The organism is Streptomyces sp. NPDC002784 (genome assembly GCF_053592135.1).
In genome coordinates this window covers 1-111,654 of the sequence record NZ_JBSFVD010000010.1, presented here as the reverse complement: position 1 = coordinate 111,654, position 111,654 = coordinate 1, and the positions used below count along the sequence as shown (strand labels likewise).

Below are 111,654 nucleotides of genomic sequence, written 5' to 3'. Positions count from 1 at the left end.
TTCGCCGCGACGGCGGCCCTGTTGCTGACAGCGTGCGGCAGCGAGGACGGCAACTCCAGCAACAACGACAAGATCGCCGGCGCCGAGCAGGGGACGGAAAAGCCGACGAAGTCAGCGCAGCCCTCCGGAACCCCGGCGGAGAACAAGCCGGACGGCGTGGATGTCTCCCTGCCGAAGGACATGAACCTGGTCTTCGACTGGGCCGAGCCGGAGGACGAGAACGAGGCGGCGGCGATGGAGGACGCGGCGAACTTCCTCCGTGCCATCTACCGGGGTGTCGACAAGCGGACCACCAAGGACGCCGCCCTTACCGCCTACGCCACGGGCGACGGACTCCACTACGGGGAGGTGCAGATCAACGAGTGGATCAAGGGCGGCTGGACCGCCACCGGCACCCGCCGCCATTACGAAGCCACCACCCGGTCCGCGTCGAACGGCAGCTCGGTGGAGGTCGCGTTCTGCTCGGATGCCAGCAAGTTCTACGGCAAGGAAGTCACAACGGGGAAGGTCCTGAAGACCGAGCCCAGCCTCAAGGACTTCGGACACTACAAGATCATCATGGTCAAGGTCCCCACGAGCGACGGCCTGTGGCAGGCATCCAAGGTATTCGTGGAGACCGAGGCGGAGCAGTGCCAGTGAACGGATCGCTGCGCACGGTCCTCGGCACCAGCGCTACTGCCCTGGCCATCGCGATCACCACCGTTCTTCTCACCGCACCCAACTCCGCGGCGGAACCGGTGGACTTCGGCAAGGGTGACGGCTCGGAGGAGAAGGGCGGGAGCGACGGCAACAGCATCTACGCCGCCGCCCGCATCCACTACTCCGGATCCGTAGCCAAGAACGACGGCACCGGCAACGTCACCTCCGCCGACGTCAACTGGACGCCACCACCCTGCTGGTACGCCCCCTACCTCGGCGCCAAGGACTTCAAGGAAAAGATGTCCAAGGACATCAAGAGCCAGCTGAACACCCCCGGCATGGGCGGCCACGCCGGCGCCGCGCTCAGCGAGTTGCAGCGCCACTACGAGGACGAGTACGGCTGGACCGACACACCGGGCTACAAGGACTACAACGTCGAGAACGACGGCAAGGGCATGTTCTGGGCCGCCGTGGAGAACCCGAACGAGCCCGACCTGCTCAAGCGCAGCTCATGCAACGACCTCCCCTTCTGGGTCGAGACCGGCGAGCCCCCGCCACCCCAGTACGAACAGGCCATCACCCCCAAGATCCTCGCAGCCCTGGCCTACCAGCACATGGAGCTGCCGGACACCGAGGTCACTCTCGCCCCCGAGGCGGTCACCAAGGTGAACCTGCCGACCTGGGCCTGGCTCGACAAGACCGTCTTCGACGAGATCCAGGCCACGGCCGCCATCAACGCCCCCGGCCTCAACCTCCAGGCCACCACCACAGCCAAGCCGGTAGCCCTGAAACTGGAGCCCGGCACGACAGACGCCGAGACCTACCCGGCATCGGGCGAGTGCGCCATCAACACCGACGGCTCCATCGGCGAGCCCTACGCCAAAGGCAAGGCCAACAAAACCCCACCCTGCGGCCTGAAATACCTCCGCTCCTCCGGCAACAGCACCTACAACCTCCAGGCCACCATCACCTGGCAAATCACCTGGACGGGCACGGGCGGCACGGGCGGCGACCTCCCGAACGGCACCTACGGCAACAACCAGCCCGTCACCGTCCAGGAAATCCAGGCCATCAACCGCTGAAGCGCAGTAACACGAAACAGGAAATCAGTGTATGGCTGACCGGCTAGCTGTAGACGGCGGCGAACTCGCTCAATTCATGCAGCTCTTGAAGGATTCGAGCAGTTCTTTGAAAGGGTTGCGCAAAGCCTTGAGCGACGCGACCGTCACCGGGCTGGGCACCGACGACTTGGACTCGGCGTGCGAGGACTTCCAAGGAGACTGGAAGTACGGCACGGAGGAGATCGGCAAGCAGACCGAGGATCTCGCCAAGATCATCGGCCAGAGCAAGCAGAGCTATGAAGAAGTGGACAAGGCGCTGGAAGAAGCCTTGAAAAAGGCCAGAGACGGCAAGTCGGGGGGCCAGAAGTGACGGTAACGCCCGGTCTCGAACAACCCCCCTTCGTCAGCTCACCGGCAGCCCGCGAGGGGAACCTGCCACAGGGGCTCAAGTCCTCGCCGACCATCCCGAACCCCAACTACCCCCATCTCGGGTTCAATCCGACCCCAGGCGATATCGGGACTGTCCGCGACCTGTACAAGAAGCTGGTCGACTGCGTGAAAGTCCTTGAAGAGACACATGGGCTCGTGACCAAGCTCATGGACGGCAGCTACTGGAAGGGGGACGCTGCCGTCGCCTACCGCGAGCAACTAGAGGGCGGGCCTCTCCCGCTCAACCTGAAGAACGCCGCCCGTTCCCTCCGCAAGGCCGCGCGACAACTCGACCGCTGGGAAGGCGAACTCGACGATTTTCAGCGCCGAGCCAAGAAGCTGGACCACGACGCCAGAGACGCACATGATGCCGTGGACAAGGCAAAGGGCCATGCCGACAAAGCGAAGAACAACCCCGACCTTGACGGCAAAGGCGAGTCCCACGACGAGGCCCGGAAGGACCTGACCCACGCGAACACGGCGGTGCAGGAAGCCCAGGCCGAGCTCGACAAGATTATCGGCAAGGCGAAGAGGCTCGCCGAAGAGCACGAGCAACAGGCTCGGCACCGTGCTGGCAAGATCCGCGACGCCACGGACAAGCTGGCGCCACACGAACCAGGGTGGCTTGATGAACTCGGTGAATGGATCACCGAGAATCTGCCCGACATCCTCAGCTTCACCGCGGGCGTCATCGGGTTGGTAGCCCTGTTCGTGGCCACAGGTGGCATGGCTGCCGCCGTCCTCCTGCTCGCAGCAGCTGCACTGAGCGCTTCCGCACTCGCCATGCGGCTTTCCGACTCGGAGGTACTCGCATCCCTCAAGGATGGCTTCATGAAGGGTGAGTTCGACTCCGACTTCTGGGGCAACCTCGTCAGCGTCGGCGGAGACATTCTGGGAGCGGTTCCCGGCGTGGCTGCCGTGGGAATGGGCGTGCGGGGGACGATGAGCGCCCTGCGCGCCGGCGAGGAAGCGGTCACCCTCGGAAAGGTGCTGACCACACTGGGCAGTAAGACCATGGACGAAGCCAAGGCCATCACCGGCCTCGGCAATTCGACCCTGGACCTCGTCGTACGCGGGGCCCGGGACTCCGCCAAGGCCGGGCAGGTCGTCGAGATCACCTCAGCTTCACTCGGTGTGGTGACCGCTGGGTACGGTCTCGTCTCCAGTGCGGTGGACTCCCTGGACAACGACGGAGCGAAGGACAGTGGCACCGGCGTTGACGGCGTACGGGGCATCCTGGACGGCGGCGCCTTGGTCGACCTGGCCCGGTACGCGTTCTAAGCAGAGGACAAGAGAGATCTCATATGAATCCCACGGCCTATACCGTTGCATGGGAACACCCCCCGACGCGGACCGCCTGGTCAAAACAGTTGACGGTGAACGCAATCGCTTTCGTCGGTTGGGTTGCTCTGTGGGGGGCTCTGCTCTCGATCCTCGCGGTATTGCTGTCGCCCGGGTACGCGATTCTGTTCGTACCGTTTCTGATCTACAGCTTTTACCGGGCTTTCATTCAGCTCTTCGTCTTTCCCACACTCTTCCGGATGAGGCGTGTCCTCCAGGAGTACTCATGGCAACTGCATAGAAATGCCGTGCATGGCCTCAGTGAGCGGACCGACGTCATCGGCAGGCAGTACGGGTGGTTCGAGTTCCCGAACCCGGCACGCCCCGTGGAGCCCCTGCCCATGGTGTTCCCCCGGCATTGGGGGGTTGGCTGGTGGCACCGCCGCATGGCTCCCCGCGCCGCACCTGCGTTGAAGGCCCAGATCGGTGTGGTGTGGCTCGCGGGCGACCCACGCTTCATCGGCGTGATCGCTGCGCCTGCTCCCGACGGATCGAAGCCTCGCCGTTTCCGCTTTCTCAGTCAGCAGACCGCGGCGGACGGAGGCCGTCATTCGGTCGCCTCCTGGGGAGCCACCGACGAAGACATCGAACGTGGGCGCCGTGCTGGAGTCCGTCCTGCACAGCCCTGATTTCTTGCTCCGCCCAGCGTCCGGAGACTCAGCGACATGACCTCTCGCGTCCTCCTTGATGAATCCGTAAGTGACCCCGACGCCGGTATCTGGTTCGCCGTGCCGGGCGGCTTCACCGAGGTACCGATCGATGTTCTCCTGGCCCCTCCGTCCTCCCCCGAAGCGAACCGGCTTCGGGAAGCAATCGCTCCGTTGGTCGAGGCCTTTCCGGACGGGGTGACTCGTCAACGGTTCATTGCCCAATTGGCTGCGGGGCAGCAACTTCTCAGTGCGCTACGCGAAGTGGGAACCGTGCACTGCTCGCTGGGGGTACATCGCGACGACACCGAGGGAAGCAGTCGAGGCATTCTGCACTCCCTCTTCACCGTCTCCTGGCGTGACATCGCCTGGTCCCCACGATCAGTGAGCGCGGCAAGGGCAGTTGCGACGGGGGATCAACTCTCCCGCGTCGAATACCTGGACCTGCCCAGTGGCCCCGCATCGATGGGCGAGACGGTTCGCATACCAACTCCAGAGTCGGGTCTTGCACCGATCCCGCTGCTCCAGATCTACGCTTACCTCCCCCACCCGGACTCCACGCGCATGGCAGTCCTGATGATCAGTACCACCGCCGTGGGACACCGAGAGCAATACCGGGAGATTCTGCAGCAGATCGCTCAACTAACCAGCTTTGAGTGCCCTTTGCCCGAGGCGTAGACGGAGAAGCGGCTGCTGGCCGGGCTCTCTGCTGACCGCCGACGCACAATCGCCTTCCTCCAGCTCCGCAAGCCGGACACCATCGACTTCGACGTCGGCTTCGACCTCGTACGAGACCCGCTGCGGGCCACGACGAAGGGGCCGGGCAGGATCTGCTGACGGCCCCTCCCCCGCCGTATCAGTGCCCGGCCGCCCGTAGCTCCGCCACGAGGCGGGCCGTCACGGGCACGGGGACCCCGTGCCGGTCCGCCGCCCGCAGCAGCGCCCCGCCGATGGCGTCCAGCTCCAGCGGACGGCCGGACTCGGCGTCCCGCTGCATGGAGGACTTGGTGGCGGCCGGAAAGCCGTCGTAGCGCCCGAGGGCCTGCGCGGGATCGGCGGGCCCCCCGCACGCCCGGCTCACGGCCCCGGCCTCCTCGACGAGCGCGGTCAGCTCTTCCCGGTACCGCGTACGCACCTCACCCAGCGGAAGCCGGTACCGGGTGGTGAGCAGGGCGAGCGGCGCGAGGAAGGCCATCTTCGCCCACAGCGCGGCGGACTCGTCCTCGAGCACCCGGGTAGTGGGCCCGGCAGCCCCCAGCACGCCGGCCAACCCGTCCAGCCGCTCCCGCGGCACGAGATCCCCACTGAGATCGATCTCGGCGAACGGACTGCCGTGCTCGATGACACCCGGAGCGACCCGCGTCGACTCCACCCGGATGACACCGGGAGCGACCAGCTCCGGCCGATGGTGGGCCCGCAGCACGGCGGGATGCTCCACCCCATTGAGGAACGGTACGAGGAGGGCGTCGCCCAGAGCCTTGGCCGGAACCCGCTCCAGGGCCGCGTCGAGGGAGGTGTGCTTGACGGCGACGAGACAGGCGTCCACGGGCTCGCGCAGCACGGTGTCCGCCTCGACGGGGGCCCGGAAGTCCCCGTACAGCCCGCTGCGCACCTGAATCCCGGATTCCCGCAGGGTGCCGACGGTCTCCTCGCCGGCCAGACACATGACCCGGTGCCCGGCACGGGACAGCAGCGCACCGAGCAGGCCCCCGATTCCGCCGGGCCCGAGTATCGCGACGGTGAAGTCGGTCGTCATGGGAGTACGTCCCTTCGTCGGTCGGCCCCATCGGTCGGTGGCCGCCTCGTCGCGATCATGGCAGACCCCGCCCACGCGCGGGGGCGCATTGTCAGTGCCGGGAGTCAGACTGGACACATGTGCCGCAGCATCAAGACACTCCGCCCCCCGGTCCTCCCCGAAGAGGCCACCGAGGAAGACATCAGAGCCGCCGCCCTCCAGTACGTCCGCAAGGTCTCCGGCTTCAGAACCCCGGCCGCCCACAACAAGGAGGTCTTCGACAGAGCGGTCGACGCCATCGCGGAGGCCACGACGGCCCTCCTGACAGACCTGGAAGTCCGCGGCCACCCGACCCGCAAACCGGCCTGAACGCAAAAGGCCCCGGCCGCAATGGACCGGGACCTCTCACTCACCAAGGTGGGCGCGGACGGTTTCGAACCGCCGACATCCTGCTTGTAAGGCAGGCGCTCTACCACTGAGCTACGCACCCGGGACAGGCCGACAGCCTACATTGTCCCGGGCCCTGCCCCGCAATCCGGTATCCCGTGCGGGCAGGGGTTTGCTGTCTTCCTGAGGACCGAGCGAGAGGTGCTCGGCCGCGTGCCCCGAGTGGTGTTGGGCACGCTGGTCGCCCGCTTTCGCTCCGCATCCGGGCGGCACGGGTCATGCCCGTGGTCCGGGGTGCGGGGGAGGGGTCCCTCACGCCCTCGGGTGTCCGGTCCGGCCTGGACGGTCCGATGCCCCGCACGATCGCTCCGGTCGTGCGGGGGCGGTGCCGTCCGTCGCCGGACCGAATGCCCAAGGGCGCGCCCATCGCCACGGCTGCGGCATCGTGGCGGGTGGCCTGGCGGGTGGAGGTCGTCAGCGGCCGCTCCCAGTGCTGCGCACCCCACCGGGACGTGTACGCCGGATCGACGGCGACGACGGTCATGTTCTGCTCGGCGGCCATGGATACGAGGCGGGCCCGGAGCTTGGCGGTGGGGAACCGGGAGACCAGGCGGCGGAACCGTCTGCCACGGCCGTGCCGCTCGCGGCTGGTGGCGTCGGTGAAGTCGAGGTCTTCGACCGCGACGGCCGTGACACCACTGCGGCGGGCATGGTGCAGCAGCCGGGTCAGAGCGTGCCGGATCTGGGCGTCCCGGTGCTGGGCGCCGCCGGAGAGGTCGTAGTGGTATCGCCGGGGCTCACCGATCGGGTTGCCGTGTGGGTCGAGGCGCCAGGCCGCGAGGTGGTCGTCGTTCATGTCCACCGCGACCACGCCACGAGCCAGTGCCGCCCGAAGCGGCAGCACCGGGTCCGGGGTGCGTTTCCACGAGGCCGTGACATACCAGCGACGACGCACCGGGTCGTGGTGGATTCGGTAGGCCACGCACCGGGCCCTGACGATCCGCTCCCGCCACTCCTCGCCGCGGTGCGTGAAGGCAACGGTCGCGGCCACCACATATCGGCCGTGCGGGGCATTGGCCAGGTGAACGAGTGCCGCCGGAAGCCTGATCGACAGCTGCCCGCTGTCGGTGACGCGGATGGTCTCGTTTCCCCAGCGCTTGCCCGTCTCCCCGTCCGCCGCCAAGAACATCCGGGCGGCCTGCCACCGCTCCCGCCACTCCTCTCGGCTCAGCCCGGCCTCATCGAGGCGATGACTCGACCGCGCCGGCCGCTTTCCACCGCGCACCACATGCACCCGGCCCGCCGCCCAATCCGTCTCCAGGCCGGCCAGCCGCTCCCGGAGGACTGCCAGGCGACGCGACTTGGCGTGCCACTCCGGTCGGTCGGCGCAGCCCCGCACCAGCCCGGCCCGCTTGTCGGCCTTGGCACCGAGCGGCCGGGCCAGCCGGGCCTGGATCCGCGCGATCTCCCGCCGCAACCACGCCATCCCATCGCCCTGACCACGCCTGGCCAGCGCCCATTGGTCGTCCGTCGCCCTGGTGAGACTGCCGGCCCACCGCGCCGAGGACACCACGGTCAGCGCCCGCTTCCGGGCGGCCCATGAGGGCACCTCCCGGGCTTCCCGCTGCCCGGACCGCGCCGCCAGATCTCTCGCAGCCAGCGAGCCGAGGAACAGGCCCACCTGGGTCAGCACCGACTCGTCCTGCGAGGACAGCCGCAACCGCGTCCGGATGGCCACACCGGCCGGACCGGGCACGACGAACGACGCCGCCAACTCCCGCGTCCCGCCCACCCCGCCGACACGAAGATCCTTCTATCGCACACAACGAACGTCACCGGGAATGGTCACTCGTTCGGCTCCGGAACTCGGGCACGGTTCACAGCCTCTCCGGGGGTTAACCCCACCCGAAACCCGGGAGTGGTCCGGATCCCCCTGGGGGACGGGGGTGCATACCGTCGGGAGGGCTTGGGGAAGGTCCGTTTCCAGTGGTGGGGGAGATCGTCGTGGGTCGTCGGGTTGCTGTCGTGGGTGGGGTCGTGGCGCTGGTCGTCGGAGGGCTCGCGGGGTGTGGGGCTTCCGCGGGGGACGACAAGGAGCCCGAGCGGCGGAGTTTCGGGCTGGAGGGCGGTTCGCTGGTCGTCGACTCCGATGACTCGGCGTTGGAGATCGTCGCCTCGGACGCGCATCCGGCCGGGCAGGTCAAGGTGACCCGGTGGTTCGAGGGGTCCGTCGTGATGGGCGGCGAGCCCAAGGTGACGTGGGCGATGGAGGGGGACCGGCTCACTCTGCGGTTGAAGTGTTCCGGGGTGATCGCGGACTGTTCGGCCAAGCACCGGATCGAGGTGCCGCGGGGCGTCGCCGTGGAGGTCGAGGACGGGGACGGCAGCGTGCGGGCGCAGGGGTTCGAGGACGCGCTGAGCATCCGTACGGGTGACGGGTCCGTGCACGTCACCGACTCCAGCGGGCCGCTGCGGCTGCGCACCGGGGACGGCTCCGTGCGCGCCGAGGTCGATTCGCGTGAGGTGCGCGCCCAGACCGGGGACGGGTCGGTGAAGCTCGAACTCGGGGCCGTGCCCGACCTGGTGGAGTCCCGCAGCGGGGACGGTTCCGTGACGATCGAGGTGCCCCGGGCCACGTACCGGGTGACGACCGAGACCGGCGACGGCGGGGTGGATGTCGACGTGCCGCGGGACGAGCGCAGCGCGCATGTGGTGAGCGCGCGGACCGGGGACGGGAAAGTCACGGTGCGAACCGCGAACTAACCGGCCCGTGTGTTCGTCCTTAACCGGTGGGAGAATGACAACGCCGGGCAGGGCGGACCACAGCACGGGAGAGGGATGTGACGGCGACACCTTCGCAGCCGTACTCGCCGTTGGTGCCGCGTGCACCCCGTCCCGTGCGGCAGGCGCTCGTGGACACCGTCGCTCTGCTCGCCCTGCCGCTGGCCGCGGCGCTCGTGCTGCCCGCCGCGTTCGCCGGCGGCGGCACCCGGCGCTGGTTCGGCGGGCGTGCGGAGAACCAGCGGGCCGAGGCGCAGGCGGCGAAGGACGCCGCCGCGGCGGCGTTCTACGAACTCGACACGGCCCAGCGTGATCTGCGGATCTCCATCGAGACCATCACGGCTGTCGACGACTCCCCCGCCGCGCATCGCGCGGTGACCGACTTCGCGGCGATCAGCGGACGTATCGACGCGGCCAGCCAGCAGTACATCGAGGCCGTCGACGCCCATGACCTGGACCGGGACGATCTGGAGTCATCGGTCGCCGCGCAGGCGCGCACCGCGCTGACCCGGGCCAAGGAGGAGCTGGTCCGGGTCAAGGGGGAGCTGGACCGTTTCGAGGACGGGCTGGGGCCGCTGCTGGGGAAGGCGGAGACGCAGCTGGCCCGGCTGGCGCCGGCGGTGGAGCGGGCCCGGCAGGGGCTGCTGGCCGCGTCCAACGCGCTGGACGCCGTACGGTCGTCCGGACTGGCGGCGGACGACCTCGCGGCCCGGCTGGCGGCGCTGGCGCCCGAGCTGACCAAGCTGAACCAGGGCGCCGGGCAGCATGGCGTGCCGCAGACGCTGGAGCGGGCCGAGCGGGTGGCCCGGGAGGCCGAGGCGGTGCGGGTGGAGGCCGACCGGCTGCCGGAGCGGGCGGCCGAGATCGATCACCGGCTGGTGTCGCTGCGGACGCGGGCGCAGGCGCTGACGACCCGTTCCGGGCAGGTGGAGCCGGTGCTGAGCGAGTTGCGGCGGCGGTTCACGGTCGCTTGCTGGCAGGACCTCCAGGGCGTGCCGGACCAGGCCGTGGAGAACGTCCGGCAGGCCGAGCTGAAGCTGAAGGAGGCGCAGGCCGCGCGGGACGAGCAGCGGTGGCCGGATGCGACGGCGCTGCTGTCCACGGCCCGGGCGCTGCTGAACTCGACGGACGAGTCCGTGTCGGCCGCGGGTGACCGGCTGCGGCGGCTGAACGCCGTGCAGAAGGATCCGCGGGGGGAGATCGAGCGCACGCGGTTCGCGATCCGGGACGCGCAGCGGCTGGCGATGGCCGGTCGCCATACGCCGGATCCGCGGCATGCCCGGCCGCTGGACGACTCGGTGGCCCGGCTGGAGCGGGCCATCGGCACGCTGGAGGGGCGGCACCCGGATTACTGGCACTTCCTGACGGAGCTGGAGGGGGTGCGGCAGACGGTGGCCCGGGTGGTGGCGCAGATCCGTGAGGAGCGGGGCGGCTCGGCCGGTTAGCCGTGCGGTCGTATGCCTCGCTGTGACTTCAGTCCGGTCCTCCGTCCGTATGCCTCGCCATGCGTCCGGCCGGTTAGCCTGTTCGTATGCCTCGCTATGAGTATCGGTGCCGGTCCTGCGGTGACACCTTCGAGCTGAGCCGGCCGATGGCCGAGTCCTCCGATCCCGCGGAGTGTCCCGCGGGGCATGGGGACACGGTGAAGCTGCTGTCGACGGTGGCGGTCGGCGGGACGACGAGCGCCCCCGCGCCCCGGGCAAGCGGGGGCGGAGGCGGGGGCTGCTGCGGCGGAGGCTGCTGCAGCTGAAGGGGGCCGAGGCCGGACTACCCCGGCGTCTGTGACTCCCGCAGGAACTCCCTGAGGATCCGCTCCCCGGCCAGCACTCCCCGCTCCGGCAGGGCGGAGATCGTGGGTGCCGTCCAGCCCGCGTCGGCGAGTTCGCCGTGCCCGGGGCGCCAGCCCTTGTCCGCGGCGAGGAGCAGGTCCGCGTCGAGGAGGGAGTCACCGGCCGCGAGGGTGAGGGCGGCGCCGGTGCGTCGCGCCAGTTCGTTCATGGCCGCGCTCTTGGTCAGCGGTTTCGGTACGGCGTAGAGCTTGCGGCCCTGGAGCGAGACGGTCCAGCCGCGGTTCTCCGCCCAGACGGCGAGTTCCTTGACCCAGTCGTCGGGCAGCAGTTCCCGTTCCACGACCAGGTAGGCGAAGAGGTCCTCGGCGACCCGGTGCTTGCGAACCCACAGCGGGTCCGCCGTCGCCATCAGGTGGTCGCGGACCTCGTCGAGGGTGGCGCACTCGTCCGCCAGCCGGGCGTTGACCCGTGCCTGCCACTCGGGGTCGGAGACGCCGTCCACCAGGAGGTGGCCGCCGTTGGCGCAGATCGCGTACTTGGCGGGCGGGCCGGGGAGGTTGATGCGCTGGTACTGCTTGCGGGTGCGGGTGGTGGTGGGGACGAAGAGGGCCGCGTCGCCGAGTTCCGCCAGCAGCTGCGAGGCGGTTTCGGTCATGTAGGACAGCGGCTTGCTCTCGTGCACCTCCACGCACAGCAGCCGGGGTGCCCGCGCGTCCGGCATGGTCAGGGCGAGGGCCGCCGAGGAGTAGATGAGGGTACGGTCCAGATCGCTCGCCACCAGCACCAGCATCAGAGGGTCACCGCCTTGCCGTCGGTGCCGGTCGCGCCGCGCGTGTACTTGGGGTGGATCAACCCTACGCAGGTGTACGGCAGTTCGGCGACCTCCTCCACGGGTACCCCTCTGTGTTCGGCGAGCAGGCGGACATGGTCCAGGTCGGCGCCGGCACCGGCTCGCGCCAGGATCTTCCACGGCACCCGGCGCAGCAGCACGCGGGTGGTCTCGCCGACGCCGGGCTTGACGAGGTTCACGTCGTGGATGCCGTACTCCTCGCTGATGCGCTCGACCGCCGCCCAGCCTTCCCAGGTGGGTGTCCGGTCGGCCGACAGCAGCTCCTTGGCCTGGGCGTCCACCGCGTCGGCGACCTCGGGGAAGCGGGCGGAGACGGCGTCCAGGAAGTACACCGAGACGTCCGCGCCGGCGAGTTCGCGGTAGAACTTCGCGCCGTGGAAGTCGTCGGGGCCCACCAGGTCCGCGCGCAGCACGGTGCGGGAGATCAGGCCGGACACGGTGGAGTTGAGGCAGGCGGAGGGGATGAGGTAGTCCTCGCGGGTGCCGTACGTGCGGACGCAGGAGCCGGGGTCGGCCAGTACCGCGATCTCCGGGTCGAAGCCGGTGATGCCCTCGGTCGCCTCGAACTCCTCGATGGCGGCGGCCAGTTCGCGGGTGATCGCGCCCTTGCCGGTCCAGCCGTCGACGAAGACGACGTCGCGTGGGTCGTGGTGGGCGGCGAGCCAGCGCAGCGCGTTGGCGTCGATGCCGCGTCCGCGGACGATGGAGACGGCGTAGTGCGCCAGGTCCAGGCCGTGGCGGTGCTGGGCCCAGCGGCGCATCAGGACGCCTACGGGGGTGCCGGCGCGGGCCAGCGAGACCAGCACCGGGCGCGGGGAGCGTTCGGCGAGCACGACCTCGGTGACGGCGCCGACCGCCTGGGCGAGCCGGGCCGCGGACTCCTCCAGGGCCGTCCGGAACAGCTCCTGGTACTGCTCGCTCGGCTGGTACTCCACCGGCAGGGACTCCGCGTAGTGGGCGCCGCCGCTCTGGATGGCCTCCTCGCGCTCCTCGGTCGGTGCCTCCAGGGTCACGTCGGACAGGTCCTGGAGCAGCCAGCCGACCTCCTCGGGGGCGTACGAGGAGAAGGCGGGGCCGCGGAGGGGGTCGGGCAGCATCGAGGGCCTTTCGGGTACGTACGAGGGGACGACCGCGAGGAGGACCTGCGGGGTGTGCGCGGTGAGCTGCGCGAGCAGGCCGTCGGGGGCGTGCAGGTGCGGGGTGTCGGCGGTCGAGTCCACCACGGCGATGACGGCGTCGAAGCCGGCGCCGGCGACGTTGTAGGCGTAGCGCTCGCCGGGGCCGTCGGCCGGGTTGTCGTGGGCGGGGAAGGCGAGGCGGCTGCGGATGGCGTAGCCGGGGTCGTCGACGGCGAGGACGGGTGAGCGGGTGGTGGTGGAGTAGCTGACGTCGGCGCCGGTGATCCGCTCCAGTTCGCCGGCGAGGCGGAGGGGGGCGTACATCAGCTCTTCGCAGCCGAGGATGTGCACGCGGTGCGCGTTGTCGGGCAGTGCTTCGGCGAGCCTTGCGGCCATCTCCGGCAGCGCGCTCTCCAGGCGTATTCGGTGGGCGGGGGTGAAGCCGTGCCGTCCGCCGTCGGGGAGGCCGGGGGGCCAGCGCAGGTCGACTCGTTCGACTGCCGGCTGCGGGGCGGTGGGGGCCGGCCGCGCCCCCTCCTCGTACCGGGTGACGAGGTCCTGGCCCTTCTCCAGCACCCCCTCCGGCAACCGCACCGTCCCCGATGCCGCCGCCACCAGGTCCACCCGCGCGCCGATCTCGCGCGCGAACTCCTCCAGCCGCCCGGCATCCGCCGCCGACCGCATGTCGACCAGCGCCACCACCACGTACCGCCGCCGCGGGTACCGCGCATGAAGATCCCGCACGGTGTTCAGCACCGTGTTCCCCGTGGAGAACTCGTCGTCGACCAGGACCAGCGGGCCGTCGCCGGCCAGCAGGGCCGGGTTCTCGGGCAGGAGCAGGTGCGAGGTGGCGTGCGAGTGGGACTCCTCGAAGCCGCCCGCCGGGGTGATCCCCGGGACCGGGCGGCGGGTGGAGTGGAGGTACGGCGCGAGGCCGATGCCGTCGGCGACCGAGTGCCCCAGGCCGGTCGCGGTCTCCGCGTAGCCGACGACGACCGCGGCGGCCGCCTCCTCGTCGCCGAGCAGGTCCCGCACCCGGCGTCCGAGGGCGACGCCGTGGCCGTGGACCACGGCCGGTGACTGCGGTACGTGCTTGCCGAGCACGTGGGAGACGAGCAGATGCGCCCGCTTGGGGTTGCGGCGCAGCGCGAGTCCCAGCAGCTCCTTCAGCGCGTCGTCGCCCTCCAGTTCGACCCCGAGCCGCTGGGCGACCCAGGTGCCGGACCAGACCCCGTTGTTCACTGCCTTGTTCATGCGTCCCTTGGTTTGTCAGGTGTCAGCCGGGGATTCCGGCGGCGAGCAGCTCGACGAAGCCGACGTCCTCGTTGGCGACCCCGAAGACCTCGGCGCGCAGCAGGGTCCGCTCGGCCCAGGCGCGGTGCGGCTTCACCTCGTTCATCTTGTTCGTGTACGCCGAGCGCAGCACGCCCCCGCCGCCGCGCTCGGGCCGCAGGATGTCCTGGGCGTCGCTGTACTCCTCGTGGCTGACCACGGACAGCGCGTGCACGGGCAGGACGTGGGAGGGGTGGATGCAGGTCTTGCCGGTGAGGCCGTTGGCCTGGTCGAGGGCGATCTCGCGGAGCAGGCCGTCCATGGCGTGCTCGATGAGGGCGGCGCGCAGTTCCTCGGCCTGGCCGTCCAGGAAGGGGCTGCGCCGCAGCTGGGGCTTGAACATACGTTCCTGCACGCGGAAGTACTCCCACACCGGGCCGGTCACGGTGAAGCCGGTGCCGTCGGCGCGGCCGAGCATGTTGACCACGTCGGAGATGACGGAGGCGACGATCTGGACGTCGTACGCCGTCATGTCGGGAGCCCGGCGCAGACCGTAGGAGGAGCAGAAGTCGGTCACGCCGAGGCGCAGCGCGAGCACCCTCTCACGATACTTGTCGACCGCTCGGGAGATGCCTTCCAGCGTCTCCACCCGGGACTCGCGGAAGAGCAGCTCGGGGGACTCCAGCACGGGCATGGCGAACACCCGCCGCCCGCTCGCCGCCTCGGCGCTCGCCAGCGCCTCCAGGAAGGGGATGCCGCGTTCCTCGGTGAATTTCGGCAGGACGAACCCGGACAGCAGCCGTACGGCGGGGCCGAGGCGGCGTACCAGGTCGGGGATCTGTTCGGGGGTCCGGACCCGGATGAACAGCAGCGGCAGGTCGGCCCGCTCGCGGGCGGCGAGGTCGGTGAACTGCCGGACGAGATTCTCCTCGCCCGCCGCGACGTCCTCGTCGCCGATCGAGTCCTCCAGGCACAGCACCATCGAGACCACGCCGCGCGCCGCCTGCTTGCGGATGTCCTCGGCGAGGCGGGGCCGGGTGGCCGGGCTGTACAGCGTGGCGCCCAGGGCCGTGGCGAGCAGCCGGGCCGAGGAGTCGGAGTCGAACTCGCACGGCTCCCGGTGGAAGAGGCGCTTCCGCACCGCAGGGGCGATGTGCCCGAAATGACGCATAAAACTCCCCCGTGGTGGCTGTGCCCCCTGTGATGTTCGCAGGTGGCCGGTAATAGTACGTAGATTGCTGTGTCAGGGGTTCCCGGTGGGCATGAATTCCTGGTAACGCGCGTGCGGACACCCACCAGCTGATCAAGTACCCCGCGTTGTCGTGATCACTACCGAGAGGGCAGGATGACCGCATGACGCACGCGATGCTGAAGGGGTCGAACGTCCCGCTCGAAGCCACGACCGTACGTGCCGTGCTCCGCTGGACGCCCGGGCAGGGGGTCCCGGATGTCGATGCCTCGGCACTGCTCCTCGGCCCCGACGGCCGGGTGCGGTCCGACGAGGACTTCGTCTTCTACAACCAGCCCCGCCACCCTTCCGGCAAGGTCTGGCGGCTCGGCAAGAAGCGGGTCGCCGAGGGTCTCACCGACACGATCCAGACAGATCTGTCCGGTGTCGAGGCCGGCGTCAGCCAGATTTATCTGGTCGCTTCGGCCGATGGTGCCACCTTCGACCGCGTACGGTCGCTGCGCATCCTGCTGTACGACGCTTCGGTGGCCGACGGCGAGCCGCTGCTGCACTTCGACATCAAGCCGGAGACGGGCGAGGAGACGGCCCTGATCTGCGGTGAGCTGTACCGCCGCGGCGAGGGCTGGAAGTTCCGCGCCCTGGGCGAGGGCTACTCCAACGGTCTGGAGGGCCTGGCCACGGACTTCGGCATCTCGGTGGAGGAGGCGGAGCAGGCGGCCGCGCAGGAGCCGCCGGAGGAGCCGAGGTCCCAGCCGCTGCCCCCCGAGCAGCCGACCACGGCCGTCCCCCCGCAGCCGTCGTACGGCTACCCCCAGTCCCCGCCCCCGACCCAGCCGGCGTACGGCTATCCCCAGTACGGCCATCCGCCGCCGGTGACCCCGGTCCCGGCGGGAGAGTTCCGCCTCCCGCCGCAGGGCCCGCAGTTCGTCGGACGGTAGGGAAGCGCCCCGTCAGGGGCGCGGGGAACCGCGCGACCAGCCACGGCCGACCCGCGCCCGGGGCCAGGCGTTCACCGCCCCGACTTCGCCTTGTAGCCCCGCCCCCACTGCAACCCCCACCCGTACAGCCGGTCCAGCTCGCCCTGGAACCCGTAGACGAACTTGACCTCGCGGCGGACGAGGATCTCCCCCTTCACGTTCTCGATCATCACCACCGCGCAGGACCGGGCCTGCGGCTGCCGCTCGTCGAGGCCGATCTCGATCCGGGGCCCGTTGCTCGGGTAGAGCGTGACGATGGCCTGGGTCCGGTCGAACGCCGGCGTCTGGTCGTAGATGTAGACGAAGACCAGCAGGCGCTTGATGCTCTCGCGCTGATCGAGGTTGACGTACATCGTCTCCCCGGACCCCGACCCGAACCGGTCGTCCCCGCTGAGCTTGACGTACGGCGGCGCGTTGACGTCCCCCAGGAAGCCGCCCAGCGGCTGGACCACGCCCTTGGTCCCGTCGGTCAGCTCGTACAGGCACCCGAGGTCCAGGTCGACGTTGACCATGCTCTGGCTGTGCCCCACGACCTCCGGCGGCTTGAGCGCCTTGAACGGATGCCGCAGCAGGCTCTCCCGCTGCGGCCCGCCTATGTCGGAGCTGCGCATCCGCCAGGCCAGGTTGATGCGCAGATGCCCGTTGGCCGCGTCCTGCTTGGTGAGGGATACCTGACTGTGCCGCTTGGTCAGCTCGATCGCGTTGGACGACGCACTGCCCGAGTCGAACTGGGCAGAGCCTCCACTCCGGAGCAACCCGTCGAACAAGCCCATTCCCGCCCCCATAGTGCTGTGGACAATCCGACGGGGCGGCCGGAGACCCGGCCGCCCCGCTCAGAAGCGTTCCCTCACGAGGAGGTCGGTCACACCCCGGACGAGACCTCAGTCTTGCCCGGGTTCGAGGCTTTTCCCTCGGCCGCCGCGAGCGCGCGGTTCCGGCGCACCGAGGAGATGAAGGACCAGCCGATCAGGACGACACCGATACCACCGGTGATGAGCTCGCTGATCTCGTACTGGATGGTGATCAGCAGGATCACGGCGAGGGCGCCGATGGCGTAGTGCGCGCCGTGCTCCAGGTAGACGTAGTCGTCGAGGGTGCCCTGGCGGACCAGGTAGACCGTGAGCGAACGGACGTACATCGCGCCGATGCCCAGACCCAGCGCCATCAGCACGATGTCGTTGGTGATGGCGAAGGCGCCGATCACGCCGTCGAAGGAGAAGGACGCGTCCAGGACCTCCAGGTAGAGGAACATGAAGAACGCGGCCTTGCCGGCCAGCGCCACCGCCGAGCGGGGCTTGCCCTCGCGCTCGGCCGCCTCCTCCGCCTCGTGCTCGCGCTCCTCCTCTTCCTCCAGCTTGCCCTCGAAGTAGCCGGAGAGACCGCCGACCACCATGTAGGTGATCAGGCCGCCGATGCCGGAGAGGAGAACCGTCTCTGCCTTGTTCTCGGGACCCGCGTGCAGATGGGCGTGGGTGGCGAAGGTCATGGCGGTGCCCAGCAGCACCGCCAGCGCGACGCAGACCGACAGCATGTCGACCTTGCCGAGCTTGGACAGCGGGCGCTCCAGCCAGCCCAGCCACTTGATGTCACGGTCCTCGAAGATGAAGTCGAGGAAGATCATCAGCAGGAACATGCCACCGAAGGCCGCGATCGCCGGGTGGGCGTCGGTGACGAGCTGCTCGTAACGGTCCTTGTCGGTCAGAGCGAGGTCGACGGCCTCGATCGGACCCATCGACGCGCTGACGGCGACGATGACGACAGGGAAGACCAGTCGCATGCCGAAGACTGCGATCAGGATGCCGATGGTGAGGAAGATCTTCTGCCAGAAGGCATTCATCTTCTTCAGGATTCCGGCGTTGACCACCGCGTTGTCGAAGGACAGCGAGATCTCCAGCACGGAGAGGATCGCCACGATGCCGAAGGCGGTCCACCCCCCGAAGAGGACCGCTGCGACGAGGCCGAGCGCGGTGACCGCGAACGACCAGCCGAAGGTTTTCAGAACCACTGGCTACCCAATCCTGTATGTACGGGTCTCCCCCGCTGCCGTACTCGGCTTTACAAACTTTTGAAGCCGCAGTCTAGTCGGCGCCCCCTGGTACCCCACGCGGCCCCGGCTTTTGCTCATATCGCGTTACGAGACGTTGACCCCGAAGTCCAGGGCGATGCCCCGCAGACCCGAGGCGTACCCCTGGCCCACCGCCCGGAACTTCCACTCGCCCTGGTAGCGGTAGACCTCGCCGAAGATCATCGCCGTCTCGGTGGAGGCGTCCTCGCTGAGGTCGTACCGGGCGAGCTCCTGGCCGTCGGCCTGGTTCACCACCCGGATGAAGGCGTTGCTCACCTGCCCGAAGGTCTGACCCCGCTCGTCCGCCATGTGGATGGAGACCGGGAAGACGATCTTGTCGCACTGGGCGGGCACCTTGGAGAGGTCGATCACCAGCGACTCGTCGTCGCCGTCGCCCTCACCGGTGAGGTTGTCACCGGTGTGCTCCACGGAGCCGTCCGGGCTCTTGAGCTGGTTGTAGAACACGAACCACTCGTCGCCCATCACCCGTCCGCCGGTGCACATCAGCGCGCTGGCGTCCAGGTCGAAGGGGGCTCCGGTGGTGGAGCGCGCGTCCCAGCCGAGCCCGATCTTCACCTGGGTGAGGTTCGGTGCGGCCTTGGACAGGGAGACATTGCCCCCCTTGGCAAGCGTGACGCCCATAATGCTGTTCCTCCCCAGGTCAAGCTTCTTTGGTTGTTTCCCTGCGCGTCCGGCGCCGCACGCAAACCGTGCGGCGCCGGGCGGTTGGAGCGCGATCGGTGCTGGGCTCAGACGTTCACGCCGAAGTCCTGCGCGATGCCGCGCAGGCCCGAGGCGTAGCCCTGGCCGATGGCGCGGAACTTCCACTCCGCGCCGTGGCGGTAGAGCTCACCGAAGACCATGGCGGTCTCGGTGGAGGCGTCCTCGCTGAGGTCGTAGCGGGCGATCTCGGCGCCGCCGGCCTGGTTGGCGACGCGGATGAACGCGTTGCGCACCTGGCCGAAGGACTGCTGGCGGTTCTCGGCGTCGTAGATCGACACCGGGAAGACGATCTTCTCGACGTCGGCCGGGACGTTCGCCAGGTCGACCTTGATCTGCTCGTCGTCGCCCTCGCCCTCACCGGTGAGGTTGTCACCGGTGTGCTCGACCGAGCCGTCGGGGCTCTTGAGGTTGTTGAAGAAGATGAAGTGCGCGTCGCTCGCGACCTTGCCGGACGAGTTCAGCAGCAGCGCGCTGGCGTCCAGGTCGAAGTCGGTGCCGGTCGTGGTGCGGATGTCCCACCCCAGACCGACGATGACCGCGGTGAGGCCGGGGGCCTCCTTGGTCAGCGATACGTTGCCGCCCTTGCTGAGGCTGACTCCCACGAGTCCTCCATTGGTGTCCAGGGGCGGGGAGCCCCGCCATGCGTTTGGTACCGGATCAACGAGTCGATCCTAGTAAGGGGTTCCCGTGGGCCGCAGGCCCTGGGGCCCACGAATCACAGGGTGTCGAGCGCCTTGACGTAGTCGTTCAGGTCACGGGCGTCCGGCAGGCCGTTGACGACGGTCCAGCGGACGACGCCCTCCTTGTCGATGACGAAGGTGCCGCGCACCGCGCAGCCCTTGTCCTCCGCGAAGACGCCGTAGGCACGGGACACCTCGCCGTGCGGCCAGAAGTCGCTGAGCAGGGGGTACTCGAAGCCCTCCTGCTCGGCGAAGACGCGCAGGGTGGGGACGGAGTCGTTGGAGACGGCGAGCAGCTGGGTGTCGCGGTCGGCGAACTTCGGCAGGTTGTCGCGCAGCTCGCACAGCTCGCCGGTGCACACGCCGGTGAAGGCGAACGGGTAGAAGAGCAGCACCACGTTCCGGTGACCGCGGAAATCGGACAGCCGCACGGCGCGGCCGTGGTTGTCCTTGAGTTCGAAGTCGGGGGCCTTTTCGCCGACCTGGAGGGCCATGTCCGGCTTGTCCCTTCGATGGGGCTGTTCGGGTGTCGGAGCCACCCTACGCAGGGATCCCGAAGGGCCCCCGGACGGGGCCGACCGAAGCCGGCTGCCCGTCCGGTGCCTGGTGGAGGATTACTTCTTCGTGGACTTCGCCGCCTTCGGCGTCACCAGTCGGCTGCCGCTCCAGTCCTTGCCGACACTGACGCTCTTGGACGCGGACAGTCCGGCCGTCGTCGCGGCTTCGGAGATGTCGCTCGGCTCTACGTAGCCGTCGCGTCCGGTCTTGGGTGTCAGCAGCAGGATCGAGCCGCCCTCCTCGATGTACGTGGTGGCGTCCACCAGCGCATCTGTCAGGTCGCCGTCCTCGTCGCGGAACCACAGCACCACGGCATCGGCGACGTCGTCGTAGTCCTCGTCCACGAGATCGCTGCCGATGACTTCCTCAATGGCCTCGCGGAGTTCCTGGTCTACGTCCTCGTCGTAGCCGATCTCCTGGACCACCTGCTCGGGCTGGAACCCCAGCCTGACGGCAGGGTTCGTCCGCTCCTCCGCGTGGTCCGCGGTCGCGCTCACGGGTTGCCTCCTGATCATGTCTTCGGGAATAACTCAGCCACGCGCGTGCGCGAAGCCTGGCCGTAGTCCACACGGGCGGGGCGGATCGCGCAAGTACCCGGCCTCCGAGACCGCCGAAACGGTGACGTTCCGGGCTGTGTCACCGCGATTCCCGCCGTGGCGTCACACTCCAAGGTGACACACGCCACACCGTTCTGCCCTCTTTGCGCTTTTGGGAACCCTCCGGGGGGACCAGGCTTGGATTACCTCGCAGTAGAGATGACGTTTGCCGTCCCGAGGTACACGATGGGGAACGGCGCAGGCAGTGCAAAACCCCAGAAACATGCCCCGAAGCAAGCCCCGAATACCAGCCCTCTGACAGGTAAGGACCAGCGTGGCTTCCGGATCCGATCGCAATCCGATCATCATTGGCGGCCTTCCGAGTCAGGTTCCTGACTTCGATCCCGAGGAAACCCAGGAGTGGCTCGACTCCCTCGACGCCGCCGTGGACGAGCGCGGCCGTGAGCGGGCCCGCTATCTGATGCTCCGGCTGATCGAGCGGGCCCGCGAGAAGCGCGTGGCCGTGCCCGAGATGCGCAGCACGGACTACGTCAACACGATCGCGACCAAGGACGAGCCGTTCTTCCCCGGCAACGAGGAGATCGAGCGCAAGATCCTCAACGCGACCCGCTGGAACGCCGCGGTCATGGTGTCCCGGGCCCAGCGCCCCGGCATCGGCGTGGGCGGCCACATCGCCACCTTCGCCTCCTCCGCCTCCCTGTACGACGTGGGCTTCAACCACTTCTTCCGGGGCAAGGACGAGGGCGACGGCGGCGACCAGGTCTTCTTCCAGGGACACGCCTCGCCGGGCATCTACGCCCGCGCCTTCCTGCTGGACCGGCTCAGCGAGGAGAACCTGGACGCGTTCCGCCAGGAGAAGTCCAGGGCGCCGCACGGGCTGTCGTCGTACCCGCACCCGCGGCTGATGCCGGACTTCTGGGAGTTCCCGACCGTGTCGATGGGCCTCGGCCCGATCGGCGCGATCTACCAGGCGCGGATGAACCGCTACATGGAGGCGCGCGGGATCGCGGACACCTCCAAGTCGCAGGTGTGGGCGTTCCTCGGGGACGGCGAGATGGACGAGCCGGAGTCGCTCGGCCAGCTGTCCATCGCGGCCCGGGAGGGCCTGGACAACCTGACGTTCGTCGTCAACTGCAACCTCCAGCGGCTCGACGGCCCGGTGCGCGGCAACGGCAAGATCATCCAGGAGCTGGAGTCGATCTTCCGGGGCGCCGGCTGGAACGTGATCAAGCTGGTCTGGGACCGCACCTGGGACCCGCTGCTGGCCCAGGACCGGGACGGTGTGCTGGTCAACCGGATGAACACCACCCCGGACGGGCAGTTCCAGACGTACGCCACCGAGACCGGCGCGTACATCCGCGACCACTTCTTCGGCGACGACCACCGGCTGCGCGCGATGGTCGAGAACATGACCGACGACCAGATCCTGCACCTGGGCCGTGGCGGTCACGACCACAAGAAGATCTACGCGGCCTTCGCGGCGGCCAAGGCGCACAAGGGCCAGCCGACCGTGATCCTGGCCAAGACGATCAAGGGCTGGACGCTGGGCCCGAACTTCGAGGGCCGCAACGCCACGCACCAGATGAAGAAGCTGACGGTCGACGACCTCAAGCGCTTCCGGGACCGCCTCCACCTGCCGATCTCCGACAAGGAGCTGGAGTCCGGCGCGCCGCCGTACTACCACCCCGGCCGGGACACGGAGGAGATCCAGTACATGCACGACCGCCGCCAGGCGCTCGGCGGGTACGTCCCGACCCGTGTCGTGCGCGCGAAGCCGCTTCCGCTGCCCGAGGACAAGACGTACGCGACCGTGAAGAAGGGCTCGGGCCAGCAGTCGATCGCGACGACCATGGCCTTCGTCCGGCTCCTCAAGGACCTCATGCGGGACAAGGAGATCGGCAGGCGGTTCGTGCTGATCGCGCCGGACGAGTACCGCACGTTCGGCATGGACTCGTTCTTCCCGAGCGCGAAGATCTACAACCCGCTCGGGCAGCAGTACGAGGCGGTCGACCGTGAGCTGCTGCTGGCCTACAAGGAGGCGCCGACCGGGCAGATGCTGCACGACGGCATCTCGGAGGCGGGCTGCACGGCCTCGCTGATCGCGGCGGGTTCGGCGTACGCCACGCACGGCGAGCCGCTGATCCCGGTCTACGTCTTCTACTCGATGTTCGGTTTCCAGCGGACCGGCGACCAGTTCTGGCAGATGGCGGACCAGCTCTCGCGCGGCTTCGTGCTCGGGGCGACCGCCGGCCGCACGACCCTGACCGGTGAGGGGCTGCAGCACGCCGACGGCCACTCGCAGCTGCTGGCGTCGACCAACCCGGGCTGTGTGGCGTACGACCCGGCCTTCGGGTTCGAGATCGCGCACATCGTGCAGGACGGTCTGCGGCGGATGTACGGCCCGACCGCGGACGGCCGGCCCGGCGAGGACGTCTTCTACTACCTCACCGTCTACAACGAGCCGATCCAGCACCCGGCCGAGCCGGAGAACGTGGACGCCGAGGGCATCCTCAAGGGCATCCACCGCTTCAGCGAGGGCACGTCCGGGTCGGTCCCGGCGCAGATCATGGCGTCCGGTGTCGCGGTGCCGTGGGCCCTGGAGGCCCAGCGGATCCTCGCCGAGGAGTGGAACGTGAAGGCCGACGTCTGGTCGGCGACCTCCTGGAACGAGCTGCGGCGCGAGGCCGTGGCGTGCGAGGAGCACAACCTGCTGCATCCCGAGGAGGAGCAGCGGGTGCCGTACGTGACCCGGAAACTCGCCGGGGCCGAGGGCCCCTTCGTGGCGGTGTCCGACTGGATGCGGTCGGTTCCGGACCAGATCGCGCGGTGGGTGCCGGGGACGTACCAGTCGCTGGGCGCGGACGGCTTCGGCTTCGCCGACACCCGGGGCGCGGCCCGGCGGTTCTTCCACATCGACGCCCAGTCGATCGTGGTGGCCGTGCTCACGGAGCTGGCGAAGGAGGGGAAGGTGGACCGCTCGGCGCTGAAGCAGGCGATCGACCGGTACCAGCTGCTGGACGTGTCGGCGGCGGATCCCGGCGCCGCGGGCGGCGACGCGTAGCGCCCCGCTCGGGGACGACTGGAGGGCCGAGGGGCGACTGCCACCCGGCCCTCCGGCGTTTCCTACGATGCGGTCATGAAGGAGAGATCCGCGCAGGTCCGTTGGGAACAGCGCACGCAACGGCCGCTGCTGGCGCTGGCGGTGCTGTTCGCCGTCGCCTACGCCGTGCCGATCGTGGACAGCTCGGCGGGCGCGGGGCTGACGCGCGCCTGCACGGTGATCGAGTGGGTGGTGTGGGCCGCCTTCGCGGCCGACTACCTGGTCCGGCTCAAACTGGCCGAGCACCGGCGGGAGTTCGTCCGGCGGCACTGGCTGGACCTGTGCGCGGTGGCGCTGCCGCTGATCCAGCCGCTGCGGCTGCTGCGGCTGGTGTCGACGCTGATGCTGGTCGGCCGACGCGCCCGCATGGCCTCGCAGGTCCGGCTGACCACGTACGTAGTGGGATCCGTGGTCGGCCTAATGATGTTCGGATCACTGGCGGTCCTGTCCGTGGAACGGGACGCACCGGACGGGAACATCAAGACGCTGGGTGACGCGGTGTGGTGGTCCTTCACGACGATGACGACGGTGGGCTACGGCGACCACTCGCCCACCACCGGGCTAGGCCGCGTGATCGCAGTCGGCCTGATGCTCTCCGGGATCGCCTTGCTCGGTGTGGTGACTGCCAACATCGCTGCGTGGTTCATCTCCCGCTTCGAAACGGAGGACGTGGAGGAGCGGCGCCAGACGGAGGCGATCCACCAGCTGACCGAGGAGGTCCGTCAGCTGCGGGCGGAGGTCGCGGCGCTGTCGGAACGGGCGCCGTGACGGGTCAGAACAGACCGCCGCCCGGGGCGCCCGTACCGGCCAGCCAGACCAGGGCCAGGAGGGTGTCGATCGCACCCAGCACCACGGCTATCAGTGCCGGGACCGGGCGGGCGCCGGACCAGGATCGGTTCATCGCGAGCCAGCCGCAGACGATGGCCACCGGGCCCAGGATGATGCCCAGGACGAAGAAACCGGCCACCGCGCAGATGGTTCCGATGATGCCGAGTGTCGCGCGGTCCGGCCCGGACCGTGACCACGTCCGGCCACGCGTGCGGGGGTGCCTGCGCGTTCCCTGTCCGAAGCCCGCCATGGTTCACTCAACTCCCGGGAACCTTTAATCTGTTGGATTCGGTTCCCCGGTCGGGTACCCCGTCCCGCGGGTCTATTCCCCCGGATTCATTCCGCCGGGCTGCCGGCGCGCTGTCCCCCTCCGGCAGCGCGCCGCAGCACCGGTCGCCCTCCTTGCCGTACGAACGTGCCCGAGGAACATGCCGTACGGAGGGCTTGACCCACTGTGACCCGCGGCGCGTGCCGAGGACGAGGACGCTTTAGCTTTGTCACCCTGATAGGGGAAAGCGGGGGCAAACCCCTTGCCGCGTCAGATGTGCGCGGCCCCCGCTCCCGCCTCCGCGTTCTCGCCCCGCTTGGTCAGGAACGCGACGGCGACGGCCACCGCCGCCACACCGGCCGCGACCAGTGACGCGAGGCTCATCCCGGAGAGGAAGGTGTCGTGCGCGACGTCCGTGATCTTGGCGGCGATCGCGTCCGGCGTGCCCGGGGCCACCGGTGCCACACCCACCTGCACCGCCTCGGAGGCCTGCGCCTCCTGAGCCGCGGTCAGTTCCGGAAGGCCCGCGTCCGTCCAGTTCCCGGCGAGGTCGCTGTCGACCTTGGAGGCCATCACGGCGCCCAGCACGGCCGTACCGAGGCTGCCGCCGATCTGCATCGCGGCCTGCTGGAGACCGCCGGCGACACCGGAGAGCTCCATGGGGGCGTTGCCGACGATGACCTCGGTGGCGCCGACCATGACCGGCGCGAGGCCGAGGCCCAGCAGGGCGAACCAGATCGACATCAGCCCGCTGCCGGTGTCCGTCTCCAGGGTGGACATGCCGTACATGGCGATGGCGGTGAGGGCCATGCCGCCCGCCAGCGGCACCCGCGGGCCGACCTTGGTGATCATCGCGCCCGCCAGCGGTGAGCCGACGATCATCATGCCGGTGAGCGGGAGGAGGTGCAGGCCCGCGTCGATCGGGCTCATGCCGTGCACGTTCTGCAGGTAGAACGTCACGAAGAACAGGCCGCCCATGAAGGCGATGGCCATCAGGACCATCAGCACCACACCCGCCGACAGCGGGACCGAGCGGAACAGCCCGAGCGGGATCAGCGGCTCCCGGACCTTGGTCTCCCAGAACGCGAAGAGCCCGAAGAGCACCACCGACGCGACGATGAACGTCCACGTCCGGCCGTCGCCCCAGCCCCACTCCGGCGCCTTGATGAGCGCCCACACCAGGCAGAACATCGCGCCCGACAACAGGCCGATGCCGAGGAGGTCGAAGGAGCGCGGGGCGTTCTCGGCGCGGTGGTCGAGCAGGATCAGCACACCGAGGACGACGGCGAGGATGCCGACCGGCACGTTGATGAAGAACACCGACTGCCAGTTGACGTGCTCGACGAGGACACCGCCGAGGATCGGGCCGCCCGCGGTGGAGGCACCGATGACCATGCCCCAGATGCCGATCGCCATGTTGAGCTTCTCGGCCGGGAAGGTCGCCCGCAGCAGACCGAGCGCGGCCGGCATCAGCAGCGCGCCGAACAGACCCTGGAGCACCCGGAAGGCGACCACCAGTCCGATGCTGCTGGACATGCCGATCGCGCCGGAGGCGGCCGCGAAGCCGATCACACCGATGAGGAAGGTCTGCCGGTGCCCGAAGCGGTCGCCGAGCTTGCCGGCGGTGATGAGAGCGACCGCGAGGGCCAGGAAGTAACCGTTGGTGATCCACTGCACCTCGGCGAAGGTGGCGCCGAGATCCTTCTGGATGGCCGGGTTGGCGATGGCCACGATGGTGCCGTCCAGGGCCACCATCATGACGCCCACGGCGACGGTTATGAGCGTGAACCAGGGGTGCCCACGCAGCCCGGAGGGCGGGACGGCGTCCTGGGGCGCCTTGTCGACGACGGTCTGACTAGTCATGCCGCGAGGCTAATGACAGCCTCTGACAATTGACAAACCAATTCACAAGTCAGTAACTGACGGGTATGCAAACACTGCGTGACCGCAAGAAGCAGCGCACCCGGGACGCGCTGCTGCGCTCGGCCCTGGAGCTGTTCACCACCCGGGGCTACGACGAGACGACGGTCGACGACATCACCGACGCCGTCGAGGTCTCCCAGCGCACCTTCTTCCGTTACTTCGCCAGCAAGGAGGAGGCCGCCTTCGCCGTACAGGAGATGGCGGAGGCGCACTACGTCGAGGCCGTGCGGCTGCGGCCGGCCGGGGAGGCGCCGATGCGGGCGCTGCGGCAGGCCGTGGTGGAGGGCTGGGACGGGCTGCACGAGGTCATCGAGTCCGTGGTGCCGGTGGAGCTGTATCTGCGGATGTACCGGGTGATGGAGTCGACGCCCGCGCTGCTCGCCGCGCATCTGCGGCGCTCGGCGGAGACCGAGGAGCGGATCGCGCGGGTGCTCGCCGAGCGGGAGGGCCTGGACGTGGACGCCGATCCGCGGCCCCGGCTCGCGGTCGCGGTGTTCGGCGGGGTGATGCGGGTGACGGGGCGGCAGTGGAGCCAGAGCGAGGACGTCAGCCTCGCGGGCATCCGGGCCCTGACCGTCGCCTATTTGGAGCAGGTGGGGCCCGCTCTCACGGAAAGCTGGCGCGAAACGTGATCCCCGTCACTCGGTTGACGTGAGACCCGTTCGTTCTCCTAGTGTGTCCTCCCAGTGACTTCCTTCGACACGTCCCCGCAACTGAACGTCTGGCGCGTCCTGCTCGCGCTGGCCGTGGTGTTCGTCATGCTGGCGACCACCGGCTGGACCGCGCTGCGCGACCAGCGCACCACGCCCGCCCTCCAGGCCTCGCGTGCCGCCTGGGAGAACGCCCGGATCGGCGGCCGCGCACTGCCGGACACCGACTCCGCGCCGGCCCGGCTGACCCGCTTCTTCGCCTCGCTCACCGCTGACCAGCGCACCGCCCTGGTGCGCCGCTATCCACTCGCGGTCGGCAACATGAACGGCGCCCCGGTCCGGCTGCGTTACCGCGCCAACCACCTCGCGCTGGCGCAAGCCCGCAAGGTCGAGCGCAAACGCATGCGGGACAGCCGGCTCACGCCCGAGGGACAGCGGGACGCCGGCCGCCGGATGAACCGTTACACGGCGCTGATGAGCCCCGGCCGGCACATCCTCGCCTTCGACCCGGCGGGCTCGGGCCGGGTCGCCGAGGTCTTCGGCGACCTGGACCGGGCCGAGCGGATCTCCGTGGTGGTCCCCGGCGTCAACACCGATGTGCTCACCTTCCAGCGCACCTACCGCAAGTACGCGGCGCCGGTCGGCATGGCGCAGTCGCTGTACGCGGCCGAGCGCACGGCCGATCCGTCGACGCGTACGGCCGTGATCGCCTGGGCCGACTACAGCGCGCCCGGCGGCCTCGGCCTCGACTCGGCCACGGCGGGGCGCGCCGTAGGCGGTGCGGTACGGCTGGACGCGCTGGTGCGGGCGCTGCCCGGCGGATCACCGGTCTCCCTGTTCTGCCACAGCTACGGCTCGGTGGTGTGCGGGGTCGCCGCGCGGACGCTGCCCGGCCGGGTCGCGGACATCGCGGTGGCGGGCAGTCCCGGGATGCGCGCGGCGAAGGCGTCCCACCTGGGCACCTCGGCACGGGTGTGGGCGATGCGGGACACGGACGACTGGGTGCAGGACGTGCCGTACCTGGAGCTCGGCGGGCTGGGGCACGGGGCGGATCCGATGTCCTCGGCGTTCGGGGCGCGGGTGCTGTCGGCGCGGGACGCGCAGGGGCACAGCGGGTACTTCGAGCCCGGCACCGACAGTGTGCGCAACCTCGCGGAGATCGGGGTTGGCACGTACGACGCGGTGGCCTGCGCGGGCGATGACGCGGTCTGCCGGGAGGGTTTGTCCGGCACCACGCCGGTCGGACGCGCGTAGAGAGCGCAGAAACTACGGTCTGCGCGGGGAGGCGACGGAGGGGCGCGTGCCGCATACGATGAGCCGCATGGGTGACGTACTGGCCGGATTTCATGCCGCCTGGGAGTTCGAGTCCGACTCCGTGCTCATCCGTTACGAACGGGGGATTCGAACACCCAAGCTGTTGCAGGCGCTCGGGGAGCGGCGGGTGCCGCTGGCGGCGATCTCGGCGGTGACGCTGACGCCGGGCAGACGCGGCACCGTGGTGCTGCGCGCCGAGCCGCGGGCGGGGGCCGATCCGCTGATGGAGGCGGCCGACGGGCAGCTGAAGGAAGGGTGCGATCCGTATCGTCTGGTGCTGCCGGCCGAGCGGGAGACGCTCGCCGAGTACTACGCCGACGAACTGCGGGCGCAGGTGCAGGACTCCGGTCCGGCGGACCGTTTCCTGGTGGCGGCGCCGGAGGCCCCGCGGTCCTTCAAGGCGTACGACGCCAAGGCGTCCTTCGACGGGCGGACGGTGGCGTTCCGCTGGTTCTGGACGGGGGCCTCCTCCGCGAAGTGGAAGGCCGGGGACCAGTCCTTCGCGATCGGCGACCTGAGCGGGGTCGAGTGGCGCTCCCCCGAGGTCTTCGAGGGGCATCTGCGGCTGCTGCGGCGCGAGGTGGCCGCGCCGCCCGCGCAGGTCGACCAGGATCCGGCCGCGGTGGTGTTCGGGCTGGGGTACGGGCCGGTGCACGAGTCGCTGCCGTTCGCCGCGGCCGTGCTGGCGGCGGTGCGCTCGGCGGCGCCGGCCGTCCCGGCCGCGGTCGCGCCGCGCCGGGATCCCGCCGACATCGCCGAGCGGATCCGCCATCTCGGGGAGCTGCACCAGGCCGGGCTGGTCACCGATGAGGAGTTCTCCTCCAAGAAGGCGGAGTTGCTGGCGGAGCTGTAGGGGCGCGCTGTCCGCTGCCGGCCGGGGGGGGCCGGTCGCGCAGTTCCCCGCGCTCCTGGGCCGCCTGCCCTACTCCCTGCCTGCGGAGGTAAAGGTCATGTCCGGGTACCGGTCGCCCGCCACCTGCTCCGCGATCGGTTCCAGCAGGCCCAGTTCCTCCTCCGTCAGGACGATCCGGGTGGCCGCCGTGTTCTCCTCCACCCGGGCCGGCTTGCGGGTGCCCGGGATCGGGACGACCGGGAGCGCGTGGACCGTCGCCTGCTGCTGGACCCAGGCCAGCGCGATCTGGCCCAGGGAGGCGCCGTGCGCGTCGGCGATCTTGCGGATGGGCGCCAGGAGTGCCGCGTTCGCCGTGGCGTTCTCGCCGGTGAAGCGGGGCTGCCGGCGGCGGAAGTCGTCGGGCGTGAGGTCCTTGTCGGCGGAGCCGAAGGAGCCCGCGAGGAAGCCCCGGCCGAGCGGGGAGTACGGCACCAGCGCCACGCCCAGCTCCCGGGCCGCCGGCACCACCCGCGCCTCGATGTCCCGGCTGAACAGCGACCACTCCGACTGCACGGCGGCGATCGGGTGCACGGCGTGCGCGGCCCGCAGTTCGGTGGCGGTGACCTCGCTCAGGCCCAGGTGCTTGACCTTGCCCTCGCGCACCAGCTCGGCCATGACGGCGACGGTCTCCTCGATGGGGACGTTCACGTCCCGGCGGTGCATGTAGTAGAGGTCGATCACCTCGACGTCCAGGCGCTTCAGGCTCGCCTCGACGGCCTGGCGGACGTACGGCGCGTCGTTGCGGATGATCCGGCGCGTCGGGTCGTCCGGCGGGATGGACAGGGCGAACTTGGTCGCGATGACGACCTCGTCGCGGTGGGCGTTGAAGAAGGGGGACAGGAAGCGTTCGTTCTCGCCGGCGCCGTAGGCGTCCGCCGTGTCGTACAGGGTGACGCCCAGTTCCAGGGCCCGCTCCAGGGTGGCCCTGGACTCCTTCGCGTCCGGGGGGCCGTAGGCGAAGCTCATGCCCATGCAGCCGAGGCCCTGGATCCCGGTCTCGGGGCCGGTGTCGCCCAGGCGTGCGGTCGCGATCGTGCTGTTCTCGGTCATCGGGGCCTCTCCGACGCCAGGGCGAGCCCGGCGTCGCCATAGAAAGCGATCTTGCGGTCGAGCACGGCGAGCGTGTCCTGGAGTTCCGCGATCCGGGCCAGGACGTCCCGGCGGGTCTCCTCCAGCAGTTCGTAGCGCGCGCCGTAGGTGTGGTCGCCCTCGCGCACCAGCTCCGCGTACCGGACCATGTCGGCGACCGGCATGCCGGTCAGCCGGAGCTTGCCGACGAGGTCGAGCCAGTCGAGGTCGCGGTTGCTGTAGCGGCGCTGGCCGGTGTGCGAGCGGTCGATGTGCGGCATCAGGCCGATGCGCTCGTACCAGCGCAGGGTGTGCGCGGTCAGGCCGGTGAGCGCGGCGACCTCGCTGATCGTGTAGCTGTCCTGGCCGTCGGGGCGCCGGTCGGACTGCGGCGGTCCCGCGCAGGTGCCGGTCCCGGTGCCCGTGGTCTCCATCACCGTCATGACCTCAACGCTATGGCCTTCGAGTGCACTCCAAGCAAGCGGAACAGGGCAGAAAACCACGGGACATGACGTGATCGCCGTGGCTAGCGTGCCGGTCATGAGTCTCGTACGCCGTGCCACCGCCGAGGACGCCGCCGAGGTGCTGCGGCTGCGCCAGGTGATGATCGATGCGATGCCCGGAGCCGACACCTCCACCGACTGGCACCCGGCCGGACTGGCGGGCCTGCGGGCGCGGCTGGCCGAGCCGGACGGCGACTTCGCCGCCTTCGTCGTCGATCATCCGGACCGGCCGGACGCCCTCGCCGCGCTGGTGGTGGGGACGGTGGAGTACCGGATCGGCAAGCCGGCCAACCCGCGCGGACTGTCCGGGTACGTCTTCAGCGTGGCCACCGACCCGGACGCCCGCCGCCGGGGCTGCGCCCGCGCCTGCATGGAGTCGCTGCTGGAGTGGTTCCGCGAGCGGGGCGTCGGCCAGGTCGACCTCACGGCCTCCCCCGCCGCCGAGCCGCTGTACGCCTCGCTGGGCTTCGGGCGTACGCCGGACCCCTTCATGCGGCTGATGCTCTGAGCACCCTCGGGCCCGGTGCCCCTTTCGGCCCGGTGTCCGGGCCCCTTTAGGCTCGGTGCCATGAAGAGCCTCGCGTTGATCGAGAACTGGCCGGTCACCACCGCCGCCGCGGCCGTCGTACGGGCCGACGGGACGGTCCTCGGAACGTACGGTCCGGGCGGGCACCGCTTCCCGCTCGCCTCGGTCACCAAGCCGCTGGCCTCGTACGCCGCGCTGGTGGCGTACGAGGAGGGGGCGGTCGAGCTCGACGAGGCGGCGGGGCCGGCCGGCTCGACGGTCCGTCATCTCCTCGCCCACACCTCGGGCCTCGCCTTCGACGAGCACCGGGTGACGGCGCCGCCCGGGGAGCGGCGGCTGTACTCCAACGCCGGTTTCGAGCAGCTCGGGGACCACATCGCCAAGGCCACGGACATCCCGTTCGCGGAGTACCTGCGGCAGGCGGTGCTGGAGCCGCTGGGGATGACGTCGACGTCCCTGGAGGGCTCCCCGGCGAAGGACGGCGTCTCCACGGTGGACGACCTGGCCCGCTTCGCAGCGGAGGTGCAGGCGCCGCGGCTGCTGGACCCGCGGACGGTGGCGCAGGCGATGACGGTGCAGTACCCGGGCACGAAGGGGGTGCTTCCGGGGTACGGCCACCAGAACCCGAACGACTGGGGCCTCGGCTTCGAGATCCGCAACGGCAAGTCCCCGCACTGGACCGGCTCCTCCTCCTCGCCCCGCACCTTCGGCCACTTCGGCCAGTCCGGCACGTTCCTGTGGATCGACCCGGCGGCGGGGGCGGCGTGCGTGGCGCTCACGGACCGGGCGTTCGGCCCGTGGGCGGTGGAGGTGTGGCCGGAACTCACCGACGCGGTCCTGGCCGAACTGCGCTAACCGGCCATCTCCCACATCAGCAGCTCCGCGCCCGTCACGCCGACCGCCTCGACGTCCCTCGCCCCGCCGATCCGGGCCGCGTCCCCCGCCCCCAGCGTCTCCCCGGCCAGCCGCACCTCGCCGCGGACCACATGGACGTAGACGTGCGCCCCGTCCGGGACCGCGGTGCGCTCCCCGGGGGCCAGGCGGCGGACGTGGAGCATCGCTCCGGCCTCGGGGACGGCGTACGGCGTGGAGTCCGCGATGCCGTGGACGATCTCGTAGGCCGGGTCGCCGCCCGGGGTCAGCGGGGCCAGCCAGGTCTGGACGAAGACGAGGGGGGCGGTGCCGTCGTTGCGTTCCACGTGGCGCACGCCCGCCGCCGCGCTCAGCCGCTGGACGTCCCCGGGGCGGACGACCGTCTCGTGGCCCGTGGAGTCGCGGTGGGTCAGTTCGCCCTCCACCACCCACGTCACGATCTCGGTGTGGCTGTGGGGATGCTCGTCGAAGCCCGCTCCCGGGGCCAGCCGCTCCTCGTTGCAGGCGATCATCGTGCCGAAGCGGAGGTTGCCGGGGTCGTAGTGCGGGCCGAAGGAGAAGGCGTGCCGGGAGTCGATTCCTGCCGCCGGGTCGCCGCCTGGGTAGCGCTCGTCGGCGCGCCGTACGTCCATCACGAATCCCACCGTAGACCCCACCGGCGCACGCTCCCGTCCGGATAAGGCACTCTTGTCCCCGTGCCCGAACCCGAAGCCCACGAGCCCGAAGCCGCAGCGCACGCCGCCCACCCGCACCCCGCGACCCTGAAGCGGCTGGAGCAGTCCTCCGGCAGCCTGGCCGCGCAGGCCATCACGCGCATGGACGAGACGCTGCCGTGGTACCGGGCCATGCCCCCGGAGAACCGTTCCTGGATCGGTCTCGTGGCCCAGGCCGGCATCGCCGCCTTCACCGAGTGGTTCCGGCATCCCGACGCCCCGCAGGCCATCTCCACCGATGTGTTCGGCACCGCCCCGCGTGAGCTGACCCGCGCGATCACCCTGCGGCAGACCGTCGAGATGGTGCGCACGACGATCGAGGTCATGGAGTCCGCCATCGACGAGGTGGCGGCCCCGGGCGACGAGTCCGTGCTGCGCGAGGCCCTGCTCGTCTACGCCCGGGAGATCGCCTTCGCCACCGCCCAGGTCTACGCCCAGGCCGCCGAGGCACGCGGTGCCTGGGACGCCCGCCTGGAGTCCCTGGTGGTCAACGCCGTGCTCAGCGGCGAGGCCGACGAAGGCGCCGTGTCCCGGGCCGCGGCCCTCGGCTGGAACTCCCCCGAGCATGTGTGCGTCGTCCTCGGGACCGCCCCCGACGGGGACTCCGAGCTGACCGTCGAGGCCATCCGGCGCGCCGCCCGGCACGCCAAGCTCCAGGTGCTCACCGGGGTGCTCGGCGACCGGCTCGTGGTCATCGCCGGCGGCAGCGACAATCCGCTCGCCGTCGCCAAGTCGCTGATCGGCCCCTATGCCGCCGGGCCCGTCGTCGCCGGGCCCGTGGTGCCCGATCTGCTCGCCGCCACCCGCTCCGCGCAGGCCGCCGCGGCCGGGCTCAAGGCCTGTTCCGCCTGGCAGGACGCCCCGCGCCCGGTCCTGGCGGACGACCTGCTTCCGGAACGTGCCATCGCCGGGGATCCCGGTGCGCGCGAGCAGTTGGTGGAGGAGATCTACAGACCGCTGGAAGAGGCCGGGTCCGCGCTTCTGGAGACCCTCTCCGTCTACCTGGAGCAGGCGAGCAGTCTCGAGGGCGCCGCCCGGATGCTGTTCGTGCATCCCAACACCGTGCGCTACCGGCTTCGACGTGTGACTGACGTCACCGGTTGGTCGCCTTCCGATGTACGTTCAGCGTTCACGCTGCGGATCGCGCTCATCCTGGGACGTCTGGTCGACGGCGATCTCCAGCCCTAGGGTTTTGTCGGAGCTCTACAAAACCCCCTGCTGTTCTTCGTCCTTGTCCCCACGGGCGGCCGTGGCCGTCCCCAAGAGAGAGTGTGAGAGTGCTCGTACTCGTCGCTCCCGGCCAGGGCGCCCAGACGCCCGGCTTCCTGACTCCCTGGCTCGACCTGCCCGGCGCCGCCGACCGCGTCGCCGGCTGGTCCGACGCCGTCGGCCTCGACCTCGTCCACTACGGCACCAAGGCCGACGCGGACGAGATCCGGGACACCTCCGTGGCCCAGCCGCTCCTGGTCGCCGCCGGAATCCTCTCCGCCGCGGCACTGGGTGCCGTGACCCCGGGTGCCGTCGCGGGCCACAGTGTCGGTGAGATCACCGCCGCCGCCTTCGCGGGCGTGCTGGACGACACCGCCGCCCTCACCCTCGTACGCAAGCGGGGCCTGGCCATGGCCGAGGCCGCCGCGATCACCGAGACCGGGATGTCGGCGCTGCTCGGCGGCGACCCGGACACCTCCGTGGCGCACCTGGCGAAGCTCGGCCTGACCCCGGCGAACATCAACGGCGCCGGGCAGATCGTGGCCGCGGGCACCATGGAGCAGCTCGCCGCGCTCACCGAGGACAAGCCCGAGGGCGTGCGCAAGGTCGTCCCGCTGAAGGTCGCCGGCGCCTTCCACACCCACCACATGGCGCCGGCCGTGGACGCGCTGGCCGAGGCCGCCAAGGGGCTCTCGGCGGCCGACCCGGCGGTCCCCTACGTCTCCAACAAGGACGGCCGGACCGTCGCCACCGGCGCCGAGGTGCTGGACCGGCTGGTCGGCCAGGTCGCCAACCCGGTCCGCTGGGATCTGTGCATGGAGACCTTCAAGGAGCTCGGCGTCACCGCGCTGCTGGAGGTGTGCCCCGGCGGCACCCTGACCGGCCTCGCCAAGCGCGCGCTGCCCGGTGTGAAGACGCTCGCCCTGAAGACCCCCGACGACCTCGACGCGGCTCGCGAGCTCATCGCAGAGCACAGCGGCTGACAAGGAGCCCGAAGAGCATGTCGAAGATCAAGCCCAGCAAGGGCGCCCCGTACGCGCGGATCCTCGGTGTGGGCGGCTACCGCCCCACCCGGGTCGTGCCCAACGAGGTGATCCTCGAGAAGATCGACTCGTCCGACGAGTGGATCCGCTCCCGCTCCGGCATCGAGACCCGGCACTGGGCCTCCGACGAGGAGACCGTCGCCGCCATGTCGATCGAGGCGTCCGGCAAGGCGATCGCCGACGCCGGGATCTCCGCCGAGCAGATCGGCGGCGTGATCGTCTCGACCGTCTCGCACTTCAAGCAGACCCCGGCCGTGGCCACCGAGATCGCCGACAAGCTCGGCACGAACAAGGCCGCCGCGTTCGACATCTCCGCCGGCTGCGCGGGCTTCGGCTACGGCCTCACCCTCGCCAAGGGCATGATCGTCGAGGGCAGCGCGGAGTACGTCCTCGTCATCGGCGTGGAGCGGCTCAGCGACCTGACCGACCTGGAGGACCGCGCGACGGCCTTCCTGTTCGGCGACGGCGCGGGCGCGGTCGTCGTGGGCCCCGCCAAGGAGCCGGCCATCGGCCCCACCGTCTGGGGTTCCGAGGGCGACAAGTCCGAGACGATCAAGCAGACCGTGCCGTGGACGGACTACCGCACCGGCGGGGTCGACAAGTTCCCTGCGATCACGCAGGAAGGCCAGGCGGTGTTCCGCTGGGCCGTGTTCGAGATGGCGAAGGTCGCCCAGCAGGCGCTGGACGCGGCCGGAATCAGCCCGGACGACCTGGACGTCTTCATTCCCCACCAGGCCAACGAGCGGATCATCGACTCGATGGTGAAGACGCTGAAACTGCCGGAGCACGTCACGGTCGCCCGCGATGTGCGCACCACCGGCAACACCTCGGCCGCCTCGATTCCGCTCGCGATGGAGCGGCTTCTGGCGACCGGCGAGGCGAAGAGCGGCGACACCGCGCTCGTCATCGGCTTCGGGGCGGGTCTCGTCTACGCCGCCACTGTCGTTACCCTCCCCTAGGCACTCCGTGCCGGATCATCATCAGGTCCGGCCCGGCTGTACTTACCCGCCGCTTCCGCGACGGGCCTGCCAAACCCTCTGGATCACTAAGAAGGAGCGCCTGACATGGCCGCCACTCAGGAAGAGATCGTCGCCGGTCTCGCCGACATCGTGAACGAGATCGCCGGCATCCCGGTCGAGGACGTCCAGCTGGACAAGTCCTTCACCGACGACCTGGACGTCGACTCCCTGTCCATGGTCGAGGTCGTCGTCGCCGCCGAAGAGCGCTTCGACGTCAAGATCCCGGACGAGGACGTGAAGAACCTCAAGACGGTCGGCGACGCGACCGAGTACATCCTCAAGCACCAGGCCTGAGTTTCCGCTTAGGCCGGACGTGCCCGGCCCCGCCACCCGGCGGTGGCGCCGCTGAATCCTCGTATCCCGTTGGAGAAAGAATTCCCGTGAGCTCGACCAATCGCACCGTGGTCGTCACCGGTATCGGCGCAACCACACCGCTGGGTGGCGACGCGGCCTCTACCTGGGAGGGCCTCGTCGCCGGACGTTCCGGTGTCAAGTCCCTGGAGCAGGAGTGGGCCGCCGACCAGGCGGTCCGGATCGCCGCACCGGTCGCCGTGGAGCCGACCGAGGTGATCGCGCGCCCGCAGGCCCGCCGGCTGGACCGCTCGGCGCAGTTCGCGCTGATCGCGGCCAAGGAGGCCTGGGCCGACGCCGGTTTCACCGACAAGGCGGGGGAGGACGGCAACGTCGACCCCGACCGGCTCGGTGCCGTCATCGCCTCCGGCATCGGCGGCGTGACGACCCTGCTCGAACAGTACGACGTGCTCAAGGAGAAGGGCGTCCGCCGCGTCTCCCCGCACACCGTCCCCATGCTGATGCCGAACGGCCCCTCCGCGAACGTGGGCCTGGCGGTGGGCGCCCGCGCGGGCGTGCACACGCCGGTCTCCGCGTGCGCCTCGGGCGCCGAGGCCATCGGCTACGCCATCGAGATGATCCGTTCCGGCCGTGCCGACGTGGTCGTCGCGGGCGGCACCGAGGCGGCGATCCACCCGCTGCCCATCGCCGCGTTCGGCAACATGATGGCGATGTCCAAGAACAACGAGAACCCGCAGGGCGCGTCGCGTCCCTACGACGTCGCCCGCGACGGCTTCGTCCTCGGCGAGGGCGCCGGCGTGATCGTCCTGGAGTCCGCCGAGCACGCCGCCAAGCGCGGGGCGCGGGTGTACGCCGAGGCGGTCGGCCAGGGCGTCTCCGCCGACAGCCACGACATCGTGCAGCCGGAGCCGGAGGGCCGCGGCATCGCGCACGCCCTGCAGAACCTGCTGGACCGCACCGACCTCGCGCCGTCGGAGGTCGTGCACGTCAACGCGCACGCCACCTCGACGCCGGCCGGTGACATCGCCGAGCTGAAGGCACTGCGGAAGGTGTTCGGCGACGACGCCGACCACATCGCGGTGTCCGCGACCAAGTCGATGACCGGGCATCTGCTCGGTGGCGCGGGCGGTGTCGAGACCGTCGCGACCGTGCTCGCCCTGTACCACCGGGTGGCGCCGCCGACCATCAACGTCGAGAACCTCGACCCCGAGGCCGAGGCGCACGCGGACGTGGTCCGCGGCGAGGCCCGCAAGCTGCCGGTCGAGGGCCGCATCGCCGCGCTGAACGACTCGTTCGGCTTCGGCGGGCACAACGTGGTGCTGGCGTTCCGTACGGTCTGATCTCTGTGTCCACGGCGATGGCCCGGACCCCCTCGGGGGTCCGGGCCATCGCCGTGGCGGGGTGGGCTTACACCACCTGGTGAAGCCAGCGCACCGGGGCTCCCTCTCCCGCGTACCGGAACGGCTCCAGTTCGTCGTCCCAGGGCTTGCCGAGGAGCTTGAGCAGTTCGGCCTCCAGGTCCGTCTCCCCGCGCTGGCTGCGCAGCAGCGCGGCGCGCAGCCGGTCCTCGGGGATCAGGATGTCGCCGTGCATGCCGGTGACGGCGTGGAAGATGCCGAGGTCGGGGGTGCAGCTGTAGCGCTCGCCCTCGGCGGTGGGGCAGGGCTCGGCGGTGACCTCGAAGCGCAGCAGGTGCCAGCCTCTGAGGGCCGACGCCAGCTTGGAGGCCGTGCCCACCTCGCCCTTCCAGGAGAACTCCGAGCGCCAGGTGCCGGGCGCGGCGGGCTGCCGGATCCAGTCGAGGCTGACGCGTGTGCCGAGCACCCCGGCGACGGCCCACTCGACGTGCGGGCACAGCGCGCGCGGCGCGGAGTGCACGTACAGAACTCCACGTGTCGTCACCGGGACCTCCGGGCAGAGCGGGACATCTTGCGAACCGACGGACGGCGGTGGCCGGGCAGCCACGCTGATGGCGAGGCTACCGTGCGGCGGCGCAAGGAGTGTGACGTACCGTCGGTCCCGGTGCCGTGAAACGCCCGCCATTCACTCGGCAGGACCCCTGTGCGGGGTGGATCCGCCGCCTCGCGCGCGCTCGGGAACTCCCACGCGTTGTATGGGGAGGGGAGCAGTAGCCGACGAGCGAGGGGAGCAGCAGCGGATGCGGAAGACCGGTCACCGCGCACGAACCGTGCTCGCCGTGCTGTCCGCGGCCGTCCTGGGCCTCACCGGCTGTGACGCCGTGGGGGGCAATTCGCCGGGGCCGTCGGGGACGGACGCGCAGCGCGTGAAGCCGAAGCCGACGCCGGTGTGGGACCGCAGCCCGGAGTCGGTCGCGGCCGTCGGGGACTCCATCACCACCGGTTTCGACGCCTGTTCGGTGCTCTCGGACTGCCCCGAGGTGTCGTGGGCGACCGGCAGCAGCGAGAAGGTGGACAGTCTCGCCGTACGGCTGCTGGGTGAGGCGCGGGCGGCCGGGCGGAGCTGGAACTACGCGGTGACCGGGGCCCGGATGGCGGACCTTCCCGGGCAGATGGCGCAGGCGGCGACCCGCAAGCCGGAGCTGGTCACGGTGCTGGCCGGGGCGAACGACGCCTGCCGGAACACCACCGCGGCGATGACGTCGGTGGCAGACTTCCGGGCGCAGTTCGAGGAGGCGATGCGCACGCTGCGCGGGGCGCTGCCGAAGGCGCAGGTGTATGTGGCGAGCGTGCCGGATCTGAAGCGGCTGTGGTCGCAGGGGCGGACCAGTGCGCTGGGCAAGCAGGTGTGGAAGCTGGGCATCTGCCCGTCGATGCTCGGGGACGCGGACTCGCTGGACGCGGCGGCGACCCTGCGCCGGGAGACGGTGCGAAAGCGGGTGGAGGACTACAACGCGGTGCTGAAGGAGGTCTGCGCGAAGGACCGGCGGTGCCGGTCCGACGGGGGCGCGGTGTACGCCTACCGGTTCGGGACGGAGCAGCTGAGCCGCTGGGACTGGTTCCATCCGAGCGTGAACGGCCAGGCGAGGCTGGCCGAGATCGCCTACCGGACCGTCACGGCGAAAACCTCGTGATTTAAGGTTCCGCACATGAACGAACTCTTCGGCACACTTTCCGACGGAACGGCCGTGCACCGCTGGACGCTGGAGCGGGCCGGGGTGCGGGTGCGGGTGCTGACGTACGGCGGGATCGTGCAGTCGCTGGAGGTGCCGGACCGGGACGGGGCCGCCGGGGACGTGGTGCTGGGGTTCGCGGACCTGGACGGCTACCGGGCGCATCGGGGGCCGTACTTCGGCGCCCTGGTGGGGCGGTACGCCAACCGGATCGCGGGGGGCCGCTTCACGCTGGACGGGCGGGCGTACGCGCTGCCGCGCAATGACGGCCCGAACTGTCTGCACGGCGGGGAGCGCGGCTTCGACGAGCGGGTGTGGGAGGCGGAGCCGGTCGAGCACGGGGTGCGGCTGAGCCGGGCCGCCGGGCACGGCGAGGAGGGCTTCCCGGGCCGGCTGGAGGTGTCGGCGACGTACACGCTGGACGACGGCGGGGCGCTGCGGATCGCGTACGAGGCGGTGACGGACGCGCCGACCGTGGTGAACCTGACGAACCACAGCTACTTCAACCTGGCCGGGCCCGAGGCGGGCAACGCGGGCGGGCACGAACTGCGGATCGCCGCCTCCCGGTTCACGTCCGTGGACGCGGATCTGATCCCGGTCGGCCTGGAGCCGGTCGAGGGCAGCCGGTTCGACTTCCGCGCGGCGCGCAAGGTGGGCGCGGGCTACGACCACAACTTCGTGCTCGACAAGGGCGTGACCGAGGCCCCGGTGGAGGTGGCCGAACTGTACGACCCGGGGTCCGGCCGGGTCCTGACGGTGTCGACGACCGAGCCGGGACTCCAGCTGTACACCGCCGACCATCTCGACGCGCCCTTCGCGCCCGGCGACGGCATCGCCCTGGAGACCCAGCACTTCCCCGACTCCCCGAACCGGCCGGAGTTCCCGAGCACGGTGCTGCGGCCCGGCGAGGTGTTCCGCTCGGCGACGGTGTACGCCTTCTCCCGCAGGTAGGCATGGTCGAGCCCCGGTCCGGGCGTCAGGTCCCGGACCGGGGCTGTCCGTGGGGAACGTGTCCCGACTCAGACGTTAATCGTCCCGGTGAGCCTGCGGTCGGTGATCGAGCGGCCCGCCTGGATCTCGTACGAACCCTTCACACATGACCATGAGGTGGTCTTCTCGTCCCAGATCTCGAAAGCGCGGCGCGGAATCTCCACGACGGCCTCGACCGTCTCCCCCGGATCCGCCGTCACCTGCGTGAATCCGGCCAGCACCCGCGCCGGACGCTCGGCGTCGTGCTCCACCGGGGCCAGGTACAGCTGCACGACCTCGCGCCCGGCCCGGTCGCCGGTGTTGCGGACGCGGATCCGCGCGGTCCGGCCGTCGAGCTCCAGCGACTGGTAGGCCCACTCGGTGTAACCGAGGCCGTGCCCGAAGGGGTACGAGGGCGTGCGGCCCGCCTTGTCCCAGGCCCGGTAGCCGATGAAGACGCCCTCGGTGTACGGGAGTTCGCCGCCCGTGGGCACGACCTGGGTGACCGGGGCGTCGGCCAGGGAGCCCCAGGTGGTGGGCAGCCGGCCGCCGGGCTCCCGCGCGCCGGTCAGGACGTCGGCCAGGGCCGCGCCGCCCTCCTGGCCGGGGAACCAGCTCAGCAGGACGGCGGCGACGTCCTCGCGCCAGGGGAGTTCCACCGGGGAGCCGGAGTTGACGACCACGACGGTGTTCGGGTTGGCGGCGGCGACGGCGCGCACCAGGTCGTCCTGGCGGCCGGGGAGGTTCAGGTCGGCGCGGTCGAAGCCCTCGGACTCCACCCGGTCGGTGGTGGCGACGACGACCACGACCGTGTCGGCGGCGCGCGCGGCTTCGACGGCCTCGGCGATCAGCTCGTCGGGGTCGCGCCGCGGCTCCTGGTGGGCGAGCGCGAAGCCGACGGCCCTGACCGGGGCGCCCTCGGGGAAGCGCACGACGTGGGTGAGGGAGACGTCGACGCGCTGCCCGGCGGTCAGTTCGGCCTCGGCGCGGGGTTCGGGGGCGCCGAAGAAGCTGATGAAGGGGTCGTCGCGGTCGGTGCCCTGGACGTCGTCGTAGTGGGTGGTGCCGTCGACGGTGAGGGTGAAGGCGCCGAGGCCCTTGATGCCGAAGGTGTGCCGGCCGGTCTCGCGCGGGGTGTAGGTGCCGGTCAGTTCGACGCTGTGCAGGGTGTCGTGGGTGACGCCGTCGGGGAGGTCGGAACCCATCCACTGGATCTGGCCGTTGGGCGCGGAGGCGGTGCCGATGACCTGTCCCGCGGCGTCGCGGCAGATGGCCCGCAGCGCGAATCCCTGGGCGGCGACGGCGAGTTCGGTGGTCGGGTCGGCGCCGACGGCGTAGCGCAGGGTGCCCTCGGGGAGGGCGGCGGTGAGGCCGTCGAGCGGGGAGACGGTCCGGGCGGGGAAGACGGTGGCGGAGCCGCCGCCGAGGATCCGGGCGTCGCGGGCGGCGGCGCCGATCAGCGCGACCGTGCCGGACTTCAGTGGCAGTGCCCCCTGGTTGCGGACCAGGACGAAGGAGCGGTGGGCGATCTCGCGGGCCAGCGCCGCGCCGTCGACCTGGGCGGGCGGTTCGGTCACCGCCGGTTCGGCCCCGTCCAGGGCGCCGACCCGGGCGGCGAGCCGCAGCACATGGCGTACGGCGGTGTCGACGGCGGTCTCCTCGACCTCGCCCGCGCGTACGGCCGCCGCCAGGGCCTCGCCGTACACCGTGTCGGGGCCCGGCATGGCGACGTCGAGGCCGCCCGCGATGGCGCCGGTGGTGGAGCGGGCGGCCGTCCAGTCGGAGACGTTGAACCCGTCGAAGCCCCACTCGCCGCGCAGCACCTCGTTCACCAGGTGGTGGTGCTCGGTCATCGTGGTGCCGTTGACCGTGTTGTAGGCGGTCATGATGCCCCACGGGTGGGCGTTCTCCACGATGGTCTCGAAGGGCGCCAGGTACAGCTCGCGCAGGGCGCGTTCGCTCACCAGGTTGTTCACGGTGAAGCGGTCGGTCTCGGCGTCGTTGGCGACGAAGTGCTTGACGGTGGTACCGACACCGCCGGACTGGACGCCGCTGACATAGCCCGCGCCGATCAGCCCGGTGAGGTACGGGTCCTCGCTGTACGCCTCGAAGTGCCGGCCGCCCAGCGGCGAGCGGTGCAGATTGACGGTGGGCGCCAGCAGGACGTGGACGCCCTTGCGGCGGGCCTCCTGGGCGAGGAGCACGCCGGCCCGGCGGGCCAGCTCCGGGTCCCAGGTGGCGGCGAGCGCGGTCGGGGAGGGCAGGGCGACGGAGGGGTCGTCGGCGGTCCAGCGCACACCCCGGACGCCGATCGGGCCGTCGGACATCACCAGCGACTTCAGGCCGATCTCCGGCAGGGCGGGCAGCGTCCACATGTCCTGGCCGGCGAGCAGTCGGGCCTTGGCGTCGAGGTCGAGCCGGGCGAGGGCTGCCTCGACGGCCGTCTCACGTGCGTCGTCGGCCTGGGTGCGGGTTCCCGCCATGGCGGTGCCTCCTCGTCGAGTCCGTGCTGTGCCTCCATCCTGCATCGGGCGCCTGTAGGCCGGTAGGTTTCGTTATCTTGCTGTAATATTGGTGGTCGGTCGAGGCTGCCGTACGGTGACGCCATGAACGCGAGGGTCAGGAGTGAGGAGCGCCGCGCCGAGATCGTGCGGGCGGCCCTGGCGGTGATCGCCGAGCGCGGTTACCGGGGCGCCAGCCTCGCCGCGGTGGCGGAGCGGGTCGGGCTCACCCAGCAGGGGCTGCTGCACTACTTCCCGACGAAGGACGCGCTGCTGGTCGCCGTGCTCACCGACCGCGACCAGTGGGACGCGGTGCCGGACACCCGGTGGCGGGTCGACCTGCTGGCCTCGCTGGTGGAGTACAACGCCATGCGGCCCGGCATCATCCAGACCTTCTCGGCGCTGCTCGGCGAGAGCGTCACGGAGGGCCACCCGGCCCGCGAGTACTTCACGCGGCGCTACACCCGCGTCCGCGCGAGCATGGCGGAGGTGCTGCGCACCGAGTACGGCGACCGCCTGCCGAACGGCCTCACCCCGGAACGCACCGCGCCGCTGCTGGTGGCCGTCATGGACGGGCTGCAGTACCAGTGGCTGCTGGACCCGGAGTCGGTGGACATGCCGGGCGCGTTCCGGGACTTCCTCACCCTGCTGGGCGAGGAGTGACCGCGGCCACCACCTCGATCTGGATCATCGCCGCGGGTCTCGGCGTGACCCTGGTCCCGGCGCTCGCGGCGGCGTCCGTCCGCCCGGACATCGCCCTCCTGCCGGTGCTCGACGAGGACGCGCCCCGGCGGGCGGTGTACGCGGCGACGGCACGCGGGCGCTCGCTCACCCCGGCCGGTGAGGCGTTCCTGACGGCGCTGCGGGAGGGTGCGGGGACGGTTCCGGTGCCGTGAAGCGGGGAAGCGAGCTCTCACCACGCCCCTCCACCGCACCGGAAGGACCAGAAACCCCTTGAACTGCATACGAGTTGGGATCTGTGCCCTGGGACTGGCCCTGGCCGCCACACTGACCGCCCCCACCAGCGCGACCGCCGCGGAGTCACCCACCGTCGAGGAGCAGCGGCTCGACCGCGCGGTGCCCCAGGAGATCCTCCGGCGGTCCGGATTCGACGCCGTGACCGCGGAGTTCACGCGTGAGCTGCGCGGGGCCCGGTCCTACGCGCAGGCCCGCGCCGTCGTCGTACGCGAAGGGTCCGCGCTGTGGCGGCGGGCCGTGGAGCGGGCGCAGGGGCGGGGGCCCGCGGCCGGGGACCTGAGCCGGGACGACGACCGGCCGCTGTACTGGGCGCGGCTCGCGATGACGCGGGAGGTGCGGGCCTGGGAGCCGGAGTTCGGGCTCTCCGACCGGCAAAGGGACGAGCTGCTCGGGCAGTTGGAGCGGACCTCGCGTGGACAGGGCGCGATCCGCTATCCGCACGGCGCGGGGCTGAAGCGGATCCTGCTCACCGGGTTCGATCCGTTCACCCTGGACCGGGACATCCGGATCTCCAACCCCTCCGGGGCGACCGCGCTCGCGCTCGACGGGACGGTGATCGAGACCGCGCAGGGGCCCGCCCGGATCGAGACCGCGGTGTTCCCGGTGCGCTGGCGGGACTTCACCGACGCAACCGTGGAGCGGACGCTGCGGCCGTATCTGCGGGGCGTCGATCTGCTCACCACCGTGAGCCAGGGCCGGGTCGGGCGGTTCGACATCGAGCGGACCAACGGGGCCTGGCGGGGCGGCTTCCCGGACAACGACACCATCGGCCGCACCGAGACCGTCCCGGTGAGCGATCCGGCCTCGCAGCCGCAGTGGACGACGACGACCCTGCCGTACGAGCGGATCGTGGCCGCGGCGACCGGGCCGTTCCCCGTGTACGACAACACCGCCGTGACCGAGATCCCGGCGGGCAGGACGGAGCCGGTGGTGCGGCCGGACGGGCCGACGGCGGGGTCGACCGCGCGGGCCGGGGGCGGCGGGAACTACCTGTCCAACGAGATCGCCTACCGGGCGACGCTGCTGCGGGACCGGCTCGGGCTGCACGGGACGCTGCCCGCCGGGCATGTGCACACGCCCGTGCTGCAGTTCGCGGCCGGCAACACCTCCGAGGTCACCGACCCCGAGTTCGTGCGCAACCGGCTGGACATCATCGCCCAGGTACGGGCGATCCTGACGGCCGCGATGAGCGGGCCCGTCACGCGCTGACGCCCTTGGCCGCCCCCTCGCCGTTCTCCTCCAGGGTCTCCTCACCGAGGAGATCGCGGGCCATGAGCGTGGCCCCCGCCACCGCGCCCGGCATCAGGAAGATCGCGACGAACGGCACCACGAAGGCCACGGCGAGGGGCGTGCCGAAGCCCCACACCAGCGTCTTGCGGGAGCGCAGCAGGCGCAGGCGGTCCCGGGCCTCGACACCGCGGCGCTGCAGGGCGACCGAGGTGAGCTCCTCGGTGAGGAAGAAGCCGGTGACGACGAACCCGATCACCGGCACGACCGTCTGCCCGACGACCGGGACGAACCCGAGGGCGAAGAGCAGCACCCCCCAGAACACGGCCCGCACGACGATCCGCAGGCTGTCGCGGACCGAGATCCACAGCTCGCGCCAGAGCGGCAGCCCCGACTCGGGGGCGGTGCCGTCCGGGGAGACGTCCCGGTCGACCTTCTCGGAGAGGTTCTCGTAGAAGGGCTGGCCGATCAGCAGCGTGACCGCGGTGAAGGTGATGGCGGTGAGCAGGAGCGCGAGGGCGAAGAGCAGGCCGGTCAGGAAGCCGCGGAAGAGCCCGGGCCAGGGGCTCGGCCAGTCGTCGGCGAACGGCGTGGACCAGGCCACCAGGTCGTCGCCCCACAGCACGAGGGAGACCAGCGCCGCCGCGTACAGAACGAGGGTGATCAGGCCGGGAATCAGCCCGAAACCGTACTGCTTGCCGTGCCGGGCCACCCACCGCTGGCCCTTCAGGAGATAGCGGAAACCCACCCCAAGATCGCGCATGACCGAACTCTATCGGTAGGGGCGCATCCCCCCGGGATACGCCGTCCGGGGCACCGGTGGCACCAACCCCCTCTTGTTGGAGCTGAGTCGAACAGGTACACCTCGCCGTACCGATCTCAGGAAGCCCCGGAGGAGGTACGTGTGCGCACCGCGAGAACCGTCCCCGTGCTCGCCCTAGTGACCGTCGGATCCCTGTTCCTCACCCCGCACGGCGCCGTGGCCGACCGCCCCGCGCCCACCCGGGAACGCGACGCCGCCGACGACCGGGCCGCCCGCGCCCCGGCAAGCGCGGCCCAGCGGGCCCTGGCCGGGCACGCCCCCGCCCTGGACCGGACCGTGCGGGGCTACCCCCGCGAGCAGGTCCTCTCCCCCGACCCCGAGAACCCCGCCGACAAGTCCCTCAAGCTGGGCCTCGTCCCGTACCACGCCATCGCGCCGAAGCTGAACGCCCTGCAACGGCTGGGCGACCGGGTGAGCGTGGAGATCGCGGGCCGTTCGGCCGGCGGGCACCGCTTGTATCTCGTCACGGTCACCGCACCCGAGACCCACCACCAGGCACTCGCCCAGGAGCGGATGCGCCACCTCATCGAGAACGCGCCCACGACGGCCGCCAAGTCGCCCGAGATCAAGAAGAGTTACAAGACCCCCGTCTTCTTCAACAACAACATCCACGGCAACGAGTGGGAAGGCACCGACGCCTCCCTGCGCCTGATCGAACGCCTCGCCACGGCGGACGACCGCGCCACCCGGGACCTCCTCGCCCGCAACCGCCTCTACTTCAACATCACCGCCAACCCGGACGGCCGGATCGCCGGCACCCGGGCCAACGCGGGCGGCTTCGACCTGAACCGGGACTTCGTGACCGCCGCGCAGCCCGAGACGCGGGCGATGCGGCAGATCCTGCTCGACAAGCAGCCGGCCGTCATGCTCGACCTGCACGGCTACGTCAACGGCACCCTCATCGAGCCCACCACTCCCCCGCACGGCGAGAACTACGAGTACGACCTGTTCCTGAAGAACACCTACGCCAACGCCCTCGGCATGGAGGCGGCGGTCAACGCACTCGGCCACACCCCGCAGCAGGACGGCGTGCAGCCCGCGCAGATCCCGTTCCGGGACCAGGAGGAGGGCTGGGACGACTGGCCGCCGATCTTCACCCCGCAGTACGCCGCCTTCCACGGCACGGTCGCCGCGCACACGGTGGAGATCCCGCTGCGGGTGAACAACACCGCCTACGACACCCTGCCGGCCGAGGAACTGCGGCGCCGGTCCGCGATCAACGTCGACATCGCCGGTGCCGCGCTGCGCGCCACGCTCGACTTCGCGCAGTCCAGGCGGAGTTCGCTGATCGCCGACCAGATCGAGGTCTTCCGCCGGGGAGCGGCCGGAGCGGCCCAGGTGCCGGTCTCGGCGGAGACGGTTCCGGGCGTCCCCGGCATCGGGCCCGAGGACGTCTACACGACCGCCTTCCCCCGCGCCTACGTCATCCCCGGCGCCACCACCGCCGCCGCCCGCCTGGTCGACCACCTGATCGCCAACGACGTCCGTGTCACCCGCGCCACCCGCCCGTTCCGGCTGGACGGCAGGACGTACCCGAAGGGCGCGTACGTCGTCGACCTGCGCCAGCCCAAGCGCGGCATGGCCAACGTCCTGCTGGCCGACGGGCGGGACATCAGCGACAAGGTGTCGGTGATGTACGACATCTCCGGCTGGAGCCTCGGCAGGCTGTGGGGCGCCGAGGTGCGCCCGGTGACCTCCGGAAGCCTCAAGGGGCTGCCCCTGCGGGCCGTGGGCGAGGCCGCGCCCGTCGGCCGGGTCGCCCCGCGCGGCGACCTGCGGCTGCGGCTGACCGACCCGAACGAGGTGGCCGCGCTCAACCACCTGCTCCAGCAGGGCGTTCCGGTACGGCGGGCCGCTGACGGCAGTGCGCTGGTGCCGGGGTCGGCGCGGACGCCGGCGGCGCAGGCGGCACGCCGGTACGACGTCGTCCTCGACGCCACCCGGCTCGGCGGCGGTGCCGAGCTGCGCCCGGTGCGGGTGGCGGCGGCCGTGACGGCGGGCGAGCTGTTCGCGCTGCGGGAGATGAACTTCGAGGTCGTGCCGGTCTCCACGGCCGTGCTCAACGCGGGGTTCGACTGGTCCTCGGTGGACGTGCTGTTCGTGTCGGCGGGCCTGGACCACGGCGGCCTCACCCCGGCCGCCCGCACCGCCCTGGACGCCTTCCTCGCCGGGCACGGGCTCGTCGGGCGGGGCACCGCGGGCGCCGCGCTCAACACGGCGGCCGGGCTGCCGGCGGCGACGGCCGTGGCGGGCAACCGGAACGCCAACGGCGTGGTGCGGCTGGTGGATTCGGGCGGCGCCACGGACCATGGGTTCGTGTACGCGCCGGTGTGGTTCACCGGCCTCGGGCCCGGCATGCGGGTCGAGCAGTCGTACGCGGCCGGGAATCCGCTGCTGTCCGGGCACTGGCGGCCGGACGAGGACGGCTCGGGCGGGCCGGCGGACGCGGCGGGCCGGGCGGCGGTGGTCAGCGGGGAGCGGGCCGTGCTGTTCGGCACCGAGCCGCTGTTCCGGGATCATCCCAAGGGAGAATTCGCCCAGCTGGGAAGGGCGCTGTTCACCATGGCACACGCGCACAGCGGTTAGTCGAGTACGAGGAGAGCGGATGACGCTGGAGATCCACGGCACCGTCGCGGACGGGTTCGAGGCGGTGCGCGAGGCGTTCACCGCGTTCGTCGCGGAGGAACGGCCGGACTACGAGGGGCAGTTGTGCGCGTACGTGCACGGCCGCAGGGTGGTCGACCTGTGGGCCGGGGGCGGCGCGGACGGGGAGTCGCTGTACGGCGTGTTCTCCTCCACCAAGGGGGCCGCCCATCTGGTGGTAGCTCTCCTCGTCCAGGACGGCACCCTCGAACTGGACCGCGAGGTCACCTACTACTGGCCCGAGTTCGCCGCCGAGGGCAAGGGCGGTCTCACCCTGCGTGGGCTGCTCGCGCACCGGGCGGGTCTGGTGGGCCTGGACGCCGGGTTCACCGCGGAGGAGCTGGCGGACGACCGGGTCATCGCGGAACGGCTCGCCGACCAGCGGCCGTTCTGGCGTCCGGGCACCGCCTTCGGCTACCACGCCCTGGTCATCGGGGCGCTGACCGGCGAGGTCGTCCGCCGGGCCACGGGCCGTACGCTCCAGGAGGTGTACGAGGAGCGGGTGCGCGCGCCGTACGGGCTGGACTTCTTCCTGGGGCTGCCCGCCGCCCTGGAGCCCCGTTTCCGTCCGGTCCAGCCGATGGCGCCGACGCCGAAGCAGCAGGCGCTGCTGGACGCGACGCCGACCGGCCCGCACACGCTCTCCTCGATCGCCTTCAACACCCATGTGCCGGAGCCGGGTCAGCTGGTCGACCACGCCAACTCCCGTACCGTGCGCGCCAAGGGCCCGGCCTCGGCGGGCGGAGTGGCCGCCGCCCGGGGACTCGCCGGGATGTACGCGGCGGCGATCAGCGCGGTGGACGGCCGTCCCCCGCTGCTGAAGCCGGACACGGTCGCCGAGGTCGGCCAGATCCACTCCGTCGGCTACGACCTGGTCGCCCGCGCGCACAAGGCGTTCGGCCTGGGTTTCCAGGCCACCGCGGACGTCTGGTACCCCTTCCTGGGCGCCGGTGCCTTCGGCCACAGCGGGGCGGGCGGCTCCCAGGGCTTCGCCGACCCCCGCAGCGGCCTGGCCTACGGCTACGCCAGGCGCCGCTGCGCCTTCCCGGGCGGCGCGGCCCCGGAGAACGCCCGGCTGGTGCGGGCGGCCCACACGGCGGCGCTGGCGGTCTGACACAGGCGAAGGCCGCACCCCGCGTCCAAGGGTGCGGCCTTCGTCGTACGCGACGACCTGCGTCAGCCCAGCGTCACGGTGATGTTCCCGCGCGTCGCCTTGGAGTACGGGCACACCTCGTGGGCCTTCTTCAGCAGGCTCTGCGCCGTCTCCGCGTCCACGTTCGGGATGCTGGCGGAGATCTCGACGATCAGCCCGAAGCCGTCGTCGTTCTTGCCGATGCCGACCTTCGCGGTGACGGTCGAGCCGGAGATGTCGGCCTTCTCCTGGCGGGCGACGACGCCGAGCGCGCCCTGGAAGCAGGCGCTGTACCCGGCGGCGAACAGCTGCTCCGGGTTGGTTCCGGCGCCGCTGCCGCCCATCTCCTTCGGCGGGTTCACCACGACGTCGAGCTTGCCGTCATCGGTGGCGACCCGGCCGTCGCGGCCGTTCTCGGCGGTGGCGACGGCTGTGTACAGGACATCGGTCTGCTGGATGGACATGCGGTGTCTTCTCCTCCTCGGTCCGCCGCGACTCGCGCCCACGATCGACGGCGGTTTCGGAAAGAAGTTACCGCATACCGGAAAGTCGTAGAAGGGGTGGCGGCCGGGGAGGGGCTCAGAGCTTGACGATCATCTTCCCGGTGTTGTCGCCGCGCAGGACCCCGAGGAACGCCTCCAGGTTGTTCTCGATGCCCTCGACGACCGTCTCGCGGTACTTCAGCGCGCCCGAGGCGACCCAGGGGCCGACCTCCTGGACGAACCGCGGCTGGAGGTCGTAGTGGTCGCCGACCAGGAACCCCTCGATGCGGCCGCGGGTCTGGATGAGCCGGGCGAGGTTGCGGGGGCCGGGGGCGGCCTCGGTGTTGTTGTAGACGGAGATCATTCCGCAGACCGCGATACGGCCGTCGCGGTTGAGCCGGCCGATGGCGGCCTCCAGGTGGTCGCCGCCGACGTTGTCGAAGTAGACGTCGATCCCGTCCGGGGCGGCCTCCCGCAGCTGCTCGCCGACCGGGCCGTTCTTGTAGTTGAAGGCGGCGTCGAAGCCGTACTCCTCGACGAGCAGCTTGACCTTCTCGTCGGAGCCGGCCGAGCCGATGACCCGGGAGGCGCCCTTGAGCCTGGCGATCTGGCCGACCTGGCTGCCCACGGCACCCGCGGCGCCGGAGACGAAGACCGCGTCGCCCTCCTTGAAGGAGGCGGTGCGCAGCAGGCCCGCGTAGGCGGTCAGGCCGGTCATGCCGAGGACGCCGAGGTAGGCCGACAGCGGCGCGGCGTCCGCGTCGACCTTGACCGTCTGGGCGGCGCCGACGGTGGCGTACTCGCGCCAGCCGCCGAAGTGCAGGACGTGGTCGCCGGGGGCGATGCCGTCGACGGTCGAGGCGACGACCTCGCCGACGGCGCCGCCCTGCATGGCCTTGCCTAGCTCGAAGGGGGCGACGTAGGACTTGGCGGCGCTCATCCGGCCGCGCATGTACGGGTCGACCGAGAGGTACGCGTTGCGCACCAGCACCTCGTCCGGTCCGGGCTGCCGGATCTCCGCCTCCACGAGGGCGAAGTCCTCGGGCTTGGGCCAGCCGACCGGGCGGCTGAGCAGGTGCCACTCACGGCTGACGGCGGGGAGGGCGGGGGATTCGGGCATGGCGGGTGACCTTCCTGAATACTTCATTACCTGAAACAACCATGCGCCTGAATATTTCATGATGTCAAGTAACGGGTTACGCTGGACGCCATGGCCACCCCGCACCCGCCCCACCGCCCCGATGAGCTGACCATGGAGGTCGTCGACCTGATCGGGTCCGTGGTGGCGCGGTACCACGAGGAGTACGAAGAGGCCGCCGGCACGCACGCGCTGACCGGGGCGCAGGCCCGGCTGCTGGGGCTGCTGTCGCTGGAGCCCCTGCCCATGCGGAAGCTGGCGCAGCGGCTCAAGTGCGAGCCGTCGAACGTGACCGGGATCGTCGACCGGCTGGAGGCACGGGGGCTGGTGGAGCGGCGGCCCGATCCGGCGGACCGGCGGGTGAAGGTCGCGGCGGCGACTCAGGAGGGGCGGCTGGTCGCCCGGAGCCTGCGGGAGTCGCTCCGGTTCGCCCGGGAGCCGCTCGCGGGGCTCTCCGAGGACGAGCGGCTGGCGCTGCGGGACCTGCTGCGGCGGATGCTGGAGTCCTGAGCCGGCCGCACGCCGGTCACGTCAGCCGCACCACCACAGGAAGCGTGTGCAGGTCTCCACCGGGTCCGGCTCGGGCTCCGGTGTCGTCGGGTCCGCCGTCGGGGTGGGCTCCGGGTCCTGCGTGGTGGGCTCCGGGGCCTGGGACGTCTCGGGGACCGCCGCTCCCCCTGTCGCCGACGACTGGGCGTCCTTCGTCGGCCTGTCCTCCGGCTGTTCCGACTCCGTGTCCTGCGCGGACTCCGACTCCGACTGAGACGGTGACGGGGAGGCGGAGGTGCTCGGGGACGCCGTGGCCGGTGTGTCCTGGGTGTCGCTGATCGGCTCCGCCGTCTCGACCGCCTCCTCCTCGGCGCCGCCGTCCGTGGAGGCGTCGCCCGCCGCGGCCGGGGCGGGCGACGAGCCCGGCGCGTCCAGGCCCAGCTCGGCGAGGCTCAGGCCGCCGCCGGCGAGCAGGAAGCCCGCGGTGACCAGCAGGGTGCGGCGGCGCCGGCGGCGGTGCGCCGCCGCCTTGCGGTCGCGGCGGCTGGCGCCCTCGGGCGCGTCCTCGCCGGGCTCATGGATGTCCGCACCACGTCCGCCCCGGGCCGACCGGCGGGCCGCCGCCCGGCCCCCGGCCCTCGCACCCCCCGCGACCGGCTCCGGCGCGCGCTCGGCCTCCTCGTACACGGCGTACGCGGCCGGCCGCGGGTCCTCCTCGCTCGGGTACGCGGGGAGCTGTTCGGCCGGTGCGCCGCAGCCCGGGCAGGCGAGGGCGCCATTCAGGTGCCGTCGGCACGGGTGGCAGTAGTCCATGACGCGGGAAGACTAAGTTCCGGGGAGATCACGTTCATAGGGCAGCCTGTGAAGGTTGTGTGCGGAACTACCCCCTCCGCCGCGCCCGTTGAGGTATACGCCCCATCCGTCACCGATGCCGTCCCGAAAGGCGTGTCGAAAGCGGTGTCGAAACCGTTATGCGTGCGACCCATTGACACCCCCGCCGCCCCCTCCCTACTGTCACGTCAGCATTTCGAACGTGTGTCGAAATATCGAACACACGCTAATGAACCGACGACGCAGCAAGGGACAACTGCCGTGCGCATCACCGGAATCAGCACACACGTGGTCGGAACGCCGTGGCGCAACCTGACCTATGTACAGGTGCACACCGACGAGGGCATCACGGGAGTCGGTGAGACCCGGATGCTGGGTCACACCGACGCGCTGATCGGCTATCTGCGAGAGGCCGAGACCAACCACATTCTCGGCTCCGACCCGTTCGCCACGGAAGACCTCGTGCGCCGCATGAAGTACGGCGACTACGGCCGCGCGGGCGAGATCGTGATGTCCGGGATCGCCGTCATCGAGATGGCCTGCTGGGACATCAAGGGCAAGGCGCTCGGGGTGCCGGTCTGGCAGCTCCTGGGCGGCAAGGTCACCGACCGGGTCAAGGCGTACGCCAACGGCTGGTACACCACCGAGCGGACGCCCGAGGCGTACCACAAGGCGGCCCAGGGGGTCATGGAGCGCGGGTACAAGGCGCTCAAGATCGACCCCTTCGGCACCGGGCAGTTCGAGCTCGACCACGAGCAGAGCCTGTACGCCGTCTCCCTCATCGAGGCGGTCCGGGACGCCATCGGCCCGGACGCGGAGCTGATGCTGGAGATGCACGGCCGGTTCTCCCCGGCCACCGCGGTCCGGCTCGCCCACGAGCTCGCGCCCTTCAAGCCGGCCTGGCTGGAGGAGCCCTGCCCGCCGGAGAACCTGAAGGCGCTGGAGAAGGTGGCCGCCAAGGTGGACATCCCGGTCGCCACCGGGGAGCGGATCCACGACCGGATCGAGTTCCGGGAGCTCTTCGAGAGCCAGGCCGTCGACATCATCCAGCCCGACGTCGGTCACATCGGCGGCATCTGGGAGACCCGCAAGCTCGCCGCCACCGCCGAGACCCACTACATGCTGGTCGCCCCGCACAACGTGGGCGGCTCCGTGCTGACCGCGGCCTCCCTCCAGGTCGGCTTCAGCTCCCCCAACTTCAAGATCCTCGAGCACTTCAACGACTTCGCGGACTCCGAGATCAAGAAGGTCGTCAAGGGCGCGCCACAGGTCGTGGACGGCTACTTCCACCTCTCCGACGCCCCCGGTCTCGGCGTCGAGCTGGACGTGGACGCCGCCGCCGAGTTCCCGCAGCAGCAGGCCCGCTTCGACCTGTGGGCCGAGGGCTGGGAGCGGCGCCGGCCGAAGGGCACCCAGAAGTGAGCAGCGCCGTCGTCGTCGAGGCGCCCGGCGAGCACCGGCTGGCCGAGCACACGCCGCGCGAGCCCGGTCCCGGGGAGGCGCTGGTGCGCGTCCACGCGGTCGGCATCTGCGGCAGCGACCGCGAGGTGTACCAGGGCAACCGGCCCGAGGGGTACGTGCGGTACCCGCTCACCCCGGGCCACGAGTGGTCCGGGACCGTGCAGGGGGTCGGCGCCGGGGTGCCCGAGTCCCTCGTCGGCCGCAAGGTCGTCGGGGAGGGCTTCCGCAACTGCCAGGTCTGCGACCGCTGCCACGCCGGCGAGACCACCCTGTGCACCGCCGGGTACGAGGAGACCGGGTTCACCCAGCCCGGGGCGATGGCGGCCACGCTCACCCTGCCGGCCCGGCTGCTGCACGTGCTGCCGGACGACTGCGATCTGACGGCCGCCGCCCTGCTGGAGCCCGCCGCCTGTATCGCCGCCGCGGCGATCAAGGCGAACGCCCGCCCCGGTGAGCGGGTCGCGGTGGTCGGCACCGGGACGCTCGGCATGTTCGCCGTGCAGTTCCTGCGGGCCGGATCACCGGGCGAGCTGCTGGTGGTGGGCACCCGGCGGGACCGGGAGGCGCTGTCCCGGGAGTTCGGCGCCACCGGCTTCCGCACCCGGGACGAGGAGCTGCCCGACACCTTCGACGTGGTCATCGAGACCGCCGGGTCCGCGTCCGCCGCGCGCACCGCGGCCTCCCTGCTCAGGCGCGGCGGACGCCTGGTCCTGACCGGCATCCCGGCGCCGGGCGCCGCGGGTCTGGACCCGACGGACCTGGTCGTACGGCAGCTGGAGGTGCACACCGTCTTCGGGGCCCCGCCGGATGCCTGGGCGCACACGGCGCGGGTGTTCGCGGCCGGGCTGCTCGATCCGCTGCCGCTGGTCACGCACGAGCTGCCGCTGGACGGGTTCGCGCGCGCCATCGAGCTGGTCGGGTCGGGCGATCCGAAGGTCGGGAAAGTCCTGCTGCGCCCCTAGCCGTGCGCCGGTGCGGGGGCGACCTGACGGCCCCCGCACCGGCGTACCACCAAGCCTTTGTCGTACCCAGAGCCGCGAACTTCGTCCGAGATAACGAACAAGAAGGACAGCTTGTGACCGACGCTTCCGCCACGGCAGCCCGTCGACCCGGCGAGCAGGCGCTCGCCGCCCTCGGCCTGGGCGCGCCCGACCTCTCCCCCGCCGACGCCTCGCCCCACTCGTTCCCGGGCGGCGGCCGCTGGCGCACCGAGATTCCCTCGTGCGAGGGTCCCGAAGCGCTGGCCGTTGTCCTGAAGGAAGCCTCGCGGCTCGATGTGCCGATCCACCGGATCAGCCAGGGCAGCGGCGTCTGGATGCTGACCGACGCCGAGATCACCGAGATGGTCGAGGCCACCGGCGAGCGCGACATCGAGCTCTGCCTGTTCACCGGCCCGCGCGGCACCTGGGACATCGGCGGTTCCACCCGTACCGACTCCCGGGGCGCGGGGCTGCGGGCCCGCGGCCACGACGCGGTGGCCGGCTGCGTCGAGGACGCCGTGCGCGCCACCGAGCTGGGTGTGAAGTGCCTGCTCGTCGCCGACGAGGGCGTGCTGTGGACCCTGCACCGGGCGCGCGGGGCCGGGATCATCCCGGCCGACACCACGCTCAAGGTGAGCGCGCTGATCGGCCCGGTCAACCCGGCCGCCTACGCGGTCTACGAGCGGCTCGGCGCGGACTCGGTCAACGTGCCCAGCGATCTGACGCTGGACCACCTCACCGAGATCCGGCGGGTCTCCGCCGCCCCCATGGACATGTACATCGAGGCCCCCGACGACCTCGGCGGCTATGTCCGGATGTACGAGGTCGCCGAGCTCATCCGGCGCGGCGCTCCGCTGTATCTGAAGTTCGGTCTGTCCAAGGCGCCCGGACTCTACCCCTACGGCCACCACCTGCGGGAACTCACGCTGTCCACCGCCAAGGAGCGGGTGCGGCGGGGCCGGCTGGCGCTGGATCTGCTCGCCCGGCACGGGGCCGACGGGCAGATGGCTCCGCTGGGCTCTCGACTGCCGGGGGATCTCCGACGTTTCGAAACATATTCATAAAGGTTTCGGCGCCCCCTTCACAGAAGCCGACGCAGCCAAACAGAATCCCACACACCCAGCCGTGCTGAGACATCAAGGAAGATGACCATGCGCAACCGCAGAGCCGCTCTCGCCGCGATAGCCACCGCCGCCTCCCTCGCCCTCACCCTGACCGCCTGCGGCCAGGACGGCGAAGGCGGCAGCGAGGAGGGCAAGGGGTCCACCGAAGGTGCCACCATCGGCATCGCGATGCCGACCAAGTCCTCCGAGCGCTGGATCGCCGACGGAAAGAACGTCGAGACGCACCTCAAGGACATGGGCTACAAGACCAAGCTGGTCTACGGGGAGGACGACCCCGACCAGCAGGTCTCGCAGATCGAGAACCTGATCACGCAGGGTGTGAAGGCGCTGATCGTGGCGGCCATCGACAACAAGTCGATGAACAACGTGCTGCAGCAGGCCAAGGAAGCCGACATCCCGGTCATCTCCTACGACCGCCTGATCCTCGGCACCGAGAACGTCGACTACTACGCCTCCTTCGACAACGAGAAGGTCGGCGAGCTCCAGGCCACCTACATCGTCGAGAAGCTCGGCCTGAAGGACGGCTCGGAGAAGGGCCCCTTCAACATCGAGCTGTTCGCCGGCTCCAACGACGACAACAACACCCGCTACTTCTTCCAGGGCGCAATGAACGTCCTGCAGCCCTACATCGACAAGAAGCAGCTCGTCGTCCGCTCCGGCCAGACCAACATGACCCAGGTCACCACCCTGCGCTGGGACGGCGGCACCGCCCAGAAGCGCATGGACGACATCCTCACCTCGGCCTACAAGTCCGAGCGGGTCGACGCGGTGCTCTCGCCGTACGACGGCATCTCCATCGGCATCCTGTCGGCGCTGAAGTCGGACGACTACGGCTCCAAGTCCAAGCCGCTGCCGATCGTCACCGGCCAGGACGCCGAGGTCGCCTCGGTGAAGTCGATCATCGCCGACGAGCAGTCGATGACCGTCTACAAGGACACCCGCGAACTCGCCAAGGTCGCCTCCGACATGGTCGACGCGGTGCTCAACGACAAGAAGCCCGAGGTCAACGACGAGGAGACCTACGACAACGGCTCCAAGGTCGTGCCCGCCTACCTGCTGGAGCCGGTCAGCGTGGACAAGGAGAACTACCAGAAGGTCGTCGTCGACTCCGGCTACATCAAGGAAAGCGACCTCAAGTAACCTCCGGCACCCACTGATTGGAAGGCACGACCATGGCGGGACCCGTCCTGGAAATGCGCTCGATCGTCAAGACCTTTCCCGGCGTCAAGGCGCTGTCGGACGTCACGCTGACCGTCCGGCAGGGCGAGGTCCACGCCATCTGCGGGGAGAACGGCGCCGGCAAGTCGACCCTGATGAAGGTCCTCTCCGGCGTCCACCCGCACGGCACGTACGAGGGCGAGATCCTCTTCGAGGGAACGGCCTGCGAGTTCAAGGACATCCGGGCCAGCGAGCAGCACGGCATCGTGATCATCCACCAGGAACTGGCGCTGATCCCCTACCTCTCCATCGCCGAGAACATCTTCCTCGGCAACGAGCACGCCACCCGCGGGATCATCAGCTGGACCGAGACGCTCCGGCACGCCACCGAGCTGCTGCGCCGGGTCGGGCTGAGCGATCACCCCGACACCCGCGTCGCCGACATCGGCGTGGGCAAGCAGCAGCTGGTGGAGATCGCCAAGGCGCTCTCGAAGAAGGTGAAGCTGCTCATCCTGGACGAGCCGACCGCGGCCCTGAACGACGAGGACAGCGGTAAACTCCTCGATCTCATCCTGGAGTTGAAGAAGCAGGGCATCACCGCGATCATCATCTCGCACAAGCTGAACGAGATCCGCAAGGTCGCGGACTCGGTGACGATCCTGCGCGACGGCCGGACCATCGAGACCCTGGATGTGAAGGCCGAGGGGACCACCGAGGACCGGATCATCAGCGGGATGGTCGGCCGCGACCTGGAGCACCGCTTCCCCGAGCGGACACCGCACCAGCCGGAGGAGGGCGCGGCGCCGGCCCTGGAGATCCGCAACTGGACCGTGCACCACCCGATCGACCAGCAGCGCAAGGTCGTCGACGATGTGTCGATCGCGGTGCGGCGCGGCGAGATCGTCGGGATCGCGGGCCTGATGGGCGCGGGCCGCACCGAACTCGCGATGAGCGTCTTCGGGCGGACCTACGGCCGGTACGCGGGCGGCACGGTCCTCAAGGACGGCACGGAGATCCGTACCAAGTCCGTCCCCGAGGCGGTCAAGCACGGCATCGCCTACGTCACCGAGGACCGCAAGCACTACGGCCTCAACCTCATCGACACCATCAACCGCAACATCTCGCTCAGCGCGCTGGGCAAGGTCGCCAAGCGGGGCGTGGTGGACGAGCACGAGGAGCGGCAGGTCGCCGAGGGCTTCCGCAAGTCCATGAACATCAAGGCGCCCACCGTCTTCGAACCGGTGGGCAAGCTGTCCGGCGGCAACCAGCAGAAGGTCGTCCTCAGCAAGTGGATCTTCGCGGGTCCCGATGTGCTGATCCTGGACGAGCCGACGCGCGGTATCGACGTCGGCGCCAAGTACGAGATCTACACCGTCATCGACCAGCTGGCCGCCCAGGGCAAGGCGGTCGTCTTCATCTCGTCCGAGCTGCCGGAACTGCTCGGCATGTGCGACCGCATCTACACGATGGCCGCGGGGCGGCTGACCGGTGAGTTCTCGCGGGCCGAGGCCTCGCAGGAATCGCTGATGCGCCAGATGACCAAGGACAAAGAGGTATCCCGATGAGCACGGATGTGACCGCGAAGACGCCGGCCCCGGCGCCGCCCGGCAAGGGCGGTTCGGCCACCGGCGACGGACTGCTCCAGCTGATGCTGGACGGCATGCGCCGCAACATGCGGCAGTACGGCATGCTGTTCGCGCTCGGGCTGATCGTGGTGCTGTTCGCCGTATGGACCGACGGTGACCTGCTGCTGCCCCGCAACGTCTCCAACCTGGTGCTCCAGAACAGCTACATCCTGATCCTCGCGATCGGCATGATGCTGGTGATCATCGCGGGCCATATCGACCTGTCGGTGGGGTCACTGACGGCGTTCATCGGTTCCATGGCCGCCGTGTTCATGGTCAGGAACGATCTGCCCTGGCCGGTCGCCGTCATCCTCTGCCTGGCCATGGGCGCGATCGCGGGCGCGGTCCAAGGGTTCTTCATCGCCTACGGCGGCATACCCTCGTTCATCGTCACGCTCGCGGGCATGCTGATCTTCCGCGGTCTGACCGAGATCTTCCTGGAGGGCCAGACCCTCGGCCCGTTCCCGGAGGGGCTGCAGAAGGTCTCCAACGGCTTCATGCCCGAGGTCGGCCCGGACACCAACTACCACAACCTCACCCTGTTGCTCGGGTTCGCGCTGATCGCCTTCGTGATCTTCCAGGAGTACCGCGACCGGCGCCGCCAGCAGGAGTTCGCGCTGGAGGTCGCGCCGCGCAACCTGTTCCTGCTGAAGCTGGTCGCGCTCGGCGCCGCCATCCTCACGCTGACGATGCTGCTCGCCAGCTACAAGGGCGCCCCGTACGTCCTGCTGGTCCTCGGGGTGCTGCTGGTCGGCTTCGGCTACCTGATGCGCAACGCGATCATCGGCCGCCACATCTACGCCATCGGCGGCAACCTGCCCGCGGCCAAACTGTCGGGTGTGAAGGACAAGAAGGTCACCTTCCTGGTCTTCCTGAACATGGGCATGCTCGCGGCCCTGGCGGGTCTGGTCTTCGCCGCCCGCTTCAACGCGGCCTCGCCCAAGGCCGGCCTCAACTTCGAACTGGAGGCGATCGCCGCCGCGTTCATCGGCGGCGCGTCGATGAGCGGCGGTGTCGGCACGGTGCTCGGCGCCATCATCGGCGGTCTGGTCCTGGGCGTGCTGAACAACGGTATGAACCTCGTCGGCATCGGCACCGACTGGCAGCAGGTCATCAAGGGCCTGGTCCTGCTGGCGGCGGTCGGGTTCGACGTGTGGAACAAGCGCAAGGTCGGTTCGTAAGTCGCTCGGGCCCCGCCGGAAGGCGGGGCCCGCTTCCTTTGCAGGAGCCGCAACATGGAACTGAGCAGACGTACCGTCATCGCCGGGGCCGCAGCCGCCGGTGTCACCGCCGCGATGAGCGGCACGGCCCATGCCACAGGGGGGCACAAGCCGGTGAAGTCGCTCTTCGGCAAGCTCGCCGACGGCACGAAGATCCACCGCTGGTCGCTGGAGAACGGAGGGACCCGGCTGAAGGTCCTCTCCTACGGCGGCATCGTCCAGTCCCTGGAGATCCCCGACCGGCGGGGCCGCCGGACCAACGTCTCGCTGGGCTTCGACACCATCGAGGAGTACGTCGCCTCCAGCCCCTACTTCGGCGCCCTGATCGGCCGCTACGGCAACCGCATCGGCAAGGGCCGCTTCACCCTGGACGGCAAGACCCACCAGCTCTCCGTCAACGACGGCGAGAACAGCCTGCACGGCGGGGCCAAGGGCTTCGACAAGGTCGTCTGGGACGTCGAGCCGTTCACCAAGGGCTCGGACGTCGGCCTGTACCTCTACTACACCTCCGTCGACGGCGAGATGGGCTACCCCGGCACGCTGCGCACGAAGGTGACGTACACCCTCACCCGCTCCGGCGACTGGCGCATCGACTACGAGGCCACCACCGACAAGGCCACCGTCGTCAACCTCACCAGCCACGTCTACTGGAACCTGGCCGGCGAGTCCAGCGGCACCATCTACGACCACGAGCTGTCCATCGCCGCCTCCCGTTACACGCCGGTCGACTCGGGGCTGATCCCCACGGGCGAGCTGGCCGAGGTGGCGGGCACCCCCTTCGACTTCCGCCGCACCAAGACCGTCGGCGAGGACATCCGCGTCGCGCACCAGCAGCTGCTGTACGGCAAGGGCATCGACCACAACTGGGTGCTGGACAAGGGCATCACCGCCAGGCCGGAATGGGTGGCGACGCTGCGGGACCCCTCCTCCGGCCGCACCCTGAAGATCGCCACCACCGAGCCGGGGCTGCAGTTCTACTCGGGCAACTTCCTCGACGGCACCCTGGTCGGCAGCGGCGGCTCGGTCTACCGCCAGGGCGACGCCCTGTGCCTGGAGACGCAGCACTTCCCGGACTCGCCGAACCAGCCGTCGTTCCCGTCCACCACCCTGCGCCCCGGCCAGACGTACCGGACGACGACGGTGCACTCCTTCAGCGCCTGAGCCGCACAGCGCCTGAAACCTCACAAGGTGTTCACAACTTCCCGGCAAATTCACACAGGTTGAACAGCGCCACACCGGCATCCGTATCCCAGGGTGGCCCGCGCTCCCCCGCGCGGGCCACCCGGACCCGGAGGTTGCCTTGGCTGAGAACGTCACCTCGCTGTTCCGCAGCACGGCGGCGCACAGCCCCTCGATGGCCGCGCTGACCCGTGAAGGCGGTGAGGGCGCCGGGCCGATCGACTTCTGCATCCCGTGCAACCCGTACTTCCCCACGCCCGCCATGTTCGACGACCTGGCGGGCCGGCTGCGCGACATCATCACGTACTACCCGAGCAGCGCCGACACCATCACGGCCGAGCTGTGCAACCTCCTCCGACTCCCCCCGCAGGCCGTCGCCATGGGCAACGGCTCGACCGAGCTGATCACCTGGATCGACCACCTGCTGGTGCGGGAGTCCCTCGCCGTCCCCGTCCCCACCTTCGGCCGCTGGACCGACCAGCCCATGGAGACCGGCAAGCGGGTCGACATGTTCCCCCTCCAGGAGTCCAGCGGCTTCGCCCTCGACCTCGCGCAGTACGCCGAGTTCATCCGGGTCCGCGGCACGCGTGTCGCGGTGATCTGCAACCCCAACAACCCCGACGGCGGCTTTCTGCACCGGCACGCCATCGTGCAGTTCATGGACGCCATGGCCGACCTCGACCTCGTCGTCATCGACGAGTCGTTCCTGGAGTTCGCCGACGCGGAGGCCGAACCGTCGGTCGTGCAGGAGGCGATGCTGCGGCCCAACGTGGTCGTGCTGCGCAGCCTCGGCAAGAACTTCGGTCTGCACGGCATACGGTTCGGATACCTGGTCGCGAACCCGGCGCTCGCCGGGCGCGTCCGCTCGATGCTCCCCAAGTGGAACCTCAACGCCTTCGCCGAGCACGTGGTGTTCATGCTCAAGCACCACGGGCCCGAGTACGCCGAGAGCCTGCACCAGGTGCGCCGGGACCGGCTGGACATGGCGAGCCAGCTGGCCGCGCTCCCCGGACTCACGGTCTACCCCTCGCAGGGCAACTTCCTCTTCGTACGGCTGCCCGTCGGCGCCGAGGGCACGGTCGTGCGGGACCGGCTGCTCACCGAGCACCGGATCCTGGTCCGTGAGTGCGGCAACAAGATCGGTTCGTCCAGCCGCTTCCTGAGACTCGTGGTGCGCCCCCAGGTGGACGTGCGTCGCCTGGTGTCCGGCCTGGAACAGGTGCTCTACGGGACCAGGAGGGGAGCGGCCGCCGTACCCGAGCCGGCTACCGGGACCAGCTACAGCTCGGGTACGGCGGCCGTGGACCGGTTGGTGGGGTCGACCAACGGGGCGGGGATGGCTATGCCGATGCCTGTGCCTCCGGCGGTTGTGCCGGCTCCAGTTCCGGCGCCTGTTCCCGCGCCGATGCCTATGCCTGCGCCGATGCCCATGCCTGCGCCCATGCCTGCTGCGGCGGCTTTTGAGCCTACGCCGCCTGGGGTTCCGGCCCGGGGTGGGCTTACGGCGGCGCAGGTTCGGGGGACGACGGGGCCGGGGTTGGCCCCTGCTCCGGCTACGGGGTGGCCCAACGCGGCAGGAATGGGGTGAGCCTGTTGTTCGGCGGGTGCGGGGTGCGTTGTGGTTGATCGCGCAGTTCCCCGCGCCCCTGGGGGGTTTCTCTTACACCGGGTTCAGGCGCCACTGTTGGCAGTTGTTGTTCAGCCATGCCCATTGGCGTACGTCCGCTCCGTCTGCCGTGCCGCAGTTCGACACGTCCGCCACCTTTCCCGTGGCCTGATTGACGATCCTTGCGTAGCCGTCCGTTGTGGCTATGAAGCGGAAGCGCTGGCAGGTGTTGTTCAGCCAGGGCCACTGGCGCAGATCGGCGCCGTCGGCCGAGGAGCAGTTCTCGGTGTCGAGGACCTTGCCGGTGCCGACGTTCACCAGACGGTGGGTGTCGTCGCCCAGATCCTCCAGGCGCCAGCGCTGGTTGGTGCCGCCGTTGCACGTCCACTGCTGGACATTGGCCCCGTCCGCCGTCGAACCGCCCGCCACCTCAAGGCACTTGCCGCTGTTGCGGTTGCTGAGCGTGTACGTGGTCGACGCCGACGCCGGTTCCCCCGAGGGCCCCGCCAGGCTCGCGCCCAGGGCCACCGGTGTGCCGAGGTTCGGCGAACCGTCCGCGCTCCAGGTGAACTTCTGCGCCCTGGTCGTACGGCCGTTGTCGCAGCCCTCGGACGCGGAGTCGTTGGCGTGGTAGACGATCCAGTTCTCCGTGCCGTCCGGCGAGGTGAAGAAGCCGTGGTGGCCGGGGCCGTACACGCCCGCCGAGTCGTTGCGCTGGAAGACCGGCGTGGACTTCTTCGTCCAGGCGGCGGCGGACAGCGGGTCGGAGCCGGTGAGGCGCAGCTGGCCCAGCTTGTAGTCGGGGGTCCAGCAGCCGCTCGCCGAGTAGACCAGGTAGGTCTGGCCGCCCCGCTGGAGGAGCTCGGGGCCCTCGTTCACGGTGCCGCCGGACCGCTCCCAGTCGTAGGTCGGCGTCGAGATGGTGGAGAAGCCCGTGGCCAGGGTGTACGGGTTGGACATCCGGGCCGCCACCAGGTTCTGGGTGCCTCCGCTGGCGCTGCCGAAGAGGTAGAGCTGACCGTTGATCGTGCCGACGGTCGGGTCCAGCATCCAGGACGAGTTGAGCTGGTTGCGGTAGGTGTACGGGCCCATGGGGTCGGAGCCCGCGCTCTCCAGGACATGGGTGCGCTGGGTCGGCACGTAGTCGGAGACGTTCTGTCCGGCCACGTAGTAGAGGTACCAGCGGCCGTTGAGGTAGTGCAGCTCCGGCGCCCAGATGTTGCAGCAGCGGGAGGCCGCGTCGCCCTGCCAGACCTGCACGCTGGGGGCGGTGGCCAGGCCGGCCAGCGTGGCGGACTTGCGGATGGTGATCCGGTCGGTCCAACTGGTCGTCACCAGGTAGTAGTTGCCGTTGTGGTACGAGATCCACGGGTCGGCGCCCTTGACCGACTTCACGGGGTTGCTGAACGAGGCGGCACTGGCGGGGGTCTGCCCCAGGGCGAGCAGGAAGACCAGCGCGGCCAGCAGGGTCAGTACGCGACGGGCCATCCGCTGCTCCAGTTCAGGAGGTTGATGCCGAGCTTGGGCGTGCCGTTGTCCTGGCCGTCGTAGTAGTGGTAGACGATCAGGTCGCCGTCGACGTCGTTCATGATCGACTGCCCGCCGGGGCCGATGTAGCGGCCGTGGGACTCCAGCACGGGCGTCCCGCCGTTGTTCATCATCGACACGCCGTTCCTGTCGTAGTACGGCCCGGTGACGCTGGTGGCGCGGCCGACCTTGACCTTGTACGTGGAGCTGGTGCCGGCACAGCAGGTGTCGTACGAGGCGAACAGGTAGTAGTAGCCGTTGCGCTTGACGATGTAGGGCGCTTCCACGGCCTTGGTGCCGGTCGGGCGGGAGGCCAGGGAGTAGCGGGTGGTGTTGGTGGCGAGCTGCTTGCCGGTGGCGGGGTTGATCTGGATCATCTTCAGGCCCGTCCACCAACTGCCGAAGGACAGCCACCACTTGCCGTCGCTGTCGACGAAGAGGTTCGGGTCGATGGCGTTGTAGTCGCTGGCCGAGCCGGAGGTGTAGACGGTTCCCTGGTCCGTCCAGCTGCCCGGCCGGCCGGTGCTGGAGGTGGCGAGCCCGATCGCCGAGGTGTTGGAGCCGAACTTCGAGACGGAGTAGTACAGCAGGTACTTGCCGCCGTGGTACGAGATGTCCGGCGCCCAGGCCTCCGGTACGGAGGAGTACGCCGACCACCAGCCCGGGCGGGCGGAGAAGGCGTCGGCGCCGGCGGTGAAGGCGATGCGGTTGCCGGACGTCTTGCCGGCGATGCCGCCGCCGGTGGCGTACAGCAGGTACTGGCCGGAGGCGGTGCGGATCATCGTGGGGTCGTGGACGACGGTGGAACCGGTGACCGTGCCGGGGTTGGGGTAGGCCGACGCGCTGGACGGGATCAAGGCCAGCAGGAAGGCGGCGGGGAGGGCGAGGAGAGCGGTTCTGGTGCGGCTCACGTGAACGCTCCTGTTCTGTATGTCGAACATCGATCGTCACTTCGGACGGACCGTAGAATCGAACCCCTTGCGCGTCAATGGTTCGCGCAGCAACTAAACAGCCGCGGCTACGGAGTTGCGCTGGACGGCAGGCGCCTTCTACACGCTCGCGGGTGACGGCTCCTCAGTCACCGCCGGCTCCGCCTGCTCCCTGCGGTAAGCGCGGATCGACCAGGTCAGTGCGGCCGTCCAGGCGGTGAAGAGGGTGACGTGGACGAGAGTGGTCACCCACGGTGGGGCCGTGAGCCAGGTGCTGTTCAGGAGGGTGCGGGTGTTCGTCGTGACGATGACGCCGCCTACCGCCGCGCCGAGGACGCGGAGCGGGACCAGGCGGACCAGCCAGGCGGCCACCGGCGCGGCGATCAGGCCGCCGAGCAGGAACGCCGTCACCCAGACGACGTCGATGCCCTGCGAGCCGAGCGAGAAGAGGAAGCCGAGGCTGGCGGCGACGGCCACCAGGAACTCGCTGGTGTCGATCGAGCCGATCACCTTGCGCGGCTCCAGCCGGCCGCTCGCCAGCAGCGCGGGCGTGCCGACCGGGCCCCAGCCGCCTCCGCCGGTCGCGTCCAGGAACCCGGCGACCAGGCCGAGCGGGGACAGGAACCGCTTGCGCAGCGGCTTGCCGAGCCGCCCTTTCGGGAGGCCGCGGAAGGTGAAGCGGGACATGACGTAGACGCCGAGGCTCAGCAGGATCAGGGACATCAGCGGCTCGGCGAGCTGGGTCGACAGCCTCGACAGGACCGTCGCGCCCAGGAAGGCGCCCACCGCCCCCGGTACGCCGATCCTCGCGACGACCCTCCAGTCCACGTTCCCGAACCGCCAGTGCGCGGCGCCCGACATCAGGGTGGTGCCGATCTCGGCGAGGTGGACGGTGGCCGAGGCGGCGGCCGGGTTGGTGCCCAGGGCCAGCAGCAGCGTGGTCGAGGTGACGCCGTAGGCCATGCCGAGGCTGCCGTCCACGAGCTGGGCGCCCAGGCCCGCGAGGGCGAGCAGTATCAGCGTGCGCATGGGTCGGGACGCTAGGGGATCCAGCTGAGGGAGAGCTGAGAGGGCTTCTAAGGGTTTTCCCAGGCGGCCGGTTCCGCGGCCAGCAGCTGGACGTGCTCGGGCAGCGCGCCGGTGGCGATGTCCGCGACGGTGACGCCCTCCAGGATCCGGCGGACATTGGCGCGCAGCGCGATCCACAGCGGCAGCAGCGGCTCGGCCGACCCGGCGTAGGACAGCCCGGTCGGGCGGACCCCGCGCACGGAGACGATGGGGCCGTCGACGGCCCGGATCACATCGGCGACCGTGATCGCCGACGCGTCCCGGGCCAGCCGGTACCCGCCGTTGCCGCCGCGCCGGCTGTCGACCAGACCGGCGCGGCGGAGGTCGCCGAGGATGCCCTCCAGGAACTTGTGCGGAATGTCCTGCTCGGTGGCGATGGCCTCCGCCTTCACCGGGCCGTCGTCCTGGCGCACGGCGAGCTCCAATACCGCTCGTACCGCGTAGTCCGCCCGTGCCGAGATCCTCATACGACCATTGTCACCGCTGTCCCAGGTGTCCGTGTCAGCCCAGCCGGATCACGTTCCAGGACAGCGGTTCCAGTACGGCGGTCAGGACGCCGTCCGTCAGCGCCGTGCCCTCGCCCGGGTGCGGGGCGACCCGCTCCGGCTCGTCGAGCGTGTTGCGGGCATCGGGGTCGGCGTCGGCGAGCGCGCTGTGCTCGACGACCCGGGTCAGGTCCAGGCCGTTCAGGGCGACTTCGAGCGGCAGCGACTCGGTGCGGCTGCGGTTCACCGCGAACACGGTGACCGTCCCGTCCTCGGCGCGCACGGCGGTGGCGTGCAGCAGGTCGGCCTCGCCGTACTTCTTCGTCTCGTACGTCGGCGAGTCGACCCGGACGTCCAGGACCTGGCCGCGGCCGTACCGCGACGCCTGGGCGAACGGGAAGAACGTCGTCTGCCGCCACGCCGGGCCGCCGGGCTCGGTCATGATCGGGGCGATGACGTTCACGAGCTGCGCGAGGCAGGCGACCGTGACGCGGTCGGCGTGCCGGAGCAGGGCGATGAGCAGCGAGCCGAAGACGACGGCGTCGGTGACGCTGTAGTTGTCCTCCAGCAGCCGGGGCGCCTCCGGCCAGTCCAGGGCGCTGACCTGGGCCTCGGTGCGGGACAGATACCAGACGTTCCACTCGTCGAAGGAGAGGTTGATCTTCTTCTTCGACTTCAGGCGGGCGCCGATGTGGTCGCAGGTGGCCACGACGTTGTCGATGAAGGACTCCATGTCGACGGCCGAGGCCAGGAAGGAGTCGACGTCACCGTCGAGCGGCTCGTAGTAGGCGTGCAGGGAGATGTAGTCGACGAGGTCGTACGTCTCCTTGAGGACCGTCGCCTCCCACTCGGCGAAGGTCTCCATGGACTGGCCGGAGCTGCCGCAGGCGACGAGTTCGACGGACGGGTCGATCTGGCGCATGGCGCGGGCCGTCTCGGCGGCGACCCGGCCGTACTCCTCGGCCGTCTTGTGGCCGGTCTGCCAGGGGCCGTCCATCTCGTTGCCCAGGCACCACAGCTTGATGCCGAAGGGGTCCTTGTCGCCGTGGCCGCGGCGCAGCTCGGAGAGTGCGGTGCCGGAGGGGTGGTTGGCGTACTCCTGCAGCTCGATGGCCTCCGCGACGCCCCGGGTGCCGAGGTTGACGGCCATCATGGGCTCGGCCTGGGGGCCGACCTTCTTGAGGAAGGCGATGTACTCGGAGAGGCCGAAGCGGTTGGACTCCGTCGTGCGCCAGGCGAGGTCGAGGCGGCGGGGGCGGTCCTCGACCGGGCCGACCGAGTCCTCCCACTTGTAGCCCGAGACGAAGTTGCCGCCGGGGTAGCGGATGGCGGTGACGCCGAGTTCCCTGACGAGGTCGAGGACGTCCTGGCGGAGGCCGGCCTCGTCGGCGGTGGGGTGGTCGGGTTCGAAGATGCCGGTGTATACGCAGCGGCCGAGGTGTTCTACGAAGGATCCGAAGAGCCGGGGGTTGACCTCACCGACGGTGAACGCGGGGTCGAGGGTGAAGCGGGCGGTGTGCATTTTCGCCTTTCGAAGGGGGTGGTTCCGTGTGGATGGCGTCTGCGGGTCGTGGGGGCTGATCGCGCCCACGCGGCGGAGCCGCAAATAGACACAGCCCCGCGCCCCTAGCGGACGTTCGGCCAGCCGTTCTTTTGCCAGCTGAGCTTGTTCAGGCCCAGCTTCGGCGTGCCCTCGTCCTCCGCGTCGTAGTAGTGGTACGCCAGCCAGTCCTCGCCTCGGTCCTCGAAGACCGACTGGCCGCCCGTGCCGATGAAGCGGCCGTGGCCCTCCAGGACCAGGTCGCCGCCGCCCTCCAGCATCGGCTTGCCCGTGCTGTCGACGTACGGGCCCTTGATGTCCGTCGAGCGGCCCACCTTGATCTTGTAGGTGGAGTTCACTCCCGAGCAGCAGGCGTCGTAGGAGGCGAAGAGGTAGTAGTGGCGGCCGTGTTTGACGATGTACGGGCCCTCGACGGCGTACGGGACGTCGGGGCGGGTCGCCAGGTGGTGGACCGTGGCTCCCGGGACCGCCTTGCCGGTGCGCTCGTCGAGTTCGACCATGCGGATGCCGGTCCAGTACGAGCCGAAGGACATCCAGAGCCTGCCGTCCGCCTTGATCAGGGCGGGGTCGATGGCGTTCCAGTGGTCGGTCGTCCCGGAGCTGAACACCTTGCCGTGGTCGGTCCACGTGCCGGGCAGGCCGGAGCGGGAGGTGGCGACGCCGATCGCGGAGTGGTTGGTGCCCCAGGACGAGACCGCGTAGTACAGCCAGTACCTGCCGTCGCGGTAGGAGATGTCCGGGGCCCACGGATCACCGGTGTCGTTGTACTCGTACCACCAACTCGGCGGCTCGGCGAAGGCGTTGCCCGCGTCGTCCCAGTGCTTGCCGTCCTTCGACAGGCGGGCGCCGATCACGCCGCCGGTCGAATAGGCCGCGTAGCCGCCGGACTTGAGGCGGATGACGGTGGGGTCGTGGATGATCTGCTGGCCGGTGACGGGGCGGGGGTCGGGGTAGGTCCCGGCCGCCTGCGCCGTGTGGGGCAGCAGGGCGATGAGGGCCGCCGCCGTCACGGCGGTCAGGGTGCTGCGCAGGGTCACTGTCCCGCCAATCCCGTGTGGGCGACGCCCGCCACGATCTGCCGCTGGAAGAAGACGAACACGACGATCAGGGGCAGGCCCGCCATCAGGCCGCCGGCCATGAGCTGGGCCCACTGGATGCCGTAGGAGTTCATGACGGTCGCGATGCCGTTCGGCATGGTCATCAGGTCGGGGTTGTTGGTCACCATGTACGGCCACAGGAAGTTGTTCCAGGAGGCGATGAAGGTGAAGATGCCGACCGCCGCGAGGGAGGGGCGGGCCAGCGGGACGACGATGGTGAAGAAGACCCGCCAGCGGCCCGCGCCGTCGATGAACGCGGCCTCCTCCAGCTCGCGCGGGATGCCCTGGAAGAACTTGTAGAGGATGTAGACCATCGCGGCCGGCGCGCACTGCGGCAGGATCATGCCCCAGTAGGTGTCGACCATCCCCATCTGCTGGACCGTCGTGAACAGCGGCACGCCGAGCACCGCCGGGGAGACCATCAGGCCCGTCATCACCAGGCCCAGCAGGGCGTTCTTGCCGCGGAACTCGGTGCGGGCGAAGCCGTACCCGGCGAGGGCGCTGACGACCAGCACGACGGCCGTGACGCAGACGGAGACGACCAGGGAGTTCACGAACCAGTTGGTGACGTTGCCGGTCTCCCACAGCGACCGCCACGCCTGGCCCGTCCAGACCTCCGGCAGCCAGTGCGGCGGGATCTCGGCCGCCTCGGCCTCGGACTTCAGCGAGGTGAGCAGGGCCGCGGCCATCGGCGCCATGAAGACGGCGGAGACGGCGGCGCCGATCAGGGTGAGCACGATCTGGCTGGGGGTCCAGGTACTGCGGGGCTTGAGCCGTATCGGTGCGCCGCTCATCGGGTGCCCTCCTCACGGGTGCGCAGCAGCCACATCCGCGTCAGGGCGACGGCTGCGATGAGCACGAAGAAGATGATGGACATCGCGGAGGCGTAGCCCACGCGGTAGCTGGTGAAGCCCTGTTCGAGGGTGTACTGGACGAAGGAGCGGGTGGACAGCTCCGGTCCGGGGCCGAAGTCCATCATCACGACGGCCTGGTCGAAGAGCTGGAGCGAGGCGAGGATCTGCAGCGCGATCACCAGGCCGGTGATGTTGCGCAGCAGCGGCAGCGTGATGTGGACCATGCGGTGCCAGGCGTTGGCGCCGTCCAGTTTGGCGGCCTCGTAGAGGTGGCCGGGGATGCCCTGGAGGGCGGCGAGGTAGAGCAGGAAGGAGAAGCCGACGGTCCACCACAGGGTGGTGATGACGATGGCGAACATCGCGTACGACTTGTCGGTCAGCCAGGGCGTCTGCAGCCCGAAGGTCTCGTTGAACAGGCCGATGCCCTGGGTGAACAGCCACTGCCACATGTTGGCCGCGACCGTGGAGGGCAGGAGGAAGGGCGCGAAGAAGCACAGCCGCCACAGCCATTTGGCGCGCTCGATGTGGTGGGCGAGCATCGCGAGCAGGAAGGCGAGGACGGTGATGCAGGGCACGACGAGCAGCGTGAAGTAGGCGCTGTGGCCCAGCGCGTCCCACATCGCGGCGTCGTTCAGGGCTTCGCGGTAGTTGTCGAGGCCGACGAAGCTCGCGCCCTCGCCGGAGATGTTGGCGTCGGTGAAGCTGAGGTAGACGCCCCGCAGCAGCGGCCAGATCACGAACAGGGCGAACAGGGCCAGGAAGGGGGCGACGAACCAGCCCCCGTGCTGGAAGCCCTGCTTGCGGCGGACGGTGGCACTCGCGGCGGCGGTCCTCGCCCGCGCCGGTGCGACGGCGGTCTGAGCGCTGGTCGCCATCATGCGGCCGCACCTCCCTCGGCGGCGGTCCGGCCGTCCATCGGGTTCTTCGAGGCGAGCAGCCGGGTGAGCCGGCTCTTCATCGTCCGGGCGACGGCGGCCGGCTGGGCGGAGCCCATCGTGGAGGAGACGACGACCGGGCCGAGGTCCTGGGCGAGCACGCCGGTGGAGCCCGCGAACCACACCTTCGGCTCGGTGGCCTGGTGGTCCATGGCGCTGACGTACTCGTTCTGCGGGGTGAGCTTCCGGTACGCGTCCGTGCTGAGCGTCGGCGTGTACGCGGGGATGTGGCCGCCGGCCGCCCACTGCTGGGCGTGCTGGACGACGTACGCGGCCAGTCGGTGCGCGGCCTCGTTGGCGGCGCCGCCGCGGCCGGCCTGGTGGGGCAGGACGAAGGCGTGCGACTCGGCGTGGGTGGCCTGCTTGCCGAAGACGGGCGGGAGCGGGGTGGCGCCGTAGTCGAGTTCGGCACCGGAGAAGACCGGCACCGACCAGTTGCCCTCCCAGGTGAAGGGGGCGCCGTTGACGAACTGCTCGCCGGTGGGGGCGCCGGGGATGACATAGCCGTCGGTGACGTGCTGCCGCAGGAACTCCAGGACCTGGGTGGCCTTGTCGGCGTCGAAGAGGACCTCCGTGTGGTCGTCGTTGAACCACTCGCCGCCGAGCTGGGTGTAGAAGGCGACGAAGAACCACCACTGGAAGTTCTGGTCGTTGGTCCACAGGCCGATGGTCTGCAGGCCCTTCTTCTGGACCGCCTTGGCCCGCTTCAGGACGTCGAACCACTCGGCGGTGGAGCCGACCGGGATCATCCGGCCGTCGTCGCCGAGCAGATCGGCCTGCTTGAGCACGTCCTTGCGGTAGAAGCAGAGCTGGACGTGGATGTCGAGCGGCAGGGCGTAGAGCTTGCCGTCGATGACGCCGCGGCTCCACAGCGCGGGGTTGAAGTCCTGCTCCTTCACGCCGTACTCGGCGAGCAGGCCGACGTCCCACGGGTCGAGGAGGCGGCCCGGGGAGAAGCCGGCGACCCGGCCCACGTGCATGACGCCGAGTTCGGGGGCGCGGTCGCCCGCGGCGGCCATGGCCAGCTTGGTGTAGAAGGGGTTGCCCCACTGGAGCGTGGAGTCCTTGACCGCGATGTCCGGGTACTGCTTACGGAAGGCGTCCAGCATCGCGATCATGTTGGAGCCGTCGCCGCCACTGAAGAGGTTCCAGTAGCGCACCCGGGTGTCGGCGCCGGAGGCGAGCGCGTCGGCCCCGGTCCCGAGCGCCGCGAAGCCGAAGCTTCCGGCGACCGTCAACCCGCCCATTCCGGCGAGGAGTTGCCTGCGACTCAGGCCAGGTCGTCCCATGCCCTGCCCTTACTGTTCGGGATTTCGAATGGTGCTCGTAACTTCGAACGGGACCGTAGGGTCGAAGCGCTTGCGCGTCAATGGGTTGCGCAGGAATTTCAAGGTGCTTTCAGGCCGCGGGCCGTCGCACCCGGTGGTCCCTGATGGTTCCCGGTTGAACAACGGCCCCCGGACCGCATGACGCGGACAGCGCCGTCCGCGTACTCTCGAACGGCCTGCCGTACGGCACCGGGACGGCGGCGAGACGAAGGGGGACGGATGGACATCGCGGGCGCGCGCGAAAGGGCGGCCCGGGTCGCGGCAGCGCTGCGGCGGCGCCCACGCGGCGGCCCCGCGATGCGTGCGCTGGCGGCCGAACTGGCCACCGCGGCACGGGCGAACGGCCGCCGCCCGGCCGATGTGCGCGAGCTGTGCGCGGACCTGTGCGCGGCGATGAGCGCCCGTCGCGGCGGACGCCCCGTGGAGCTGCGCTTCGAGCGGTTCCCCGACGAGATCGAAGTCACCGGACTGTGGGTGGAGTTCCAGGACTTCGACCTGGTCATCGTCGAGGAGCGGGCCGAGGCCATGCAGCAACTGGTCATCCTGGGCCATGAGTTGTGGCACCTGCACGCGGGGCACCGGCACCACCACATCGCCGGCGCCGCGGCCGTGGACGCCCTGGCGGAGCGGCCCGGCTGGCAGGACGTCGCGCTCGGGGTCGCCGCCCGCAACGGCTCCCGGGAGCGGGACGAGGCCGACGCCGACGACTTCGGCCACCGGCTGGCGGCGGCCTTCCGGCCGTACCTGACGGACGCCCCCGGCTCCCGGCCGCCGCTCGACCCGCTCCAGCGGTCCCTCGGCTACCGCGGACGAGGAGGTCCGACGGGATGACCACGACGTTGGCCCTGGACCCCGCCGCCCTGCTCAGCGACTTCTACATCTCCTTCTGGATCCCCGCCGCGGTACTCGCCGCCGCCCTGGCGATCAAGCTGCCCAGCATCATCCGGCTCTGGCGCGACCCGCTGCTGCGCGCGGTCGGCGGACTGCTGCTGCTCGCCTGCGCGGTGTTCGTCTTCTGCACGCCCTCGACCATCGCCCGGGTGAACCGGCTGGCCGGCGTGCCCAACATCTCGGCGCCCTGGTGCTATTCGCTCCTGACGGCCTTCTGCGGCGCCTGTCTGCTGCTGATCATCGCCTGGCGCAACGGCCTGTCCGACCGCAACGCCGCCACCCGCCGCGCCATGCGCTGGCTGGTCTCCGTCTACTCGGGGGTGATCGTCGCGCTGTGGGTGCTGTTCGCCCTCGCGGACGCCCCCGTGGAGCGGCTGCGGGACCTGGACACCTACTACGCCACCACCCCGTTCATGCGCGAGGAGATCGTCCTCTACCTCCTGGCGCACACCGTGGCCGTACTGATCACGTCCCGGCTGATCTGGAACTGGGTGCGCACCGACGGCCTCGACGCCTGGCTGCGCTGGGGACTGAAGCTGCTGGGCGCCGGCTATGTGGTGAACCTCGTCTTCGACGGGGCCAAGATCACCGCCGTGGTGGCCCGGTGGACCGGCCACGACCTGGACTGGCTCAGCACCGACCTGGCGCCGCCGGTGGCCGCGGTGTCGGCCATCCTGATCGCGGTCGGCTTCATCCTCCCGCACGCCGGGCAGTTCCTGCACGACCGCTGGCGGGTCCGGCTCGCCCACCGCGAACTGCGGCCGCTGTACCTGCTGATGCGCACGGTCAGCGGCAACCGCCTCCCCTACGTGCTGCGCGCCACCCCCGAACTGCGCCTGGTCCGCCGGGAGACGTTCATCCGCGACGCCCTGCTCCCGCTCGCCCGCCACCTCGACGAGGACCAGCGGCAGCGCGCCCACGACCGGGGACTCGCCCTCGGCTTCAGCCCGGAACGCTCCCGGGCGCTGGCCGCCGCGGTGGCCATCCAGGACGCCGTCGAGGCCAGGCGGCGGGCCCCGGACAGCGAGGGCACGGGCGACCCCGACACCACCGAGCTGCTCCGGGAGATCCGGGCGGTGTCCCGGGCCCTGCGCCGCCCGGATCTGCTGGAAACGGTGCGGGGCGGGACGGCGGAGTCGCCCTCCATGGCGCGCTCGTCCCGCTAGTCACCGACGCCGCCCCGTCACCGGTGCCGCTGAACTCCTCCCTGCCGATGGGTGTCCCATGCCGTGTTCTCGTGCTGTAGTTCGAGCTGTATTCGCGCCGAAGTGGCGAAGAACCAGTCGTCCATGACTGACCGATCAGGAGCAAGCCGTCCATGAGTGATCGCAGTGCCACCGCCGTCGTGCTCGGCGGCTCCGTCGCCGGGATGCTCACCGCCCGCTCGCTGGCCTCCGTCGGCGTCCGTGTCACGGTCGTAGAGCGCGACGCCCTCCCGGCGGGCCCCGAACCGCGCAAGGGCCTCCCCCAGGCCCGCCATGTCCACCAGCTGTGGTCCGGCGGCGCCCACGCCATGGAGGAACTCCTGCCGGGCGTCACGGCGGGGCTCACGGAGGCGGGCGCACGGCGGCTTCCGGTCACCACGGACATGGTCGGCCTCTCGCCCCGCGGCTGGTACCGGCGCTGGGCGGAGTCCCACTTCATGCTGCTGTGCAGCCGCGACCTGCTGGACGCGACCGTACGCGCCCAGGTCCTCGCCGACGAGCGGATCGAGCTGATCGAGCGCGCGGAGGTGCTGGGCCTGGAGGGTACGGCCGCCGCCGTCACCGGCGTCCATCTGCGGGCCCACGATGCCGCCCGGCGCACCCTGCGAGCCGATCTGGTGGTCGACGCCACGGGGCGCGGATCCCGTACCCCGAAGTGGCTGTCGGCGCTCGGACTGCCGCGGCCGCAGGTGCGGGAGGTGGACTCGGGGGTGGCGTACGCGAGCCGCCTGTTCCGGGCGCCGGAGGCGGCCCGCGAGGGCTTCCCGGTGGTCAACATCCAGCCGGAGCCGCGCGCGGGCGGTCCCGGCCGGGGCGGTGTGCTGCTGCCGATCGAGGACGGGCGCTGGCTGGTCACCCTGTTCGGCACCCGGGGAGGCGAACCGTCGTCCTCCACCGCCGACTTCGACGCGCACGCCCGCAAGGAGCAGCGGCATCCGATCCTGGCGGACCTGATCGCGCGGGCGGAGCCCCTCTCCGAGGTCGCCTTCACCCGTACGACGGCGAACCGCCGCCACTTCTACGAGCGGATGGCGGTGTGGCCGGAGAACTTCGTCGTCGTCGGCGACGCGCTCGCCGCGTTCAACCCCGTCTACGGGCACGGCATGTCGGTGGCCGCCCAGGCGGCGGTCACCCTGCGCGCCACGGTGCAGGACCACGGCTGGGGCACGCCCGGGCTGTCCCGGCGCCTGCAGAGGGCGGCGGCCCGGCCGGCGCGGGCGGCCTGGGACCTCGCCATCGGGCAGGACGTGTTCTATCCCGGGGCGACCGGGGCGACCGGAGCGGCCGGGGCCGGGCCCACGCGGGCGGAACGGCTGGTGGCCGCCTACGTGGACCGTCTGACGTACACCGCCACGGGGAACGGCCGGGTGGCGCGGGCGTTGACGGACGTGATGGCGCTGGAGAAGAGCGCGGGCCTGCTGCTCACGCCGCGGATCCTGGTGGCGGCCGCGGTCGGTCCGCTCAAGCCGGCGTTGAGCGGACCGCCGCTGACGGACGACGAGCTGAAGCGGGCCGGGCTGCAGTAGTCAGCCCGCGAAGGCCGGTTGCGGCAGGCCCTTCCCCGCCCCCGGCACCACCAGCAGCGAGCCCGCCACCGGATGCGGAGCGGCCAGGCCCACCCGGGCCGTGGTGATGTACAGGTCGGTCAGGTCCGCGCCGCCGAAGGCGCAGGCCGTGATCCGCGGGGTGGGCAGGACGATCTCCCGGTCCAGCTCGCCCGCGGGCGTGTAGCGCCGTACCGCCCCGCCGTCCCACAGGGCCACCCACACGCAGCCGTCGGCGTCCACGGTGAGACCGTCGGGGAACCCGGCGCCGGCCTCGATCTCGACCAGGGGACGCCGGTGCGAGACGGTCCCGTCGCCGGCGTGGTCGAGGACGTCGACGCGGCGGGTGGGCGAGTCGATGTAGTACAGGAGCCGGCCGTCGGGGCTCCAGCCGGTGCCGTTGCTGACGGTGACGTCGTCCAGGACCGGGACGACCTCCCCCGCCCCGGTGATCCGGGACAGCGTGCCGCCGCCCGGCGCCTCGTCGTAGCGCATGGTGCCCGCCCAGAGGGAACCGTCGGGGGCGACGGCGGCGTCGTTGCCGCGGCGGCCCGGGACGGGCTCGCGACGCAGCCAGCGCACCGAGTCGTCGGGGTCGAGGAGAGCCACGCCGTCCCGGAGGTTCAGCACCAGCCCGCCTCCCGCGCGCGGCTTCACGGCGCCGATGTGCTGGCCGGTGGTACGGCTGGTGCGGCGGCCGGAGACCGGGTCGTAGGAGTGGATGCGCGACCCGAGGATGTCGATCCACAGGAGCCGGCCGGTGACCGGATCCCAGGTCGGCCCTTCCCCGAGGGTGGCCTCGGCGCGTACCGCGACGTCGTACCTCATGCCGCGGTCCGGTGGCCGAGCCGCTCGGACAGCTCGGCGGCACCCTTGGCGGCGAGCTGCTCCAGCTCCGCCTTGCGCTCCTCGCTCCAGCGGATCATCGGCACGGAGATGGACAGCGCGGCCACGACCCGGCCGGTGCGGTCCCGTACCGGCGCGGCGACGCAGGAGACGTCCGGGTTGGACTCGCGGCTCTCCACGGCGATCCCGCGCGTCTGGATCTCGGCAAGGGCCTCGCGCAGAACGGCCGGGTCGGTGATGCTGTTGGGGGTCATCGCGACCAGCTCGGCACCGTCCGGGATGCGCGAGGTGAGTTCCGGCTCCGGCAGGGACGCCAGCAGCATCTTGCCGACGGAGGTGCAGTGGGCGGGCAGGCGGCGGCCGGCCGCCGACACCATGCGCACGGCGTGCGTGGAGTCGACCTTGGCGATGTAGATGACGTCGGTGCCTTCGAGGATCGCCACGTGTACGGTCTCGTCGCAGGTCTCGGCGACCGTCCGGGCCACGTTCTGGCCCTCGGCGGCGAGGTCGAGCTGCTCGGCGTACCGGCTGCCGAGCTGGTACGGCCGGACGCCCAGCCGGTAGCGGCCCGGCTGCCCCGGCACCGGGACGATGTAGGACCGCGCGGCGAGCGTGGTGACGAGTTCGTGCACGGTGGTGCGCGGGAGCTGGAGCTTGCGCACGATGTCGGGGGCGGAGAGTGTGCCGTCCCCGTCGAGAAAGAGCTCGAGGATGTCGAGAGCCCGGGTCACGGCAGGTACGAGGCGTCCCACGTGCGGCCCCCTCCCTAATGTTCGAAATTTCAACGGCTGGTCGGAATGACGAACACAGGCTACTCATGCTGGGTTTGCCTGGGCAATGGGACGGCGGCGACCCGATCTCCGGATTCCGCGCGCTCATGACTCCCGGAGGCAGTCGAACGCGGAGGCCAGCAGCTCGTGCGCCCTGGCGGGCGTGCGTTCCTCCTCCGGCAGACCGGCGTACGCGAACAGCGCGGAACGCATCGCGCCGACGGCGGCCCGGGCCAGCACGGCCGCGCGCAGCGGCGTGGCCGCGTCGGGACGATGCGCGGCGAGCCGCTCCAGCAGGGCGTCGGCGAGACCGTCCTCGAACTGGCTGAGCACCGGCAGGAACTGACGCACCGGCCGGCCGGGAAAGCGCTGCGGCGGCCCGCTGAACATCAGGCCGGGGGTGCCGTCGGCGATGAGGTCGAGGCAGGCGCCGAGGACGGCGGTGTAGGGGTCCTCACCGGCGGGCCGGGCGACGACATGGGCCCGCATGACCGGGATGAGGTCGAGGACCTCGTCGAGGACCAGGTCCTCCTTGGAGGGGAAGTAGCGGAAGAAGGTCCGCTCGGTGACTCCGGCGGCGGCCGCGATGTCCCGCACCGTGGTCTGCGCGTAGCCACGCTCCTCGAACATGCGGTGGGCGGCTTCCTGGAGGGCCTTGCGTGTCGCCGCCTTGTGCGCCTCGCGGCGCCCGCGTGGCTCCGCGGGGGAGGTGTCGAGGGATGCCATGTGCGGAGTATCGCAGGCGGAAAACCGACGGTGCGGAATCTGTCAGTCATGACACCCTCGGTATGGTGTCAGTCATGACACTTTTTCGGAGGGGGCGTGTGCTCCGCGGTCGCATCTCCCGCAGGGCCCGCCTGATCGCCCTGGGCGGGGTCGGCGCCGTGCTGGTCACGGGGGCCGCCGTCGAGGCGGTGGCACGTCATCAGGCGGCCGACCGGCTCGCGGACCGCATGGAGGAACGCCTGCACACCGGCCTCGACGTGGGCTTCGGACCGACACCGGTGATGCTGCAACTGGCCCGCGGGTCCTTCCCCCGCGTGGAGGTCTCCGGCGAGGGCGCGACGTTCCGCCGGTTCTCCGGGGTGGACCTGCACGCCGAACTCGCCGATGTGGTCCGCACCGGCGACGGACTGTCGGTGGCCGACACCCAGGTCAGCGCCGAACTGACGGACACCGCCCTGGCCGGTGCCGTCACCACGATGACCGGGGGCGCGCTGAACATCGCGGCGGTGACCACCGATCAGGAGACGGGCGAGCTGGTGGTGCACGCCGGTCCGGCCGGACGGATCTCCGTCGGTTTCCGGCCTGTCCTGGAGCAGGAGGGCATCCGGTTCGAGCGCACCGCCGTGCACGTCGGCGAACGCGTCCTCCCCGAGGCCCTCGCCCAGCAGCTGCTCGGGGACGCCCCGCGGGAGGTCGACCTGTCGGGGCTGCCGCTCGACCTGGAGCCGGAACGCCTCGACGTCACCGCCGACGGGCTGCGCCTGGAGCTGGCGGGAGGCAGCGCGACCGTGCGGGCCTGACCCTCCCCCCGCGGCCGGCCACCACCGCCCACGCGCCTGTCCGGCTTCACCTCCCCCACTCCCCCCACCGCACTTGCCACTACTGCACGAGGAGCATCTCCGTGGCGACTTGGCTCTACCGGCTCGGTCTCGGCGCCTTCCGCCGTCGGCGGCTCGTCCTGGCGGCCTGGCTCGCCGTGCTGACCGGCAGCGTCTGCGCGCTGCTCGTCGTGGGCGGCCAGCTCGACAACGAGTTCACGATTCCCGGCTCCGAGTCCCAGCGGGCGCAGGACACCATGGCCAAGGACTTCCCGGCCGCCGCGGGCACCAGCGCCCAGATCGTGTTCACCGCGCCCGAGGGCACCAAGGTCACCGATCCAGGGGCCGTACAGGGCATCCAGCGGACCCTGGCCGCCGCGCAGGACGCCCCGCAGGTCGCCGCGGTGATCCCGCCCGACCGGGCCGGCACCGTGACCCCCGACGGCCGCACCGCACTCGCCCAGGTCAACTACGACGCCGCCCGCTCCGACCTGGACGACGGCACGCTCGACACCCTGGAGGAGACCACCTCGGCCGCCGAGGAGGCGGGCCTTGAGGTCTCCGTCGGCGGTCAGGCGTACGGCAACGGCGTCCTCACCCCCAGCGTCATCGAACTGCTCGGCGTCGTGGTCGCGCTGGCGGTGCTCGCCCTGACCTTCGGTTCGCTGCTCGCCGCCGGGATGCCGCTGCTGACCGCCTTCGTCGGCATCGGTACCGGGCTCGCCGGGCTGCTGGCGCTGTCCTCGGGGGTGACGGTGTCGTCGACCGCGCTGAGCCTCGCGCTCATGCTCGGTCTGGCGGTGGGCATCGACTACGCGCTCTTCGTGCTGTCCCGGCACCGGACCCAGCTCGCCCAGGGAATGGAACCGCGCGAGTCGGCGGGGCGGGCGGTCGGGACGGCGGGCAGCGCGGTGGTCTTCGCGGGGACGACGGTCGTCATCGCGCTGGTCGGGCTGGTCGTGGTGCGCATCCCGTTCCTGACGGTCATGGGCCTGAGTGCGGCGGCGACGGTGCTCATCGCCGTGCTGGTCGCGGTGACGCTGCTCCCGGCGCTCTTCGGCTTCGCGGGGGCCCGGCTCACGCCCCGGCCGGGGTCACGGGCCGCGCGGCGGGCGGCGGTTGCCTCCGGGGAGGGCCCTGCGGTGAACACGGGAAAGGCCACGAAGGACGTCACGGAAGACGTCACGGAAGAAGCCGCGCAGGAGGAGGCCGCGGCCAAGGCTTCCGTCCTGGGGCAGCGGTGGGCCCGGCTCGTCACCCGGCGCCCGCTGCTCGTCGTCGCCGGCACCGTCGCCGCCCTGGTGACCCTGGCGCTGCCCGCCGCCGACCTGCGGCTCGCGCTGCCCGACAACGGCACGGCGGCGCACGGGACATCGCAGCGCGAGACGTACGACACCGTCGACGAGGCGTTCGGGCCCGGCTTCAACGGGCCGCTGCTCCTGCTCGCCGAGGCGGACACCCGGGGCCAGGCCGGGCAGCAGCAGGCGGCCGCCGTGGCCGGACGGGTGCGGGAGCTGCCGGGCGTGGTCAAGGTCGGCCCGCCGCAGTACGCGCCGGAGTCCGGGCGGGCGGTGATCCAGGTCGTGCCGGAGGGCGGTCCCCAGGACGAGTCGACGCAGGACCTGGTCGACGCCATCCGCGGCGACGCGGCCGTCATCGAGCGGGAGACCGGCGCCGCCGTCTCCGTCACCGGCACCACGGCGATCGGGATCGACGTCTCCGACCGGCTGACCGCGTCCCTGCTGCCGTTCGCGGCGGTGGTCGTCGGGCTCTGCCTCGTCCTGCTGCTGCTGGTGTTCCGCTCGCTGGTCGTGCCCGTCAAGGCGACCGTCGGCTTCCTGCTGTCGGTCGGGGCGTCCTTCGGCGCGGTCGTGGCCGTGTTCCAGTGGGGCTGGCTCGCCGACGCGCTGGACGTGGCCAGGACCGGGCCCGTCGTCAGCTTCCTGCCGATCGTCCTGATGGCCGTGCTCTTCGGACTCGCCATGGACTACGAGGTCTTCCTGGTGTCCGGCATGCGCGAGGAGTGGGTGCGCACCGGCCGGGCCAGGGACGCGGTGATCGACGGGGCCGGACAGGCCTCGCGGGTGGTGACGGCGGCGGCGCTCATCATGTTCTTCGTCTTCGCCAGCTTCGTGGCGACGGAGGACGCCATCGTCAAACCCATCGCGTTCGCGCTGGCCTTCGGCGTGCTGGTGGACGCCTTCGTCGTACGGATGACCCTGGTGCCGGCGGTCCTGGCGATGGTGGGACGCGGCGCCTGGTGGCTGCCACGCCGTCTGGACCGGCTGCTGCCCGATCTGGACATCGAGGGCGCACGGCTGCACGAGCCGGCCGGCACCGGGCCCGCGCGGCCCCTGACCGAAATCAATGTCGGCTCTGGCTGAATTACCCGGGAATTGATTCCAGACATCAGAACCGGTCGGAATAACGCGATGTCGGCCTGCCTCCCGAGTTTACCGGGAGGCAGGCCGACGTTTTTACGCCGCTTGATGTTACCGGCACGGAAATTTACCCTGGAATATTTGATTCCACCGGAACTCCCGTGTTTGACTGAGGTCACCGGATCGGCATCCGGATCGAACGGGGGAGAGTCTGACCACTCTTCTTTCCATCTTCCATGCGCCCGCCAGCGCATGTTCATTGGAGAGTCTGACCTGCGCAAAGAGGCCCGGGTCGACTTCCATCGGCACGCACGATTCCCTCCTTTACGCCGCCCGAAAGCCAAGGGAAACACGCATGCATCTCGAAGCGAAAATCGCCCCTGCCCGTCATGGGCTGCGCGCCGCCGCGCGCCCCGTCATCACCGGGTCCTCGCATTCCTTCCCGGATACCCGGACCAGCCAGGACGACCTCTGGAAGGAATTCTTCCTGGAGCACTACGACGGCTTCCCGCTGGCACGTCGGATATTCGAGAATTCCGGGATCAGCTCCCGCTCCACGGCCGTGGACCCGCGCGCCGAGCGGGCAGTGTCCGGCTGGAGCACGGGACAGCGCATGGAGCGCTACATCGAGGAGGCCGTGCCGCTGGGCAGGCGCACCGTCTCCGAAGCCCTGGAGTCCGCGGGCCTGGCCCCGTCGGACGTGGGCATGCTGGCCGTCGCCTCCTGCACCGGCTACACCACGCCCGGCCTCGACCTACGGCTCGCGGACGAGCTGGGCATGAGCAGCAAGGTCCAGCGGCTGTTCATCGGCCACATGGGCTGCTACGCCGCCGTCCCCTCACTCGGTGCCGTCTCCGACTTCGTCGCCTCGCGCGGCCGTCCCGCGGTGCTGCTCTGCCTGGAGCTGACCTCGCTGCACGTCCAGCCGCCCACCCAGGACATCGAACAGATCGTGGCGCACGCGCTGTTCGCCGACGCCGCCGCGGCCGTCGTCCTGGAGCCCGACGCCGGTTCCGGCTACGAGGTCCTCGACGTCGTCGCGGTCACCGACCACAGCACCGCCGACCTCATGAGCTGGCAGATCACCGACCTCGGCTTCAAGATGGGCCTCTCGCCGAGGGTGCCCGACGTCCTCGCGCAGCACGTCGGCGAGGTGGTCCGCGACCAGTTGCTCACCCCGCACGGGCTCAAGCCCGAGGAGGTCACCGGCTGGGCCGTGCACCCGGGCGGCAAGCGCATCCTGGAGGTCGTCGGCGAGCGGCTCGAACTGCCCGCCGGCGCACTCGACGCCTCCTACGGCGTCCTCGACGAGTGCGGCAACTGCTCCTCGCCCACCGTCCTGATGGTCCTCGAGCGCCTGCCCCGCACCGAAGGACCGGTGGTCGCCATGGCCTTCGGCCCCGGCCTCACGCTGTACGCGGCACTGCTGCGCCGGACCTGACACCGGCCGGGGCACCGGCGGACCGCACTCCGCCGGCTCGCCCGCAACACCTTCCCGCACGACCCCACGGACACCGCCCCAAGGACGCACGGAAGGAACAGCTGCGCCATGCCCACTCCGACCTCACCGGGCCAGGTCTTCGTCACCGGCACCGGACGCTGCGGCTCGACCCTGGTCTCCGAGCTGCTGCGCGAGCACCCGCAGGCCCTCAGCCTGTCCGAGCTCTTCAACCACCTCACGGACATGTACCGGATCACCGCCCGGGTCTTCCCCGAAGGCCCCCTCACGGCGGCGGAGTTCTGGAACGTCCTGTCCGCCCGCAACACCGTCAACCGGCTGCTGGGCGCCCACGGCCTGGCCCCCAGGGAAGTCCTCTACCGTCCCTCGGCGACCACCCGCTTCCAGGCCGCCACCGGTATACCGGCCGTCCTGATGACCACCCTCCCCCACCTGTCCGACACCCCCGACGAGCTGTACGACGAACTCCGGGCGGCCGTCGCCGGGTTCCCGGACGCCCGGGCCGGTGAGCACTACCGGCGCCTGTTCGCCTGGCTGTGCGCCCGCTTCGGCAAGACCCTGTGGGCCGAGCGCAGCGGCGGCTCGCTGATCCTCGCCGGGCAGTTCCGCGAGCACTTCCCCGACGCCCGCTATCTGCACATCGTGCGCGACGGCCGGGACACCGCGCTGTCGATGAGCCGGCACACCGGCTTCCGGATGGCGGCGGTGGTGATGGCACTGCATCTCACCCTCGGCCACGACCCGTACGCCGAGCCGCCCGCGCCGGACACCGGACGGGACCTGGGCTTCGTACCGGAGGAGCTGCTGCCGTTCCTGCCGGACCGCTTCGACGCGGACGCCGTGCGCGACTACCGGCTCCCGGTGTCGCTGTTCGGCACGTACTGGGCCGACGAGATGAAGCGCGGCATGGAGGCGATGTCGATGGTGCCGCAACAGAACGTGCTGCACCTGTGGTACGAGGACCTGCTCGCCGCGCCCGAGGAGTCCCTGCACCGCATCGGGGAGTTCCTCGGCGCGGACTTCGTGGACGGCGACTGGGAGCGCCGTTGCGCGGCCAAGGTGGGTGCGCCCTCGTCGTCCTGGCGGGACCTGCCCGACGCCGAGCGCGCGGAGCTGGACCAGGCGTGCGCCCCCGGGTTCGCCGTGCTCGCCGCGCACGGTGTCGTCCCCATGGCCGCCACGACGGCGGGGAGCAGCGCATGAGGACCCCTCCGGCTCCGGGCGCCACGGTGTGGCTGACCGGGCTGCCCAGCTCCGGCAAGACCACGCTCGCCCAGGCCCTGGCAAGCCGCCTCACCCGGGAAGGGCGGCGTGTCGAAGTGCTCGACGGCGACGAGATCCGCACCTTCCTCAGCGCCGGCCTCGGCTTCACCCGCGAGGACCGGGACACCAACGTGCAGCGCATCGGCCTGGTCGCCGAGGTGCTGGCACGCAACGGCATCCTGGTGCTGGTCCCGGTCATCGCGCCGTACGCCGACAGCCGGGAGGCGGTCCGCAAGCGGCACGAGGCGAGCGCCACCCCGTACCTGGAGGTGCATGTCGCGACACCGCTCCAGGTGTGTGCCGTACGCGATGTGAAGGGCCTGTACGCGCAGGCCCGCGCGGGGCGGCTGTCCGGCCTCACCGGTGTCGACGACCCCTACGAGCCTCCGCAGCACCCGGACGCGAGGGTGGAGACCCAACTCCAGTCCGTGGCCGAGTCGGTGAACGCCGTGCACGCGCTGATGACCCAACGGGGGGTGCTGTGAGCACGGTTGCCGCCCGGCTCGGACACACCGACGTCCTGGAGGCGGAGGCGGCGTACATCTTCCGGGAGGTGCTCGGCGAGTTCGAGCGGCCGGTGCTGCTCTTCTCCGGCGGCAAGGACTCCGTGGTGATGCTGCATCTGGCGCTGAAGGCGTTCGCACCGGCGCGGCTGCCGTTCGCGCTGCTGCACGTGGACACCGGGCACAACTTCCCGGAGGTGCTCGCCTACCGGGACCGGGTGGTGGCCGCACAGGAGCTCACCCTCCATGTGGCGTCCGTACAGGACTACATCGACCGGGGTGTGCTGCGCGAACGCCCCGACGGCACCCGCAATCCGCTCCAGACGCTGCCGCTGCTGGAGGCGATCAGCGGCGGCGGGTTCGACGCGGTGTTCGGCGGCGGGCGGCGCGACGAGGAGAAGGCACGGGCCAAGGAGCGGGTCTTCTCCCTGCGGGACGAGTTCGGTACGTGGGACCCGCGCCGCCAGCGGCCCGAGCTGTGGCAGCTGTACAACGGCCGTCACCTGCCCGGCGAGCATGTGCGCGTCTTTCCGCTGTCGAACTGGACCGAGCTGGACGTGTGGCAGTACATAGCCCGCGAGGGCATCGAGCTGCCGTCCATCTACTTCGCGCACGAGCGTGAGGTGTTCCTGCGGTCCGGGATGTGGCTGGCGCCGGGCGACTGGGGCGGCCCGCGGGACGGCGAGCCGGTGGAGAAGCGCCGGGTGCGCTACCGCACCGTGGGCGACATGTCCTGCACCGGCGCCGTGCTCTCCGAGGCGTCCGGGGTCGACGACGTGATCGTCGAGATCACCGCCTCCCGGCTCACCGAGCGCGGCGCCACCCGGGCCGACGACCGGCTGTCGGAGGCCGCGATGGAGGACCGCAAACGCGAGGGGTACTTCTGACGTGAGCGCCGACCTGACAGCCCCCGGCCACCCCCCTCATTCCACCGCCGCACTGCTGGTGCGCGGCATCTTCCAGGAAGCCAGGTCCCGGCTGAGCGCCGGCTCCGGCACACCGAAAGGACGCGTGAACCCCATGGCCACCGCCCAGCCGACCGAGCCGGACCTGCTCCGCTGGGCCACCGCCGGCTCGGTGGACGACGGCAAGTCCACCCTCGTGGGACGCCTGCTGCACGACTCGAAGTCCGTCCTCGCCGACCAGTTGGAGGCCGTCGCCCGCGCGTCCTCCGGCGAGGGCCCCGACCTGGCCCTGCTCACCGACGGGCTGCGCGCCGAGCGCGAGCAGGGCATCACCATCGACGTCGCCTACCGCTACTTCGCCACGCCCCGGCGCCGGTTCATCCTGGCCGACACCCCCGGACACGTGCAGTACACCCGCAACATGGTCACCGGCGCCTCGACGGCCACGCTGACCGTGATCCTCGTCGACGCCCGCAAGGGCGTGGTCGAGCAGACCCGGCGGCACGCGGCCGTCGCGGCGCTGCTGCGGGTGCCGCACGTGGTCCTCGCCGTCAACAAGATGGACCTCGTCGGCTACGAGCGGTCCGTGTTCCTGGGCATCGCCGAGGAGTTCGGGCGGATCGTCGCCGAACTCGGCATTCCCGAGGTCACCGCCGTCCCGATCTCCGCGCTCGCCGGTGACAACGTCGTCGAGAAGTCCCCGCGCATGGACTGGTACGAAGGCCCGACCGTCCTCGCGCACCTGGAGAGCGTCCCGGTCGCGGACGAGGTGACCGACGGACCCGCCCGGTTCCCGGTCCAGTACGTCATCCGCTCCGGGGACGTCCGGCTCTACGCCGGTCAGGTCGCCGCCGGTGCGCTACGGGCCGGCGACCGGGTCACCGTGCTGCCGTCCGGGCGCACCACCACGGTCACCGGCATCGACGTGCTGGGCGCCCCGGCCGAGCTGCTCCGCTCGCCGCAGTCCGGCGCGCTGCGGCTCGCCGACGACCTGGACGTCTCCCGAGGCGACCTGATCGTCCCGGCGTCGGCGCTCCCGACGGTGTCCCGGGACGTCGAAGCGGCCGTGTGCCATCTGCACGAGCGGCCGTTGAAACCCGGGGACCACGTGCTCCTCAAGCACACCTCGCGCACCGTGCGCGCGGTGGTCCGCCGGATCCCCGGGCCGGGACGGCTCGACCTGAACGAGATCGGCCAGGTCTCCCTGCGCACCGCCGAGCGGCTGGCGTTCGACCGGTACGAGGACAGCCGGCGCACCGGCTGCTTCGTGCTGATCGACCCGGCCGACGGCGCCACGCTGACCGCGGGCATGGTCGGCGCGACCGCTCCGGGATCCCCCGATGCGGCTGCCTGAGCGCAGCCCGGCGTCCCCCCGCTCCCGGCGTCCGCTGCACGCGGTCCTCGCGCTGCTCCTGCTGCTGTTCCTGGCGGCGGGCTGCGGCTACGGGTCCCGGGCGCCGGGGGCGGCGGCGGCACCGGCCGTGGGCACCGGACCACCGCTGTCGGCGGACGAGGTCTCCGTCGGCTACTTCGCCAACGTCAGCCACGCCACCGCGCTGGCCGGTGTCCAGCAGGGCTCCTTCACCCGCGAGCTGGGCGGCACCCGGCTGCGCACGCAGGTCTTCAACGGCGGCCCGTCCGCGCTGGAGGCGCTCAACGCGGGCGCCGTGGACATCGCGTGGATGGGACCGTCGCCTGCCGTCAACGGCTACCTGCGGTCCGGGGGGCGCGGACTGCGGATCGTCTCGGGTGCCGCCTCGGGAGGGGTCGCTCTGGTCGTCGACGGCGACGCGAAGGTGCGCGGCACCGACGTCCGGGGGCTCAGGATCGCGACGCCGGAGGCGGGCAACACCCAGGACGTCGCGCTGCTGCACTGGATCCGCGAGCAGGGCTGGGAGGTGGACCCGCGCACCGGGCGCGGTGACGTCACGGTGGTACGGCAGTCGCCCAAGGAGATCCCGACCAGCTTCCGGCGGGGCACGATCGACGGGGCGTGGGTGCCGGAGCCGGTGGCCGCGCAGCTCGTCGCCGCCGGCGGACGCGTGCTCCTCGACGAGTCGGACCTGTGGGACGGCGGCGCCTTCGTCACCGCCCTGGTGGTGGTTTCCCCGTCGTTCCTGGCCGACCATCCGGACGTCGTGGAGGCCGTGCTGCGCGGTTCGGTACGCACCAACGCCTGGCTGAAGAGCCGCCCCGCCGAAGGCAAGGCGGCCGTCAACGACGCCATCGAGGCGGTGACCGGCCGGCCACTGGAGTCCGGCGTCCTCGACGCGGCGTGGCGTCATGTGCGCCTCACCGACGATCCGCTCGCCGCGACGCTCCTGGAGGAGGCGGACCGGGCCGACCGGCTCGGGCTGCTCCACGGCAGCCGTGCGGCCCTGGACGGAATCTTCGATCTGCGCCTGCTCAACCGGGTCCTCGCCCAGCGGGGCGAACCGGCCGTGGACGACGCCGACCTGGGTGTCGCGGCCACTCCGACCACCTGAACCCGAAGGATCTGATCACATGTCAGAAACAGCGCTGCGGGCCGTATCACCGGCCCGCCCGATCGCCCTGGCCGAGGTGGAGGAGCCGGCCGTACGGCTCACCGGGGTCTCCAAGTGGTTCGACACCGCGGGGCGGCGCCAGACGGTCCTGGACGACATCAGCCTGACCGTCGGCCGGGGGGACTTCGTCTGTGTGCTCGGCGCCTCGGGCTGCGGCAAGTCCACCCTGCTCAACCTGGTGGCGGGACTCGACCGGCCGTCCGCCGGCGCCATCGAGGTCACCGGCGGCCGACGGCCCGCGCTGATGTTCCAGGACCACGCTCTGTTCCCCTGGCTGACCGCGGGCCGGAACGTCGAACTCGCCCTGCGGCTGCGCGGGGTGCCCCGGCGCGAGCGGCCGGACGAGGCCCGCCGGCTCCTCGAACTGGTCCGGCTGAAGGACGCCTACGGCAAGCGCGTCCACGAGTTGTCCGGCGGTATGCGCCAACGCGTCGCCCTGGCCCGCGCGCTCGCCCAGGAGGGCGATGTGCTGCTGATGGACGAGCCGTTCGCCGCACTCGACGCCATCACCCGGGACGTGCTCCACGAGGAGCTCACCCGCATCTGGTCGCAGAACAAGCTCTCCGTCGTCTTCGTCACCCACAACGTCCGCGAGGCGGTCCGGCTCGGGCAGCGGGTCGTGCTGCTGTCCTCCCGGCCGGGCCGGATCGCCCGCGAGTGGGCCGCCACCGGCACTCCCGAAGCCGCCCTGACGTCCCGGGTCACCGACGCGCTGCGGGAGGAGATCCGCCGCCATGGCCGCCGGTGAGACGGTCGCTCCCCGCAAGGTGAACGAGTCCGCGGCCGTCGAGGCCGGTCTCGACGCGCTGGACAGCGCACCCGCCCGGCCCGCCCGGACGCCCGTGCGGCGGATCCTGCGGGAACGGGTGCTGCCACCCGTGGCCGCCGTCGTCCTCGTCCTGCTCGCCTGGCAGGTCGCCTACGAAGCCGAGGTCAAGCCGGACTACCTGCTGCCGTCCCCGGCCGACGTGTGGCGGGTGCTGTCGGACCAGTGGTACGAGGGCACGCTGTTCTCCACGGTGTGGACGAGCATGCAGCGCGGCGCCCTCGGGTTCGCGGCGGCCGTCGTCATCGGCACGGCGCTGGGACTGCTGCTCGGCGCGGTGCGGCCGCTGCGGACCGGGATCGGTCCCGTGCTGTCGGGGCTCCAGTCGCTGCCGTCGGTGGCGTGGGTACCGGCGGCGGTCGTGTGGTTCGGGCTCACCGACGCCACCATCTACGCGGTCGTCCTGCTGGGCGCCGTACCCTCCATCGCGAACGGGCTGCTGGCGGGCGTGGGCCAGGTGCCGCCCCTGTATCTGCGGGCCGGACGGGTGCTGGGCGCCACCGGGGCCGCCCGGGTCCGGTACATCCTGCTGCCCGCCGCGCTGCCCGGCTACCTGGCCGGGCTCAAACAGGGCTGGGCGTTCTCCTGGCGGTCCCTGATGGCGGCCGAACTCATCGCCAGCTCACCCGAGTTGGGCCTCGGGCTCGGCCAGCTGCTGGAGAACGCCCGCACCTACCAGGACATGGCCCTGGTGCTCGCCACCATCGGGGAGATCCTGGTGGTCGGCATCGCCGTGGACCTGCTGCTGTTCGCGCCGCTGGAGCGGAGGGTGCTGCGGTCGCGCGGGCTGGCGGGGGCGCGGCCGTGACGAGGGGGACGCGGGTCCGGGCGCCGTCTGCTGTACTGGCCCGGTGAGCGTGACCGCCGGTTCGGGATCCTCGTGGCTGCTGCGTCTGGCGCCGTCCGCGGTGCCGCCGGAACCGGCGTGTCCACCGGAGACGCTGGCCGTGGCCGAACAGCCCCTGGGTCCGGGGCCGGTCGGCTGGGCCGTCGAGGTGGCCCGGGACATGGCGGCGCACATCGTGCGGCAGGTGCCCGAGCACGGCACCCCCGGCGCGTACCCGCCGTTCCAGCGGGCGGTGGAGGCCACCGTACTGACGGCCCTGCGGGGACTGGCCACCGAACCCGAGCCGACCGAGGCGCTGGTGGCACCGGAGGCGGTGGCGGGCAACGCCGAACTGGCCCGCCGCAACATCCCGCTGGACCGGGTGCTTCGCGGCGTCCGGCTCGGCCACGCCTATCTGCACGCCCGGCTGATGGAGGCGCTCGACAAGGAGCCCGTGGAGACCCGCGCCGAGGAGACCCACCGGATCAGCAGGCTGCTCTTCGTCTACGCCGACGTCCAGGCCAGCCGGCTCGCCGAGGAGTACGTCGCCGAACGCGACCGGTGGCGGCGCAGCACCGAAGCGGCCCGCCGCCGCACGGTGGACGACCTGCTGGCCGGACGGCTGATCGGCGGTGCCGTCGCCGCGCGCACCCTCGGCTACGAACTGGCCCGGCACCACGTGGCGTTCATCCTCACCTCCGCCTCCCAGGACACCTCGGCCGACGAACTGCGGTACCTGGCAGCGGAGTTGTGCCGTGCGGTCGGCGGGGAGAGCCTGCTGGCCGTGTCGGCGGGCGCCACCGAGCTGTGGGCGTGGGCCTGCTGGCCGGCCGCACCGGCCCCCGGCGTGCTGGCCGGGCTGCCCGCGCTGGTCCCCGAGCGCAGACCACTGCGGGCGGCGCTGGGGCCCGTGGGATACGGCGTCGAGGGCTTCCGGCGCAGCCACCGCGGCGCCCGGGAAGCCGAGCGGGTGGCGCGCCTGGGCCGTACGGGGTGGCTGTGCGACTACGCCGACATCAGCACGGCGGCGCTGCTCACGGCCGACGCGGAGCACGCGCGGTGGTTCGCGGCACGGGTGCTGGGAGCGTTGGGGGCCGATGATCCGCGGGTGCGGGAGCTGCGGGAGACGCTGCGGGTGTATCTCGCCGAGGGGCGGAGCCCGCAGGGGGCGGCCGAGCGGCTGTTCGTGGCGCGCAACACGGTGACGTACCGGGTGCGGCGGGCCATGGAGCTGCTGGGGCGGCCGTTGGAGCAGGACGCGCTGGAACTGCGGATGGCGCTGGAAGTCGCCCGGCTGCTGGGGCCGGGGTAGAGGGCTCCCGGCTCCCCGTCCCAAACAGCGGCCGGAGTTTGGGCTGTCGGCCCAAAGCCCTGAACGCGTCACCGCCGTTCACTGCAACGGAAGACGAACAGCACCTGACACGCGCCCCCACCGCGTACCCCCAGCCGTACCCCCTCTCCACCCGGGATCCGTCATGCCCTCATCTCCCGCCTCCCCGACCCGCCGCGCCCTGCTGCGCACCGCCGCGGCCGCCTCCACCCTCACCACGGCCGCCGCCCTGACCCCGCACCCCGCGCACGCCGCACCCGGCCCGAGCCGTGGCACCGAGCTGATCCTGCTCGGCACCAGCGGCGGCCCCGTCCCCATGCACGGTCGCGCCGGTATCGCGTCCGCGCTGGTCGTCGACGGCCGGGCCTACCTCGTCGACTGCGGCCCCGGCACGTTCGGCCGGTACGCGCAGTCCTGGCTGACGGCCGGGCAGCTCGCGGCGGTCTTCGTCACGCACCTGCACTCCGACCATCTGTCCGACCTGTACGCCCTGTTGTGGCTGCGCTTCGGCGGGTTCCAGCCGCTGGAGGGCGCGGTGGACGTCTACGGGCCGGGTTCCGCGGGGAACCTGCCCGCCGTCTGGCCGAAGGGCCGGCCGGTGGGGACCGTCTGCCCGTCGGAGCCCGCGCCCGGCATCGAGGACCTGATCGCCGGGCACATCGCGGCCACCGCCTACGACATCAACGTACGGATGCGCAGCGAGGGCTGGCCCGACATCCGCACCCTGATCCGGCCGCACGACGTGCGCTTCCCGCTGCCGAGGGGCGCGGGGCCGCGCAAGCTGATGGCGCCCGCGATGGAGCCGTTCGAGGTGATGCGGGACGACCGGGTCCGGGTGACCGCGGTGCTCGTCGACCATCCGCCGGTGTTCCCCTCCTTCGCCTACCGCTTCGACACCGCCGACGGCTCCGTGGTGTTCAGCGGGGACACCGCGCCGTGCGCGAACGTGGCGCGGCTGGCCCGGGGCGCGGACGTGCTGGTGCACGAGGTGATGGACCTGGACACACTGGCCCTGGGCGGGCTGAGACCGGCGCAGCTGCGGCACATGGAGATCAGCCACACGGACGCGACACGGGTGGGGCCGATCGCCGAACGCGCCGGCGTGGACACGCTGGTGCTGAGCCACCTGGTCCCGGGCGCCACGAACGTCGTCTCCGACGCGACCTGGCACACCAAGGCGAGCAAGGGCTACTCGGGCCGCGTGATCGTGGGCACCGACCTCGCCCGGCTGCCCGTGGGGTCCCGGCGGACGTGACGGGCGGGCCGCCGCCGGCGTCAGCCGCGCCGGAACTCGCCGAGACGGCCCCGCAACCGCTGCGCCCGCAGCACCAGTTCCAGCTCGAAGCGGCGGTCGGGGTCGTCTATCTCGTCGCCCCACAGTTCGCGGATCTGGCGCAGCCGGTAGCGGACCGTCTGGGGGTGGACGCCGAGGCGGGCCGCCACCTCGGGGGCGCCGCCCCTCGTCTCCAGCCAGGCCAGCAGGGTCTCGGCGAGGCGGCGGCCGTGGCTGGGGCCGCAGTGGGTCAGCGGCGCGAGGCAGCGCAGGGCCAGGTCGTCGATCAGCTCCTCCGGCTGGAGCAGGACCAGCGCCTCGGTGTGCTCGGTGCAGTACAGCACCTCGCCCGCCGGCAACAGGCCGCGTTCCATCAGCGCCACCGCCGCCTCCGCCCAGCGCAGCGACTTCGCCGCGTCCGGCAGCGGCACCGGTGGGCCGATCGCGCCCGACCAGCCGGTCAGCGCCCGGTGCAGCAGCTCCGAGCGGCCCGCGGCGTCCGGTTCGGGGACGACCATCCGGGGCTGTTCGTACTCCATGTCCAGCAGCACACCCTGGCCCACCGCCGGGGCCACCGCCTCCCGCGCCGGGCGCAGCAGGACGCCCACCGCGACCTTCTGGGGCAGCGGCCAGCCGATCCGTGCGGCCCGTTCGGTCAGGGCCTCGGCCGGGTCGCCCCGGTGGTGTTCGACCAGCAGCAGTTCCATCAGGCGGCGTTGCAGGCGCAGCCGTTCCCCGGCCTGGCGCGCCGCGGCTTCGGCGTAGCCGCGCACCGACTGGTCCACCAGGCCGTCGAGGTACTCGTAGCCCGCGTCGACCAGTTCGTACATCGCCGGTGGCGGGATCTCCACGCGCTGGCCGATGTCGGCGAAGCGGCGCCAGGCCAGCCGTACCCCCATGCGGTAGATCGCCTGGAGGGAGTCCAGGCTGCGGCCGTTGAGGCCCTCGCCCCTGCCGAACTCCTGGAAGACACCGGGCGGGACCCTGGGGCGGCCCTCCGCGGTCTCCAGGTGCTGGACGAAGACCTCGATCGCCCGGCGGATGCCGATCAGGGCCATCGGCTCGCCCGACTCGTCGAGGACGACCGGGAGATGGGGGTACTCGCGGCGGATCTCGTGCATGATCTGCTCGGCCAGCTCCGGTGCCTCCGCCATGGCGATGGCCGCGAAGCGGCGCACCTTCAGGCGGGGGACGTCGTGCCAGGCCGAGCGGGTCGAGGCGGCGTCGGTGCGGGCGGCGGGCGGCACGGGTCAACTCCCCTGGCCGGCATGCTCGTACGTGATCAGCGGGTTGTTCGGCTGGTCGGGGGTGGCCTCCAGCAGGGCGACCACGCCGAGCGCGGCTCCCACCGCCAGGGCGGCGGCGAGCGCTACGGTCAGCGCGGCGGCGAGCAGTCTGGACATCGCGGGGTCAGCCTCTCTGTACGGCCGCATCGGTCAGCGGCTCGTGGCGGCCGCTGTCGGTTCGCCCCACCCGGGCTTCCCGTCCCTGACTGTCCGCCCCAGTGTCGACACGACATTGACACTCCGTCAAGGGGCGCCTACGGTTCCCGGCCCATAGAGCGGCCCGAACTCCGCCACCACACCTCCCTGGAGTGCCCGGATGCGCCGAACCGCCTCACCCCTGTCGCTGATCCTGCTGGGTCTCGGCACGTTTCTGCTGGTCCTGGCACCCATGCTCGCCTGGTACGTCGAGCCACGGGCTGCCGTGAATCCCATCGACATCGACACCACCGCCGTCTACAAGGGCACCGGCAGCGTCTTCGACACCGAGAAGATCGAGACCGTGCCGGACCGGACCATCACCGTCACCCAGCGGGTGCGGGGAAATGTCGCGGAGAGTGAGCAGAGCGGGAACGCCGTCTGGGATGTGATCACGACGGTGGACACCGACAAGTCGCTGCCCGCGGAGGACCCGCACGACGCGCTGGACTACGTACCGCACCGCTGGGTGATGGACCGGAAGACCACCAGGCCGGTGCACTGCTGCGAGGAGAAGCCGTACATCGAGGGCGAGGCCTATCTGAAGTTCCCCTTCGACGTGCAGAAGCGGGACTACCGGTGGTGGGACAACACCCTCGGTGAGACGATCACGATGAGTTACCGGGGTACCAAGAAGGTTCAGGGGTACACCGGTTACCGGTTCACCGGTTCGGTGCCGGCCACCAAGACCGGGACGCGGCTGGTGCCCGGACGGCTCGTCGACCTGGACACCCCCCAGGTGCTGGCCGAGGAGTGGTACGCCAACCACGGCGTCGAGCTGGTGGTCGACCAGGCCACGGGCCGGGTGCTGTATGCCCGGACGGGTCCGCGCCGCACCCTGCGCGCGCCGGGCGGCGAGAAGGACGCGGCGGTCCTGCTCGACAGCAGGAAGATCGCGTTCACCACCGAGACGCAGAAGGAGGCGGTGTCGCAGGCGGAGGACGACAGCGGCCGACTGCGCCTGGTGGGGCGGACGTTGCCGATCGGGGCGGGTGTGGTGGGATTCGTCCTCGCCGCGGCCGGGGGCGTTTTGGTGGTACGAGGGAGGCGTGATCCCGGTTCATCCGGGTTGCCCCAGCCTCCGCTCACGATGTGACTTAACGTCAGTTCTAATAAAGCCCGAAATTGTCACTTCGGTGAGTAGCCGTGGCGAACGGTGAAGCGAAAACTGTCCAACCCACCCGAGCACAACCCGTCCACAGCCGTCACCCAGGAAGCTCCCGGTTCCCCCACAGCACCATCCAGCTCGCCCCAGCCGTATTCATTCGGCGCACTCTTCCCCCACGCTGAGTTCCGCACCCCGAGACATGTTGGAGCACCGATGCCCCAGCACGTGCCGTCCCCGCTGCGCGCCGCGTTCCCCACGGTGCCGCAGCACCCTCCGGCGCTCCCCCCACAGCCGCGCCGAATCGTTTTCCTCGCCCATCGAGACCTCGGCAACCGGTCCGCCGGAGGCTCCGAACTTCTCGTGGACCGCCTCGCCGACGGTCTGACCCGCCTCGGCCACCAGGTCACCCTGCTCTGCGGCGGCCCCGCGGCCCACCGCGACTACCGGGTCGTCTCCGCGGGCGGCACCTACGGCCACTACCTGCGCGCCCGCTCCGCCTTCACCCGCCAGGTCGGCGAGACCGACCTGCTGGTCGAGGTCTGCAACGGAGTGCCCTACCTGGCACCCCTGTGGCACCGCGGCCCCACGCTCTGCCTGGTCAACCACGTCCACACCGACCTGTGGCGGATGCGGTTCGGCGGGCCCCTGGCCCCGGCCGCCCGCATCGGGCGAAAGCTGGAGCACTGGGCACTGACCGGCGCGCAGCAGCGCGGCCTGCTGGTCGCGGTCTCCCCGTCCACGGCCCACGCGCTGCGCGCGATAGGCGTCGAGCGAGAACGGATACGGGTCGTCCACAACGGTGTGGAGGAACCGGGTCCGCGCGCCGACCGCTCCCCCGAGCCGCTGTTCGTGGCCGTGGGGCGGCTCGTCGAGTACAAGCGGATCGATCTGCTCCTGCGGTTGTGGGAGCGGGTGCGGCCGGTCACCGGCGGCCGGCTGGTCATCGTCGGGGACGGCCCCGAGCGGCAGCGGCTGGAACAGCTCGCCGGTCCCGGCGTCGAGTTCACCGGCCATGTCACCGAGGCCGAGAAGCACCGGCTGCTGTGCGCGGCCTGGCTGCTGCTGCACCCCTCCGCCGTGGAGGGGTGGGGCCTGGTGGTGACCGAGGCGGCCGCCCGGGAGACTCCCACCATCGCCTTCGACGTACCCGGACTGCGGGACTCCGTGATCGACGGGGAGACCGGCCTGCTCGCCTCCGGCGAGTCCTCGTTCGCCGCCGCCTGGTGCACCCTGGCGCTGTCCGGACACCGGCGGGAACTGATGGGCAAGGCGGCGCGGGACCATGCCGCCGGGTACCGGTGGGACCGGACCGTCCGGCAGTTCCGGGCGGTCGCCGCGGAGGCGGTGCGGGGTTGGGCATCGTGACACGGCCACAGGCCGGTGCGGGCCGGTCGCGCCCACGCGGCGGTGGCCGCACCTCGGACACAGCCCCGCGCCCCTATGCCAAGGACCCCTCGTTCCGCAGATCGCTGACGCTGTTCCGGGCCTTCCTCCGGGAACAGCAGGACCCCGGGGCCTGCTACTCCCTGCTCGCCCGGGACGCCGTCGACCAGGTCGAGGCCTACGACGGATCCGTCGCCGGGCGGATCGTCGTCGACGTCGGCGGCGGCAGCGGGTACTTCACCGAGGAGTTCCGGCGGCGCGGCGCGCACGCCTACCTCTTCGAGCCGGACCTGAACGAGCTGGGCGAGAAACCGCCCGAGGGAAGCGTCGTCGCCGACGGCTATCTGCTCCCCCTGTACGACCGGGTCGCCGATGTCACCTTCTCCTCCAATGTGCTGGAGCACGTGGCCGACCCCGGCACCTTCCTCAGCGAGCTGATCCGGGTGACCCGGCCCGGCGGGCTGATCTACGTGTCGTTCACCAACTGGCTGTCGCCGTGGGGCGGGCACGAATGGGCCCCCTGGCACTACCTGGGTGCCGAGCGGGCCCGCGCCCGCTACCGGCGCCGTACCGGCAGGCCCGCCAAGCACACCCTCGGCGAGAACCTCTTCGCCGTGCACATCGGGCCCACCCTGCGGCAGGTCCGCGCCCGCGACGACGTCACGGTCGTCTCGGCGCGCTCCCGCTACTGGCCCTTTCTCGCGGAGACCGTCGTCAAGGCGCCCGGCATCCGTGAGATAGCCACCTGGAACCTCCTCCTCATCCTCCGGCGGTGTCACCCATGACGAGCACGGTCCAGGCTCCTCCCCCGGCAGCCGTCCCCACCACCGCGATCATGGCGGGCCCCCCGGAGGGTCCGCGGTCGCGGCGCTGGCTGCTGGGGTTCTGGGCCGTGGTGTTCGTGCTCCTCCTCGCGGTGCAGCCGGGCCGGCAGACCTTCGACACCAAGCTCGGAGTGACCGTCGACCCCGGCCGGTTCCTGTCCGACCTGGGGCAGCTCTGGCAGGACCAGGGCAGCTTCGGCGGCATCTCCAACCAGTACTCCGGCTACCTCTGGCCGATGCTGCCGTTCTACTGGCTGGCCGATCTCGTCCAGCTGCCGGTGTGGCTGGCGGAACGGCTGTGGCTGTCGCTGATCGTGTCCGTCGCCTTCTGGGGCGCCCTGCGCCTGGCCGAGCGGCTGCGGATCGGCAGCGGCGGCTCCCGGCTGCTCGCCGCCGTGACCTACGCGCTGTGGCCGGTGTTCACCATCGTCGTCGGCTCCACCTCGGCGGCCGCGCTGCCCGGCGCCTTCCTGCCGTGGGTGCTGCTGCCGCTGGTCGACGAGCGGCACAGCGCCCGGGTCGCCGCCCTGCGCTCGGCGCTGCTCATCCCGTTCATGGGCGGCGTCAACGCGGCCTCGACCCTCGCCTCGCTGCTCCCGGTCGGCCTGTATCTGCTGACCCGCCCGCCCGGACCGCGGCAGCGCAAGCTGATCGCCTGGTGGGTGCCCGGGGTGATCCTGGCCACCGCCTGGTGGTGGATCCCGCTGCTGCTGCTCGGCGTCTACGGCGAGAACTTCCTCCCCTACGTGGAGAGTTCGCACACCACCACCGAGACCATGGCGGCCACCGAGGCGCTGCGCGGCGCCGGGAACTGGGTGGCCTACCTGCACTTCGGGGACGCCTGGCTGCCGGCCGGCTGGGCGGTCGCCTCCTCGGTGCTGGTGATCGTCTGCTCGGCGCTGGCGGCCGGCCTGGGCCTGGCGGGCCTGGCGAGACGGGACCTGCCCGAGCGGCGCTGGCTGGTGCTGACCGTGCTCACGACGGCGCTGATCCTGCTCGCCGGGTACGGCGGCGCGTTCGGCGCCCCCTTCCACGGGGTGGTGCAGGACTGGCTGGACGGCGGCCTCGTCCCCTTCCGCAACATCTACAAGTTCCAGACCGGCCTCGCCCTCGCGCTCGTCCTCGGCCTGGCCCACCTGGTCGCGGCGGCGGCCGAGGCGCCCGGCACCCGCCCGCTGCCGGGCCGGCGGTTCGCCCCGCTGATCGCGGCCGTCCTCGTGCTTCCGGGCCTGATGTGGCCGTATCTCAACGGCTCGATCCTGCAACCGGGTTCGTTCAAGGAGATCCCCGACTACTGGTCGGCCACGGCCGACTGGATGGAGAAGTACTCCCCGGACGCCCGGGTCCTGGTCGTCCCGGCGACCGCGCACGGCATCTACACCTGGGGCTCCCCCATCGACCAGCCGCTCGACGTGCTCGCCGAATCCCGCTGGGCGCAGCGCGACTACGTGCCCTTCGGCACCCCCGGCAACCGGCGCGCCATGGACGCCGTACAGCAGGCGCTGACCAGCGGAGCGGAAGTCCCGGGCCTGGCCGACTACTTGAGCCGGGCGGGCATCCACTACGTCATCGTCCGCAACGACCTCGACCCCGACCAGGTCGGCAACCTGCCGACGACGATCGTCAAGCGCACCCTCGAACAGTCCGGCTACGAGCGGGTGAAGGGCTACGGGCCCGTCATGACCGGCGGGGTGATCGCCCCCGACACCCCCCTCCAGGTGGAGGGCCTGTACCCGAGGCAGCGGGCGGTGGAGATCTACCAGCCGCCCCAGGACGTGCCCCGGGCCCGGCAGGCGGGCTTGAGTCCGGTCGCGGACACCGCCGTGGTCTCCGGCGGCCCGGAGTCGCTGCTGCCGGTCGCCGGGCAGCTGCGCGGCCGGGCGAGCGTGCTGACCGGGGACCACCACCCCGGGCTCGGCACCCCGCCGGTGCAGGTGATCGGCGACGGACTGCGGCGCGCGGACACCCGGTTCGGCCTGGTCAACGCCAACACGTCGTACACGTACACCCGCGACGAACGCAACGCGCCGGACGCGACGCAGGACGCGGGCGAGAAACCGCACCAGATCCTGCCCGCCGAGGGCCTGGACCATCAGACGGTCGCCGAACTGCGCGGCGCCCGCTCGGTGTCGGCCTCCTCGTACGGCAGCTGGCTGTTCCACCTGCCGCAGTACGACCCGGTGAACGCCTTCGACGGCAACCCGGACACCGCGTGGGCCGACGGGGCCCACGGCTCGCCGGACGGGCAGTGGCTGCGGATCGGGTTCACCGAGGAGTACGAGATGCCGGCCGCCTTCAAGGTGACCCCGCTGCCGCAGGAGGGCGTGCGGTCGGCGCCGACGCGGGTGCGGGTGGAGACCGAGAAGGGCACCAGGACCAGCTATCTGGAGCCCAGCGGCAGGCGGCAGAGCATCAAGGCGCCGGCCGGGGCGACGGACTGGATGAAGCTGACGATCGTCGACTCCGTGGAGCGCAGCACCGGCCTGAGCGGCGCGGGCTTCTCCGAGGTCACCCTGCCGGACGTCCAGGTGACCCGGCTGCTCCGGCTGCCCACCGACGCCGGGAACTCCTCCGCCGGCGCCGAGATCATCTCCCTGTCCCGCCCGGCCGACCCCACGGGCCTGTCCGCGACGGGCACCGAGGCGGGGCTGCACCGGCGCTTCTCCACGGCGACGGCGGGGACGTACGAGATCGACGCGAGCGCGGTGGCGGTGCCGGGTGAGGCGCTGGACCGGCTGCTGTACGAGGTGGCGCCCGAGCAGCGGGACCGGATCGTGGCGACGGCCGACTCCACGGCCCGGCTGGGCGCGGGGCTGTCGGCCCGCAATCTGACCGACGGCGATCTGACCACGGCCTGGATCGCGGGCGACCGGCCCACCATCCATCTGGCCTGGGAGGGCAAGCAGCCGGTGGGCGAGATCGTGCTGCCACCGGCGGGCGGCCTGTCCAGCCGCCCCGCCGAGGTGCACATCAGCTCCCCGGACGGCGCGGTCGTCGCGGGCGTCGACGAGAACGGCAACGTCCGCTTCCCGCCGATCACCACGGACCGGCTCGACATCACCATCACGGAGACGGCCCCGCTGACCCTGTTCAACCCGTTCGCCGACGAGGACGTGCAGCTCCCGGTGGGTCTCACCGAGGCGTACGTCCCGGCGCTCGACCGCTACCGCACCCCGAAGCCGGAAGGCAGCCGGACCTTCTCCCTGCCCTGCGGCGAGGGCCCGGTGCTGGCGGTGGACGGCGAGCTGTACGAGACGAGCGTGCGGGGCACCGTGCGGGACCTGGTGGAACGCCGTCCCGTGGACGTGACCGTGTGCCCGGAGTCGGGCCTCGAACTCGCCTCCGGATCGCACCGGGTCGAGGCCGGTGACGCGGGCCCCCTCACCGTGACCGCGGTGACGCTGACCCGGGGCACGGTCCCGGACTCCCCCGCCGCGGGACGGGAGCTGGGCGTACGGGACTGGCTCGGCGACCGCCGCGAGGTGACCGTCGGCTCCGGCGCGGCGGCCTACCTGACGACGTACCAGAACTTCAACGACGGCTGGCGCGCCGAGCTGGACGGCGAGGAGCTGACGCCGGTCCGCCTCGACGGCTGGCAGCAGGGCTGGCGGATCCCGGCCGGGCAGGGCGGCACCGTGAAGCTGTCGTACGAGCCCGCCGTGACGTACGAGGCCGGGCTGATCGGTGCCGGGGCGGGGCTCGCGGTCCTGGTGGGCCTCGCGCTGTGGCGCCGCCGCGAGCCGAACCCCGACGACCCGCAGCCGCTGCCGCCGCCCCCGGGGCTGTGGCTCGGCACGGTGGCGCTGACGCTGGTCGCGGTCGTGATCGCGGGCTGGTGGGCGCTGCTGGTGCCGGCGCTGGCGCTGCTGGCCCGCCGACGCCATGAACTGCTCGTGCCGATCGCCCTGTCGGCGCTCGCGGTGGCGGGCGTCGTGGCGGCGGTCGGTGCCGGGGAGCCGGTGCGGGAAGGCGCGGGAGCCTTCGGGCACACGGCGCAACTCCTCACCCTGATCGGGCTGTTCGCGGCGCTGGTGAGCGTGGGTGAGCGGGAGGAGGAGACGGCGGAGGCCCGTGCCGCGACGGCGGTGCCGGGCGAGCCCGGTCCGACCGCCGTACTGCCGCCCGCCCCGCCGCCGCCGTACGCCCCCGGACCGGAGGAGGACCCGCCGACCCGGCGCATCCCGTTCCGCAAGACGCAGGGGCCCACCGACAGCACGGGGCGGGGGGAGCCGACATGACGGCGCTGGACCACCGGGCCGACCGGACCCCTGAGCGCGTCCCGTTCCCGGTGGTGGACGAGGTGGCCCGGCACTGTCTCCAGGAGGAGGAGCCGGAGACGGTGCACATCGAGGTGCACCTGCCCGGGCCCCTGGACCCGGCCCGCCTGCGCACGGCGTTCGCCGAGGCGCTGCGGCGCCATCCGCGGATCCTGATGCGGGAGGCTCCGGGACCCTGGTACCGGCGGCGCTACGAGTGGGAGCTGACCGGGGAACCGGACGTGGAGGTGGTCACCTTCCTCCCGCCGGGCCCGGACGCCCTCCGGGACGCCCGCACCCGGGCCCTGACGACGGCCCCGTCCCTGTCCGCGTCACCGCCGATCCGCGTGGAGGTGGTCCAGGGGGCGGGTCCGGCGGAGGGCAGCGAGGCAACGGCCTCGGTCACGGCAGCCGGCCGCGGTCCCTCTGGCTCCGCCCGGCTCCCGGCCGGCGCCGCAGCGCATCCCGCCGTCGGCGGCAGCCCGGACTCACACTCCGCCCACGCGAACAACCCGGCCGCGACCCCGGCCACCGCGGCCGGTCCCGCCGCACATCCCGCCGCGACCGGCCCCGCCGCCCAACCCACCGCCACCGACAGCCCCGCCGCACAGCCGGGCCCCGCGGACAACCCGGCCACGCCCCCCACCGCCGCGGCCGGTCCCGCCACCGGCCCGCCCGCCGCGGCGGCCCCCGCTCCCCGCCTCCCTCACACCGTCCTCTTCCTCACCATCAACCACACCGCCCTGGACGGCCCCGCCTGTCTGCGGGTGCTGGCCACCGCCGCGGAGTTGTACGGCGGGCGGGACAACTCCGCCGCCGCGCCTCCCGTCCGGCCTCCCGAGCCGCCCCATGTCCTCACCGACACGCCCTCCAACTGGGCCCGCCCGGCGCGGGTGGCGCCGGGCAGGCCCGAGCTCTCCCCCGGCAACGGCGTGCTCGTCACCGAGCTGGCGCTGCCCCACCGGCCCAAGGGCTCGCCCTACACGGTCAACGACCAGCTCATGGTCACCACCGCGCTGACCATCGCCCACTGGAACCGCGAGCACGGCGCCCCGCCCCGTCCCCTGCGCATCACCATGCCGGTGGACGACCGGCCCCGGGACATGACCATGCCCATCGGCAACGGCACCCGGCTCGTCGAAGTGCCGTTCAGCCCCGACGAGTTGCGCCCCGCCGACATGCGGGCCCTGCTCAGCCGTACCGCGACGCGGACCCGTGCCCTGAAGTCCCTGTCCCGCCCCCAGCTGGGCCGGGGCGCGGCGCTGCTCACCGCCCCGGTCACCCCCGTGACATGGCGGGCCGCCCTCACCCGGGGCCTGCGCCGGGCCGCCGCCCCGTGGACGTCGACCACCCTGCTCAGCAACATCGGCCGTATCCCGTACCCGCTCGACTTCGGCGAGGACGCCGGCCGCGCCGACGCGGTCTGGTTCTCGGCCCCCGCCAGAATGCCCCGCGGCCTCACCGTCACCACCGCGTCCACGGCGGGCCGGCTGCACCTGGCCCTGCGCTGGTCCCGCGCGCTGCTCGGCCCCGGCGACGGCGCCCATCTGCGGGACCTGTTCGAGCACTACCTGCACACCACGGAGGTGACCGAGTGACCACCACCGCACCCCCCAAGGACCTGCGGGACTTCTACGAGAACCCCGCCGTCCCCGTCTCCTCCGGCACCCCGCGCAGTCTGCGCCAGGCCCGCATGCTCGCCGCGGCCCTCGGCACCACGCCCCCCGCCACCGTCCTGGACATCGGCTGCGGCGACGGCACCGCGGCCGCCGTGGCCGCCCCCCTCCTGCCCGGCCACCGCATCATCGGCGTCGACTGGTCCCAGGACGCCCTGCGCCGGGCCCGTACCCGCCTCGCCTGCGACCCGGTCCGCGGCGAACTCACCGGCGGCGGACTGCCGTTCCGGTCCGAGTCCGCCGACGCGGTCCTGTTCAGCGAGGTGATCGAGCACCTGGTGGACCCGGACGCCGCGCTCGACGAGATCCGCCGCGTCCTGCGCCCCGGCGGCCATCTGATGCTGTCCACCCCGAACCTGGCCGCCTGGTACAACCGCGCCCTGGTCCTCGCCGGCGTCCAGCCCGTCTTCTCCGAGGTCAGCCTGCGCGCGATCCACGGCCGCCCGGGCAAGGAGGTGGTGGGCCATCTGCGCCTGTACACCGCCCGCGCCCTGAAGGAGTTCATCGCCGCCTCCGGCTTCGAGGTCGTCCGCCTGGCGGGCGCCCCCTTCCACGGCGTACCGCGCCCCCTGCGCCCGCTCGACCGGCTGGCCTGCTCCAGACCCCCGCTCGCCTCGATCCTCCTGCTGCACGCCCAGAAGACACCCGCGCGCAAGACCTAGGAAGGGGACGGGGACCATGTGGTGGGGAGTGGCCGCGGCCCTGTTGGCGAACGTCCTGTACAGCACCGGATTCGTCCTGGAGAAGCGGGCCCTGGCCGCCCTCCCCGAGGTGACGGTCCGGCAACCCGCCCGGCTGCTGCGGCTGGTGCTGGGCAGCCCGCTGTGGATCGGCGGCTCCCTCGCGCTCGCCGCCGGATTCGCCGCCCAGCTCGCCGTCTACCGCACGCTGCCGATCGCCGCCGCCCAGGGCCTGTTCGTCTCCGGCCTGGTCCTGCTCGTGCTGCTCTCCGCCCGGCTGCTCGGCGAGGAGACCAGCGGCCGGGAGCGGTACGCCCTCGCCGCGATCCTCGCCGCGCTGCTGATGGTCGTGCTGTCGCTGCGCGAAGGCTCGGAGACGGTCAGCCAGGACGCGCCGTACCCGCTGATCCTGCTGGTGTGCGTGCCCTCGCTGGCCGGCGGGGTGTGGCTGTACAGCTCCGCCGAGCGGCGCGCCCGGCACCGGCACCGGCTGCCGACCACCGGCGTGGAGTACGGCGTGGCGGTGGGCCTGCTGTACGGGGTCAGCTCGCTGGCCATCAAGGGGGTGTCCAGCCGTCTGACGGACGACGGGATCGGCGGCGCGCTCGTCGGTCTGCTGCGGTCGCCGTACCCGTATCTGCTGCTGTTCACCGGCGCGTTCGGCCTGGTGATGTCGCAGGCCGCGCTCCAGCGCTGCCGGGCCTCGCTGATCGTGCCGGTGTGCACGACCGTGACCTGCCTGTACACGGCGGTGCTCGGCACGCTCTCGTTCGGCGAGGCGCTGCCCGAGGACCCGCTGCGGCTCGCGCTGCGCCTCGCGGGCATCGCGCTGGCCATCGCCGTACTGCTGTCCATGCCCCGGCACGACCGGCCGGCGCGCACCGAACCCCCCATGGGCGCCAAGGAGTTGACCCCACCATGAAACCGGACGACCCGTTGCTGCAGATCCTGGCCTGTCCGCTCGACAAGGGCCCACTGCATCTGCTCCCGCCGGACGGTCCCGCCGATCCGGGCGAGGCGCTGTACAACCCGAGACTGCGCCGCCGCTACCCGGTGATCGACGGCATCCCGCAACTGCTGCCGTCCTCCGGGGAGCAGGTCGGCGACGACGAGCACGAGGCGCTCCTCAAACGGATGCGGCCATGACCACGACCCTGGCGGCCCGTGTGGCCCCCTTCCTTCCGGTCCGGTTGGTCGCCGCGACCGCTCGTGCGGTGTACCCCCGCTTCGAACCCGAGCTGGCCCGGCTCGCCGAGATGTGCCCGCCGTCCTGCGGTACGGCGGTGGACGTCGGCGGCTGGTACGGCCCCTGGACGCGGCGGCTGTCGCGGCGGGCCCGCCAGGTGGTGACCGTCGAGCCGGTCCCCCGGCTGGCCCGGCTCCTCGCCGCCGGCGCCCCGCCGAACGTCCGGGTGGTCCAGGCCGCCGCCTCCGACCGCCCCGGCACCGCCCGGCTCTGGCTGCCGTCCGGCGACGCGGGCGACCGCGGGGTCTCCTCCCTGGTCCGCCGGGACATCCACGGCCGCGCCCTGGACGTCCGCTGCGTCACCCTCGACGAACTCGGGCTGCGGGACGTCGGGTTCATCAAGATCGACGTGGACGGCAACGAACTGGCGGTGCTGCGCGGCGCGACCGGCATCCTGGCCCGCGACCGCCCGGCCCTGTTCGTGGAACTGGAGTGCCGGATCCAGCCGATCGCCCCGGTGGTCACCTACCTGTCCCTGCTGCGCTACGCCGGCTGGGTGCTGCCCGGCGACAGCTGGGTCCCGCTGGCCGGCTTCCCGCTCCAGGCCCACCAGGAGCAGGCCGAGCACGTCGTCACCCGGGGTCTGCTGCGCCGGGTGCTGCCCGGGGGCGGTCCGCGGTACGTCAACTCGGTGCTGTTCCTGCCGGACGGCCGCCGCCCAGGCGGCTCCGTGCGCGACCATGGATCGCATGCCGTCCACTAGTACGGGGCCCGGCCCCTTCGGCCCGCTTCAGTTCCAGCTCGTCCTGCTGCGCCGGATGGCCGACCACAACCCGGACCTGGTGGAGGAGGCCCGGCAGGAACTGGGCGTCTCGATCAGCGAGATGCGGGAGGCGAACAAGAAGTGGCAGGCGATGATCCGCTCGCCCCGCTCCCGCGCCGCCGCCTCCCGGTACCGCTCGGTCCTCGGCCCGCCGGAGACGGTGGTGACGCGCACCGTGGGCGACCTGGAGTGCGAGGCCCGGCTGTGGCCGGTCCCGCTCTGGCCCACCCTGCGCTTCGAGGTGCTGCTGGCCCCGACCGGCGCCGTGTGGAACGAATGGCTGGTCCGGGCCCCGGGCGCCGAGCCGCCTCCGCTGCGCACCCTGGACGACCTGACCCCCTGGTCGTGCACGGTCGACGAGGCGGCCCGGGCCTTCGCCCCGGCCCGCCCGCTGGAGGGCTCGGCACCCACCCGCTGGGGCCTGGCCTTCACCGCCCCGGACACCGGCGGCGCCCGGCACGCGTGCGTGGCCGAGTTCACATGGGGGCTGCTGCAGCGGCTGGCGGTGGATCCGGCGGTCGTTCCCAGTACGGAGTCGGACCCAACCGATCGGATCTGACGCCCCTTCTCCCACAATGCGGCGCCGGAACCGGTCATCGGTGATCATCCGGGGGGCCGTGATCCCCCGGTGCCTAGGGTCGCGGTCATGGAGCTTCCCGAGCGGACCGTCCCCGTCGAGCGGCTGCGACTGGGCGACCACGCCTGCCTGGAGACGGAGGACGGCGAGTCGGCGTGGGCGGTGTTCACCGCCTACACCCGCACCAGCCTCGCCCGCCGCGAGAAGGTCCTGCTGGTGCTGGACCCCGGCGACCTCCAGGACGACGAGGTGGTCGCCCTGCTCGACCAGGACGGCACCGGGGCCGCCGAGGCCGCCCGGTCCCGCGGCCAGCTGTCCCTGAAGCGCGCCCCGCAGATGTACCTCCCGGACGGCGGCTTCCACCAGGAGCGCACGATCGAGGCGTACCGGACCGAGGTCGAACACGCCCACGCGGAGGGGTGGGCCGGGCTGCGGGTGGCGGCGGACATGGGCTGGGCCGCGCAGGCGGGCGTCGACAGCGGCAGCCTGCTGGACTACGAGGCGTCGGTGGCCCCCCTCTTCGCGGACCCGCTGTTCACGGCGATCTGCTGGTACGACCGCCGCCGCTTCGGCGAGACCCTGCTGGACGGCATGGCCCGCACCCACCCCCTGCGCGTGACGGAGAGCCCCGGCACCCGCACGGACTACGTGGAGATCCTGCGGGAGGCGGTGTCCCGCAAGCCCCCTACCGGACCTGCCCGCATCGCCCTCGACCTGCGCGACCTGTGCTTCATGGAGGCGCACTGCGCCTGGCAGCTGATCGGCCTCGCCGGGTCCCTGCCGCCCGGCAGCGAGGTCACCGTCCGCTGCGGAGAGCTGCTCGCGCTGCTGCTGCGGCAGCTCGGAGCGGACCGGGCTCCGCAGCTGGTACTGGAGGAGGCGGCCCGGTGAGGCTCAGACCGCCGTCTCCACCACGTCCGCGACGACACAGCTGACGTTGTCCGGGCCGCCCGCCTCGTGCGCCGCGGCGATCAGCGACCGGACCGCGGTGTCCGGGTCGGGGGCCGTGGTCAGGACGTCGCGGATCCGGGCGTCGGGGACCACCGTGGACAGACCGTCCGAGCAGAGCAGGTAGCGGTCGCCGGCCGCGGCGTCCTGGAGGCGGAGGTCCGCGGGCTCCGTCGCCGTCGCGGACAGGGCCTTCAGCAGCAGGGCGCGCTGCGGATGGGCCGCCGCCTCCTCCGGGGTCAGCCGGCCCTCGTCGATCAGGGACTGGACCACCGTGTGGTCGTGGGTGATGCGGAACAGGCCCCCGCCGCGCAGCAGATAGGCGCGCGAGTCGCCGATGTGCACCAGGGCCAGCCGGGAGCCCGTCCACAGCAGCGCCGTCAGCGTCGTGCCGGCGTCCTCCGTCATCCCGTGCGCGGCGTCCCGGAGCGCCTCCTCCAGGAGGTTCAGCACGTTCCCGGCGGGCAGGTCCGCCGCCTCCAGTCGGCGCAGCGCGGCCACCGCCGCGTCGCTCGCCGGGCCGCCCTCGGGGCCGTAGCCGTCGGCCACCGCGAGCAGCCGGGTGCCCGCGTACGCCGTGTCCTGGTTGGCCGGGCGGACCAGGCCGCGGTCCGAGTGGGCCGAGTGACGCAGTTCCAGCATGGTGGTGTCCTTCCTCGACGTCGTCGTCAGCTGGTCGATCAGGAACGCGGCCAGGTCCCGTCGTACGGCCGTCTCCGCCTCCACGCCCGCCCAGTACGCCCGGATCTCCGCCGCCGCCTCCCGCGGGTCCAGCGCGCAGACCTCCCGGATGCGGGCCAGCGGCATGCCGATGCGGCGCAGCCAGGCCACCAGGCGGGCCCGTTCGAGCTGGGCGGGGGCGTAGCGGCGGTAGCCCGTCTCCGGGTCCACGCGCGCGGGGCGCAGCAGGCCGAGCCCGTCGTACAGGCGCAGCGCCTTGGGCGACAGCCGGCAGGCCCGCGCGAAGGCCCCGATCGTCAGCATCTCCTCCATGGGTCGATGCTGGGGCTTCACCGAGGGGGAAGGTCAATCCGGTTGTCCCGGTCGCGGGCGCTGTGGTTAGCCTGCGGGCGTCCTGCCGTACGAGTCTGGAGCCCGCCGTGTCCCGAATAGCCCTGGTCACCTACGACCCCCGGCCCGAGCCGAGCCACGACCGTGACCTGCCGGTGCTGCGCGAGGCGCTGGCCGCCGCCGGGGCCGCGGCGGACATCGCGTACTGGGACGACGAGGGCGTCGACTGGGGGGCGTACGACCTCGTGCTGATCCGGTCGACCTGGGACTACAGCTGGCGCACCGCCGAGTTCCTGGCGTGGGTCGAGCGGTGCGGCAAGGTGACGCGGCTGGCGAACCCGCCGGCCGTCGTGCGGTGGAACGTCGACAAGCGGTACCTCGGGGACCTCGCCGAGGCGGGCGTGCCCGTGGTGCCCACGCGGTATCTCGCGCCGGGCGCCGCGCCGGACCTCCCCGACGACCACGAGTACGTGGTCAAGCCCACCTCCGGGGCCGGCGCCCGCTATGCCGCCCGCTACACGCCCGACCAGCACGCCACGGCCGTACGGCATCTCGCGCGGATGCACGAGGAGGGGTTCACCGCGATGGTGCAGCCCTATGTGCGCAGCATCGACAGCCGGGGTGAGCGGGCGCTGCAGTTCTTCGGCGGGCGGTTGCTGCACGCCAGCCGCAAGCAGGCCGTGCTGGCGCCGGGGACGGCCTTCGACGCGAAGAAGGTGGCGCACCCGGGGCTGGAGCCGTGGACGCCGGGCGCGGCCGAACTCGCCGTCGCCGAGCGCGCCCTGGCCGCCGTACCGGACGCGCGGGGGCTGCTGTACGCGCGCGTGGACCTCGTCGACGGGGAGGACGGGCAGCCGCGGGTGATGGAGCTGGAACTGGTCGAGCCGAACCTGTTCCTGTTCCTGCATCCCGGGTCGACCGAGCGGGTGGTGGCGGCGGTGCTGGCGGCGGCCCGGGCCGGTCACCCGTAGCGGCGGGAAATCCGCGAACCCGCCGTGCCGTGCGGACCTTCTGCCTACGCTGCGGGGAAGAGCACGCGTGCGTGACCACAGCAGAGGGCGTGACCGGCTCGTGGGCGGATCCCTTTCGCGGCGCACCTCCGGCTTCCCCGCGGAGCTGACCAGCTTCGTGGGGCGACGGGACGAGTCGGCGGACGTCAGACGGCTGCTGGCCGAGGGCCGGCTGGTGACGCTGACCGGGCCCGGCGGGGTCGGCAAGACCCGGCTGGCCTCGCACGTGGCGGAGCGGACCGCGCGCGCCTTCCCCGACGGGGTGTGGCTGGTGCCCCTGGCCGCGCTGACCGACGAGGCGTTCGTGCCGCATGCCGTGGCCGACGCGCTGGGGGTGCGCAACGAATCCGGGCGGCCGCCGCTGGACGTCCTGGCGGAACATCTGCGGGGCCGCGGTCTGCTGCTGGTCCTGGACAACTGCGAGCATCTGCCGCGCGGTTGCGCCCGCGTCGCGCGGACCCTGCTGGCCGCCACCGAGGGTGTGCGCATCCTGGCCACCAGCCGGCACCGGCTCGGGCTCGCCGGTGAGCGGCTCTACGAGGTGCCGCCGCTGCCCACACCCGAGCCGGCGCAGCTCGGTGCCTCGGCCGCCGAGCACTTCCCCGCGCTGCGGCTGTTCGCGGACCGGGCGGCGGCCGTGCTGCCCGGGTTCACGGTCGACGAGGGCAACCAGCAGGCGGTGGCCCGGCTGTGCCGTCGGCTCGACGGGCTGCCGCTCGCCATCGAGCTGGCGGCGGTCCGGGTGCGCGCGCTGGGCGTGGACCAGCTCGTCCAACGGCTCGACGACCGCTACCAGTTGCTCACCGGCGGCGACCCCGCCGCGGCGCCCCGGCATCGCACCCTGCGCTCGGCCGTCGACTGGAGCCATGAACTGTGCACCCCGCAGGAGCAGTTGGTGTGGGCACGGCTGTCGGTGTTCGTCGGCGGCTTCGACCTGCCCGCGGCGGAGGCCGTGTGCACGGGCGAGGGACCGGGCGAGGGACTGGGCGAGGGCGCGGGACCAGGCGCGGGCACGGGACCGGGCGCGGGCACGGGACCGGGCGCGGGCACGGGACCGGGCGCGGGCACGGGACCGGGCGCGGGCACGGGACCGGGCGC

Annotated in this window: 103 protein-coding genes, 1 tRNA gene and 1 pseudogene (1 of these 105 only partly in view); 67 read left to right on the top strand and 38 right to left on the bottom strand. The window is 71.5% G+C overall.

The features are described from left to right. The 6 genes in view from ACWD1Z_RS19625 to ACWD1Z_RS19600 are tightly spaced (at most 36 nt apart) and all read left to right on the top strand, a layout consistent with a single transcriptional unit that may run on beyond the window. A protein-coding gene (locus ACWD1Z_RS19625) for a hypothetical protein (RefSeq protein WP_451120200.1) crosses the window boundary here: on the top strand, positions 1-639 show its 3' portion. 33 nt of this gene lie to the left of the window's left edge; 639 of the gene's 672 nt are visible here — the last part of the coding sequence; its start codon lies beyond the left edge, outside the window; its stop codon occupies positions 637-639. Continuing rightward, entirely contained in the window at positions 636-1,721 is a 1,086-nt protein-coding gene (locus ACWD1Z_RS19620) for a hypothetical protein (RefSeq protein ID WP_451120199.1), read from the top strand. The genes ACWD1Z_RS19625 and ACWD1Z_RS19620 overlap by 4 nt, the downstream gene beginning before the upstream one ends. A 31-nt stretch (positions 1,722-1,752) precedes the next feature. Then, a complete protein-coding gene (locus ACWD1Z_RS19615; protein ID WP_451120197.1) occupies positions 1,753-2,070 on the top strand; it encodes a hypothetical protein in 318 nt (105 codons plus the stop codon). After that, positions 2,067-3,410: a hypothetical protein gene (locus ACWD1Z_RS19610; RefSeq protein ID WP_451120195.1), complete on the top strand. Its 1,344-nt coding sequence runs from the start codon at positions 2,067-2,069 to the stop codon at positions 3,408-3,410. The genes ACWD1Z_RS19615 and ACWD1Z_RS19610 overlap by 4 nt, the downstream gene beginning before the upstream one ends. 23 nt (positions 3,411-3,433) lie before the next feature. Then, on the top strand, positions 3,434-4,099 hold the full coding sequence (locus ACWD1Z_RS19605) for a hypothetical protein (protein ID WP_451120193.1): 666 nt from the start codon (positions 3,434-3,436) through the stop codon (positions 4,097-4,099). A gap of 36 nt (positions 4,100-4,135) precedes the next feature. Beyond that, positions 4,136-4,795, top strand: coding sequence for a hypothetical protein (locus tag ACWD1Z_RS19600; RefSeq protein WP_451120191.1), 660 nt, complete (start codon positions 4,136-4,138; stop codon positions 4,793-4,795). Between the two features lie 178 nt (positions 4,796-4,973). On the opposite strand, the gene ACWD1Z_RS19595 is transcribed toward ACWD1Z_RS19600, so the two are convergent. Next, on the bottom strand, positions 4,974-5,873 hold the full coding sequence (locus ACWD1Z_RS19595) for a ketopantoate reductase family protein (RefSeq protein ID WP_451120189.1): 900 nt from the start codon (positions 5,871-5,873) through the stop codon (positions 4,974-4,976). A 117-nt stretch (positions 5,874-5,990) separates the two neighbouring features. Here ACWD1Z_RS19595 and ACWD1Z_RS19590 point away from each other — a divergent pair, with 117 nt between their 5' ends. After that, the gene (locus ACWD1Z_RS19590; RefSeq protein WP_451120187.1) at positions 5,991-6,221 is read left to right on the top strand and encodes a DUF2277 domain-containing protein; all 231 of its coding nucleotides are present in this window, start codon (positions 5,991-5,993) and stop codon (positions 6,219-6,221) included. A gap of 49 nt (positions 6,222-6,270) precedes the next feature. Here ACWD1Z_RS19590 and ACWD1Z_RS19585 read toward each other — a convergent pair. Then, positions 6,271-6,342, bottom strand: a tRNA-Val gene (locus ACWD1Z_RS19585). 16 nt (positions 6,343-6,358) lie between these two features. Continuing rightward, positions 6,359-8,031: pseudogene (locus ACWD1Z_RS19580) on the bottom strand (IS200/IS605 family accessory protein TnpB-related protein). Between the two features lie 233 nt (positions 8,032-8,264). Between ACWD1Z_RS19580 and ACWD1Z_RS19575 the strand changes: the two are divergent. From ACWD1Z_RS19575 to ACWD1Z_RS19565, 3 genes are all read left to right on the top strand, one after another. After that, positions 8,265-9,002 (top strand): DUF4097 family beta strand repeat-containing protein, encoded by a 738-nt coding sequence (locus ACWD1Z_RS19575; RefSeq protein ID WP_451120185.1) that lies wholly within the window; start codon positions 8,265-8,267, stop codon positions 9,000-9,002. Between the two features lie 77 nt (positions 9,003-9,079). Next, positions 9,080-10,465, top strand: coding sequence for a hypothetical protein (locus ACWD1Z_RS19570; protein ID WP_451120183.1), 1,386 nt, complete (start codon positions 9,080-9,082; stop codon positions 10,463-10,465). Positions 10,466-10,551: 86 nt separating this feature from the next. After that, positions 10,552-10,770, top strand: a complete 219-nt coding sequence (locus tag ACWD1Z_RS19565; RefSeq protein WP_389416272.1) for an FmdB family zinc ribbon protein — start codon at positions 10,552-10,554, stop codon at positions 10,768-10,770. Between the two features lie 17 nt (positions 10,771-10,787). On the opposite strand, the gene ACWD1Z_RS19560 is transcribed toward ACWD1Z_RS19565, so the two are convergent. The 3 genes from ACWD1Z_RS19560 to ACWD1Z_RS19550 are packed head-to-tail and all read right to left on the bottom strand — an operon-like array spanning position 10,788 to position 15,221. Then, positions 10,788-11,600, bottom strand: a complete 813-nt coding sequence (locus tag ACWD1Z_RS19560) for an HAD family hydrolase (protein WP_451120181.1) — start codon at positions 11,598-11,600, stop codon at positions 10,788-10,790. Then, on the bottom strand, positions 11,600-14,032 hold the full coding sequence (locus ACWD1Z_RS19555) for a phosphoribosyltransferase (RefSeq protein WP_451120179.1): 2,433 nt from the start codon (positions 14,030-14,032) through the stop codon (positions 11,600-11,602). The genes ACWD1Z_RS19560 and ACWD1Z_RS19555 overlap by 1 nt, the downstream gene beginning before the upstream one ends. A gap of 22 nt (positions 14,033-14,054) precedes the next feature. Then, entirely contained in the window at positions 14,055-15,221 is a 1,167-nt protein-coding gene (locus ACWD1Z_RS19550) for an HpcH/HpaI aldolase/citrate lyase family protein (RefSeq protein ID WP_451120177.1), read from the bottom strand. Positions 15,222-15,403: 182 nt separating this feature from the next. Between ACWD1Z_RS19550 and ACWD1Z_RS19545 the strand changes: the two genes are divergently transcribed. After that, entirely contained in the window at positions 15,404-16,177 is a 774-nt protein-coding gene (locus tag ACWD1Z_RS19545; RefSeq protein WP_451120175.1) for a TerD family protein, read from the top strand. Positions 16,178-16,248: 71 nt separating this feature from the next. Here the strand turns inward: ACWD1Z_RS19545 and ACWD1Z_RS19540 are convergent, their stop codons facing one another. The 6 genes from ACWD1Z_RS19540 to ACWD1Z_RS19515 all read right to left on the bottom strand — a co-directional run bounded on the left by ACWD1Z_RS19540 (position 16,249) and on the right by ACWD1Z_RS19515 (position 20,739). Continuing rightward, a complete protein-coding gene (locus ACWD1Z_RS19540) occupies positions 16,249-16,989 on the bottom strand; it encodes a TerD family protein (protein ID WP_451120173.1) in 741 nt (246 codons plus the stop codon). An 89-nt stretch (positions 16,990-17,078) separates the two neighbouring features. Beyond that, a complete protein-coding gene (locus ACWD1Z_RS19535; RefSeq protein WP_451120171.1) occupies positions 17,079-18,221 on the bottom strand; it encodes a DUF475 domain-containing protein in 1,143 nt (380 codons plus the stop codon). A gap of 126 nt (positions 18,222-18,347) precedes the next feature. After that, the gene (locus tag ACWD1Z_RS19530) at positions 18,348-18,923 is read right to left on the bottom strand and encodes a TerD family protein (protein ID WP_389416265.1); all 576 of its coding nucleotides are present in this window, start codon (positions 18,921-18,923) and stop codon (positions 18,348-18,350) included. 107 nt (positions 18,924-19,030) lie between these two features. Next, a complete protein-coding gene (locus ACWD1Z_RS19525; RefSeq protein WP_250078559.1) occupies positions 19,031-19,606 on the bottom strand; it encodes a calcium homeostasis/redox stress adaptation protein in 576 nt (191 codons plus the stop codon). 113 nt (positions 19,607-19,719) lie between these two features. Further along, positions 19,720-20,178 (bottom strand): peroxiredoxin, encoded by a 459-nt coding sequence (locus ACWD1Z_RS19520; RefSeq protein WP_451120168.1) that lies wholly within the window; start codon positions 20,176-20,178, stop codon positions 19,720-19,722. Positions 20,179-20,298: 120 nt separating this feature from the next. Then, positions 20,299-20,739, bottom strand: a complete 441-nt coding sequence (locus ACWD1Z_RS19515; RefSeq protein ID WP_328871073.1) for a DUF3052 domain-containing protein — start codon at positions 20,737-20,739, stop codon at positions 20,299-20,301. A 373-nt stretch (positions 20,740-21,112) separates the two neighbouring features. Here ACWD1Z_RS19515 and aceE point away from each other — a divergent pair, with 373 nt between their 5' ends. Then, positions 21,113-23,860 carry a pyruvate dehydrogenase (acetyl-transferring), homodimeric type gene (gene aceE / locus ACWD1Z_RS19510; protein ID WP_451120166.1) on the top strand — a complete coding sequence of 916 codons (2,748 nt, stop codon included), beginning with the start codon at positions 21,113-21,115 and terminating at the stop codon, positions 23,858-23,860. A 75-nt stretch (positions 23,861-23,935) separates the two neighbouring features. After that, positions 23,936-24,667, top strand: a complete 732-nt coding sequence (locus tag ACWD1Z_RS19505) for a potassium channel family protein (RefSeq protein ID WP_451120164.1) — start codon at positions 23,936-23,938, stop codon at positions 24,665-24,667. Between the two features lie 4 nt (positions 24,668-24,671). Here ACWD1Z_RS19505 and ACWD1Z_RS19500 read toward each other — a convergent pair whose 3' ends face one another. Next, the gene (locus ACWD1Z_RS19500) at positions 24,672-24,977 is read right to left on the bottom strand and encodes a small hydrophobic protein (protein ID WP_451120162.1); all 306 of its coding nucleotides are present in this window, start codon (positions 24,975-24,977) and stop codon (positions 24,672-24,674) included. 288 nt (positions 24,978-25,265) lie between these two features. Beyond that, the gene (locus ACWD1Z_RS19495; protein WP_451120160.1) at positions 25,266-26,858 is read right to left on the bottom strand and encodes an MFS transporter; all 1,593 of its coding nucleotides are present in this window, start codon (positions 26,856-26,858) and stop codon (positions 25,266-25,268) included. Positions 26,859-26,923: 65 nt separating this feature from the next. Between ACWD1Z_RS19495 and ACWD1Z_RS19490 the strand changes: the two genes are divergently transcribed. The 3 genes from ACWD1Z_RS19490 to ACWD1Z_RS19480 are packed head-to-tail and all read left to right on the top strand — an operon-like array spanning position 26,924 to position 29,735. Further along, entirely contained in the window at positions 26,924-27,550 is a 627-nt protein-coding gene (locus tag ACWD1Z_RS19490) for a TetR family transcriptional regulator (protein ID WP_451120158.1), read from the top strand. A gap of 54 nt (positions 27,551-27,604) precedes the next feature. Continuing rightward, positions 27,605-28,822, top strand: coding sequence for an alpha/beta hydrolase (locus ACWD1Z_RS19485; protein ID WP_451120156.1), 1,218 nt, complete (start codon positions 27,605-27,607; stop codon positions 28,820-28,822). Between the two features lie 58 nt (positions 28,823-28,880). Beyond that, complete coding sequence (locus ACWD1Z_RS19480) at positions 28,881-29,735, top strand: DUF4429 domain-containing protein (RefSeq protein ID WP_451120379.1); 855 nt, start codon at positions 28,881-28,883, stop codon at positions 29,733-29,735. Between the two features lie 69 nt (positions 29,736-29,804). Here ACWD1Z_RS19480 and ACWD1Z_RS19475 read toward each other — a convergent pair whose 3' ends face one another. Together ACWD1Z_RS19475 and ACWD1Z_RS19470 are read right to left on the bottom strand one after the other, a co-directional pair. Beyond that, a complete protein-coding gene (locus tag ACWD1Z_RS19475; protein WP_451120154.1) occupies positions 29,805-30,824 on the bottom strand; it encodes an aldo/keto reductase in 1,020 nt (339 codons plus the stop codon). Beyond that, on the bottom strand, positions 30,821-31,285 hold the full coding sequence (locus tag ACWD1Z_RS19470; protein WP_451120152.1) for a MerR family transcriptional regulator: 465 nt from the start codon (positions 31,283-31,285) through the stop codon (positions 30,821-30,823). The genes ACWD1Z_RS19475 and ACWD1Z_RS19470 overlap by 4 nt, the downstream gene beginning before the upstream one ends. 97 nt (positions 31,286-31,382) lie before the next feature. On the opposite strand from ACWD1Z_RS19470, the gene ACWD1Z_RS19465 reads away from it, so the two are divergent. Further along, positions 31,383-31,853: a GNAT family N-acetyltransferase gene (locus ACWD1Z_RS19465; RefSeq protein ID WP_451120151.1), complete on the top strand. Its 471-nt coding sequence runs from the start codon at positions 31,383-31,385 to the stop codon at positions 31,851-31,853. 60 nt (positions 31,854-31,913) lie between these two features. Continuing rightward, a complete protein-coding gene (locus tag ACWD1Z_RS19460) occupies positions 31,914-32,726 on the top strand; it encodes a serine hydrolase domain-containing protein (RefSeq protein WP_451120149.1) in 813 nt (270 codons plus the stop codon). Here the strand turns inward: ACWD1Z_RS19460 and ACWD1Z_RS19455 are convergent. Continuing rightward, a complete protein-coding gene (locus ACWD1Z_RS19455; protein ID WP_451120377.1) occupies positions 32,723-33,376 on the bottom strand; it encodes a pirin family protein in 654 nt (217 codons plus the stop codon). The two genes, ACWD1Z_RS19460 and ACWD1Z_RS19455, sit on opposite strands and share 4 nt — an antisense overlap. A gap of 63 nt (positions 33,377-33,439) precedes the next feature. Between ACWD1Z_RS19455 and fasR the strand changes: the two genes are divergently transcribed. The 5 genes from fasR (at position 33,440) to ACWD1Z_RS19430 (ending at position 38,380) form a co-directional block, all read left to right on the top strand. Beyond that, positions 33,440-34,645 (top strand): fatty acid biosynthesis transcriptional regulator FasR, encoded by a 1,206-nt coding sequence (fasR, locus tag ACWD1Z_RS19450; RefSeq protein WP_451120148.1) that lies wholly within the window; start codon positions 33,440-33,442, stop codon positions 34,643-34,645. 89 nt (positions 34,646-34,734) lie between these two features. Then, positions 34,735-35,649: an ACP S-malonyltransferase gene (locus ACWD1Z_RS19445; RefSeq protein WP_451120146.1), complete on the top strand. Its 915-nt coding sequence runs from the start codon at positions 34,735-34,737 to the stop codon at positions 35,647-35,649. A 17-nt stretch (positions 35,650-35,666) separates the two neighbouring features. After that, a complete protein-coding gene (locus ACWD1Z_RS19440; protein ID WP_451120144.1) occupies positions 35,667-36,668 on the top strand; it encodes a beta-ketoacyl-ACP synthase 3 in 1,002 nt (333 codons plus the stop codon). A gap of 105 nt (positions 36,669-36,773) precedes the next feature. Beyond that, positions 36,774-37,022, top strand: a complete 249-nt coding sequence (locus ACWD1Z_RS19435) for an acyl carrier protein (protein ID WP_043500565.1) — start codon at positions 36,774-36,776, stop codon at positions 37,020-37,022. Positions 37,023-37,108: 86 nt separating this feature from the next. Next, positions 37,109-38,380 (top strand): beta-ketoacyl-[acyl-carrier-protein] synthase family protein, encoded by a 1,272-nt coding sequence (locus tag ACWD1Z_RS19430; RefSeq protein ID WP_389416250.1) that lies wholly within the window; start codon positions 37,109-37,111, stop codon positions 38,378-38,380. A 67-nt stretch (positions 38,381-38,447) separates the two neighbouring features. Here ACWD1Z_RS19430 and ACWD1Z_RS19425 read toward each other — a convergent pair whose 3' ends face one another. Next, positions 38,448-38,942, bottom strand: coding sequence for a DUF3145 domain-containing protein (locus ACWD1Z_RS19425; RefSeq protein ID WP_250078543.1), 495 nt, complete (start codon positions 38,940-38,942; stop codon positions 38,448-38,450). A gap of 256 nt (positions 38,943-39,198) precedes the next feature. Between ACWD1Z_RS19425 and ACWD1Z_RS19420 the strand changes: the two genes are divergently transcribed. Then, the gene (locus ACWD1Z_RS19420) at positions 39,199-40,092 is read left to right on the top strand and encodes an SGNH/GDSL hydrolase family protein (RefSeq protein WP_451120141.1); all 894 of its coding nucleotides are present in this window, start codon (positions 39,199-39,201) and stop codon (positions 40,090-40,092) included. Between the two features lie 15 nt (positions 40,093-40,107). After that, entirely contained in the window at positions 40,108-41,082 is a 975-nt protein-coding gene (locus ACWD1Z_RS19415) for an aldose epimerase family protein (protein ID WP_451120139.1), read from the top strand. A gap of 68 nt (positions 41,083-41,150) precedes the next feature. Here ACWD1Z_RS19415 and ACWD1Z_RS19410 read toward each other — a convergent pair whose 3' ends face one another. Then, positions 41,151-43,583, bottom strand: a complete 2,433-nt coding sequence (locus ACWD1Z_RS19410) for a glycoside hydrolase family 3 protein (RefSeq protein ID WP_451120137.1) — start codon at positions 43,581-43,583, stop codon at positions 41,151-41,153. Positions 43,584-43,688: 105 nt separating this feature from the next. Here ACWD1Z_RS19410 and ACWD1Z_RS19405 point away from each other — a divergent pair, with 105 nt between their 5' ends. Genes ACWD1Z_RS19405 through ACWD1Z_RS19395 form a run of 3 tightly spaced genes read left to right on the top strand, consistent with a single transcriptional unit; the run spans position 43,689 to position 45,788 of the window. Next, entirely contained in the window at positions 43,689-44,264 is a 576-nt protein-coding gene (locus ACWD1Z_RS19405; RefSeq protein WP_451120375.1) for a TetR/AcrR family transcriptional regulator, read from the top strand. Beyond that, a complete protein-coding gene (locus tag ACWD1Z_RS19400; protein WP_451120135.1) occupies positions 44,261-44,497 on the top strand; it encodes a LysR substrate-binding domain-containing protein in 237 nt (78 codons plus the stop codon). The genes ACWD1Z_RS19405 and ACWD1Z_RS19400 overlap by 4 nt, the downstream gene beginning before the upstream one ends. Positions 44,498-44,555: 58 nt before the next feature. Then, complete coding sequence (locus ACWD1Z_RS19395; protein ID WP_451120133.1) at positions 44,556-45,788, top strand: pyroglutamyl peptidase; 1,233 nt, start codon at positions 44,556-44,558, stop codon at positions 45,786-45,788. Here the strand turns inward: ACWD1Z_RS19395 and ACWD1Z_RS19390 are convergent. After that, complete coding sequence (locus ACWD1Z_RS19390; RefSeq protein WP_451120131.1) at positions 45,778-46,569, bottom strand: EI24 domain-containing protein; 792 nt, start codon at positions 46,567-46,569, stop codon at positions 45,778-45,780. The two genes, ACWD1Z_RS19395 and ACWD1Z_RS19390, sit on opposite strands and share 11 nt — an antisense overlap. A gap of 141 nt (positions 46,570-46,710) precedes the next feature. Between ACWD1Z_RS19390 and ACWD1Z_RS19385 the strand changes: the two genes are divergently transcribed. Both ACWD1Z_RS19385 and ACWD1Z_RS19380 read left to right on the top strand, forming a co-directional pair. Further along, on the top strand, positions 46,711-49,215 hold the full coding sequence (locus tag ACWD1Z_RS19385) for a M14 family zinc carboxypeptidase (protein WP_451120129.1): 2,505 nt from the start codon (positions 46,711-46,713) through the stop codon (positions 49,213-49,215). Positions 49,216-49,234: 19 nt separating this feature from the next. Next, entirely contained in the window at positions 49,235-50,386 is a 1,152-nt protein-coding gene (locus tag ACWD1Z_RS19380; RefSeq protein ID WP_451120127.1) for a serine hydrolase domain-containing protein, read from the top strand. Between the two features lie 62 nt (positions 50,387-50,448). Here the strand turns inward: ACWD1Z_RS19380 and ACWD1Z_RS19375 are convergent, their stop codons facing one another. Continuing rightward, positions 50,449-50,868 (bottom strand): organic hydroperoxide resistance protein, encoded by a 420-nt coding sequence (locus ACWD1Z_RS19375; RefSeq protein ID WP_389416238.1) that lies wholly within the window; start codon positions 50,866-50,868, stop codon positions 50,449-50,451. A 115-nt stretch (positions 50,869-50,983) separates the two neighbouring features. Then, positions 50,984-52,006, bottom strand: a complete 1,023-nt coding sequence (locus tag ACWD1Z_RS19370) for an NADP-dependent oxidoreductase (protein WP_451120125.1) — start codon at positions 52,004-52,006, stop codon at positions 50,984-50,986. Between the two features lie 90 nt (positions 52,007-52,096). Between ACWD1Z_RS19370 and ACWD1Z_RS19365 the strand changes: the two genes are divergently transcribed. Continuing rightward, entirely contained in the window at positions 52,097-52,534 is a 438-nt protein-coding gene (locus ACWD1Z_RS19365) for a MarR family winged helix-turn-helix transcriptional regulator (RefSeq protein ID WP_451120124.1), read from the top strand. Positions 52,535-52,555: 21 nt separating this feature from the next. On the opposite strand, the gene ACWD1Z_RS19360 is transcribed toward ACWD1Z_RS19365, so the two are convergent. Then, positions 52,556-53,326 carry an SCO2400 family protein gene (locus ACWD1Z_RS19360; RefSeq protein ID WP_451120122.1) on the bottom strand — a complete coding sequence of 257 codons (771 nt, stop codon included), beginning with the start codon at positions 53,324-53,326 and terminating at the stop codon, positions 52,556-52,558. A 279-nt stretch (positions 53,327-53,605) separates the two neighbouring features. Between ACWD1Z_RS19360 and ACWD1Z_RS19355 the strand changes: the two genes are divergently transcribed. The 8 genes from ACWD1Z_RS19355 (at position 53,606) to ACWD1Z_RS19320 (ending at position 63,679) form a co-directional block, all read left to right on the top strand. After that, a complete protein-coding gene (locus ACWD1Z_RS19355) occupies positions 53,606-54,766 on the top strand; it encodes a mandelate racemase/muconate lactonizing enzyme family protein (RefSeq protein WP_451120120.1) in 1,161 nt (386 codons plus the stop codon). Then, positions 54,763-55,767 carry a zinc-dependent alcohol dehydrogenase gene (locus ACWD1Z_RS19350; RefSeq protein WP_451120118.1) on the top strand — a complete coding sequence of 335 codons (1,005 nt, stop codon included), beginning with the start codon at positions 54,763-54,765 and terminating at the stop codon, positions 55,765-55,767. Before ACWD1Z_RS19355 ends, ACWD1Z_RS19350 begins: the two co-directional genes overlap by 4 nt. A gap of 113 nt (positions 55,768-55,880) precedes the next feature. Continuing rightward, positions 55,881-56,849, top strand: a complete 969-nt coding sequence (locus tag ACWD1Z_RS19345; RefSeq protein ID WP_451120117.1) for a hypothetical protein — start codon at positions 55,881-55,883, stop codon at positions 56,847-56,849. Positions 56,850-56,936: 87 nt separating this feature from the next. Beyond that, on the top strand, positions 56,937-58,049 hold the full coding sequence (gene chvE / locus ACWD1Z_RS19340; RefSeq protein ID WP_451120115.1) for a multiple monosaccharide ABC transporter substrate-binding protein: 1,113 nt from the start codon (positions 56,937-56,939) through the stop codon (positions 58,047-58,049). Between the two features lie 32 nt (positions 58,050-58,081). Further along, positions 58,082-59,632, top strand: coding sequence for a multiple monosaccharide ABC transporter ATP-binding protein (gene mmsA / locus ACWD1Z_RS19335; RefSeq protein WP_451120114.1), 1,551 nt, complete (start codon positions 58,082-58,084; stop codon positions 59,630-59,632). Beyond that, the gene (gene mmsB / locus ACWD1Z_RS19330; protein ID WP_451120112.1) at positions 59,629-60,873 is read left to right on the top strand and encodes a multiple monosaccharide ABC transporter permease; all 1,245 of its coding nucleotides are present in this window, start codon (positions 59,629-59,631) and stop codon (positions 60,871-60,873) included. The genes mmsA and mmsB overlap by 4 nt, the downstream gene beginning before the upstream one ends. Positions 60,874-60,927: 54 nt before the next feature. Further along, a complete protein-coding gene (locus ACWD1Z_RS19325) occupies positions 60,928-62,073 on the top strand; it encodes an aldose epimerase family protein (RefSeq protein WP_451120111.1) in 1,146 nt (381 codons plus the stop codon). A 139-nt stretch (positions 62,074-62,212) separates the two neighbouring features. Next, the gene (locus tag ACWD1Z_RS19320; protein WP_451120109.1) at positions 62,213-63,679 is read left to right on the top strand and encodes a pyridoxal phosphate-dependent aminotransferase; all 1,467 of its coding nucleotides are present in this window, start codon (positions 62,213-62,215) and stop codon (positions 63,677-63,679) included. Positions 63,680-63,751: 72 nt separating this feature from the next. Here ACWD1Z_RS19320 and ACWD1Z_RS19315 read toward each other — a convergent pair whose 3' ends face one another. The 9 genes from ACWD1Z_RS19315 to ACWD1Z_RS19275 all read right to left on the bottom strand — a co-directional run bounded on the left by ACWD1Z_RS19315 (position 63,752) and on the right by ACWD1Z_RS19275 (position 73,442). Beyond that, positions 63,752-65,185 (bottom strand): family 43 glycosylhydrolase, encoded by a 1,434-nt coding sequence (locus tag ACWD1Z_RS19315; RefSeq protein WP_451120107.1) that lies wholly within the window; start codon positions 65,183-65,185, stop codon positions 63,752-63,754. Continuing rightward, a complete protein-coding gene (locus ACWD1Z_RS19310; RefSeq protein ID WP_451120106.1) occupies positions 65,167-66,165 on the bottom strand; it encodes an arabinan endo-1,5-alpha-L-arabinosidase in 999 nt (332 codons plus the stop codon). The genes ACWD1Z_RS19315 and ACWD1Z_RS19310 overlap by 19 nt, the downstream gene beginning before the upstream one ends. 108 nt (positions 66,166-66,273) lie before the next feature. Then, on the bottom strand, positions 66,274-67,182 hold the full coding sequence (locus ACWD1Z_RS19305) for a sulfite exporter TauE/SafE family protein (protein ID WP_451120104.1): 909 nt from the start codon (positions 67,180-67,182) through the stop codon (positions 66,274-66,276). A gap of 47 nt (positions 67,183-67,229) precedes the next feature. Beyond that, positions 67,230-67,688 (bottom strand): RrF2 family transcriptional regulator, encoded by a 459-nt coding sequence (locus ACWD1Z_RS19300; RefSeq protein ID WP_451120102.1) that lies wholly within the window; start codon positions 67,686-67,688, stop codon positions 67,230-67,232. 34 nt (positions 67,689-67,722) lie between these two features. Next, on the bottom strand, positions 67,723-69,228 hold the full coding sequence (gene arfA, locus ACWD1Z_RS19295; protein WP_451120101.1) for an arabinosylfuranosidase ArfA: 1,506 nt from the start codon (positions 69,226-69,228) through the stop codon (positions 67,723-67,725). A 104-nt stretch (positions 69,229-69,332) separates the two neighbouring features. Continuing rightward, positions 69,333-70,304 carry an arabinan endo-1,5-alpha-L-arabinosidase gene (locus ACWD1Z_RS19290; RefSeq protein ID WP_451120099.1) on the bottom strand — a complete coding sequence of 324 codons (972 nt, stop codon included), beginning with the start codon at positions 70,302-70,304 and terminating at the stop codon, positions 69,333-69,335. Then, on the bottom strand, positions 70,301-71,158 hold the full coding sequence (locus ACWD1Z_RS19285; RefSeq protein ID WP_451120097.1) for a carbohydrate ABC transporter permease: 858 nt from the start codon (positions 71,156-71,158) through the stop codon (positions 70,301-70,303). The genes ACWD1Z_RS19290 and ACWD1Z_RS19285 overlap by 4 nt, the downstream gene beginning before the upstream one ends. Next, entirely contained in the window at positions 71,155-72,096 is a 942-nt protein-coding gene (locus ACWD1Z_RS19280) for a carbohydrate ABC transporter permease (RefSeq protein ID WP_451120096.1), read from the bottom strand. The genes ACWD1Z_RS19285 and ACWD1Z_RS19280 overlap by 4 nt, the downstream gene beginning before the upstream one ends. After that, positions 72,093-73,442, bottom strand: coding sequence for an extracellular solute-binding protein (locus ACWD1Z_RS19275; RefSeq protein ID WP_451120094.1), 1,350 nt, complete (start codon positions 73,440-73,442; stop codon positions 72,093-72,095). Before ACWD1Z_RS19275 ends, ACWD1Z_RS19280 begins: the two co-directional genes overlap by 4 nt. 258 nt (positions 73,443-73,700) lie before the next feature. On the opposite strand from ACWD1Z_RS19275, the gene ACWD1Z_RS19270 reads away from it, so the two are divergent. From ACWD1Z_RS19270 to ACWD1Z_RS19260, 3 genes are all read left to right on the top strand, one after another. After that, positions 73,701-74,312: a toxin-antitoxin system, toxin component family protein gene (locus ACWD1Z_RS19270; RefSeq protein WP_389416218.1), complete on the top strand. Its 612-nt coding sequence runs from the start codon at positions 73,701-73,703 to the stop codon at positions 74,310-74,312. Then, positions 74,309-75,538, top strand: coding sequence for an MAB_1171c family putative transporter (locus tag ACWD1Z_RS19265; protein ID WP_451120092.1), 1,230 nt, complete (start codon positions 74,309-74,311; stop codon positions 75,536-75,538). Before ACWD1Z_RS19270 ends, ACWD1Z_RS19265 begins: the two co-directional genes overlap by 4 nt. A 152-nt stretch (positions 75,539-75,690) precedes the next feature. Continuing rightward, positions 75,691-77,103 (top strand): FAD-dependent monooxygenase, encoded by a 1,413-nt coding sequence (locus ACWD1Z_RS19260; protein WP_451120091.1) that lies wholly within the window; start codon positions 75,691-75,693, stop codon positions 77,101-77,103. Here ACWD1Z_RS19260 and ACWD1Z_RS19255 read toward each other — a convergent pair whose 3' ends face one another. The 3 genes from ACWD1Z_RS19255 to ACWD1Z_RS19245 all read right to left on the bottom strand — a co-directional run bounded on the left by ACWD1Z_RS19255 (position 77,104) and on the right by ACWD1Z_RS19245 (position 79,463). Further along, positions 77,104-77,949, bottom strand: a complete 846-nt coding sequence (locus ACWD1Z_RS19255; protein ID WP_451120089.1) for an SMP-30/gluconolactonase/LRE family protein — start codon at positions 77,947-77,949, stop codon at positions 77,104-77,106. Then, on the bottom strand, positions 77,946-78,719 hold the full coding sequence (locus ACWD1Z_RS19250) for an IclR family transcriptional regulator (RefSeq protein ID WP_389416214.1): 774 nt from the start codon (positions 78,717-78,719) through the stop codon (positions 77,946-77,948). The genes ACWD1Z_RS19255 and ACWD1Z_RS19250 overlap by 4 nt, the downstream gene beginning before the upstream one ends. 123 nt (positions 78,720-78,842) lie before the next feature. After that, a complete protein-coding gene (locus ACWD1Z_RS19245) occupies positions 78,843-79,463 on the bottom strand; it encodes a TetR family transcriptional regulator (RefSeq protein ID WP_451120086.1) in 621 nt (206 codons plus the stop codon). 98 nt (positions 79,464-79,561) lie between these two features. On the opposite strand from ACWD1Z_RS19245, the gene ACWD1Z_RS19240 reads away from it, so the two are divergent. From ACWD1Z_RS19240 to ACWD1Z_RS19185, 12 genes are all read left to right on the top strand, one after another. Next, positions 79,562-80,263: an LmeA family phospholipid-binding protein gene (locus tag ACWD1Z_RS19240; protein WP_451120084.1), complete on the top strand. Its 702-nt coding sequence runs from the start codon at positions 79,562-79,564 to the stop codon at positions 80,261-80,263. 101 nt (positions 80,264-80,364) lie between these two features. Then, complete coding sequence (locus ACWD1Z_RS19235) at positions 80,365-82,665, top strand: MMPL family transporter (protein ID WP_451120082.1); 2,301 nt, start codon at positions 80,365-80,367, stop codon at positions 82,663-82,665. Positions 82,666-83,017: 352 nt separating this feature from the next. After that, a complete protein-coding gene (locus ACWD1Z_RS19230) occupies positions 83,018-84,103 on the top strand; it encodes a type III polyketide synthase (RefSeq protein ID WP_451120080.1) in 1,086 nt (361 codons plus the stop codon). A 108-nt stretch (positions 84,104-84,211) separates the two neighbouring features. Further along, positions 84,212-85,324: a sulfotransferase gene (locus ACWD1Z_RS19225; RefSeq protein WP_451120079.1), complete on the top strand. Its 1,113-nt coding sequence runs from the start codon at positions 84,212-84,214 to the stop codon at positions 85,322-85,324. Then, positions 85,321-85,869: an adenylyl-sulfate kinase gene (gene cysC / locus ACWD1Z_RS19220; protein WP_451120077.1), complete on the top strand. Its 549-nt coding sequence runs from the start codon at positions 85,321-85,323 to the stop codon at positions 85,867-85,869. The genes ACWD1Z_RS19225 and cysC overlap by 4 nt, the downstream gene beginning before the upstream one ends. Next, the gene (gene cysD, locus ACWD1Z_RS19215; protein ID WP_451120075.1) at positions 85,866-86,774 is read left to right on the top strand and encodes a sulfate adenylyltransferase subunit CysD; all 909 of its coding nucleotides are present in this window, start codon (positions 85,866-85,868) and stop codon (positions 86,772-86,774) included. The genes cysC and cysD overlap by 4 nt, the downstream gene beginning before the upstream one ends. 133 nt (positions 86,775-86,907) lie before the next feature. After that, the gene (locus ACWD1Z_RS19210; protein ID WP_451120373.1) at positions 86,908-88,146 is read left to right on the top strand and encodes a sulfate adenylyltransferase subunit 1; all 1,239 of its coding nucleotides are present in this window, start codon (positions 86,908-86,910) and stop codon (positions 88,144-88,146) included. Continuing rightward, entirely contained in the window at positions 88,133-89,278 is a 1,146-nt protein-coding gene (locus ACWD1Z_RS19205; protein ID WP_451120073.1) for an ABC transporter substrate-binding protein, read from the top strand. Before ACWD1Z_RS19210 ends, ACWD1Z_RS19205 begins: the two co-directional genes overlap by 14 nt. Before the next feature lie 19 nt (positions 89,279-89,297). After that, positions 89,298-90,086 (top strand): ABC transporter ATP-binding protein, encoded by a 789-nt coding sequence (locus tag ACWD1Z_RS19200; RefSeq protein WP_451120071.1) that lies wholly within the window; start codon positions 89,298-89,300, stop codon positions 90,084-90,086. Beyond that, positions 90,073-90,972 carry an ABC transporter permease gene (locus ACWD1Z_RS19195; RefSeq protein ID WP_451120070.1) on the top strand — a complete coding sequence of 300 codons (900 nt, stop codon included), beginning with the start codon at positions 90,073-90,075 and terminating at the stop codon, positions 90,970-90,972. Before ACWD1Z_RS19200 ends, ACWD1Z_RS19195 begins: the two co-directional genes overlap by 14 nt. Positions 90,973-91,015: 43 nt before the next feature. After that, a complete protein-coding gene (locus tag ACWD1Z_RS19190) occupies positions 91,016-92,302 on the top strand; it encodes a PucR family transcriptional regulator (RefSeq protein ID WP_451120068.1) in 1,287 nt (428 codons plus the stop codon). A gap of 163 nt (positions 92,303-92,465) precedes the next feature. Continuing rightward, positions 92,466-93,575, top strand: a complete 1,110-nt coding sequence (locus tag ACWD1Z_RS19185; RefSeq protein WP_451120066.1) for an MBL fold metallo-hydrolase — start codon at positions 92,466-92,468, stop codon at positions 93,573-93,575. A gap of 20 nt (positions 93,576-93,595) precedes the next feature. On the opposite strand, the gene ACWD1Z_RS19180 is transcribed toward ACWD1Z_RS19185, so the two are convergent. Beyond that, positions 93,596-94,840, bottom strand: coding sequence for a PucR family transcriptional regulator (locus tag ACWD1Z_RS19180; protein WP_451120064.1), 1,245 nt, complete (start codon positions 94,838-94,840; stop codon positions 93,596-93,598). A gap of 3 nt (positions 94,841-94,843) precedes the next feature. Next, on the bottom strand, positions 94,844-94,996 hold the full coding sequence (locus ACWD1Z_RS19175) for a hypothetical protein (protein ID WP_451120063.1): 153 nt from the start codon (positions 94,994-94,996) through the stop codon (positions 94,844-94,846). Positions 94,997-95,195: 199 nt separating this feature from the next. On the opposite strand from ACWD1Z_RS19175, the gene ACWD1Z_RS19170 reads away from it, so the two are divergent. From ACWD1Z_RS19170 to ACWD1Z_RS19120, 11 genes are all read left to right on the top strand, one after another. Next, positions 95,196-96,170, top strand: coding sequence for a DUF3068 domain-containing protein (locus tag ACWD1Z_RS19170; protein WP_451120062.1), 975 nt, complete (start codon positions 95,196-95,198; stop codon positions 96,168-96,170). Positions 96,171-96,395: 225 nt separating this feature from the next. Beyond that, entirely contained in the window at positions 96,396-97,547 is a 1,152-nt protein-coding gene (locus ACWD1Z_RS19165; protein ID WP_451120061.1) for a glycosyltransferase family 4 protein, read from the top strand. Next, positions 97,544-98,350: a class I SAM-dependent methyltransferase gene (locus ACWD1Z_RS19160; RefSeq protein ID WP_451120059.1), complete on the top strand. Its 807-nt coding sequence runs from the start codon at positions 97,544-97,546 to the stop codon at positions 98,348-98,350. The genes ACWD1Z_RS19165 and ACWD1Z_RS19160 overlap by 4 nt, the downstream gene beginning before the upstream one ends. Beyond that, on the top strand, positions 98,347-102,627 hold the full coding sequence (locus ACWD1Z_RS19155) for an alpha-(1->3)-arabinofuranosyltransferase domain-containing protein (protein WP_451120057.1): 4,281 nt from the start codon (positions 98,347-98,349) through the stop codon (positions 102,625-102,627). The genes ACWD1Z_RS19160 and ACWD1Z_RS19155 overlap by 4 nt, the downstream gene beginning before the upstream one ends. Further along, positions 102,624-104,243 carry a condensation protein gene (locus tag ACWD1Z_RS19150; protein WP_451120055.1) on the top strand — a complete coding sequence of 540 codons (1,620 nt, stop codon included), beginning with the start codon at positions 102,624-102,626 and terminating at the stop codon, positions 104,241-104,243. Before ACWD1Z_RS19155 ends, ACWD1Z_RS19150 begins: the two co-directional genes overlap by 4 nt. After that, entirely contained in the window at positions 104,240-104,983 is a 744-nt protein-coding gene (locus tag ACWD1Z_RS19145; protein ID WP_451120053.1) for a class I SAM-dependent methyltransferase, read from the top strand. The genes ACWD1Z_RS19150 and ACWD1Z_RS19145 overlap by 4 nt, the downstream gene beginning before the upstream one ends. A 28-nt stretch (positions 104,984-105,011) precedes the next feature. Then, positions 105,012-105,923 (top strand): hypothetical protein, encoded by a 912-nt coding sequence (locus tag ACWD1Z_RS19140; RefSeq protein WP_451120371.1) that lies wholly within the window; start codon positions 105,012-105,014, stop codon positions 105,921-105,923. Further along, positions 105,920-106,147 carry a Trm112 family protein gene (locus tag ACWD1Z_RS19135; protein WP_389416194.1) on the top strand — a complete coding sequence of 76 codons (228 nt, stop codon included), beginning with the start codon at positions 105,920-105,922 and terminating at the stop codon, positions 106,145-106,147. The genes ACWD1Z_RS19140 and ACWD1Z_RS19135 overlap by 4 nt, the downstream gene beginning before the upstream one ends. Next, entirely contained in the window at positions 106,144-106,950 is an 807-nt protein-coding gene (locus ACWD1Z_RS19130; protein ID WP_451120051.1) for an FkbM family methyltransferase, read from the top strand. The genes ACWD1Z_RS19135 and ACWD1Z_RS19130 overlap by 4 nt, the downstream gene beginning before the upstream one ends. Next, a complete protein-coding gene (locus ACWD1Z_RS19125) occupies positions 106,928-107,569 on the top strand; it encodes a hypothetical protein (RefSeq protein WP_451120049.1) in 642 nt (213 codons plus the stop codon). Before ACWD1Z_RS19130 ends, ACWD1Z_RS19125 begins: the two co-directional genes overlap by 23 nt. An 87-nt stretch (positions 107,570-107,656) precedes the next feature. Beyond that, on the top strand, positions 107,657-108,478 hold the full coding sequence (locus tag ACWD1Z_RS19120; protein WP_451120047.1) for an MEDS domain-containing protein: 822 nt from the start codon (positions 107,657-107,659) through the stop codon (positions 108,476-108,478). A 3-nt stretch (positions 108,479-108,481) separates the two neighbouring features. On the opposite strand, the gene ACWD1Z_RS19115 is transcribed toward ACWD1Z_RS19120, so the two are convergent. After that, the gene (locus tag ACWD1Z_RS19115; RefSeq protein WP_451120045.1) at positions 108,482-109,528 is read right to left on the bottom strand and encodes a MerR family transcriptional regulator; all 1,047 of its coding nucleotides are present in this window, start codon (positions 109,526-109,528) and stop codon (positions 108,482-108,484) included. 107 nt (positions 109,529-109,635) lie between these two features. Between ACWD1Z_RS19115 and ACWD1Z_RS19110 the strand changes: the two genes are divergently transcribed. Together ACWD1Z_RS19110 and ACWD1Z_RS19105 are read left to right on the top strand one after the other, a co-directional pair. Next, positions 109,636-110,517 carry an ATP-grasp domain-containing protein gene (locus tag ACWD1Z_RS19110; protein ID WP_451120044.1) on the top strand — a complete coding sequence of 294 codons (882 nt, stop codon included), beginning with the start codon at positions 109,636-109,638 and terminating at the stop codon, positions 110,515-110,517. 100 nt (positions 110,518-110,617) lie between these two features. After that, the coding region (locus ACWD1Z_RS19105; RefSeq protein ID WP_451120042.1) for an ATP-binding protein at positions 110,618-111,654 on the top strand (1,037 nt) is incomplete at its 3' end.

Excerpts from the sequence above, each read along its gene's own strand:
- ACWD1Z_RS19615 (WP_451120197.1), top strand. The coding sequence starts at position 1,753 with ATGGCTGACCGGCTAGCTGTAGACGGCGGCGAACTCGCTCAATTCATG.
- ACWD1Z_RS19605 (WP_451120193.1), top strand. The coding sequence starts at position 3,434 with ATGAATCCCACGGCCTATACCGTTGCATGGGAACACCCCCCGACGCGG.
- ACWD1Z_RS19600 (WP_451120191.1), top strand. The coding sequence starts at position 4,136 with ATGACCTCTCGCGTCCTCCTTGATGAATCCGTAAGTGACCCCGACGCC.
- ACWD1Z_RS19595 (WP_451120189.1), bottom strand. The coding sequence starts at position 5,873 with ATGACGACCGACTTCACCGTCGCGATACTCGGGCCCGGCGGAATCGGG.
- ACWD1Z_RS19590 (WP_451120187.1), top strand. The coding sequence starts at position 5,991 with ATGTGCCGCAGCATCAAGACACTCCGCCCCCCGGTCCTCCCCGAAGAG.
- ACWD1Z_RS19565 (WP_389416272.1), top strand. The coding sequence starts at position 10,552 with ATGCCTCGCTATGAGTATCGGTGCCGGTCCTGCGGTGACACCTTCGAG.
- ACWD1Z_RS19560 (WP_451120181.1), bottom strand. The coding sequence starts at position 11,600 with ATGCTGGTGCTGGTGGCGAGCGATCTGGACCGTACCCTCATCTACTCC.
- ACWD1Z_RS19555 (WP_451120179.1), bottom strand. The coding sequence starts at position 14,032 with ATGAACAAGGCAGTGAACAACGGGGTCTGGTCCGGCACCTGGGTCGCC.
- ACWD1Z_RS19550 (WP_451120177.1), bottom strand. The coding sequence starts at position 15,221 with ATGCGTCATTTCGGGCACATCGCCCCTGCGGTGCGGAAGCGCCTCTTC.
- ACWD1Z_RS19545 (WP_451120175.1), top strand. The coding sequence starts at position 15,404 with ATGACGCACGCGATGCTGAAGGGGTCGAACGTCCCGCTCGAAGCCACG.
- ACWD1Z_RS19540 (WP_451120173.1), bottom strand. The coding sequence starts at position 16,989 with ATGGGCTTGTTCGACGGGTTGCTCCGGAGTGGAGGCTCTGCCCAGTTC.
- ACWD1Z_RS19530 (WP_389416265.1), bottom strand. The coding sequence starts at position 18,923 with ATGGGCGTCACGCTTGCCAAGGGGGGCAATGTCTCCCTGTCCAAGGCC.
- ACWD1Z_RS19520 (WP_451120168.1), bottom strand. The coding sequence starts at position 20,178 with ATGGCCCTCCAGGTCGGCGAAAAGGCCCCCGACTTCGAACTCAAGGAC.
- ACWD1Z_RS19505 (WP_451120164.1), top strand. The coding sequence starts at position 23,936 with ATGAAGGAGAGATCCGCGCAGGTCCGTTGGGAACAGCGCACGCAACGG.
- ACWD1Z_RS19500 (WP_451120162.1), bottom strand. The coding sequence starts at position 24,977 with ATGGCGGGCTTCGGACAGGGAACGCGCAGGCACCCCCGCACGCGTGGC.
- ACWD1Z_RS19495 (WP_451120160.1), bottom strand. The coding sequence starts at position 26,858 with ATGACTAGTCAGACCGTCGTCGACAAGGCGCCCCAGGACGCCGTCCCG.
- ACWD1Z_RS19490 (WP_451120158.1), top strand. The coding sequence starts at position 26,924 with ATGCAAACACTGCGTGACCGCAAGAAGCAGCGCACCCGGGACGCGCTG.
- ACWD1Z_RS19480 (WP_451120379.1), top strand. The coding sequence starts at position 28,881 with ATGAGCCGCATGGGTGACGTACTGGCCGGATTTCATGCCGCCTGGGAG.
- ACWD1Z_RS19475 (WP_451120154.1), bottom strand. The coding sequence starts at position 30,824 with ATGACCGAGAACAGCACGATCGCGACCGCACGCCTGGGCGACACCGGC.
- ACWD1Z_RS19470 (WP_451120152.1), bottom strand. The coding sequence starts at position 31,285 with ATGACGGTGATGGAGACCACGGGCACCGGGACCGGCACCTGCGCGGGA.
- ACWD1Z_RS19465 (WP_451120151.1), top strand. The coding sequence starts at position 31,383 with ATGAGTCTCGTACGCCGTGCCACCGCCGAGGACGCCGCCGAGGTGCTG.
- ACWD1Z_RS19460 (WP_451120149.1), top strand. The coding sequence starts at position 31,914 with ATGAAGAGCCTCGCGTTGATCGAGAACTGGCCGGTCACCACCGCCGCC.
- ACWD1Z_RS19455 (WP_451120377.1), bottom strand. The coding sequence starts at position 33,376 with ATGGACGTACGGCGCGCCGACGAGCGCTACCCAGGCGGCGACCCGGCG.
- ACWD1Z_RS19440 (WP_451120144.1), top strand. The coding sequence starts at position 35,667 with ATGTCGAAGATCAAGCCCAGCAAGGGCGCCCCGTACGCGCGGATCCTC.
- ACWD1Z_RS19435 (WP_043500565.1), top strand. The coding sequence starts at position 36,774 with ATGGCCGCCACTCAGGAAGAGATCGTCGCCGGTCTCGCCGACATCGTG.
- ACWD1Z_RS19420 (WP_451120141.1), top strand. The coding sequence starts at position 39,199 with ATGCGGAAGACCGGTCACCGCGCACGAACCGTGCTCGCCGTGCTGTCC.
- ACWD1Z_RS19415 (WP_451120139.1), top strand. The coding sequence starts at position 40,108 with ATGAACGAACTCTTCGGCACACTTTCCGACGGAACGGCCGTGCACCGC.
- ACWD1Z_RS19410 (WP_451120137.1), bottom strand. The coding sequence starts at position 43,583 with ATGGCGGGAACCCGCACCCAGGCCGACGACGCACGTGAGACGGCCGTC.
- ACWD1Z_RS19390 (WP_451120131.1), bottom strand. The coding sequence starts at position 46,569 with ATGCGCGATCTTGGGGTGGGTTTCCGCTATCTCCTGAAGGGCCAGCGG.
- ACWD1Z_RS19380 (WP_451120127.1), top strand. The coding sequence starts at position 49,235 with ATGACGCTGGAGATCCACGGCACCGTCGCGGACGGGTTCGAGGCGGTG.
- ACWD1Z_RS19375 (WP_389416238.1), bottom strand. The coding sequence starts at position 50,868 with ATGTCCATCCAGCAGACCGATGTCCTGTACACAGCCGTCGCCACCGCC.
- ACWD1Z_RS19370 (WP_451120125.1), bottom strand. The coding sequence starts at position 52,006 with ATGCCCGAATCCCCCGCCCTCCCCGCCGTCAGCCGTGAGTGGCACCTG.
- ACWD1Z_RS19365 (WP_451120124.1), top strand. The coding sequence starts at position 52,097 with ATGGCCACCCCGCACCCGCCCCACCGCCCCGATGAGCTGACCATGGAG.
- ACWD1Z_RS19360 (WP_451120122.1), bottom strand. The coding sequence starts at position 53,326 with ATGGACTACTGCCACCCGTGCCGACGGCACCTGAATGGCGCCCTCGCC.
- chvE (WP_451120115.1), top strand. The coding sequence starts at position 56,937 with ATGCGCAACCGCAGAGCCGCTCTCGCCGCGATAGCCACCGCCGCCTCC.
- mmsA (WP_451120114.1), top strand. The coding sequence starts at position 58,082 with ATGGCGGGACCCGTCCTGGAAATGCGCTCGATCGTCAAGACCTTTCCC.
- mmsB (WP_451120112.1), top strand. The coding sequence starts at position 59,629 with ATGAGCACGGATGTGACCGCGAAGACGCCGGCCCCGGCGCCGCCCGGC.
- ACWD1Z_RS19325 (WP_451120111.1), top strand. The coding sequence starts at position 60,928 with ATGGAACTGAGCAGACGTACCGTCATCGCCGGGGCCGCAGCCGCCGGT.
- ACWD1Z_RS19315 (WP_451120107.1), bottom strand. The coding sequence starts at position 65,185 with ATGGCCCGTCGCGTACTGACCCTGCTGGCCGCGCTGGTCTTCCTGCTC.
- ACWD1Z_RS19310 (WP_451120106.1), bottom strand. The coding sequence starts at position 66,165 with ATGTTCGACATACAGAACAGGAGCGTTCACGTGAGCCGCACCAGAACC.
- ACWD1Z_RS19305 (WP_451120104.1), bottom strand. The coding sequence starts at position 67,182 with ATGCGCACGCTGATACTGCTCGCCCTCGCGGGCCTGGGCGCCCAGCTC.
- ACWD1Z_RS19300 (WP_451120102.1), bottom strand. The coding sequence starts at position 67,688 with ATGAGGATCTCGGCACGGGCGGACTACGCGGTACGAGCGGTATTGGAG.
- arfA (WP_451120101.1), bottom strand. The coding sequence starts at position 69,228 with ATGCACACCGCCCGCTTCACCCTCGACCCCGCGTTCACCGTCGGTGAG.
- ACWD1Z_RS19285 (WP_451120097.1), bottom strand. The coding sequence starts at position 71,158 with ATGAGCGGCGCACCGATACGGCTCAAGCCCCGCAGTACCTGGACCCCC.
- ACWD1Z_RS19280 (WP_451120096.1), bottom strand. The coding sequence starts at position 72,096 with ATGATGGCGACCAGCGCTCAGACCGCCGTCGCACCGGCGCGGGCGAGG.
- ACWD1Z_RS19275 (WP_451120094.1), bottom strand. The coding sequence starts at position 73,442 with ATGGGACGACCTGGCCTGAGTCGCAGGCAACTCCTCGCCGGAATGGGC.
- ACWD1Z_RS19270 (WP_389416218.1), top strand. The coding sequence starts at position 73,701 with ATGGACATCGCGGGCGCGCGCGAAAGGGCGGCCCGGGTCGCGGCAGCG.
- ACWD1Z_RS19265 (WP_451120092.1), top strand. The coding sequence starts at position 74,309 with ATGACCACGACGTTGGCCCTGGACCCCGCCGCCCTGCTCAGCGACTTC.
- ACWD1Z_RS19260 (WP_451120091.1), top strand. The coding sequence starts at position 75,691 with ATGAGTGATCGCAGTGCCACCGCCGTCGTGCTCGGCGGCTCCGTCGCC.
- ACWD1Z_RS19255 (WP_451120089.1), bottom strand. The coding sequence starts at position 77,949 with ATGAGGTACGACGTCGCGGTACGCGCCGAGGCCACCCTCGGGGAAGGG.
- ACWD1Z_RS19245 (WP_451120086.1), bottom strand. The coding sequence starts at position 79,463 with ATGGCATCCCTCGACACCTCCCCCGCGGAGCCACGCGGGCGCCGCGAG.
- ACWD1Z_RS19230 (WP_451120080.1), top strand. The coding sequence starts at position 83,018 with ATGCATCTCGAAGCGAAAATCGCCCCTGCCCGTCATGGGCTGCGCGCC.
- ACWD1Z_RS19225 (WP_451120079.1), top strand. The coding sequence starts at position 84,212 with ATGCCCACTCCGACCTCACCGGGCCAGGTCTTCGTCACCGGCACCGGA.
- cysC (WP_451120077.1), top strand. The coding sequence starts at position 85,321 with ATGAGGACCCCTCCGGCTCCGGGCGCCACGGTGTGGCTGACCGGGCTG.
- ACWD1Z_RS19210 (WP_451120373.1), top strand. The coding sequence starts at position 86,908 with ATGGCCACCGCCCAGCCGACCGAGCCGGACCTGCTCCGCTGGGCCACC.
- ACWD1Z_RS19205 (WP_451120073.1), top strand. The coding sequence starts at position 88,133 with ATGCGGCTGCCTGAGCGCAGCCCGGCGTCCCCCCGCTCCCGGCGTCCG.
- ACWD1Z_RS19200 (WP_451120071.1), top strand. The coding sequence starts at position 89,298 with ATGTCAGAAACAGCGCTGCGGGCCGTATCACCGGCCCGCCCGATCGCC.
- ACWD1Z_RS19195 (WP_451120070.1), top strand. The coding sequence starts at position 90,073 with ATGGCCGCCGGTGAGACGGTCGCTCCCCGCAAGGTGAACGAGTCCGCG.
- ACWD1Z_RS19185 (WP_451120066.1), top strand. The coding sequence starts at position 92,466 with ATGCCCTCATCTCCCGCCTCCCCGACCCGCCGCGCCCTGCTGCGCACC.
- ACWD1Z_RS19175 (WP_451120063.1), bottom strand. The coding sequence starts at position 94,996 with ATGTCCAGACTGCTCGCCGCCGCGCTGACCGTAGCGCTCGCCGCCGCC.
- ACWD1Z_RS19170 (WP_451120062.1), top strand. The coding sequence starts at position 95,196 with ATGCGCCGAACCGCCTCACCCCTGTCGCTGATCCTGCTGGGTCTCGGC.
- ACWD1Z_RS19165 (WP_451120061.1), top strand. The coding sequence starts at position 96,396 with ATGCCCCAGCACGTGCCGTCCCCGCTGCGCGCCGCGTTCCCCACGGTG.
- ACWD1Z_RS19155 (WP_451120057.1), top strand. The coding sequence starts at position 98,347 with ATGACGAGCACGGTCCAGGCTCCTCCCCCGGCAGCCGTCCCCACCACC.
- ACWD1Z_RS19150 (WP_451120055.1), top strand. The coding sequence starts at position 102,624 with ATGACGGCGCTGGACCACCGGGCCGACCGGACCCCTGAGCGCGTCCCG.
- ACWD1Z_RS19135 (WP_389416194.1), top strand. The coding sequence starts at position 105,920 with ATGAAACCGGACGACCCGTTGCTGCAGATCCTGGCCTGTCCGCTCGAC.
- ACWD1Z_RS19130 (WP_451120051.1), top strand. The coding sequence starts at position 106,144 with ATGACCACGACCCTGGCGGCCCGTGTGGCCCCCTTCCTTCCGGTCCGG.
- ACWD1Z_RS19125 (WP_451120049.1), top strand. The coding sequence starts at position 106,928 with ATGGATCGCATGCCGTCCACTAGTACGGGGCCCGGCCCCTTCGGCCCG.
- ACWD1Z_RS19120 (WP_451120047.1), top strand. The coding sequence starts at position 107,657 with ATGGAGCTTCCCGAGCGGACCGTCCCCGTCGAGCGGCTGCGACTGGGC.
- ACWD1Z_RS19115 (WP_451120045.1), bottom strand. The coding sequence starts at position 109,528 with ATGGAGGAGATGCTGACGATCGGGGCCTTCGCGCGGGCCTGCCGGCTG.